110 protein-coding genes and 1 riboswitch (1 of these 111 running past the window's edge) are annotated in these 114,606 nt (G+C 56.1%); of the genes, 65 read left to right on the top strand and 45 right to left on the bottom strand.

Translation table 11 applies throughout. The features are described 5' to 3' along the window. From K5E19_RS06340 to K5E19_RS06280, 13 genes are all read left to right on the top strand, one after another. A protein-coding gene (locus K5E19_RS06340; RefSeq protein WP_221550423.1) for a fimbria/pilus outer membrane usher protein crosses the window boundary here: on the top strand, nt 1-15 show its end. Its footprint begins 2,370 nt before the window's first position; the window shows 15 of its 2,385 coding nt (coding positions 2,371-2,385); its start codon lies off the left edge, out of view; it ends in the stop codon at nt 13-15. Continuing rightward, entirely contained in the window at nt 12-974 is a 963-nt protein-coding gene (locus tag K5E19_RS06335) for a spore coat U domain-containing protein (protein WP_221550422.1), read from the top strand. The genes K5E19_RS06340 and K5E19_RS06335 overlap by 4 nt, the downstream gene beginning before the upstream one ends. Nucleotides 975-1,058: 84 nt before the next feature. Then, nucleotides 1,059-2,726 carry a methyl-accepting chemotaxis protein II gene (gene tar, locus K5E19_RS06330; RefSeq protein ID WP_221550421.1) on the top strand — a complete coding sequence of 556 codons (1,668 nt, stop codon included), beginning with the start codon at nt 1,059-1,061 and terminating at the stop codon, nt 2,724-2,726. A 44-nt stretch (nt 2,727-2,770) separates the two neighbouring features. Beyond that, entirely contained in the window at nt 2,771-4,372 is a 1,602-nt protein-coding gene (gene tap, locus K5E19_RS06325) for a methyl-accepting chemotaxis protein IV (protein WP_221550420.1), read from the top strand. A gap of 19 nt (nt 4,373-4,391) precedes the next feature. Beyond that, complete coding sequence (cheR, locus tag K5E19_RS06320; RefSeq protein ID WP_089598181.1) at nt 4,392-5,258, top strand: protein-glutamate O-methyltransferase CheR; 867 nt, start codon at nt 4,392-4,394, stop codon at nt 5,256-5,258. Further along, nucleotides 5,255-6,304, top strand: coding sequence for a chemotaxis response regulator protein-glutamate methylesterase (locus tag K5E19_RS06315; protein ID WP_048992250.1), 1,050 nt, complete (start codon nt 5,255-5,257; stop codon nt 6,302-6,304). The genes cheR and K5E19_RS06315 overlap by 4 nt, the downstream gene beginning before the upstream one ends. Nucleotides 6,305-6,320: 16 nt before the next feature. Further along, nucleotides 6,321-6,710, top strand: a complete 390-nt coding sequence (gene cheY, locus K5E19_RS06310; RefSeq protein WP_010432528.1) for a chemotaxis response regulator CheY — start codon at nt 6,321-6,323, stop codon at nt 6,708-6,710. Between the two features lie 10 nt (nt 6,711-6,720). Further along, nucleotides 6,721-7,365 carry a protein phosphatase CheZ gene (gene cheZ, locus K5E19_RS06305; protein ID WP_029485121.1) on the top strand — a complete coding sequence of 215 codons (645 nt, stop codon included), beginning with the start codon at nt 6,721-6,723 and terminating at the stop codon, nt 7,363-7,365. A 148-nt stretch (nt 7,366-7,513) separates the two neighbouring features. Beyond that, entirely contained in the window at nt 7,514-8,662 is a 1,149-nt protein-coding gene (flhB, locus tag K5E19_RS06300) for a flagellar biosynthesis protein FlhB (RefSeq protein WP_221550419.1), read from the top strand. Further along, nucleotides 8,655-10,733, top strand: coding sequence for a flagellar biosynthesis protein FlhA (gene flhA / locus K5E19_RS06295; RefSeq protein ID WP_221550418.1), 2,079 nt, complete (start codon nt 8,655-8,657; stop codon nt 10,731-10,733). Before flhB ends, flhA begins: the two co-directional genes overlap by 8 nt. Continuing rightward, nucleotides 10,733-11,125, top strand: a complete 393-nt coding sequence (locus tag K5E19_RS06290) for a flagellar protein FlhE (protein ID WP_260411655.1) — start codon at nt 10,733-10,735, stop codon at nt 11,123-11,125. The genes flhA and K5E19_RS06290 overlap by 1 nt, the downstream gene beginning before the upstream one ends. A 261-nt stretch (nt 11,126-11,386) precedes the next feature. Continuing rightward, complete coding sequence (locus K5E19_RS06285) at nt 11,387-12,970, top strand: MFS transporter (RefSeq protein ID WP_221550417.1); 1,584 nt, start codon at nt 11,387-11,389, stop codon at nt 12,968-12,970. A 4-nt stretch (nt 12,971-12,974) separates the two neighbouring features. Further along, nucleotides 12,975-14,114, top strand: coding sequence for a glycoside hydrolase family 105 protein (locus tag K5E19_RS06280; protein WP_221550510.1), 1,140 nt, complete (start codon nt 12,975-12,977; stop codon nt 14,112-14,114). 35 nt (nt 14,115-14,149) lie between these two features. On the opposite strand, the gene argS is transcribed toward K5E19_RS06280, so the two are convergent. Then, entirely contained in the window at nt 14,150-15,883 is a 1,734-nt protein-coding gene (argS, locus tag K5E19_RS06275) for an arginine--tRNA ligase (RefSeq protein WP_221550416.1), read from the bottom strand. Nucleotides 15,884-16,122: 239 nt separating this feature from the next. On the opposite strand from argS, the gene K5E19_RS06270 reads away from it, so the two are divergent. Both K5E19_RS06270 and cutC read left to right on the top strand, forming a co-directional pair. Beyond that, nucleotides 16,123-16,683: a VOC family protein gene (locus K5E19_RS06270; protein ID WP_221550415.1), complete on the top strand. Its 561-nt coding sequence runs from the start codon at nt 16,123-16,125 to the stop codon at nt 16,681-16,683. A 78-nt stretch (nt 16,684-16,761) separates the two neighbouring features. Continuing rightward, nucleotides 16,762-17,505, top strand: a complete 744-nt coding sequence (cutC, locus tag K5E19_RS06265; protein WP_221550414.1) for a copper homeostasis protein CutC — start codon at nt 16,762-16,764, stop codon at nt 17,503-17,505. Nucleotides 17,506-17,711: 206 nt separating this feature from the next. On the opposite strand, the gene cmoB is transcribed toward cutC, so the two are convergent. The 5 genes from cmoB to K5E19_RS06240 are packed head-to-tail and all read right to left on the bottom strand — an operon-like array spanning nt 17,712 to nt 21,293. Further along, entirely contained in the window at nt 17,712-18,683 is a 972-nt protein-coding gene (gene cmoB / locus K5E19_RS06260; RefSeq protein ID WP_221550413.1) for a tRNA 5-methoxyuridine(34)/uridine 5-oxyacetic acid(34) synthase CmoB, read from the bottom strand. Continuing rightward, on the bottom strand, nt 18,680-19,423 hold the full coding sequence (gene cmoA / locus K5E19_RS06255; protein ID WP_221550412.1) for a carboxy-S-adenosyl-L-methionine synthase CmoA: 744 nt from the start codon (nt 19,421-19,423) through the stop codon (nt 18,680-18,682). Before cmoA ends, cmoB begins: the two co-directional genes overlap by 4 nt. 40 nt (nt 19,424-19,463) lie before the next feature. Continuing rightward, nucleotides 19,464-19,859 carry an MAPEG family protein gene (locus tag K5E19_RS06250; protein WP_010432562.1) on the bottom strand — a complete coding sequence of 132 codons (396 nt, stop codon included), beginning with the start codon at nt 19,857-19,859 and terminating at the stop codon, nt 19,464-19,466. Nucleotides 19,860-19,911: 52 nt separating this feature from the next. Continuing rightward, entirely contained in the window at nt 19,912-20,730 is an 819-nt protein-coding gene (locus K5E19_RS06245) for a DUF72 domain-containing protein (RefSeq protein ID WP_221550411.1), read from the bottom strand. Continuing rightward, a complete protein-coding gene (locus K5E19_RS06240; protein ID WP_221550410.1) occupies nt 20,727-21,293 on the bottom strand; it encodes a hydrolase in 567 nt (188 codons plus the stop codon). The genes K5E19_RS06245 and K5E19_RS06240 overlap by 4 nt, the downstream gene beginning before the upstream one ends. A gap of 264 nt (nt 21,294-21,557) precedes the next feature. On the opposite strand from K5E19_RS06240, the gene aspS reads away from it, so the two are divergent. The 6 genes from aspS (at nt 21,558) to ruvB (ending at nt 26,926) form a co-directional block, all read left to right on the top strand. After that, complete coding sequence (gene aspS / locus K5E19_RS06235) at nt 21,558-23,330, top strand: aspartate--tRNA ligase (protein WP_221550409.1); 1,773 nt, start codon at nt 21,558-21,560, stop codon at nt 23,328-23,330. A gap of 1 nt (nt 23,331) precedes the next feature. Next, nucleotides 23,332-23,775 carry a dihydroneopterin triphosphate diphosphatase gene (nudB, locus tag K5E19_RS06230; protein WP_221550408.1) on the top strand — a complete coding sequence of 148 codons (444 nt, stop codon included), beginning with the start codon at nt 23,332-23,334 and terminating at the stop codon, nt 23,773-23,775. A gap of 139 nt (nt 23,776-23,914) precedes the next feature. Then, a complete protein-coding gene (locus K5E19_RS06225; RefSeq protein ID WP_040075122.1) occupies nt 23,915-24,655 on the top strand; it encodes a YebC/PmpR family DNA-binding transcriptional regulator in 741 nt (246 codons plus the stop codon). A 34-nt stretch (nt 24,656-24,689) separates the two neighbouring features. After that, nucleotides 24,690-25,211: a crossover junction endodeoxyribonuclease RuvC gene (ruvC, locus tag K5E19_RS06220; RefSeq protein WP_003859749.1), complete on the top strand. Its 522-nt coding sequence runs from the start codon at nt 24,690-24,692 to the stop codon at nt 25,209-25,211. Between the two features lie 81 nt (nt 25,212-25,292). Continuing rightward, complete coding sequence (gene ruvA / locus K5E19_RS06215) at nt 25,293-25,907, top strand: Holliday junction branch migration protein RuvA (RefSeq protein WP_023312236.1); 615 nt, start codon at nt 25,293-25,295, stop codon at nt 25,905-25,907. A gap of 8 nt (nt 25,908-25,915) precedes the next feature. Next, nucleotides 25,916-26,926: a Holliday junction branch migration DNA helicase RuvB gene (ruvB, locus tag K5E19_RS06210; RefSeq protein WP_010432579.1), complete on the top strand. Its 1,011-nt coding sequence runs from the start codon at nt 25,916-25,918 to the stop codon at nt 26,924-26,926. A 59-nt stretch (nt 26,927-26,985) separates the two neighbouring features. Here ruvB and znuB read toward each other — a convergent pair whose 3' ends face one another. Next, nucleotides 26,986-27,771 carry a zinc ABC transporter permease subunit ZnuB gene (znuB, locus tag K5E19_RS06205; protein ID WP_221550407.1) on the bottom strand — a complete coding sequence of 262 codons (786 nt, stop codon included), beginning with the start codon at nt 27,769-27,771 and terminating at the stop codon, nt 26,986-26,988. Next, a complete protein-coding gene (znuC, locus tag K5E19_RS06200) occupies nt 27,768-28,523 on the bottom strand; it encodes a zinc ABC transporter ATP-binding protein ZnuC (RefSeq protein WP_221550406.1) in 756 nt (251 codons plus the stop codon). Before znuC ends, znuB begins: the two co-directional genes overlap by 4 nt. A gap of 77 nt (nt 28,524-28,600) precedes the next feature. Here znuC and znuA point away from each other — a divergent pair, with 77 nt between their 5' ends. From znuA to lpxM, 3 genes are all read left to right on the top strand, one after another. Further along, nucleotides 28,601-29,545 carry a zinc ABC transporter substrate-binding protein ZnuA gene (gene znuA / locus K5E19_RS06195; protein WP_221550405.1) on the top strand — a complete coding sequence of 315 codons (945 nt, stop codon included), beginning with the start codon at nt 28,601-28,603 and terminating at the stop codon, nt 29,543-29,545. A 15-nt stretch (nt 29,546-29,560) separates the two neighbouring features. Further along, nucleotides 29,561-30,880 (top strand): murein DD-endopeptidase MepM, encoded by a 1,320-nt coding sequence (mepM, locus tag K5E19_RS06190; protein ID WP_010432589.1) that lies wholly within the window; start codon nt 29,561-29,563, stop codon nt 30,878-30,880. Between the two features lie 119 nt (nt 30,881-30,999). Then, nucleotides 31,000-31,971: a lauroyl-Kdo(2)-lipid IV(A) myristoyltransferase gene (lpxM, locus tag K5E19_RS06185; protein WP_221550404.1), complete on the top strand. Its 972-nt coding sequence runs from the start codon at nt 31,000-31,002 to the stop codon at nt 31,969-31,971. A gap of 54 nt (nt 31,972-32,025) precedes the next feature. On the opposite strand, the gene pyk is transcribed toward lpxM, so the two are convergent. Both pyk and K5E19_RS06175 read right to left on the bottom strand, forming a co-directional pair. Beyond that, entirely contained in the window at nt 32,026-33,468 is a 1,443-nt protein-coding gene (pyk, locus tag K5E19_RS06180) for a pyruvate kinase (RefSeq protein ID WP_010432595.1), read from the bottom strand. 114 nt (nt 33,469-33,582) lie between these two features. After that, nucleotides 33,583-34,452, bottom strand: a complete 870-nt coding sequence (locus K5E19_RS06175) for a MurR/RpiR family transcriptional regulator (protein ID WP_010432597.1) — start codon at nt 34,450-34,452, stop codon at nt 33,583-33,585. A gap of 357 nt (nt 34,453-34,809) precedes the next feature. Here K5E19_RS06175 and zwf point away from each other — a divergent pair, with 357 nt between their 5' ends. The 3 genes from zwf to kdgA all read left to right on the top strand — a co-directional run bounded on the left by zwf (nt 34,810) and on the right by kdgA (nt 39,012). After that, a complete protein-coding gene (gene zwf / locus K5E19_RS06170; RefSeq protein WP_089598193.1) occupies nt 34,810-36,285 on the top strand; it encodes a glucose-6-phosphate dehydrogenase in 1,476 nt (491 codons plus the stop codon). A gap of 234 nt (nt 36,286-36,519) precedes the next feature. Then, nucleotides 36,520-38,331: a phosphogluconate dehydratase gene (gene edd / locus K5E19_RS06165; protein ID WP_221550403.1), complete on the top strand. Its 1,812-nt coding sequence runs from the start codon at nt 36,520-36,522 to the stop codon at nt 38,329-38,331. A 39-nt stretch (nt 38,332-38,370) separates the two neighbouring features. Next, entirely contained in the window at nt 38,371-39,012 is a 642-nt protein-coding gene (gene kdgA, locus K5E19_RS06160) for a bifunctional 4-hydroxy-2-oxoglutarate aldolase/2-dehydro-3-deoxy-phosphogluconate aldolase (protein WP_006811025.1), read from the top strand. Between the two features lie 41 nt (nt 39,013-39,053). Here kdgA and purT read toward each other — a convergent pair whose 3' ends face one another. Next, the gene (purT, locus tag K5E19_RS06155) at nt 39,054-40,232 is read right to left on the bottom strand and encodes a formate-dependent phosphoribosylglycinamide formyltransferase (RefSeq protein ID WP_221550402.1); all 1,179 of its coding nucleotides are present in this window, start codon (nt 40,230-40,232) and stop codon (nt 39,054-39,056) included. 171 nt (nt 40,233-40,403) lie between these two features. Here purT and K5E19_RS06150 point away from each other — a divergent pair, with 171 nt between their 5' ends. Continuing rightward, nucleotides 40,404-41,057 carry a tellurite resistance TerB family protein gene (locus tag K5E19_RS06150; protein ID WP_221550401.1) on the top strand — a complete coding sequence of 218 codons (654 nt, stop codon included), beginning with the start codon at nt 40,404-40,406 and terminating at the stop codon, nt 41,055-41,057. A gap of 83 nt (nt 41,058-41,140) precedes the next feature. After that, nucleotides 41,141-43,201 carry an oligopeptidase B gene (gene ptrB / locus K5E19_RS06145; protein WP_221550400.1) on the top strand — a complete coding sequence of 687 codons (2,061 nt, stop codon included), beginning with the start codon at nt 41,141-41,143 and terminating at the stop codon, nt 43,199-43,201. Here the strand turns inward: ptrB and exoX are convergent. The 3 genes from exoX to K5E19_RS06130 form a co-directional block, all read right to left on the bottom strand. After that, a complete protein-coding gene (gene exoX, locus K5E19_RS06140) occupies nt 43,198-43,860 on the bottom strand; it encodes an exodeoxyribonuclease X (RefSeq protein ID WP_221550399.1) in 663 nt (220 codons plus the stop codon). The two genes, ptrB and exoX, sit on opposite strands and share 4 nt — an antisense overlap. A gap of 24 nt (nt 43,861-43,884) precedes the next feature. After that, nucleotides 43,885-44,535 carry a carbon-nitrogen hydrolase family protein gene (locus K5E19_RS06135; protein WP_221550398.1) on the bottom strand — a complete coding sequence of 217 codons (651 nt, stop codon included), beginning with the start codon at nt 44,533-44,535 and terminating at the stop codon, nt 43,885-43,887. A gap of 110 nt (nt 44,536-44,645) precedes the next feature. Beyond that, the gene (locus K5E19_RS06130) at nt 44,646-44,876 is read right to left on the bottom strand and encodes a DNA polymerase III subunit theta (RefSeq protein ID WP_010432616.1); all 231 of its coding nucleotides are present in this window, start codon (nt 44,874-44,876) and stop codon (nt 44,646-44,648) included. 137 nt (nt 44,877-45,013) lie between these two features. On the opposite strand from K5E19_RS06130, the gene yobA reads away from it, so the two are divergent. From yobA to pphA, 4 genes are all read left to right on the top strand, one after another. Then, nucleotides 45,014-45,385, top strand: coding sequence for a CopC domain-containing protein YobA (yobA, locus tag K5E19_RS06125; protein WP_221550397.1), 372 nt, complete (start codon nt 45,014-45,016; stop codon nt 45,383-45,385). 1 nt (nt 45,386) lies between these two features. Continuing rightward, nucleotides 45,387-46,256, top strand: a complete 870-nt coding sequence (gene copD / locus K5E19_RS06120) for a copper homeostasis membrane protein CopD (RefSeq protein WP_221550396.1) — start codon at nt 45,387-45,389, stop codon at nt 46,254-46,256. A 16-nt stretch (nt 46,257-46,272) separates the two neighbouring features. Continuing rightward, nucleotides 46,273-46,611, top strand: a complete 339-nt coding sequence (locus K5E19_RS06115) for a YebY family protein (RefSeq protein ID WP_010432621.1) — start codon at nt 46,273-46,275, stop codon at nt 46,609-46,611. A 463-nt stretch (nt 46,612-47,074) separates the two neighbouring features. Then, entirely contained in the window at nt 47,075-47,713 is a 639-nt protein-coding gene (pphA, locus tag K5E19_RS06110; RefSeq protein WP_221550395.1) for a protein-serine/threonine phosphatase, read from the top strand. Between the two features lie 34 nt (nt 47,714-47,747). Here the strand turns inward: pphA and K5E19_RS06105 are convergent, their stop codons facing one another. From K5E19_RS06105 to yebS, 4 genes are all read right to left on the bottom strand, one after another. Next, entirely contained in the window at nt 47,748-47,987 is a 240-nt protein-coding gene (locus K5E19_RS06105; protein ID WP_042717979.1) for a YebV family protein, read from the bottom strand. Between the two features lie 104 nt (nt 47,988-48,091). After that, nucleotides 48,092-49,540 (bottom strand): 16S rRNA (cytosine(1407)-C(5))-methyltransferase RsmF, encoded by a 1,449-nt coding sequence (gene rsmF, locus K5E19_RS06100; protein ID WP_409334598.1) that lies wholly within the window; start codon nt 49,538-49,540, stop codon nt 48,092-48,094. A 71-nt stretch (nt 49,541-49,611) separates the two neighbouring features. Further along, nucleotides 49,612-52,245, bottom strand: a complete 2,634-nt coding sequence (locus tag K5E19_RS06095; RefSeq protein ID WP_221550393.1) for a PqiB family protein — start codon at nt 52,243-52,245, stop codon at nt 49,612-49,614. Continuing rightward, complete coding sequence (yebS, locus tag K5E19_RS06090) at nt 52,214-53,497, bottom strand: membrane integrity lipid transport subunit YebS (RefSeq protein WP_221550392.1); 1,284 nt, start codon at nt 53,495-53,497, stop codon at nt 52,214-52,216. The genes K5E19_RS06095 and yebS overlap by 32 nt, the downstream gene beginning before the upstream one ends. 132 nt (nt 53,498-53,629) lie before the next feature. On the opposite strand from yebS, the gene K5E19_RS06085 reads away from it, so the two are divergent. From K5E19_RS06085 to htpX, 4 genes are all read left to right on the top strand, one after another. Next, complete coding sequence (locus tag K5E19_RS06085) at nt 53,630-54,127, top strand: GAF domain-containing protein (protein WP_010432639.1); 498 nt, start codon at nt 53,630-53,632, stop codon at nt 54,125-54,127. 96 nt (nt 54,128-54,223) lie between these two features. Continuing rightward, the gene (gene proQ / locus K5E19_RS06080; RefSeq protein WP_042717984.1) at nt 54,224-54,910 is read left to right on the top strand and encodes an RNA chaperone ProQ; all 687 of its coding nucleotides are present in this window, start codon (nt 54,224-54,226) and stop codon (nt 54,908-54,910) included. Nucleotides 54,911-54,929: 19 nt separating this feature from the next. Then, the gene (gene prc, locus K5E19_RS06075; RefSeq protein WP_221550391.1) at nt 54,930-56,978 is read left to right on the top strand and encodes a carboxy terminal-processing peptidase; all 2,049 of its coding nucleotides are present in this window, start codon (nt 54,930-54,932) and stop codon (nt 56,976-56,978) included. A 193-nt stretch (nt 56,979-57,171) separates the two neighbouring features. Further along, nucleotides 57,172-58,053 carry a protease HtpX gene (gene htpX / locus K5E19_RS06070; RefSeq protein ID WP_010432647.1) on the top strand — a complete coding sequence of 294 codons (882 nt, stop codon included), beginning with the start codon at nt 57,172-57,174 and terminating at the stop codon, nt 58,051-58,053. Nucleotides 58,054-58,103: 50 nt separating this feature from the next. Here the strand turns inward: htpX and K5E19_RS06065 are convergent, their stop codons facing one another. Next, nucleotides 58,104-59,477 carry an MFS transporter gene (locus K5E19_RS06065; RefSeq protein WP_221550390.1) on the bottom strand — a complete coding sequence of 458 codons (1,374 nt, stop codon included), beginning with the start codon at nt 59,475-59,477 and terminating at the stop codon, nt 58,104-58,106. A 178-nt stretch (nt 59,478-59,655) separates the two neighbouring features. On the opposite strand from K5E19_RS06065, the gene kdgR reads away from it, so the two are divergent. Then, entirely contained in the window at nt 59,656-60,447 is a 792-nt protein-coding gene (kdgR, locus tag K5E19_RS06060; protein WP_010432655.1) for a DNA-binding transcriptional regulator KdgR, read from the top strand. Nucleotides 60,448-60,510: 63 nt separating this feature from the next. Here kdgR and K5E19_RS06055 read toward each other — a convergent pair whose 3' ends face one another. Further along, nucleotides 60,511-60,750, bottom strand: coding sequence for a YobH family protein (locus K5E19_RS06055; RefSeq protein WP_029485125.1), 240 nt, complete (start codon nt 60,748-60,750; stop codon nt 60,511-60,513). Between the two features lie 159 nt (nt 60,751-60,909). Here K5E19_RS06055 and mgrB point away from each other — a divergent pair, with 159 nt between their 5' ends. The 7 genes from mgrB (at nt 60,910) to rlmA (ending at nt 66,151) form a co-directional block, all read left to right on the top strand. Further along, nucleotides 60,910-61,053, top strand: a complete 144-nt coding sequence (gene mgrB, locus K5E19_RS06050) for a PhoP/PhoQ regulator MgrB (RefSeq protein ID WP_221550389.1) — start codon at nt 60,910-60,912, stop codon at nt 61,051-61,053. 74 nt (nt 61,054-61,127) lie between these two features. Next, the gene (locus K5E19_RS06045) at nt 61,128-61,418 is read left to right on the top strand and encodes a YebO family protein (RefSeq protein ID WP_221550388.1); all 291 of its coding nucleotides are present in this window, start codon (nt 61,128-61,130) and stop codon (nt 61,416-61,418) included. A gap of 29 nt (nt 61,419-61,447) precedes the next feature. Next, nucleotides 61,448-62,437 carry an MBL fold metallo-hydrolase gene (locus K5E19_RS06040; RefSeq protein ID WP_221550387.1) on the top strand — a complete coding sequence of 330 codons (990 nt, stop codon included), beginning with the start codon at nt 61,448-61,450 and terminating at the stop codon, nt 62,435-62,437. Between the two features lie 527 nt (nt 62,438-62,964). Continuing rightward, nucleotides 62,965-63,108, top strand: a complete 144-nt coding sequence (locus K5E19_RS06035; protein WP_052302290.1) for a DUF2627 domain-containing protein — start codon at nt 62,965-62,967, stop codon at nt 63,106-63,108. A gap of 12 nt (nt 63,109-63,120) precedes the next feature. Then, complete coding sequence (cspE, locus tag K5E19_RS06030) at nt 63,121-63,330, top strand: transcription antiterminator/RNA stability regulator CspE (RefSeq protein ID WP_001062678.1); 210 nt, start codon at nt 63,121-63,123, stop codon at nt 63,328-63,330. A gap of 236 nt (nt 63,331-63,566) precedes the next feature. Next, nucleotides 63,567-65,267: a peptidoglycan glycosyltransferase FtsI gene (ftsI, locus tag K5E19_RS06025; protein WP_409334600.1), complete on the top strand. Its 1,701-nt coding sequence runs from the start codon at nt 63,567-63,569 to the stop codon at nt 65,265-65,267. 68 nt (nt 65,268-65,335) lie between these two features. Next, nucleotides 65,336-66,151: a 23S rRNA (guanine(745)-N(1))-methyltransferase gene (gene rlmA, locus K5E19_RS06020; protein WP_221550385.1), complete on the top strand. Its 816-nt coding sequence runs from the start codon at nt 65,336-65,338 to the stop codon at nt 66,149-66,151. Here rlmA and mntP read toward each other — a convergent pair. The 5 genes from mntP to manX form a co-directional block, all read right to left on the bottom strand. Continuing rightward, a complete protein-coding gene (gene mntP / locus K5E19_RS06015; RefSeq protein WP_221550384.1) occupies nt 66,148-66,714 on the bottom strand; it encodes a manganese efflux pump MntP in 567 nt (188 codons plus the stop codon). The two genes, rlmA and mntP, sit on opposite strands and share 4 nt — an antisense overlap. Before the next feature lie 3 nt (nt 66,715-66,717). Beyond that, nucleotides 66,718-66,914, bottom strand: a riboswitch (yybP-ykoY riboswitch). Between the two features lie 198 nt (nt 66,915-67,112). Further along, on the bottom strand, nt 67,113-67,571 hold the full coding sequence (locus tag K5E19_RS06010) for a DUF986 family protein (RefSeq protein WP_221550383.1): 459 nt from the start codon (nt 67,569-67,571) through the stop codon (nt 67,113-67,115). 54 nt (nt 67,572-67,625) lie between these two features. Next, the gene (locus K5E19_RS06005) at nt 67,626-68,477 is read right to left on the bottom strand and encodes a PTS mannose transporter subunit IID (protein WP_006810994.1); all 852 of its coding nucleotides are present in this window, start codon (nt 68,475-68,477) and stop codon (nt 67,626-67,628) included. Between the two features lie 12 nt (nt 68,478-68,489). Next, on the bottom strand, nt 68,490-69,290 hold the full coding sequence (gene manY / locus K5E19_RS06000; RefSeq protein ID WP_008500490.1) for a PTS mannose transporter subunit IIC: 801 nt from the start codon (nt 69,288-69,290) through the stop codon (nt 68,490-68,492). A gap of 47 nt (nt 69,291-69,337) precedes the next feature. Then, the gene (manX, locus tag K5E19_RS05995) at nt 69,338-70,300 is read right to left on the bottom strand and encodes a PTS mannose transporter subunit IIAB (RefSeq protein WP_221550382.1); all 963 of its coding nucleotides are present in this window, start codon (nt 70,298-70,300) and stop codon (nt 69,338-69,340) included. A 264-nt stretch (nt 70,301-70,564) separates the two neighbouring features. On the opposite strand from manX, the gene K5E19_RS24365 reads away from it, so the two are divergent. Both K5E19_RS24365 and yoaE read left to right on the top strand, forming a co-directional pair. After that, nucleotides 70,565-70,774 (top strand): protein YoaL, encoded by a 210-nt coding sequence (locus tag K5E19_RS24365; protein WP_409334599.1) that lies wholly within the window; start codon nt 70,565-70,567, stop codon nt 70,772-70,774. Next, on the top strand, nt 70,762-72,321 hold the full coding sequence (gene yoaE / locus K5E19_RS05990) for a CNNM family cation transport protein YoaE (RefSeq protein WP_221550381.1): 1,560 nt from the start codon (nt 70,762-70,764) through the stop codon (nt 72,319-72,321). Before K5E19_RS24365 ends, yoaE begins: the two co-directional genes overlap by 13 nt. A gap of 6 nt (nt 72,322-72,327) precedes the next feature. Here yoaE and K5E19_RS05985 read toward each other — a convergent pair whose 3' ends face one another. From K5E19_RS05985 to pabB, 4 genes are all read right to left on the bottom strand, one after another. Beyond that, nucleotides 72,328-73,926 (bottom strand): EAL domain-containing protein, encoded by a 1,599-nt coding sequence (locus K5E19_RS05985; protein ID WP_221550380.1) that lies wholly within the window; start codon nt 73,924-73,926, stop codon nt 72,328-72,330. A gap of 130 nt (nt 73,927-74,056) precedes the next feature. Next, a complete protein-coding gene (sdaA, locus tag K5E19_RS05980) occupies nt 74,057-75,421 on the bottom strand; it encodes an L-serine ammonia-lyase (RefSeq protein WP_221550379.1) in 1,365 nt (454 codons plus the stop codon). A 184-nt stretch (nt 75,422-75,605) separates the two neighbouring features. Further along, nucleotides 75,606-76,184, bottom strand: coding sequence for a CoA pyrophosphatase (locus K5E19_RS05975; protein WP_108417604.1), 579 nt, complete (start codon nt 76,182-76,184; stop codon nt 75,606-75,608). 3 nt (nt 76,185-76,187) lie between these two features. Beyond that, nucleotides 76,188-77,516 (bottom strand): aminodeoxychorismate synthase component 1, encoded by a 1,329-nt coding sequence (gene pabB / locus K5E19_RS05970; RefSeq protein WP_221550509.1) that lies wholly within the window; start codon nt 77,514-77,516, stop codon nt 76,188-76,190. A gap of 61 nt (nt 77,517-77,577) precedes the next feature. Between pabB and K5E19_RS05965 the strand changes: the two genes are divergently transcribed. Continuing rightward, nucleotides 77,578-77,769, top strand: coding sequence for a YoaH family protein (locus K5E19_RS05965; protein ID WP_033145823.1), 192 nt, complete (start codon nt 77,578-77,580; stop codon nt 77,767-77,769). Nucleotides 77,770-77,775: 6 nt separating this feature from the next. Here K5E19_RS05965 and K5E19_RS05960 read toward each other — a convergent pair whose 3' ends face one another. Beyond that, a complete protein-coding gene (locus tag K5E19_RS05960; RefSeq protein ID WP_008500498.1) occupies nt 77,776-78,120 on the bottom strand; it encodes a RidA family protein in 345 nt (114 codons plus the stop codon). Between the two features lie 133 nt (nt 78,121-78,253). Here K5E19_RS05960 and K5E19_RS05955 point away from each other — a divergent pair, with 133 nt between their 5' ends. From K5E19_RS05955 to rnd, 5 genes are all read left to right on the top strand, one after another. Then, entirely contained in the window at nt 78,254-80,164 is a 1,911-nt protein-coding gene (locus K5E19_RS05955; RefSeq protein ID WP_100166045.1) for an ATP-dependent DNA helicase, read from the top strand. Between the two features lie 66 nt (nt 80,165-80,230). After that, on the top strand, nt 80,231-80,926 hold the full coding sequence (tsaB, locus tag K5E19_RS05950) for a tRNA (adenosine(37)-N6)-threonylcarbamoyltransferase complex dimerization subunit type 1 TsaB (protein WP_182400773.1): 696 nt from the start codon (nt 80,231-80,233) through the stop codon (nt 80,924-80,926). 37 nt (nt 80,927-80,963) lie between these two features. Beyond that, a complete protein-coding gene (locus tag K5E19_RS05945; protein ID WP_221550378.1) occupies nt 80,964-81,545 on the top strand; it encodes a Slp family lipoprotein in 582 nt (193 codons plus the stop codon). A gap of 203 nt (nt 81,546-81,748) precedes the next feature. Continuing rightward, on the top strand, nt 81,749-83,434 hold the full coding sequence (fadD, locus tag K5E19_RS05940) for a long-chain-fatty-acid--CoA ligase FadD (RefSeq protein ID WP_221550377.1): 1,686 nt from the start codon (nt 81,749-81,751) through the stop codon (nt 83,432-83,434). Between the two features lie 83 nt (nt 83,435-83,517). Next, a complete protein-coding gene (gene rnd, locus K5E19_RS05935; protein WP_221550508.1) occupies nt 83,518-84,633 on the top strand; it encodes a ribonuclease D in 1,116 nt (371 codons plus the stop codon). Nucleotides 84,634-84,706: 73 nt separating this feature from the next. On the opposite strand, the gene minE is transcribed toward rnd, so the two are convergent. Genes minE through minC form a run of 3 tightly spaced genes read right to left on the bottom strand, consistent with a single transcriptional unit; the run spans nt 84,707 to nt 86,523 of the window. Then, nucleotides 84,707-84,976 (bottom strand): cell division topological specificity factor MinE, encoded by a 270-nt coding sequence (gene minE, locus K5E19_RS05930; RefSeq protein WP_010432714.1) that lies wholly within the window; start codon nt 84,974-84,976, stop codon nt 84,707-84,709. Nucleotides 84,977-84,979: 3 nt separating this feature from the next. After that, the gene (gene minD / locus K5E19_RS05925; protein WP_089598218.1) at nt 84,980-85,792 is read right to left on the bottom strand and encodes a septum site-determining protein MinD; all 813 of its coding nucleotides are present in this window, start codon (nt 85,790-85,792) and stop codon (nt 84,980-84,982) included. A 23-nt stretch (nt 85,793-85,815) separates the two neighbouring features. Continuing rightward, nucleotides 85,816-86,523: a septum site-determining protein MinC gene (gene minC, locus K5E19_RS05920; protein ID WP_221550376.1), complete on the bottom strand. Its 708-nt coding sequence runs from the start codon at nt 86,521-86,523 to the stop codon at nt 85,816-85,818. A 123-nt stretch (nt 86,524-86,646) separates the two neighbouring features. Here minC and K5E19_RS05915 point away from each other — a divergent pair, with 123 nt between their 5' ends. From K5E19_RS05915 to K5E19_RS05905, 3 genes are all read left to right on the top strand, one after another. Further along, complete coding sequence (locus tag K5E19_RS05915; protein ID WP_221550375.1) at nt 86,647-86,922, top strand: YcgL domain-containing protein; 276 nt, start codon at nt 86,647-86,649, stop codon at nt 86,920-86,922. A 47-nt stretch (nt 86,923-86,969) separates the two neighbouring features. After that, nucleotides 86,970-87,629 (top strand): fumarylacetoacetate hydrolase family protein, encoded by a 660-nt coding sequence (locus tag K5E19_RS05910; RefSeq protein ID WP_221550374.1) that lies wholly within the window; start codon nt 86,970-86,972, stop codon nt 87,627-87,629. Nucleotides 87,630-87,722: 93 nt separating this feature from the next. Further along, nucleotides 87,723-88,163, top strand: a complete 441-nt coding sequence (locus K5E19_RS05905) for a YcgN family cysteine cluster protein (protein ID WP_221550373.1) — start codon at nt 87,723-87,725, stop codon at nt 88,161-88,163. Nucleotides 88,164-88,292: 129 nt separating this feature from the next. Here the strand turns inward: K5E19_RS05905 and dsbB are convergent, their stop codons facing one another. Continuing rightward, nucleotides 88,293-88,823, bottom strand: a complete 531-nt coding sequence (dsbB, locus tag K5E19_RS05900) for a disulfide bond formation protein DsbB (protein WP_089598221.1) — start codon at nt 88,821-88,823, stop codon at nt 88,293-88,295. A gap of 143 nt (nt 88,824-88,966) precedes the next feature. Then, nucleotides 88,967-90,505, bottom strand: a complete 1,539-nt coding sequence (gene nhaB, locus K5E19_RS05895) for a Na(+)/H(+) antiporter NhaB (RefSeq protein ID WP_221550372.1) — start codon at nt 90,503-90,505, stop codon at nt 88,967-88,969. Between the two features lie 199 nt (nt 90,506-90,704). On the opposite strand from nhaB, the gene fadR reads away from it, so the two are divergent. Next, the gene (gene fadR, locus K5E19_RS05890; protein ID WP_010432738.1) at nt 90,705-91,424 is read left to right on the top strand and encodes a fatty acid metabolism transcriptional regulator FadR; all 720 of its coding nucleotides are present in this window, start codon (nt 90,705-90,707) and stop codon (nt 91,422-91,424) included. Nucleotides 91,425-91,538: 114 nt separating this feature from the next. Here the strand turns inward: fadR and K5E19_RS05885 are convergent, their stop codons facing one another. Next, complete coding sequence (locus tag K5E19_RS05885) at nt 91,539-93,071, bottom strand: SpoVR family protein (protein WP_089601462.1); 1,533 nt, start codon at nt 93,069-93,071, stop codon at nt 91,539-91,541. A 322-nt stretch (nt 93,072-93,393) separates the two neighbouring features. Between K5E19_RS05885 and K5E19_RS05880 the strand changes: the two genes are divergently transcribed. Together K5E19_RS05880 and dadX are read left to right on the top strand one after the other, a co-directional pair. Then, nucleotides 93,394-94,692, top strand: coding sequence for a D-amino acid dehydrogenase (locus K5E19_RS05880; RefSeq protein ID WP_221550371.1), 1,299 nt, complete (start codon nt 93,394-93,396; stop codon nt 94,690-94,692). Between the two features lie 9 nt (nt 94,693-94,701). Then, the gene (dadX, locus tag K5E19_RS05875; RefSeq protein WP_221550370.1) at nt 94,702-95,772 is read left to right on the top strand and encodes a catabolic alanine racemase DadX; all 1,071 of its coding nucleotides are present in this window, start codon (nt 94,702-94,704) and stop codon (nt 95,770-95,772) included. A 97-nt stretch (nt 95,773-95,869) separates the two neighbouring features. On the opposite strand, the gene K5E19_RS05870 is transcribed toward dadX, so the two are convergent. Together K5E19_RS05870 and ldcA are read right to left on the bottom strand one after the other, a co-directional pair. Beyond that, entirely contained in the window at nt 95,870-97,603 is a 1,734-nt protein-coding gene (locus K5E19_RS05870; RefSeq protein ID WP_221550369.1) for a potassium/proton antiporter, read from the bottom strand. A 97-nt stretch (nt 97,604-97,700) separates the two neighbouring features. Next, on the bottom strand, nt 97,701-98,615 hold the full coding sequence (gene ldcA, locus K5E19_RS05865) for a muramoyltetrapeptide carboxypeptidase (RefSeq protein ID WP_221550368.1): 915 nt from the start codon (nt 98,613-98,615) through the stop codon (nt 97,701-97,703). A 107-nt stretch (nt 98,616-98,722) separates the two neighbouring features. On the opposite strand from ldcA, the gene emtA reads away from it, so the two are divergent. Then, nucleotides 98,723-99,334 carry a membrane-bound lytic murein transglycosylase EmtA gene (gene emtA, locus K5E19_RS05860; RefSeq protein ID WP_216357651.1) on the top strand — a complete coding sequence of 204 codons (612 nt, stop codon included), beginning with the start codon at nt 98,723-98,725 and terminating at the stop codon, nt 99,332-99,334. A 35-nt stretch (nt 99,335-99,369) separates the two neighbouring features. Here emtA and K5E19_RS05855 read toward each other — a convergent pair whose 3' ends face one another. Beyond that, a complete protein-coding gene (locus tag K5E19_RS05855; RefSeq protein WP_108417613.1) occupies nt 99,370-100,101 on the bottom strand; it encodes a flagellar brake protein in 732 nt (243 codons plus the stop codon). Between the two features lie 206 nt (nt 100,102-100,307). On the opposite strand from K5E19_RS05855, the gene K5E19_RS05850 reads away from it, so the two are divergent. Both K5E19_RS05850 and K5E19_RS05845 read left to right on the top strand, forming a co-directional pair. Next, on the top strand, nt 100,308-100,562 hold the full coding sequence (locus K5E19_RS05850; RefSeq protein WP_010432765.1) for a GlsB/YeaQ/YmgE family stress response membrane protein: 255 nt from the start codon (nt 100,308-100,310) through the stop codon (nt 100,560-100,562). A gap of 115 nt (nt 100,563-100,677) precedes the next feature. Beyond that, on the top strand, nt 100,678-102,780 hold the full coding sequence (locus K5E19_RS05845; protein ID WP_221550367.1) for a TonB-dependent siderophore receptor: 2,103 nt from the start codon (nt 100,678-100,680) through the stop codon (nt 102,778-102,780). 47 nt (nt 102,781-102,827) lie between these two features. Here the strand turns inward: K5E19_RS05845 and K5E19_RS05840 are convergent, their stop codons facing one another. Continuing rightward, on the bottom strand, nt 102,828-104,513 hold the full coding sequence (locus K5E19_RS05840) for an alpha,alpha-trehalase (protein ID WP_221550366.1): 1,686 nt from the start codon (nt 104,511-104,513) through the stop codon (nt 102,828-102,830). A 102-nt stretch (nt 104,514-104,615) separates the two neighbouring features. Continuing rightward, nucleotides 104,616-105,572 (bottom strand): AraC family transcriptional regulator, encoded by a 957-nt coding sequence (locus K5E19_RS05835; protein WP_221550365.1) that lies wholly within the window; start codon nt 105,570-105,572, stop codon nt 104,616-104,618. Between the two features lie 115 nt (nt 105,573-105,687). Between K5E19_RS05835 and K5E19_RS05830 the strand changes: the two genes are divergently transcribed. After that, nucleotides 105,688-106,875 (top strand): MFS transporter, encoded by a 1,188-nt coding sequence (locus tag K5E19_RS05830; protein WP_221550364.1) that lies wholly within the window; start codon nt 105,688-105,690, stop codon nt 106,873-106,875. Between the two features lie 47 nt (nt 106,876-106,922). Here the strand turns inward: K5E19_RS05830 and gap are convergent, their stop codons facing one another. Next, a complete protein-coding gene (gene gap / locus K5E19_RS05825) occupies nt 106,923-107,933 on the bottom strand; it encodes a type I glyceraldehyde-3-phosphate dehydrogenase (RefSeq protein WP_221550363.1) in 1,011 nt (336 codons plus the stop codon). Nucleotides 107,934-108,011: 78 nt separating this feature from the next. Further along, nucleotides 108,012-108,992 carry a GlxA family transcriptional regulator gene (locus K5E19_RS05820; protein WP_221550362.1) on the bottom strand — a complete coding sequence of 327 codons (981 nt, stop codon included), beginning with the start codon at nt 108,990-108,992 and terminating at the stop codon, nt 108,012-108,014. A 129-nt stretch (nt 108,993-109,121) separates the two neighbouring features. On the opposite strand from K5E19_RS05820, the gene K5E19_RS05815 reads away from it, so the two are divergent. Together K5E19_RS05815 and K5E19_RS05810 are read left to right on the top strand one after the other, a co-directional pair. Beyond that, entirely contained in the window at nt 109,122-110,105 is a 984-nt protein-coding gene (locus K5E19_RS05815; RefSeq protein ID WP_260411652.1) for a fatty acid desaturase, read from the top strand. After that, nucleotides 110,098-110,856, top strand: a complete 759-nt coding sequence (locus K5E19_RS05810) for a phosphate/phosphite/phosphonate ABC transporter substrate-binding protein (RefSeq protein WP_221550361.1) — start codon at nt 110,098-110,100, stop codon at nt 110,854-110,856. The genes K5E19_RS05815 and K5E19_RS05810 overlap by 8 nt, the downstream gene beginning before the upstream one ends. Here the strand turns inward: K5E19_RS05810 and K5E19_RS05805 are convergent. Further along, on the bottom strand, nt 110,835-111,731 hold the full coding sequence (locus K5E19_RS05805; RefSeq protein ID WP_221550360.1) for a LysR family transcriptional regulator: 897 nt from the start codon (nt 111,729-111,731) through the stop codon (nt 110,835-110,837). The two genes, K5E19_RS05810 and K5E19_RS05805, sit on opposite strands and share 22 nt — an antisense overlap. 23 nt (nt 111,732-111,754) lie before the next feature. Then, on the bottom strand, nt 111,755-114,043 hold the full coding sequence (locus tag K5E19_RS05800; RefSeq protein ID WP_221550359.1) for an FdhF/YdeP family oxidoreductase: 2,289 nt from the start codon (nt 114,041-114,043) through the stop codon (nt 111,755-111,757). Nucleotides 114,044-114,606 lie beyond the last annotated feature (563 nt).

The following is a 114,606-nucleotide window of genomic DNA, read 5'->3' as shown; positions in this document are numbered from 1 at the left end:
CGGGAGGGGCCATGACGCGCCTGCTGCTGTTGATATTGCTGCTGTTCTCCGGCGGCGGCTGGGCGGCGTGTACCGTCAGTACGGTTAATGCGTCGTTTGGCAGCGTCACCTCGTTCGCGCTCAGCGGAACCGGAGAGGTGGAAACCACCGGCACGCTGGTGGTGGCGTGTGACGCCGTGCTCAATGTACTGACCAACGACTCGGTGACCCTGAACTACACCTCGGCATCGGTTTCGGGCAACAGCCGCGCCACCATGAAGCGCACGGATAATGCGGCCATCGCGGATGTGATCCCTACCCGGCTGTGCGGATTATCCGGGTGCGCGAGCAGCAGCGAGGTGCAGATAAGTAATTCGTATACCTGGAGCGGGAACACACTGCTGGGGCTGCTCGGGTCAAAACGGTACAACATACCACTCTATTTTCGCACCGTCCCCGGACAAAACGTGACTGCCGGGCCTTACCAGGTGCTGCTGACCTTCAGCATCAGCTACAACGTCTGCGCCGTCGGTCTTGGAAGCTTGTGTACATCTCCCCAGTCGGGTACCGCAACGACCAGTATTCTGCTTAACATGACCGTCACCAACGACTGCAGCGCCATGACCACGCCGGACGTGAACTTCAACAGCGCGCCGCTGGTACAAAGTTTCCCTGCCGTCTCGCAGGCCATTGCCGTCACCTGTACCAAAGGCAGCACCTACACCATCGGCATTAATAATGGTGCCAACGCCCTCAATAACGTCCGCCGGATGGTCAGCGGCAGTAACACCCTGAGTTATGACATTTATAAAGAAGCCAGCGGCAACCGCTGGGGCGGCAGCGGCAGCGAGCGCTGGAGCAGCGCGACGTCGTCGCAGGTCAGTACCGACGGTTTACTGCGCACCTATAACTACACCGCAAAAGTCCTCACCAGCCAGGCCACGCCGCCCGCCGGAGCCTACACCGACACGCTGATTGTCGACGTGGCGTTTTAACCCCGCGCTTTTCCCTTTCGCAAATGTAAAGTTCCTGTGGCCTGTGCCGATAACACCGTTAATAAATCTATGAGAAGGTGTTGTATGTTGAACCGTATCCGCGTTGTCACAATGCTCATGATGGTGCTGGTCATTTTCGCACTTCTTCAGCTTATTTCCGGTAGCCTCTTTTTCTCGTCGCTAAAACAAAATCAGGACAGCTTCGTGGCCTCGAACGATCTGCGGCTGCAGCAGAGTGAACTGACCACGACGTGGGATCTGATGCTGCAAACGCGTATCAACCTGAGCCGCTCGTCCGCGCGCATGATGATGGATCCGAACAATCAGCAGAGCAGCGCGAAAACGGACCTGTTGAAAAACGCGCGTGCGACGCTTGCCGACGCGGCAAAACATTACGACGCCTTCAAAAAGATTGCCCCACAGCCTGCGATGGAGCAGGCGAGCGCCAATATTGATGAGAAATACAACGCCTACTTTGCCGGGCTGACGGAGCTGATCCAGTTCCTGGAGAGCGGCAACATGGATGCCTATTTCGCTCAGCCGACGCAGGGGATGCAAAACGCACTCGGCGCGGCGCTGGGTGACTATGCCAAAGCCAGCAGCGACTTGTACCACTCCGCATTTACGGAAAGCCAGAACGACTACCGTTTCGCCAAATGGCAGATGGCCGTGCTGGCGCTGGCGCTGGTTATCGTGCTGATGGCCGTCTGGTACGGCATTCGTCACATCCTTCTCAACCCACTGGGCCGCGTGATTGCGCATATCCGCGACATCGCCTCAGGCGATCTGACCAAAACGCTGACCGTGTCGGGGCGCAACGAGATCACCGAACTGGCAAACAGCGTTGATCACATGCAGCGCTCGCTGGTGGAGACCGTCAGCAACGTGCGTAACGGGTCCGAGGCTATCTATACCGGCACCAGCGAAATTGCCATGGGGAATAACGACCTCTCTTCCCGTACCGAGCAGCAGGCGTCTGCCCTCGAAGAGACGGCTGCCAGCATGGAAGAACTGACCGCCACCGTGAAGCAGAACGCCGATAACGCCCGTCAGGCGTCTCAGCTGGCAGAAAGCGCCTCTGAGACGGCGCAGCGCGGCGGTCGCGTGGTGGATGGCGTGGTGAAAACCATGCACGAAATCGCCGACAGCTCGAAGAAAATCGCCGACATCATCAGCGTCATCGATGGCATTGCCTTCCAGACCAACATTCTGGCGCTGAACGCCGCCGTAGAAGCGGCCCGTGCGGGCGAACAGGGACGCGGGTTTGCCGTGGTGGCCGGTGAAGTGCGCAACCTGGCCAGCCGCAGCGCCAATGCGGCAAAAGAGATCAAAGCCCTGATTGAAGATTCCGTCTCCCGCGTGGATACCGGCTCCGTGCTGGTGGAAAGCGCCGGGGAGACCATGAATGACATCGTGAATGCCGTTACCCGCGTAACGGACATCATGGGTGAAATCGCCTCTGCGTCTGATGAGCAGAGTCGTGGTATCGACCAGGTCGCCCTGGCGGTATCGGAAATGGATCGCGTGACACAGCAAAACGCCGCGCTGGTGCAGGAGTCCGCTGCGGCGGCTGCCGCGCTGGAAGACCAGGCGAGCCGTCTGAAGATGGCCGTCTCGGCGTTTCGTCTCGCTTCACTCGCTGGAAACACGGTCACCCCGCAGGCGACGTATCGCGCGCCTGCCGCTGAATCGGCTGCAAACCGTACGCGCACCGCGACGACCGGACAAGATGAAAACTGGGAAACATTTTGACTGACAATTAAACCGCGGCTGCTTGCCGCTTGATGGGAGCGTGGATGTTAAATCGTATTCGTATCTCGACCACACTGTTTTTGATTCTGATCCTTTGCGGTGTGTTGCAGGTTGGCAGTAACGGGTTGTCTTTTTGGGCGTTTCGCGATGGTTATCAGAATTTGCAGGAAGTCGAGACGAGTAATCAGCAGCGCTCCGCGCTGGCACAAACCCGTGCCGTGCTGTTGCAGGCAAGCACTGCGCTGAACAAGGCGGGAACTTTGACCGCGCTGAGCTATCCGCCGGATGACATCAAGGCGCTGATGGCGACCGCGCGCGACAGCCTGAAGCAGGCCGACGCGCAGTTTAAAGCCTTTACGGCGCAGGCCGCCGACAGCGAGAAAGAGAAAGCGCTGAAAGCAGCCATGAAAAAGAATTTTGAACAGTGGTACAGCGATCTGGACCACCAGGCGACCTGGCTTGAGAACAACCAGCTTTCGGATTTCATGACCGCGCCGGTGCAGGCCTCTCAGGCGGCGTTTGACGGCAGCTTTAACGCGTGGCAGCAGGATATCAACCAGTCTGTTCAGCGTGCCGGTGAAGCGAGCCGTACCAGCTACCACATGTCGGGCGTGATCTTCGTCGTTGTCGTGATTCTGGCGGGGCTGCTGACCGGCGGCGCGCTGTTGTGGGCTCGCAGGATGATCGTGCAGCCGCTGGCGATTATCAGCAGCCACTTCGACAGCATTGCCAAAGGCAACCTTGCGCGTCCGGTGGCGGTATACGGGAAGAACGAAATTTCGGCCATCTTTGCCAGCCTGAAGGCGATGCAGGGATCGCTGCGGGAAACGGTGAGCGACGTGCGGCAGGGCAGCTATGCCATGCACACGGGGATCTCAGAGATTGCAGCAGGCAATAACGATCTCTCATCTCGCACCGAGCAGCAGGCGGCCTCGCTGGCGCAGACGGCGGCCAGCATGGAGCAGCTGACCGCGACGGTAAGCCAGAACGCCGACAACGCGCGTCAGGCATCGGATCTGTCAAAACAGGCGGCGATGACGGCGAAGCGAGGGGGCGACCAGGCCTCACACGTGGCCAGCACCATGCAGGATATCGCCGCCAGTTCGCAAAAAATTGGCGACATCATCAGCGTGATTGACGGTATCGCGTTCCAGACCAACATTTTGGCGCTCAACGCCGCCGTTGAAGCGGCGCGTGCGGGCGAGCAGGGGCGTGGGTTTGCGGTCGTTGCGGGTGAAGTGCGCAACCTGGCGAGCCGCAGTGCCAACGCGGCGAAAGAGATTAAAGGGCTGATTGAAGAGTCGGTCTCCCGTGTTCAGCAGGGATCTGCCCTGGTCGATACGGCGGCGAAAACCATGACCGAGATTGTCACTTCCGTCACCCGGGTTAACGACATCATGGGTGAAATCGCCTCGGCGTCGGATGAACAGCGCCGCGGGATCGAACAGGTGGCCCAGGCCGTCAGCCAGATGGATCAGGTCACGCAGCAGAACGCGTCGCTGGTGGAAGAGGCGGCAGCCGCGACCGACCAGCTGGCAAACCAGGCCGACCATCTCACCGGGCTGGTCGCGGTGTTTAATGTCAAAGAGCACGTTGAAGCAGTAACAGAAGTCGGGCGGTCACAGGCCGTGCCAGTTGTATCCTGAATGTGATTAAGAAGGCGCTATGACATCACCCACGCCCTCAGGGCAAACGTCATTATTGTTACAGATGACACAGCGCCTCGCGCTGTCCGACGCGCATTTTCGTCGGATATGTCAGTTAATCTACCAGCGTGCGGGGATCGTGCTTGCGGATCATAAGCGAGACATGGTCTACAACCGGCTGGTGCGGCGCTTGCGCACGCTTGGGCTGGATGATTTTGGTCGCTATTTGAGCATGCTTGAAGCGAACCAGAACAGCGCCGAATGGCAGGCTTTTATTAACTCGTTGACCACCAACCTGACGGCGTTTTTCCGCGAGGCGCACCACTTCCCGGTGCTGGCAGACCACGCGCGCCGTCGCAGCGGCGAGTATCGCGTCTGGAGTGCGGCCGCCTCGACGGGGGAAGAGCCGTACTCGCTGGCGATCACCCTTGCAGACACCCTGGGTATGGCGCCCGGACGTTGGAAAGTCTACGCCAGCGATATCGACACCGAGGTGCTGGAGAAGGCGCGTAACGGCGTTTATCGTCAGGACGAGCTGAAAACGCTGTCGCCTCAGCAGCTGCAGCGTTACTTCATGCGCGGCACGGGCCCGCATGAAGGCCTGGTACGCGTACGCCAGGAGCTGGCGAACTGCGTCGAATTCGCGCCCGTTAACCTGCTGGATAAGCAGTACAACGTGCCGGGGCCGTTCGACGCCATTTTTTGCCGTAACGTCATGATCTATTTTGATAAAACGACGCAGCAGGACATTTTGCGTCGGTTTGTTCCGTTGCTCAAGCCTGACGGTTTACTGTTTGCCGGGCACTCGGAAAACTTCAGCAACCTCGCGCGTGAGTTTAGCCTGCGTGGGCAAACGGTCTATGCGCTGAGTAAGGAAAAAGCATGAGTAAAATCAGGGTATTGTCTGTCGATGATTCAGCGCTGATGCGCCAGATCATGACTGAAATCATCAATAGCCACAGCGATATGGAGATGGTGGCGACCGCCCCCGATCCTCTGGTAGCGCGGGATTTAATTAAAAAATATAACCCCGACGTGCTAACGCTGGATGTCGAAATGCCGCGCATGGATGGCATCGATTTCCTTGAAAAATTAATGCGCCTGCGTCCGATGCCGGTGGTGATGGTCTCCTCCCTGACCGGGAAGGGCTCGGAAATCACCCTGCGCGCGCTCGAGCTGGGGGCGGTGGATTTTGTCACCAAGCCGCAGCTCGGGATCCGCGAAGGGATGCTGGCCTACAGCGAGATGATTGCCGAGAAGATCCGCACCGCGTCGCGGGCGAAGCTTGCCGCCCACACGCCGATGGCCGCGCCTGCGACCCTGAAGGCCGGCCCGTTACTCAGCTCGGAAAAACTGCTGGTGATTGGGGCGTCAACCGGAGGAACAGAGGCAATTCGTCATGTACTCCAGCCATTGCCGCTTTCAAGTCCGGGTATTCTCATTACGCAGCATATGCCGCCGGGATTCACCCGCTCGTTCGCTGAACGCCTGAACAAGCTGTGTCAGATCAGTGTGAAAGAGGCGGAAGACGGCGAGCGCGTGCTTCCGGGACACGCGTACATCGCCCCGGGCGATAAGCATATGGAGCTGTCGCGCAGCGGCGCGAACTATCAAATCAAAATTCATGACGGACCGCCGGTTAACCGGCACCGTCCGTCGGTGGATGTGCTGTTTCATTCGGTGGCGAAACATGCGGGGCGCAACGCCGTGGGGGTGATCCTGACGGGGATGGGCAACGACGGTGCCGCCGGAATGCTTGCGATGCACCAGGCTGGCGCCTGGACGATTGCGCAGAATGAAGCAAGTTGTGTGGTGTTCGGCATGCCGCGCGAGGCCATCAACATGGGTGGCGTGAGCGAAGTGGTCGATCTTAGCCAGGTAAGCCAGCAGATGCTGGCGAAAATCAGTGCCGGACAGGCAATACGTATTTAAAGAGGAGTGTAGTTTTATGGCGGACAAAGAGCTCAGATTTTTGGTTGTGGATGACTTTTCCACCATGCGTCGCATCGTGCGTAACCTGCTGAAAGAGCTGGGCTTCAACAACGTTGAAGAAGCAGAAGACGGCGTTGATGCGCTGAACAAACTGCAGGCGGGCGGCTTTGGTTTTGTGATTTCCGACTGGAACATGCCGAACATGGATGGTCTGGAACTGTTGAAAACCATTCGTGCGGATGCCGGTATGGCGTCACTGCCGGTGCTGATGGTGACCGCAGAAGCGAAAAAAGAGAACATCATTGCAGCAGCTCAGGCGGGCGCAAGCGGCTATGTGGTGAAGCCATTCACTGCGGCAACCCTGGAAGAGAAGCTCGGCAAGATCTTCGAGAAACTCGGCATGTGAGGTGATGGATATGTTGCAACCTGCTATGAAACCCGTTGAAGAACATTCACCGAGCGACATTATCGCCCGCATTGGTAGCCTGACGCGCATGCTGCGCGACAGCCTGCGTGAACTGGGACTGGATCAGGCCATCGCCGAAGCGGCAGAAGCGATTCCTGATGCGCGCGACCGTCTGGACTACGTTGTGCAGATGACTGCTCAGGCCGCGGAACGTGCGCTGAACAGCGTTGAAGCGTCACAGCCGCACCAGGACGCGATGGAGAAGGGCGCGAAAGCGCTGACCCAGCGCTGGGATGAGTGGTTTGAAAACCCTATCGAGCTGGCTGACGCGCGCGAGCTGGTGACGGATACCCGCCAGTTCCTGGGCGACGTGCCGGGCCACACCAGCTTTACCAACGCGCAGCTGCTGGACATCATGATGGCGCAGGATTTCCAGGACCTCACCGGTCAGGTGATCAAGCGCATGATGGATGTGATTCAGGAGATTGAACGTCAGCTGCTGATGGTGCTGCTGGAGAACATCCCGGAACCGGCTGCCCGTCCGAAACGCGAGAACGAAAGCCTGCTCAATGGCCCACAGCTCGACGCCACCAAAGCGGGCGTTGTGGCAAGCCAGGACCAGGTGGACGACCTGCTGGACAGCCTCGGCTTCTGATTGTCTCTTCCGCCTCAGGTGGCGCACGCTGCCTGAGGCGATATACGTAAGAATCGCCGAAAAGAGCCCGAATCAAGGGGCTTTTCCCGCCATTGGATTTCCCCCGCGCTGGCATGATACCCGTGACGTAATGGGCTGAGCATGCACTGTGGCTGAAGAGAACGACGACAAAACGGAAGCCCCCACACCCCACCGACTTGAAAAAGCGCGTGAGGAAGGGCAGATCCCCCGATCCCGAGAACTGACATCCCTGCTGATCCTTGTCGTAGGCGTGTGCATTATCTGGCTGGGTGGGGAGTCGCTCGCCCGTAAACTGGCGGGGATGCTCTCTTCTGGGTTACGTTTTGACCACAGCATGGTCAACGATCCCAATCTCATTCTGGGTCAAATCATTATTTTGATTAAAGGCGCAATGTTCGCCTTACTGCCGCTGATTACCGGCGTGGTACTGGTGGCGATAGTGTCGCCGATCATGCTGGGTGGCCTGGTGTTCAGCGGCAAATCGCTGCAGCCCAAGTTTTCTAAACTCAACCCGTTTCCCGGAATAGCACGTATGTTTTCGGCCCAGACCGGGGCCGAACTGGTTAAAGCCATCCTCAAATCGACTCTGATGGGTAGCACGGCCGGGTTTTATCTGTTGCATAACTGGCCTGAAATGATGCGCCTCATCAGCGAATCGCCGCTCAGCGCCATGCGCAACGCCATGAACCTCGTCGGGTTTGGCTCGCTGCTGGTGGTGTTGAGCATCATCCCGATGGTGGGCTTCGACGTCATCTTCCAGCTTTACAGCCATTTCAAGAAGCTGCGCATGTCGCGTCAGGATATTCGTGACGAATATAAGCAGATGGAAGGTGACCCGCACGTGAAAGGGCGTATCCGCCAGATGCAGCGTGCGGCTGCTCGTCGACGCATGATGGAAGACGTGCCTAAAGCCGATGTGATCGTCACCAACCCGACCCACTATTCCGTTGCGCTGCAGTATGACGAAAACAAAATGAGTGCGCCAAAAGTGGTGGCGAAGGGGGCAGGGCTTATCGCGCTGCGTATCCGCGAAATTGCGACGGAGAACCGCGTCCCTATTCTTGAAGCGCCACCGCTGGCGCGTGCCTTATACCGCCATGCGGAAATCGGGCAGCAGATCCCAGGACAACTCTACGCCGCCGTGGCTGAAGTGCTGGCCTGGGTATGGCAATTAAAACGCTGGCGTCTGGCTGGCGGTCAACGACCTGTGAAACCTGAAAACCTTCCGGTGCCTGACGCGCTGGATTTTTTGAACGAGAAGGACACTGATGGCTAATCTGGTGGCAATGTTGCGCCTGCCCGGCAACCTGAAATCGACCCAATGGCAGATCCTTGCCGGGCCGATTCTCATCCTGCTAATTCTGTCGATGATGGTACTGCCGCTCCCGGCATTCATTCTCGATCTGCTTTTCACATTCAACATTGCGTTGTCCATCATGGTGCTGCTGGTGGCGATGTTCACCCAGCGCACCCTGGAATTTGCGGCGTTCCCGACCATTCTGCTGTTTACCACGCTCCTGCGGCTGGCGCTGAACGTGGCGTCTACCCGTATCATCCTGATGGAAGGCCATACCGGCGCGGCGGCGGCGGGTAAAGTGGTTGAGGCGTTCGGCCACTTCCTCGTGGGCGGTAACTTTGCCATCGGTATCGTGGTGTTCGTTATCCTCGTGATCATCAACTTTATGGTTATCACCAAAGGTGCCGGGCGTATCGCGGAAGTCGGCGCACGCTTTGTGCTGGACGGGATGCCGGGCAAGCAGATGGCAATCGACGCCGACCTGAACGCCGGGCTTATCGCAGAAGATGAAGCGAAAAAGCGCCGTGCGGAGGTGACGCAGGAAGCAGACTTCTACGGCTCGATGGACGGTGCGAGTAAGTTTGTGCGCGGTGACGCCATCGCGGGCATCCTGATCATGGTCATCAACGTGGTCGGCGGCCTGCTGGTGGGGGTATTGCAGCACGGGATGGACATGGGCCACGCGGCGGAAAGCTATACGCTGCTGACCATCGGTGACGGTCTGGTCGCGCAGATCCCGGCGCTGGTCATCTCAACCGCCGCGGGTGTTATCGTGACGCGCGTGAGTACCGATCAGGACGTGGGCGAGCAGATGGTGGGGCAACTGTTCAGCAACCCCCGCGTAATGCTGCTGTCTGCGGCGGTGCTTGGCCTGCTCGGCATGGTGCCGGGGATGCCAAACCTGGTGTTCCTGCTGTTCACCGCGGGTCTGCTGGGCCTGGCATGGTGGATGCGCGGACGTGAAATGAAACCGGCCGCCGAGCCTGTGCCGGTGAAAATGCCGGAAAATACTCAGGCCGTGGAGGCCACCTGGAACGATGTTCAACTGGAAGATTCTCTGGGGATGGAAGTGGGCTATCGCCTGATCCCGATGGTGGATTTCCAGCAGGATGGTGAACTGCTGGGGCGTATCCGCAGCATCCGTAAAAAATTCGCCCAGGATATGGGCTTCCTGCCCCCGGTGGTTCACATTCGCGACAATATGGACCTGCCGCCCGCGCGCTACCGCATTCTGATGAAAGGTGTCGAAATTGGCAGCGGTGATGCCTATCCGGGCCGCTGGCTGGCAATTAACCCCGGCACCGCCGCAGGCACGCTGCCGGGCGAGCAAACCATCGATCCGGCCTTTGGCCTGGCCGCTATCTGGATCGAAAGCGCCCTGAAAGAGCAGGCGCAGATTCAGGGCTATACCGTGGTGGAAGCCAGTACCGTCGTGGCGACCCACCTCAACCACCTGATTGGCCAGTTCTCCGCCGAGCTGTTTGGGCGTCAGGAAGCGCAGCAGCTCCTTGACCGCGTGACGCAGGAGATGCCGAAGCTGACGGAAGATCTGGTTCCGGGCGTGGTGACGCTGACCACGCTGCACAAGGTGCTGCAAAACCTGCTCGACGAGAAGGTGCCGATCCGCGATATGCGCACCATTCTGGAAACCCTCGCCGAGCATGCGCCGCTGCAAAGCGACCCGCACGAGCTGACGGCGGTGGTGCGCGTGGCGCTGGGCCGTGCGATCACCCAGCAGTGGTTCCCGGGCACCGGAGAAGTGCAGGTGATTGGCCTCGATACGCCGCTTGAGCGTCTGCTGTTGCAGGCATTGCAGGGCGGTGGCGGCCTTGAGCCGGGTCTGGCCGACCGCTTACTGGCGCAGACGCAGGAGGCGCTGGCGCGTCAGGAGATGCTGGGCGCGCCGCCGGTTCTGCTGGTGAATCACGCGCTGCGACCGCTGCTTTCACGCTTCCTGCGCCGTAGCCTGAACCAGCTGGTGGTGCTGTCGAATATGGAGCTGTCGGACAATCGCCACATTCGTATGACGGCGACCATTGGAGGGAAATAATGCGTAAGTGGCTCTGGGTACTCTTTTTCCCGCTGGCGGCGCAGGCCGCAGGCGAGGGGACATGGCAGGCCAGCAGCATGGGCATCACCCTCAGCCATCGCGGGGTGGCAATGTCGTCGCGCCCGCTGTCGCCGCCGGAACCGGCTTCTGGGCTGATGACGCTGGTGGTCTGGAACTATACGCTGATAGGCCCAACGCCCGCCGGGCTGCGGGTGCGCCTCTGTTCCCAGACGCGCTGTACCGAAATAGACGGTGAAAGCGGAACGACCCAGGCGTTCAACGGTGTGCCCGCCGTCGAGCCTTTACGCTTTATCTGGGAAGTGCCCGGCGGCGGTCGCCTGATCCCGGCGCTGAAGGTTCAGAGCAATTCCGTCATCGTCAACTACCGTTAACTGCCTGCCTTTTCGCCAGCCTTCAGGCAATTCTGATGGCTGGCTCGCAAAATTGACCTCACCTTTTGATGCAATAGAAACGCCGTTTTATAAATCAGTGACACGCGTGACGACACTCTTTGCATTTTTGCCATTCACCCCATTGCGATGGCAGAAACAGAAAGGTATCAACAGGTCGATGCTTTTACTGTAGCCGTGTAAAAACTCCCGGACGAGGTTTGCTTACAGGGAGTCTCCCAAAACTGATTAGGGTTGACGGCAATGAAAACACGTAAAATTGGACTCGCAAATTATCTTGCTTACGGGTCAGGCGATTTCCTCGGCGCGGGTACCACCGCGCTGACGGCGGCCTGGCTTTTGTATTTTTATACCACCTTCTGTGGACTCACACCGATTGAAGCAACGTTCATCTTTGCCGCCGCAAGGGTGCTGGATGCCGTTGTCAGCCCGCTGATGGGCTTTTTGACCGATAACTTTGGTACGACCTGGCTCGGTAAGCGCTTTGGCCGTCGTAAGTTCTTTATCCTGCTGGGTATTCCGTGCGTCTTCAGCTACTCGCTGATGTGGGTAGGGGACATGAGCTTCTGGTACTACCTGCTGACCTATCTGGTGTTTGATATTGTCTACACCATGATTCTGGTGCCGTACGAAACGCTGGTACCGGAAATGACCGACGATTTTAAGCAGAAAACCAAGTTCTCAGGGGCGCGCATCTCTATGGCGCAGATGTCCGCCATTCTGGCCTCCTTCCTGCCGGGGATCCTGCTGACCCACTTCGGGAAAGACAACGCGGTTTCCTTCTTCTACGCAAGCCTGGTTTTCTCCGTGCTCTGCGCGCTGATGCTGACCTTCGTCTGGTTCTTCACCTGGGAGCGCCCGCGCGAGGAGTGGTCTGAAGCGGCGCTGCGTGCCGAAGAGGAGAAGAAGAAGCTGACGCTGGGCCAGAGCCTGAACCGTCTGTTCGTGGAGTTAAGCTCGACGCTGCGTATCAAGATTTTCCGCCAGCATCTGGGCATGTACCTCGGGGGCTACATCGCGCAGGACGTCTTTAACGCGGTATTCACCTACTACGTGGTGTTCGTGCTGATGCAGGAAGCCTCTATGGCGTCTAACCTGCTGGGCACGATGGCCATCTTCCAGTTCCTGGCCGTAATCGCCATGATCCCGCTGTGCATTCGCTTCGGGCCTGCGCCGTCTTACCGCATGGTGGTCGTGCTGTTTGGTCTGGCATCAATTTCCTACGCCGTACTCTATTACGCGGGTCTGAGCGACGTTTACTCTCTGCTGTTGCTGATCTCTGCGGTGGCGGGCCTCGGTCGCGGCGGTATCAACTACGTGCCGTGGAACACCTACACCTACATTGCTGACGTCGATGAAGTGATCACCGGCCAGCGCCGCGAGGGGATCTTCGCGGGCATCATGACCCTGACCCGTAAGGCGTCACAGGCCGGTGCGGTGATGCTGGTGGGCATCGTGATGCAGATGTCCGGCTTTGTCAGCGGCCAGAAAGTGCAGCCTGCGGAAGTGAGCCACACTATTTTGATGATCCTGAGCGTGGGTACCATTCTGGTGCTGTTCTGCGGCTTCCTCGTTTCCCTGCGCTTCAAACTCAATTTGCAGACCCACAGCACGCTGCGCGAAGAGACCGCCAAAATGCGCGAGTCCGGCCGGGCGATGCCAGAAGCTGCTACGCCGCAGGCCCGCGCGACCGTGGAAATGCTGGCCGGTATGCCTTACGAGTCGCTGTGGGGCAACAACAACATTGGTTATCTGAATCGTAATAAACAGGCGGCACCTTCGCTGAAGGATCGCGCGGTACTGAATTCGACATACAACAGAGGTTAAGATGATGAAAGTTTGGCCTGTCAAACATAGCCCGTTACTGCGTCAGCCTGAGCGCTTTATCGCCAGGGATGAGCTGAAATCGCTGATTCAAAAGGTGACGCATAACCTGGTCAATATCCACGACAAAACGGGGCAATTTTTGCTGCGGCTGGACGACGGGCGCGTGATCGACACCAAAGGCTGGGCCGGATGGGAATGGACGCACGGCGTCGGCCTGTACGGGATCTGGCAGTACTACTGCCAGACCGGCGACGAAGGTATGCGCGAGATTATCGACGGCTGGTTTGCCGACCGTTTTGCGGAAGGCGCAACCACTAAAAACGTGAATACCATGTCGCCGTTCCTGACGCTGGCCTATCGCTACGAAGAGACGAAAAACCCGTCCTGGCTACCGTGGCTGGAAAGCTGGGCGGAATGGGCGATGAATGAGATGCCGCGCACTGAACACGGCGGCATGCAGCACATCACCCTCGCTGAAGAGAACCATCAGCAGATGTGGGACGATACCCTGATGATGACGGTATTGCCGCTGGCGAAAATCGGCAAGCTACTCAATAAGCCGGAGTACGTTGAAGAGGCGGTCTACCAGTTCCTGCTGCACGTGCAAAACCTGATGGATCGGGAGACCGGCCTGTGGTTCCACGGCTGGAGCTACGACGGCAACCATAACTTCGCCAATGCCCGCTGGGCACGCGGCAACAGCTGGCTCACCATCGTCATCCCGGACTTTCTCGAGCTGGTGGACCTGCCGGAAAACAACGCCGTCCGTCGCTATCTGGTGCAGGTATTGAATGCGCAGATTGCCGCGCTAGCGAAATGTCAGGACGAGAGTGGGCTGTGGCATACGCTGCTGGACGATCCAGACTCTTATCTTGAGGCCTCGGCCACCGCCGGGTTTGCCTACGGCATTCTGAAGGCGGTGCGCAAGCGCTACGTCGGCGCGGAGTATGCCGAAGTGGCAGAAAAAGCGATTCGCGGTATCGTGAAGAATATCTCGCCGGAAGGGGAACTGCTGCAAACGTCGTTCGGTACGGGGATGGGAAGCGATCTGGAGTTTTATCGCCAGATCCCGCTGACGTCGATGCCATATGGGCAGGCGATGGCGATTCTCTGTTTGACGGAGTATTTGCGGAAATACTTCTGACAATAAAAAACCCGGCGTTTGCCGGGTTTTTTGTATTACATACGCTCTACGGTTTCGATACCCAGGGTATCCAGACCCAGCTTCAGGGTCTTCGCCGTCAGCTGCGCCAGCTTCAGGCGGCTGTTGCGAACCGCTTCGCTTTCTGCGGAAAGGATAGGGCAGTGCTCGTAGAAGCCGGAGAACAGACCCGCCAGATCGTACAGGTAGGCACACATCACGTGCGGCGTACCGTCACGTGCGACAACCGTCAGCGTCTCTTCGAACTGCAGCAGACGCGCTGCCAGCTGCGCTTCGCGATCTTCGGTGATGCTCACCGTGGCGTTCGCCAGCACGCTTTCGTCGATGTTTGCCTTACGGAACACGGAGAGCACGCGGGTGTAGGCATACTGCATATAAGGGGCAGTGTTGCCTTCAAACGCCAGCATGTTATCCCAGTCGAAGATATAGTCGGTGGTACGGTTCTTGGACAGATCCGCGTATTTCACCGCGCCGATACCGACGGCGTTAGCCAGTTTTTCCAGCTCGTCAGCAGGCATGTCCGGATTCTTCTCGGCCACCAGACGGCGGGCGCGTTCCAGCGCTTCGTCCAGCAGGTCAGAAAGCTTCACGGTACCGCCCGCACGGGTTTTGAACGGCTTGCCGTCTTTACCCAGCATCATGCCGAACATGTGGTGTTCCAGCGGGACGGAATCCGGCACGTAACCGGCTTTACGCACGATGGTCCATGCCTGCATCAGGTGCTGGTGCTGGCGGGAGTCGATGTAATACAGCACGCGGTCGGCATGCAGGGTTTCGTAACGGTATTTCGCGCAGGCGATATCGGTGGTGGTGTAGAGATAGCCGCCATCCTTTTTCTGGATGATGACGCCCATCGGTTCGCCTTCCTTGTTTTTGTACTCATCAAGGAACACCACCGTTGCGCCTTCGCTCTCTACCGCCAGACCTTTGGCTTTCAGGTCTGCCACAATGCCTGGCAGCATTGGGTTGTAGAGGCTTTCTCCCATCACGTCGTCGCGGGTCAGGGTGACGTTCAGACGGTTATAGGTCAGCTGGTTCTGGGACATGGTGATGTCGACCAGCTTGCGCCACATCTCCAGGAAGTATTGATCCCCGCCCTGCAGTTTTACCACGTAGCTGCGCGCGCGCTCGGCAAAGGCTTCGTCTTCGTCGTAGTGCTTTTTCGCTTCGCGGTAGAAGCCTTCCAGGTCCGCCAGCGCCATTTCGCCCGCGTTTTCCTGCTGCTGTTTTTCCAGGTACGCAATCAGCATGCCGAACTGGGTACCCCAGTCGCCCACGTGGTTCGCGCGGATCACTTTATGGCCGAGGAACTCATTGGTACGCACGGAGGCGTCACCGATGATGGTGGAGCGCAGGTGGCCGACGTGCATCTCTTTCGCCACGTTTGGCGCGGAGTAGTCGATTACGATGGTCTGCGCCTTCGGCTGGGAAACGCCCAGACGGTCTGACTTCAGCGCCGCGTCAACGTGGCTTGCCAGGAACGCAGGCTCAAGGAAGATGTTGATAAAGCCCGGGCCGGCGATTTCAGTCTTGCTGGCAATCCCGGTGAGATCCAGATGCGTCAGTACCTGCTCAGCGAGCTGTCGCGGCGGCATGCCCAGTTTTTTAGCCACTGCCATCACGCCATTAGCCTGATAGTCGCCAAACTGTACTTTTGCTGACTGACGAACCTGCGGTTCGCAATCCGCAGGCGCACCTGCGGCAATCAGTGCCTGACTGACTTTTTCTGAGAGAAGAGCCTGAATATTCACCTGGATACCTTACGTTTTTGGTGCGGGTGAACAACGACCCGCGCCCGTTAAAGAATTTAGGGCGGGAGTATACTGCAAATGCCCTCTGGCGTCAGCATTGCGGGGGCTGAAGATAGTACAGAATCCAGGCTAAGAAGGTGTGCATAATCATGCAGTCATAAAAACCTCTATTCTGCGGTTGGTCGAAAGAGGGGAACAGAGTAAATTAGCGGCTTTGCGACATGATAAGAGACTGACGAATGGCGAACTGGCAAACCATTGACGAACTGCATGATATTTCCGCAGATTTACCGCGCTTCACTCAGGTGTTCACAGAACTTGCCACCCGCCTGGGGCTGGATATCGCACCGCTTGAGGCCGATCACATCTCTCTGCGCTGTCATCAGAATGCGACAGCCGAGCGCTGGCGTCGCGGTTTCGAGCTGTGCGGCGAGCTGCTGTCTGAAAATATCATAAATGGTCGGCCAATCTGCCTGTTCAAGCTGCATGAGCCGGTGCGTGTCGCGCACTGGCAATTCACCGTGATCGAACTGCCGTGGCCGGGCGAGAAACGCTATCCGCATGAAGGCTGGGAGCACATCGAAATTGTCCTGCCGGGCGAGCCTGAAACGCTGAATGCGCGCGCGCTGGCGCTGTTATCCGACGAGGGCTTAAGCCAGCCGGGTATCTATGTGAAGACGAGTTCACCAAAAGGTGAGCGCGAGCGTTTGCCCAATCCGACGCTTGCCGTTACTGATGGACAGGTTACGGTGAAGTTTCATCCCTGGACCATCGAACAGATTGTTGCCAGTGAAGCCTAAGAGTTGTGAGTTCACGCCGGGACCGAAAAGGGACGGCGTGGCATGATGGTTCGTTGAGTGGAAATTAAGGAGGATTAAATGGCGCTGCTGGAGATTTGTTGTTACAGCGTGGAGTGTGCCGTGACCGCGCAGGAGCAGGGTGCGGACCGCATTGAACTGTGCGCGGCACCGAAAGAGGGCGGGCTGACGCCCTCCTTCGGCGTGTTGAAGTCTGCCCGTCAGGCCGTCACCATTCCCGTTCACCCGATTATTCGCCCGCGCGGCGGTGATTTTTGTTACACGGCGGGCGAGTTCAGTGCCATGCTTGATGATATCGCACTCGTTCGGGAGCTGGGGTTCCCGGGGCTGGTGACCGGCCTGCTGGATGAAGACGGCAATATCGATATACCGCGCATGCGTCAGGTTATGAGCGCCGCGCAGGGGCTGGCCGTCACTTTTCATCGTGCATTTGATATGTGTAAAGATCCGCTTCAGGCCTTTGAAACGCTTGGAGAACTTGGCGTGGCGCGCATCCTGACATCGGGTCAGCGGGCGTCAGCTGAAAAAGGACTGCAATTAATTACGGAACTAAAAGCACATTCCGGTGTTCCAATAATCATGGCGGGCGCAGGAGTACGCGCCAGCAATCTGGAACTTTTTTTAGACGCAGGGGTAGAAGAGCTTCACAGCTCGGCAGGTCAATGGATACCGTCACCCATGCGCTATCGCAATACAGGGTTGTCTATGTCGACGGATGCTGAAGCGGATGAGTACTCACGCTACGGTGTAGATGGAGAGTCGGTTGCGGTAATGAAATCGTTGATTGAACGCCATCACGTGTAGCAACGTACCGATTTTTACCGCGCATCATGTCGCCCAATATGATGCTTGCTTGTACCAGGCCCCTGCAATTTCAACAGGGGCCTTTTTTTCTCCTTCATATTTCAAGCCGCAGCTGCGTTGGCCGCCTCGCTGCAACTTGAACTCTTTCGGAGAAAAACGTGCTATGAGTAGGCCGGGTAAGGCGTAGCCGCCACCCGGCTAAAAGGCTACGGCTTGGTCGCAATCAACACCGCACGCATCGGAGCCGGATAGCCTTCGATGGTTTTGCTGTGGTCGGCCGGGTCGAGGAACTGCTCCAGCGATTCGGTGATCATCCAGTCCGTGCGGCGCTGTTCCTCGAGCGAGGTTACGCTGACATCGGCAATCCGCACATCCACAAACCCGCACTTCTCCAGCCAGTTCTTCAGCGCCAGCGCGGAAGGGATGAAGTAAACGTTGCGCATCTGCGCGTAGCGATCGCCCGGCACCAGAACGGCATGTTCATCGCCTTCAATCACCAGCGTTTCCAGCACCAGCTCGCCGCCGCTGACCAGCTGATCCTTCAATTGCCACAGGTGTTCAAGCGGAGAACGACGGTGATACAGCACGCCCATGGAGAAGACGGTATCAAACGCTTTCAGGGCAGGGAGCTGTTCAATGCCCAGCGGCAGCAGGTGCGCGCGCTGGTCGTTGCCCAGTAGCTTGCGGACTGCTTCAAACTGACACAGGAACAGCTGCATCGGATCGATACCGACCGCCAGATGCGCACCTGCGCCAATCATGCGCCACATGTGGTAGCCGCTGCCGCAGCCGACGTCGAGAATGGTGCGACCGGTCAGGTCGGACAGATGCGGCAGAACGCGATCCCATTTCCAGTCTGAGCGCCATTCGGTATTAATGTCCACACCGTACAGCGAAAATGGCCCTTTGCGCCACGGCATCAGGTTACGCATCAGGATCTCGATGCGGTTTATCTGCCCGGCCGGGAGCGGCTCTTCACTTTCCGCCGTCACGCTGTGCAGCAGATCCAGACGGTGCGGCGTCAGTTCCGGCAGAAACTCCACCGCGTTGGACCACTGCTTAAGCAGCCCATGCTGCTGATCGCGCTGCCATGTGGCGATCTGCGCGGGCAGGGTTTCCAGCCAGTGGGAGAGGTGATTTTTTGCAATCAGCTGATAGAAGTTGCCGAACTCAATCATGCCGCATCCTCAGCTTTCAGCGCCACCAGAGAGCCAAAGTTAAAGCACTGGAACCACAGTTCGCTGTGCTCGAATCCCGCTTTGCGCAGGCGCGCCTTGTGGGTTTCTACGGAGTCCGTCAGCATCACGTTTTCGAGCATGCTGCGCTTCTGGCTGATCTCCAGCTCGCTGTAGCCGTTCGCACGCTTGAAATCGTGGTGCATATTGAACAGCAGTTCGCCCACGTTAGCGTCTTCAAAGCTGAACTTCTCAGAGAGCACCAGCGCGCCGCCGGGGTTCAGACCTTTATAAATTTTGTCCAGCAGCAGCTGGCGGTCTTCAGGCACCAGGAACTGCAGGGTAAAATTCAGTACCACCATCGACGCGTTTTTGATCTCGATATCACGAATATCGCCTTCCACGACTTCAACAGGGGTGGGTGCTTTATAGGCGTCAATGTGGCGGCGACAGCGTTCGACCATGGCCGGTGAGTTATCGACGGCAACGATCTTGCAGTCATCCTGACGTACGTTACGACGGATCGACAGCGTTGCCGCGCCGAGCGAACAGCCCAGATCATAGACCTGCGTGCCGGGTTGAACGAAACGTTCAGCCAGCATGCCGATCATAGAAATAATATTGGAATAACCGGGAACAGAGCGCTGGATCATATCCGGGAAGACTTCGGCTACCCGTTCATCAAAGGTCCAGTCGCCCAGGCTGGCGATAGGCGCGGAAAAAAGCGTGTCGCGATCTGACATAACGTAAAAATCCGGGAAAAATAAAGGGGCGTATTGTGCGCTAACGGAAGGAGAAAACCAACTCCCACGGCATATACCAAAGGTTAGCCAGCACCATCAGCACAAGCGAACACCAGGTCGCGCTCATGCCGGAACGACGCCAGCGAAATACGCGGTGGTGGTAGCCATAATAATGCATTAGCCGACCCGCAATCAGGAGCAGGCCGCAGACGTGCACCATCCAGGTTTCTGCCCCGTTCATTTCCATAAACAGCAGCAGGATCAGCGCGACGGGAATGTATTCAACCGCGTTACCGTGAATGCGAATGGCGCTCTGCAGTTCGGAAAAACCACCGTCACCGTAGGAGACACGGTATTGCATTCTCAGGCGCACAACATCAAATGAAAACTTAATCAGCAGTAATGCACCTAACACCGCATACAGCGCGCTGACCATACAAACTCCCTGTTATTTGGCAGATGGCACCTCTCTATGATAAGTGCCTTCCTCAAAAAAGAGAAGATTGTTGTGGAATCGAAGGGGCGCTGCCGACGGACGGTACCGCGGCCTGCAAGGCCTGCCAGAGAGCATCGACCAGTTCTGGAGCCTGGGCAATGTCGGGAGTATGCAGGAAAAGGTAGGGGGTGGTCGTTTGTTCCCATTTCGCTAACGTTTGCAGCCAGACGGCGAACATGTCCTGATTTTGCTGCATGTTATCGCTGCCGATGAACCTGACCATTGGATTTTGCGCGGTCACGATGGCGTGAACCGGGACCTTTGGCTTCTTGCGCTGGGCATCCACAATAGCCTCATTGTGAGGAATTGCGCTGTGTACCGGGCGGCTATCGAGGATCACCCGGTTAGCGGAGCGTTCAAGAAGACCGCGATTGAGCGCGCGTTCGGCCTCGCCTTTCGCAAAGAAGTCCTGATGTCGGACTTCAACGCCGTAGGTGAATTCACGGGGCAGCGCATCCATGAACTGCCACAGCGCGGGTAAATCGCGTGGGCCAAAGGTTGCAGGCAGCTGGAGCCAGTATTGGCCAATCCGGCTGGCCAGCGGGGACATACGCGTAAAGAACTCTTCGGTTAAATCCCCGCAGTTACGCAGCGCGGCGTTGTGGGAGATAGTCGCCGGAAATTTAAAGCAGAAGCGAAACGCGTCCGTGGTTTGTTCCCGCCAGCGTTCAACAATCTCTGCTTTGGGAAGCGCGTACAGCGTGGTATTACCCTCGACACAGTTGAAGTGTCGGGCATACTCTTCGAGGCTGGTGATGCCCAGACGCACCCATTTTGGGTGCGACCACTGGGGCAGGCCCACGTAGATCATAAGGCGCTTAAAATCTCGCTTGTGCTGCGCACGCGCCCGATGCGCGGGAAGATGTGGGTCATGCTGCCCTGATGCTGCTCCGCAGAAGCCGCGCTGCACGCGTCTTCGGCAATCACCAGGTTAAAACCCAGCTCCCAGGCGTTGCGGGCGGTGGATTCCACGCCAATGTTGGTGGAGATCCCGCACAGGATAATGGTGTCGATCCCGCGACGGCGCAGCTGCAGCTCCAGATCGGTGCCGTAGAACGCGCCCCACTGGCGTTTGGTGACTTCGATATCGCTGTCGCGTTTGCCGAGCGAGAGAGGATATGTCCACCAGTTGTCCGGCAATGCGTGCGCGGCAGCCTGAGCGTCCACCGGCTGTTTCAACGCTTCGGCGAAATCCGCTGACCAGCCGACGCGCACCATGACAACAGGCGCACCGCTGGCGCGGCATTTTTCCGCCAGACGGGCCGCACGGCTGACCACATCGTCAGCGGTATGTGGGCCACCGGCAAAGGGAAGGATCCCTTCCTGTAAATCAATCACTACAAGTGCAGTTTTGGTGGCATCAAGTGTCAACATAGTAACTCCAGTTAAATGAATAGCTTCGACTACACCTTACGACGTGATGGCCTGTTATCGGTCGGATAATTTTGTTAATTTTTGTGAGAATACGCAATAAGAGTGCAGCAAACGAGCGTCAGGCCGCGCTTCTCTCTTATCGTCCGGCGGAATTTCCAGTATAATAGCCGCCTTTTTTCATCCAGTTGTGACATACAGAAAGCTGCGACATCGTGGCCTGCAAGACAGGCGACAATCAGCCTGCGGCTAATTAAGGGATATCTCATGCGTACAGAATATTGCGGGCAGCTGCGTCAGTCCCACGTCGGGCAGCAGGTTACCCTGTGTGGTTGGGTCAACCGTCGTCGTGATCTTGGTAGCCTTATCTTCATCGATATGCGCGACCGCGAAGGTATCGTTCAGGTGTTCTTCGATCCGGATCGCGCTGAGGCGCTGAAGCTGGCTTCTGAACTGCGTAATGAGTTCTGCATTCAGGTCACCGGCACCGTGCGTGCGCGTGACGAGAAAAACGTTAACGCAGACATGGCGACCGGTGCGATTGAAGTCCTGGCGTCTGACCTCGTTATCATCAACCGTGCTGAAGCGCTGCCGCTGGACTCCAACCACGTCAACACCGAAGAAGCGCGTCTTAAGTATCGTTACCTGGATCTGCGTCGTCCGGAGATGGCTCAGCGCCTGAAAACCCGTGCGAAAATCACCAGCCTGGTGCGTCGTTTTATGGATGACCACGGTTTCCTCGATATCGAAACCCCGATGCTGACCAAAGCCACGCCGGAAGGCGCGCGCGACTACCTGGTCCCGTCCCGCGTTCATAAAGGCAAATTCTACGCGCTGCCGCAGTCTCCTCAGCTTTTCAAACAGCTGCTGATGATGTCCGGCTTCGACCGCTATTATCAGATCGTGAAATGCTTCCGCGACGAAGACCTGCGCGCTGACCGTCAGCCAGAATTTACCCAGATCGACGTCGAAACATCTTTCATGACCGCCGAGCAGGTGCGTGAAGTAATGGAAGCGCTGGTACGCGGCCTGTGGAACGACGTGAAGGGCGTAGAGCTGGGTGATTTCCCTATCATGACCTTCGCCGAAGCCGAGCGCCGTTACGGTTCTGATAAACCAGACCTGCGTAACCCGATGGAGCTGGTGGACGTAGCAGACCTGGTGAAAGCCGTTGAGTTTGCGGTATTTGCTGGCCCGGCTAACGATCCGAAAGGTCGTGTCGCGGCGCTGCGCGTTCCGGGCGGTGCTGCCCTGAGCCGTAAGCAGATCGACGACTACGGCAACTTCATTAAGATCTACGGTGCGAAAGGTCTGGCCTATATTAAAGTGACCGAGCGCGCGAAAGGTCTGGAAGGTATCACCAGCCCGGTAGCGAAATTCCTGAACGCAGACATCGTGGAAGCGATCCTCGAGCGCACCGGCGCGCAGGACGGCGACATGATCTTCTTCGGCGCAGACAACAAGAAAGTCGTTGCGGATGCAATGGGTGCGCTGCGTCTGAAGCTCGGCAAAGACCTGAGCCTGACCGACGAAAGCAAATGGGCGCCGCTGTGGGTTATCGATTTCCCAATGTTTGAAGACGACGGTGAAGGCGGTCTGACCGCAATGCACCACCCGTTCACCTCGCCAAAAGACATGAGTGCGGCAGAGCTGAAAGCGGCGCCTGAAGATGCGGTCGCGAACGCTTACGACATGGTTATCAACGGCTATGAAGTGGGTGGCGGTTCCGTGCGTATTCACAGCGGCGAAATGCAGCAGACCGTGTTTGGCATCCTGGGCATTAACGAGCAGGAGCAGCGCGAGAAATTTGGCTTCCTGCTGGACGCGCTGAAATACGGCACGCCTCCACACGCGGGTCTGGCATTTGGTCTTGACCGCCTGACCATGCTGCTGACCGGCACCGATAACATCCGTGATGTTATTGCCTTCCCGAAAACCACTGCTGCCGCGTGTCTGATGACCGAAGCGCCAAGCTTTGCCAACCCGGCCTCTCTGGCTGAGCTGGGCATTGAAGTGGTGAAGAAGGAAGAGAAAAACTGATATGGCATATAAGCTTCCCGTTTCGGTCCTGGTGGTCATTTATGCAGAAGACACGAAGCGGGTGCTGATGTTGCAGCGGCGCGACGATCCTGATTTCTGGCAGTCGGTTACCGGCAGTCTGGAAGAGGGGGAGACCGCGCCGCAGGCCGCCGCGCGTGAAGTAAAGGAAGAGGTCGCCATTGATGTTGCTCGCGAGCAACTGACCCTGAAGGACTGTCAGCGCACGGTGGAGTTTGAAATTTTTAGCCATTTACGTCATCGCTATGCGCCGGGTATCGAACGCAATACGGAGTCGTGGTTCTGTCTTGCGCTTCCCCATGAACGGGAGATCGTGTTCACTGAACACCTGACCTACCGCTGGGTGAATGCGGCGGATGCCGCTGCACTCACCAAGTCGTGGAGCAACCGGCAGGCGATTGAAGAATTTGTAATTAATGTTAATTAATTTCCAAGCATTTCAGTTTCCAGGAAGGCGGCAAGGCCGCGAAGTGCCAGGAGCTTACATTAGTAAGTGACTGGTATGAGCGGACGCAGCCAACGCATCTGGAAGCTGAAAGGCGCAGGATAATTTTGGAGAACTTTTTATGGCAGGTCATAGTAAGTGGGCCAACACCAAACACCGCAAAGCGGCACAGGATGCCAAGCGCGGTAAGATCTTTACCAAAATCATTCGCGAGCTGGTGACAGCAGCGCGTCTGGGCGGCGGCGATGCGGGTTCCAACCCACGTCTGCGTGCAGCGATCGATAAAGCGCTGTCGAACAACATGACGCGTGACACCCTGAACCGTGCTATCGCACGTGGCGTGGGCGGTGATGAAGACGCGAACATGGAAACCATCATTTATGAAGGTTACGGTCCTGGCGGTACAGCGGTAATGGTTGAGTGTCTGTCTGACAACCGTAACCGTACCGTAGCGGAAGTGCGCCATGCGTTCACCAAAACCGGTGGTAACCTGGGCACTGACGGTTCCGTGGCTTACCTGTTCAGCAAAAAAGGCGTCATCTCCTTCGAGAAAGGCGACGAAGATGTGATCATGGAAGCGGCGCTGGAAGCCGGTGCGGAAGACGTGGTGACCTTTGATGACGGTGCTATCGACGTCTACACCGCGTGGGAAGAGATGGGTGCAGTGCGCGACGCGCTGGAAGCGGCTGGCCTGAAAGCGGACAACGCTGAAGTCTCCATGATCCCGTCCACCAAAGCGGATATGGATGCAGAGACTGCGCCAAAACTGCTGCGTCTTATCGACATGCTCGAAGACTGCGACGACGTGCAGGAAGTGTATCACAACGGTGAAATCTCTGATGAGGTTGCAGCGACTCTCTGATGAGAGCGTATAAATCCGTTACAGGAGACGCGTGATGTCGATTATTCTCGGGATTGACCCAGGCTCACGCGTCACCGGTTATGGCGTTATCCGTCAGGTTGGACGCCAGTTAACCTACCTGGGCAGTGGCTGTATTCGCACCAAAGTCGACGATTTGCCGTCGCGCCTGAAGCTCATTTATGCGGGCGTATCGGAGATCATCACCCAGTTTCAGCCCGACTATTTCGCCATCGAGCAGGTCTTTATGGCGAAAAACGCGGATTCGGCGCTAAAGCTCGGTCAGGCGCGCGGCGTTGCCATCGTCGCTGCCGTGAACCAGGATTTGCCGGTATTCGAATATGCGGCAAGACAGGTCAAGCAGACGGTGGTGGGCATCGGTAGCGCGGAGAAAAGCCAGGTGCAGCACATGGTGCGTACCCTGCTGAAGCTTCCCGCAAACCCGCAGGCCGACGCCGCCGATGCGCTGGCGATTGCGATTACCCACTGTCACGTTAGCCAGAACGCGATGCAGATGAGCGAGTCGCGGCTCAATCTGGCGCGAGGCAGGTTACGATAATAAGAAATCAGGCTGGATAAACATCCAGCCTTTTTTTATTATGTCGCCAGTCAACAATTTTCCAGAACGCAGGAGCGTCACGTGATAGGCAGACTCAGAGGCATCATCATTGAAAAACAACCCCCGTTAGTGCTGCTGGAAGTGGGTGGCGTGGGCTATGAAGTCCATATGCCGATGACCTGCTTCTACGAGCTGCCGGACGCGGGTAAAGAGGCGATAGTTTTTACCCAGTTTGTGGTGCGTGAAGATGCTCAACTGCTGTACGGCTTCAATAATAAGCAGGAACGCACCCTGTTCCGCGAGCTGATTAAAACCAACGGCGTCGGACCGAAGCTGGCGCTGGCGATTTTGTCCGGCATGTCCGCACCACAGTTTGTGAATGCCGTTGAGCGCGAAGATCCTGCTGCGTTGATTAAACTGCCGGGTATCGGCAAGAAAACTGCCGAGCGTCTGATTGTCGAAATGAAAGACCGCTTTAAAGGTCTGCACGGCGATCTGTTCACTCCGGCTGCCGATTTGGTGCTGACCTCTCCAGGCGGCCCTGCGACGGATGATGACGCCGAGCAGGAAGCGGTTGCTGCGCTGGTGGCGCTGGGCTATAAACCTCAGGAGGCCAGCCGTATGGTGAGTAAAATTGCCAAACCGGACGCCAGCAGTGAAACCCTGATTCGTGAAGCGCTGCGCGCTGCATTGTGAGGTAAAGGATGATTGAAGCAGACCGCCTGGTATCGGCAGGCACTATTCAGGCAGATGACGTGGTGGATCGCGCGATCCGCCCAAAGCTGCTTGATGAGTATATCGGCCAGCCGCAGGTTCGTTCCCAGATGGAGATTTTCATCCAGGCGGCAAAACTGCGCGGCGATGCGCTCGATCACCTGCTGATTTTTGGTCCGCCTGGTTTGGGGAAAACGACGCTGGCGAATATCGTTGCCAATGAAATGGGCGTGAATCTGCGCACCACCTCCGGCCCGGTGCTGGAGAAGGCGGGCGATCTGGCGGCAATGCTCACCAACCTTGAGCCGCACGATGTTTTATTTATCGATGAAATCCACCGCCTGTCGCCGGTTGTGGAAGAGGTGCTCTATCCGGCGATGGAAGACTACCAGCTGGATATCATGATCGGCGAAGGCCCGGCTGCGCGCTCCATTAAAATCGACCTGCCGCCGTTTACCCTGATTGGCGCCACGACGCGTGCCGGGTCGTTAACCTCTCCACTGCGCGACCGCTTTGGTATTGTGCAGCGCCTGGAATTTTACCAGGTGCCTGATCTTCAGCACATCGTGGGCCGCAGCGCCCGCTACATGGGGCTGGAGATGAGCGAAGAGGGCGCGTTTGAAGTGGCGAAGCGTTCCCGCGGTACGCCACGTATCGCCAACCGCCTGCTGCGCCGCGTGCGTGACTTTGCCGAAGTGAAGCACGATGGCACGATTTCCGCTGAGATCGCCGCTCAGGCGCTGGATATGCTGAACGTCGATGCCGAAGGCTTCGATTACATGGACCGTAAGCTGCTGCTGGCGGTGCTGGACAAGTTCTTTGGCGGCCCGGTCGGGCTGGATAACCTGGCGGCGGCAATCGGAGAAGAGCGAGAGACGATTGAGGATGTGCTGGAGCCGTATCTGATCCAGCAGGGCTTCCTGCAGCGTACGCCGCGTGGACGAATGGCGACTGTGCGGGCGTGGAATCATTTCGGCATTACTCCACCGGCAATGCCGTAACGCATTGTTCCCTCTCCCGGTGGGAGAGGGCCAGCGTGAGGGCATCAACGCCCTCCATATTAATTTGCCGTCTTCTTCATCATACTGAAGATAAACAGCACCGCCGCACTGAGCACCACAGACGGCCCCGCAGGCGTGTCGTAGAACGCCGAGAAGGTTAGCCCACCCGTTACCGCAATCATCCCGATAATGACGGCTACACCCGCCATCTGCTCAGGCGTACGGGCAAAACGACGCGCCGTGGCAGCAGGGATGATCAGCAGCGACGTGATAATCAGCGCGCCGACGAACTTCATCGCTACACCAATCGTTAACGCCGTCACCAGCATCAGCAGCAGCTTCACGCGCTGCAGCTTCACGCCGTCGACAAACGCCAGGTCCGGACTCACGGTCATCGCCAGCAAATTACGCCACTGCCAGAGCAGAATAGCGAGCACCACCACCACGCCGATGGCGATAGAGATGAGGTCTTCCGGCGTCACGGCCAGCAGGTCGCCAAACAGGTAGGCCATCAGGTCAACGCGGATATTCGACATCAGACTGACGACCACCAGGCCGAGAGAGAGGGCGCTATGAGCCATGATGCCAAGCAGCGTATCGATGGCGAGGTGAGGACGCTTTTCCAGCCAGACCAGACCGGCCGCCAGCAGCAGCGTGACCACAATCACCGCGTAGAAGGGATTCACGTCCAGTAACAGGCCAAAAGCCACCCCTAACAGAGAGGCATGGGCCAGCGTATCGCCGAAATAGGACATTCTGCGCCACACCACAAACGAGCCCAGCGGCCCCGCGGCGCAGGCAAGCATAATCCCGGCCAGCCAGCCGGGCAGTAACAGTTCAATCATGAGTGTCCGTTTCCCCGGCGCAGGACAATTCGTCCCTGTAAATCATGGCGGTGGTTATGATGATGGCGGTAAATCCCAAGCTGTTCCGCACCACGCGGGCCGAACATTGAGATAAATTCAGGATGCATGGAGACCACTTCCGGCGTGCCGGAACAGCAGATGTGATGGTTCAGGCACAGCACTTCGTCAGTTTTCGCCATCACCAGATGCAGATCGTGAGAAACCATCAGCACTGCGCAATCAAGCTCGCGACGAAGCTGGTCGATCAAATCATAAAGCGCAACCTGACCGTTCACGTCCACGCCCTGGGTGGGTTCATCCAGCACCAGCAGCTGCGGGCTGCTCAGCAGCGCGCGGGCAAGCAACACGCGCTGGGTTTCACCGCCAGAAAGCTTTTGTAACGGGGCGTCGACAAGATGACCTGCCTGCACGCGTTTCAGCGCAGGGAGGATATCGGCCTTACGGGTACCCGGGCGCAGACGCAGAAAGCGGCTGACCGTCAGCGGCAGCGTGGCGTCCAGGTGTAATTTTTGCGGCACATAGCCGATACGCAGCTTATCTTCACGTTTGATAACCCCTTCATCGGGGGCCACCAAACCCAGTACCACGCGCACGAGCGTAGATTTGCCTGCGCCATTAGGGCCAAGCAGCGTCAGAATTTTGCCGGGTTTTAGATCCAGTGACACGTCAGAAAGAACGCGGCGCTGGCCGAATGATACCGACACATTTTCAATAGAAACCAAAGTTGTCATGTCAATTTAAGCTTGCAGAAGTCAACGAATGTTATAATATCACATTCCACGCATTCATTACGATGATTAGTCGCATTATGTTACATAAAAATACGCTTCTTTTCGCAGCATTATCCGCTGCCCTTTGGGGGACAACAGCACAAGATGTTAACGCCGCCGTTGTCGCTTCGCTTAAACCACTTGGATTCATTGCCGCCGCCATCGCTGATGGGGTGACGGAGACCCAGGTTCTGCTCCCGGATGGTGCATCAGAGCATGATTATGCTCTGCGTCCGTCTGATGTAAAGCGCTTACAAAACGCGGACTTAGTTGTCTGGATTGGACCGGAAATGGAAGCGTTCATGCAGAAGTCGGCGAAACAGGTACCTGACGCAAAACAGGTCACTATTTCCGAACTTTCTGGCGTAACGCCGTTGCTCATGAAAGGGGCAGATGACGACGGTGACGAACACGACCACGATCATGCTCACGACGAAAAAGGTGACGAGCATCACCAACACGGCGAGTACAATATGCATCTCTGGCTCTCCCCAGAGATAGCGCGGCTTTCGGCGGTTGCAATCCATGACAAATTAGTGGAACTTATGCCGCAAAGTCGAGTCAAACTCGACGCCAACCTGAAAGCGTTTGAAGCTCAATTAGCTGCAACCGACAAGCAGGTGGGTACCGAGCTCGCACCGCTAAAAGGAAAAGGGTATTTCGTTTTTCATGACGCCTATGGCTATTACGAAAAACATTACGGCCTGACCCCGCTGGGGCACTTTACCGTTAACCCTGAAATTCAGCCTGGTGCGCAGCGTTTACATGAGATCAGAACACAGTTGGTTGAGCAAAAAGCGACGTGCGTTTTTGCTGAGCCACAGTTCAGGCCAGCGGTCGTAGAAGCCGTGGCCAGGGGAACATCCGTGCGCATGGGAACCCTTGACCCGCTAGGTACGAACATCCAGTTGAGCAAAGCGAGCTATTCGCAGTTCCTCAGCCAACTGGGGAATCAGTATGCGAGCTGCCTGAAAGGAGATTAACGAGGAAGTGAATACGTGCAACAGATAGCCCGCTCTGTCGCCCTGGCATTTAACAATCTGCCTCGACCCCATCGCGTTATGCTGGGGTCGCTTACAGTTCTCACCTTAGCGGTCGCCGTCTGGCGGCCCTATGTTTACCACCCGAGTTCTGCCCCTATCATTAAAACCATCGAGCTTGAGAAAAGCGAGATCCGTTCGCTGTTGCCTGAGGCCAGTGAACCTATCGACCAGGCTGCTCAGGAAGATGAAGCTATCCCGCAGGATGAACTGGACGATAAAATCTCCAATGAAGCGGGCATCCATGAATATGTCGTGTCAACCGGTGATACGCTGAGCAGCGTGCTCAATCAGTACGGTATCGACATGGGGAATATCAGCCAGCTCGCGGCCTCGGACAAAGATTTGCGTAATCTGAAAATTGGTCAACAGCTCTCCTGGACCTTAACCGCAGATGGCGATTTACAACGTCTGACCTGGGAGATGTCCCGCCGCGAAACCCGCACCTACGATCGCACTGCAAACGGTTTCAAGATGACCAGCGAAATGCAGCAGGGCGACTGGGTAAACAGCGTGATGAACGGCACCGTCGGGGCGAGTTTTGTTTCCAGCGCGCGCGACGCCGGGCTGACCAGCGCTGAAATCAGTTCGGTGATCAAAGCCATGCAGTGGCAGATGGATTTCCGCAAACTGAAAAAAGGCGACGAATTCTCCGTGCTGATGTCCCGCGAAATGCTGGACGGCAAGCGTGAGCAGAGCCAGCTGGTGGGCGTTCGTTTACGCTCCGATGGCAAAGATTATTACGCGATCCGTGCCGAAGACGGTAAGTTCTACGACCGTAGCGGTACGGGGCTTGCGAAGGGCTTCCTGCGCTTCCCAACCGCTAAACAGTTCCGTGTCTCCTCTAACTTCAACCCGCGCCGTCTTAACCCTGTTACCGGCCGCGTTGCGCCGCACCGTGGTGTAGACTTCGCAATGCCTCAAGGTACACCCGTGCTCTCGGTTGGCGATGGCGAAGTGGTTATGGCAAAACGCAGCGGCGCGGCAGGGTATTACGTGGCTATCCGTCACGGTCGTACTTACACCACGCGCTATATGCACCTGCGTAAACTGCTGGTTAAACCTGGTCAGAAAGTGAAGCGTGGCGACCGCATTGCGCTTTCGGGTAACACCGGACGTTCAACCGGCCCGCATCTCCACTATGAAGTGTGGATCAACCAGCAGGCCGTGAATCCGCTGACGGCGAAATTGCCGCGTACCGAAGGTCTGACGGGTAAAGATCGTACCGATTACCTGGCGCAGGTCAAAGAGGTGATGCCACAGCTGCGCTTTGATTAAGCCATCTGTTTGTTAATGAAGCCGGCGTCTGTTTGCGCCGGCTTTTTCTTTTGTACGCAAGCGACTGCCTCGCTACACTATCTGAATATATTTTTGCGTCACCAGACCCTGGAACCAGCATGGAAACCAAAAAAAACAATATTGAATACATTCCTGAGTTTGAAAAATCTTTTCGCCATCCGCGCAACTGGGGCGCCTGGCTTGGGGTTTATGCCTTTGCTGGCATAGCGATGCTGCCTGCTTCCGTGCGCGATCCCGTTCTGGGTAAAATTGGCCGTCTTGCCGGGCGTTTAGGCAAGAGCGCCCGCCGCCGCGCGCAGATCAACCTTTACTACTGTTTTCCTGAAAAAAGCGAGGCCGAGCGCGAAGCCATCATCGATGAGATGTACACCACCGCGCCGCAGGCTATGGCGATGATGGCTGAACTGGCGCTGAAAGGGCCGGAGAAGATTGTCGACCGCGTTGACTGGAAAGGGCTGGAAATCATCGACGAAATGCGTCGCAACGACGAAAAGGTCATTTTCCTCGTGCCTCACGGCTGGGGCGTTGATATTCCGGCGATGCTGATGGCGTCTCAGGGCCAGAAAATGGCGGCGATGTTCCATAACCAGGGTAACAAGATCTATGATTTTGTCTGGAACACGGTGCGCCGTCGCTTTGGCGGACGTTTGCACGCGCGAAACGATGGCATCAAGCCGTTTATTCAGTCGGTTCGTCAGGGCTACTGGGGATACTATCTGCCGGATCAGGACCACGGCCCGGAGCACAGCGAGTTTGTCGATTTCTTTGCAACGTACAAAGCCACGCTGCCTGCGATTGGTCGCCTGATGAAGGTTTGCCGCGCTCGCGTGATCCCGCTGTTCCCGGTCTATGATGGTAAAACGCATCGCCTGAGCATTGAGGTGCGTCCACCGATGGATGACCTGCTGACCGCGGACGATCGCACTATCGCGCGTCGTATGAACGAAGAGGTGGAAATTCTGGTGGGGCCGCATGCCGAACAGTACACGTGGATACTGAAGCTGCTGAAGACGCGTAAGCCGGGTGAAACCGAGCCGTACAAGCGTAAAGAGCTTTTCCCGAAGAAGTAAAAAAACACACTCCTCACTCTGTCCCTCTCCCCTTAGGGGAGAGGGGATCGGATCTTACTCTACGGTTAATACGCGGGTGGTATTGGTTGAGCCGATGGTGCTCATTACATCACCCTGCGTCACGATGACGATATCACCAGACACCAGGTAGCCTTTGTCGCGCAGCAGGTTCACCGCATCGTGCGCGGCAGCGACGCCGTCATTGGTGCTGTCGAAGTGAACCGGGGTAACGCCGCGGTACAGCGCCGTGAGGTTCAGCGTACGTTCGTGACGGGACATGGCGAAGATCGGCAGGCCGGAGCTGATACGCGAGGTCATCAGCGCGGTGCGGCCAGATTCGGTCATGGTGATGATGGCAGTCACCCCTTTCAGGTGGTTGGCGGCGTACATCGCAGACATCGCAATCGCTTCTTCCACGTTGTCGAACTGAATGTCCAGACGGTGTTTAGAGACGTTAATGCTTGGGATCTTCTCCGCACCCAGGCACACGCGCGCCATGGCGGCCACGGTTTCCGCCGGATACTGGCCCGCCGCGGTTTCCGCAGACAGCATTACCGCATCGGTACCGTCCAGCACGGCGTTAGCCACGTCCATGACTTCCGCACGGGTTGGCATTGGGTTGGTGATCATGGATTCCATCATCTGAGTGGCGGTGATCACCGCGCGGTTCAGCTGGCGCGCGCGACGAATCAGCGCTTTCTGGATACCGACCAGTTCAGGGTCGCCAATTTCCACACCCAGGTCACCACGGGCAACCATAACCACGTCAGACGCCAGAATCACGTCGTCCATCGCGTCCTGATCGCACACGGCTTCAGCACGCTCCACTTTGGCAACGATCTTCGCGTCGCAGCCTGCATCACGCGCCAGACGACGGGCATAGTTCAGGTCTTCGCCGCAGCGCGGGAAGGAGACGGCAAGGTAATCAACGCCAATTTGCGCCGCAGTCACGATATCCGCTTTGTCTTTGTCGGTCAGCGCTTCTGCAGAGAGGCCGCCGCCGAGTTTGTTGATGCCTTTATTGTTCGAGAGCGGGCCACCGACGGTCACTTCGGTGAATACCTTCATGCCCTGAACTTCGAGGACTTTCAGCTGTACGCGTCCGTCATCGAGCAGGAGGATGTCGCCAGGCACAACGTCAGCAGGAAGACCTTTATAGTCGATACCCACTTTCTCTTTGTCGCCTTCGCCTTTGCTCAGGTTGGCATCCAGCAGGAATTTATCGCCGATATTGAGGAAGACTTTGCCTTCTTTAAATGTCGATACGCGGATTTTTGGACCCTGGAGGTCACCGAGGATGGCAACATGGCGGCCCAGTTTAGCCGCGATTTCACGCACTTTATCGGCACGTAATTTATGGTCTTCTGGCGTACCGTGAGAGAAGTTCATACGCACCACGTTAGCACCTGCGGCGATAATCTTTTCGAGATTATTATCGCGATCGGTAGCCGGGCCTAATGTAGTAACGATCTTGGTTCTGCGAAGCCTTCTGGACATGTAATACTCCGTTGACTGAAACAACTTTGGTGTTGCGTGAACATTAAATCGGCCTTCATCTGCCGCAAGGCAGCAAAGAGGGGACCGAATGCCGTAAGTCGTACATCTTAGTTATTAGGGAACATCGCTCTTTATAAGCAATTCTTTATCAAAACGCGATTCCTTGAGCGCTTCCTTGACACGCTTCAAGTTATCTCTGAATTTTGCACCCCGGCGCAAGGTAAAACCGGTCGCCAGCACGTCAATCACCGTTAGCTGCGCCAGACGTGACACCATGGGCATATACATGTCGGTGTCTTCCGGCACGTCCAGAGTGATGGCGAGCGTCGCTTCCCGTGCCAGCGGCGTGCCTGCGGTGGTCAGAGCAATCACCATGGCATCGTTTTCACGCGCCAGTTGAGCCAGCTCAACCTGGCTCTTGGTGCGCCCGGTGTGCGAGATCAGGACCACGACATCATCTTCGCTACAATTCATACAGCTCATGCGTTGCAGCACAATGTCATCGGTATAAATCACCGGCACGTTAAAGCGAAAAAACTTGTTCATGGCATCATGCGCCACGGCAGCCGAGGAGCCAAGACCGAAGAAGGCAATACGCTTGGCCTGTGTCAGCAAATCGACCGCGCGATTGACCGAGCCCATATCCAGCGACTGGCGCACGTGGTCCAGCGTCGCCATGGCGGATTCAAATATTTTCGCTGTGTATGCATCAACGCTGTCGTCTTCATCCACATTGCGATTAACATACGGGGTGCCGTTTGCCAGACTTTGCGCAAGATGCAGTTTAAAATCAGGAAAGCCGCGCGTTTCCAGGCTACGGCAGAATCGATTAACCGTCGGTTCGCTGACGCCCGATTCCTGCGCCAGAGCGGCGATGCTTGAATGAATCGCCTGAGCGGGAGAGGCAAGAATAACTTCGGCCACTTTTCGCTCGGATTTGCTAAGGTGTTCCAGTTGAAACTGGATTTTTTCCAGCATGTTCATTGTTAACAGGGCGCTCGTGGGGGTGGAAACGATTTCATCTATAGATGAAATCGAGATTCGTTTTAGCCGATATTACCCCTGTGGTTTACTAAAGGGTAACAGTCGACAAGAAATGTTGTTGTTTTTTTTCATTACTTGATCGATGTCGGATTTTGCAGTGACCCTGTTGCGCAAAGAATCAACGTTTGTTGCGTCATTGCGCCATCGCTATCGTCTGAAGGGCGGAAAATCGCGGTATCGCACGCGACGTTAAGCGCTAATGGTTTCAGGAATGACGTAAAAGCAGTACAGTGCATTGTAATAAAATTACAACGATACCTGGCAGAAGCACCAGGTGATCTAACTGAGGAGAATGACATGGCGGTAACGCAAACAGCCCAGGCATGTGACCTGGTCATTTTCGGCGCGAAAGGCGATTTAGCACGCCGAAAATTGCTGCCTTCCCTGTATCAACTGGAGAAAGCGGGCCAAATTCATCCGGATACCCGTATCCTGGGTGTTGGGCGCGCCGACTGGGACAAGGACGCTTATACAAAAGTGGTTCGCGAAGCGCTCGAAACGTTCATGAAAGAGAAAATTGATGAAAGTTTGTGGGACACGCTGAGCGGACGCCTTGATTTCTGCAATCTGGACGTAAACGACGTAAGCGCCTTTACCCGTCTGGGCGAGATGCTGGACCAAAAAAATCGCGTCACCATTAACTATTTTGCGATGCCGCCAAGCACCTTCGGCGCGATCTGCAAAGGTCTGGGCGAAGCGAAGCTGAATGCTAAACCGGCGCGCGTCGTGATGGAAAAACCGCTGGGTACGTCGCTGGCAACTTCGCGTGAAATCAACGACCAGGTGGGCGAGTTCTTTGAAGAGTGCCAGGTCTACCGTATCGACCACTATCTCGGTAAAGAGACGGTACTGAACCTGCTGGCGCTGCGCTTTGCGAACTCCCTGTTTGTGAACAACTGGGACAACCGCACCATCGACCACGTGGAAATCACCGTGGCGGAAGAGGTGGGAATCGAAGGTCGCTGGGGTTACTTTGACCAGGCCGGTCAGATGCGCGACATGATCCAGAACCACCTGCTGCAAATTCTGTGCATGATTGCCATGTCTCCACCGTCTGACCTGACGGCGGACAGCATTCGTGACGCGAAAGTAAAAGTGCTGAAGTCACTGCGCCGCATCGACCGCTCCAACGTGCGTGAGAAGACCGTCCGCGGTCAGTACACCGCCGGGTTTGCGCAAGGCAAAAAAGTGCCTGGCTACCTGGAAGAAGAGGGCGCGAACAAGTCCAGCAACACCGAGACCTTCGTGGCTATCCGCGTGGATATCGACGACTGGCGCTGGGCGGGAGTTCCGTTCTACCTGCGTACCGGGAAGCGTCTGCCTGCTAAATGTTCCGAAGTGGTGGTTTACTTTAAAAACCCAGAGCTGAACCTGTTCAAAGAGTCCTGGCAGGAACTGCCGCAGAACAAACTGACCATTCGTCTGCAGCCGGACGAGGGCGTGGATATCCAGATCCTGAACAAAGTGCCGGGTCTGGATCACAAACACAACCTGCAGACCACCAAGCTGGATCTGAGCTACTCCGAAACCTTCAACCAGACGCACCTTGCCGATGCTTACGAGCGTCTGCTGCTGGAAACCATGCGCGGTATCCAGGCGCTGTTCGTGCGTCGCGACGAAGTGGAAGAGGCGTGGAAATGGGTCGATTCCATCACCGAAGCCTGGGCAGCCGATCAGGATGCGCCAAAACCATATCAGGCAGGGACCTGGGGACCGGTCGCCTCCGTTGCGATGATCACCCGTGACGGTCGCTCCTGGAACGAGTTTGAGTAACATTAGCCTCTAGCCCAAAGGTGTTATTTTACCGGTAACATGATCTAACACAGCTAGTGGCACATTTTTTAAACTTTTAAGCTCCGCGTGGATTCACCCGCGGAGCTTTTTTTATTACACTGCCGGAAGCGATTTTGCCCTTGAGCTCCGGACAGCAAGCGTTTCAGCGTTGTTAACAACTGCCAGCGACTTTGTAAACTCCCGAGCCCAGACAAATAAATTAGAGGAGCTTTTATGAATCCGACATTGTTACGCGTAACACAACGCATCATTGAACGCTCGAAAGAGACCCGTTCCGCCTACCTCGCCCGTATTGAACAAGCAAAGAGTGAGACCGTCCACCGTTCGCAGCTGGCCTGCGGTAACCTCGCGCACGGTTTCGCCGCCTGTCAGCCGGGTGATAAAGATTCGCTGAAAAGCATGCTGCGTAACAATATCGCCATTATTACCTCCTACAACGATATGCTCTCCGCGCACCAGCCGTATGAGGTCTATCCGTCAATCATTCGTAACGCGCTGCACAGCGTAAATGCCGTGGGTCAGGTGGCAGGCGGTGTGCCCGCTATGTGCGACGGCGTGACGCAGGGACAGGACGGGATGGAGCTGTCGCTGCTGAGCCGCGAAGTGATTGCGATGTCTGCCGCGGTGGGCCTGTCTCACAATATGTTCGATGGCGCGCTCTATCTCGGCGTATGCGACAAGATCGTCCCTGGCCTGGTGATGGCGGCGCTGTCATTTGGTCATCTGCCCGCGATTTTCGTGCCGTCAGGCCCGATGGCGAGCGGTCTGCCAAATAAAGAAAAAGTGCGTATCCGCCAGCTCTACGCGGAAGGCAAAGCCGACCGTCAGGCGCTGCTGGAAGCGGAAGCCGCCTCCTACCATGCGCCGGGCACCTGTACCTTCTACGGTACGGCCAACACCAACCAGATGGTGGTGGAGTTCATGGGGATGCAGCTTCCTGGCTCGTCCTTTATCCAGCCGGATGCGCCGCTGCGCAAGGCGCTGACCGAAGCCGCGGCGCGTCAGGTGACGCGTCTGACCGGGAACGGCAACGACTGGATGCCGATGGGCAAAATGGTTGATGAGAAAGTTATCGTCAACGGGATTGTTGCGCTGCTGGCAACCGGTGGTTCAACCAACCACACCATGCACCTGGTCGCGATGGCGCGCGCGGCGGGCATCCTGATCAACTGGGATGACTTCTCCGACATCTCCTCCGTGGTGCCGCTGATGGCGCGCCTGTACCCGAATGGTCCGGCAGACATCAACCACTTCCAGGCGGCGGGCGGCGTTCCTGTCCTGATGCGCGAGCTGCTGAAGGGCGGTCTGCTGCATGAAGACGTGAACACGGTGGCGGGCTTTGGCCTGCAGCGTTATACCCTCGAACCGTGGCTAAACAACGGCGAGCTGGACTGGCGCGAAGGGGCGAGCGACTCTCTCGATCCTCAGGTTATCGCGACCTTCGAACAGCCGTTCTCCCGTCACGGCGGCACCAAAGTGCTGAGCGGTAACCTTGGTCGTGCGGTTATGAAAACCTCTGCCGTCCCGGAAGAGAACCAGATTATCGAAGCGCCTGCGGTGGTGTTCGAAAGCCAGCACGACGTGCTGCCTGCTTTTGATGCGGGCCTGCTTGATAAGGACTGCGTGGTGGTGGTGCGTCATCAGGGGCCAAAAGCCAACGGGATGCCAGAATTACATAAACTTATGCCACCACTTGGTGTATTATTGGACCGCCGTTTCAAAATTGCGCTGGTGACCGATGGACGCCTCTCTGGCGCATCGGGTAAAGTGCCTTCTGCCATCCACGTGACGCCGGAAGCCTACGCCGGTGGTTTGCTGGCGAAAGTGCGTGACGGCGACATGATCCGCGTGAACGGCCAGACAGGCGAGTTAACCCTGCTGGTTGATGATGCAGAGCTGGCGGCACGTCAGCCCCATATTCCTGACCTGAGCGCGTCGCGCGTGGGTACCGGACGCGAAATGTTTGGCGCGCTGCGCGAGAAGTTGTCCGGCGCGGAGCAGGGCGCAACCTGTATTACGTTTTAAGAAGACTTGATTTTAACGATCTGGCGAGAGAGAACTCTGATGAAAAACTGGAAAACAAGTGCAGAAGCAATCCTGACCACTGGCCCTGTCGTGCCGGTCATCGTGGTGAACAAACTGGAGCACGCTGTTCCAATGGCGAAAGCGCTGGTTGCGGGCGGCGTTCGCGTTCTGGAAGTGACCCTGCGTACCGCGTGTGCGATGGACGCTATCCGCGCTATCGCCAAAGAAGTGCCGGACGCCATCATCGGTGCGGGTACCGTTCTGAATGCGCAGCAGCTGGCTGAAGTGACCGAAGCCGGTGCTCAGTTCGCTATCAGCCCGGGCCTGACTGAGCCTTTGCTGAAAGCGGCAACCGAAGGTTCTATTCCTCTGATCCCTGGTATCAGCACCGTGTCTGAACTGATGCTGGGCATGGATTACGGTCTGAAAGAGTTTAAATTCTTCCCGGCTGAAGCCAACGGCGGCACCAAAGCGCTGCAGGCGATTGCGGGTCCATTCTCTCAGGTACGTTTCTGCCCGACCGGCGGTATCTCTCCTGCCAACTACCGTGACTACCTGGCGCTGAAAAGCGTTCTGTGTATCGGCGGTTCATGGCTGGTGCCGGCGGATGCGCTGGAAGCCGGTGACTGGGATCGCATCACCAAACTGGCTCGCGAAGCGGTTGAAGGTGCGAAACAGTAAGTTAATCGCAGCATGAAAAACGGGCCTTTTGGCCCGTTTTTTTATCCCTCTACCCTGACGTTCGCAGCGGCCGCTTTTGCTCTCGCCACGGCGTCGTCAACGTTATGCCCGGTGGCTAACGCTACGCCCAAACGACGGGTTCCGTCGATCTCCGGCTTGCCGAACAAACGGATCTGCAGGCCTGCGCCTACCGCTCCGTCGACGTTATCAAACGTCACGTTCCGGCTGGTCAACTCGGGCAGGATCACTGCCGATGCCGCAGGACCATACTGACGGATACCGCCAACGGGCAGGCCGAGGAAAGCGCGCACGTGAAGGGCGAACTCCGAGAGATCCTGCGAAATGAGCGTCACCATGCCGGTATCATGCGGGCGAGGGGAGACTTCGCTGAAAATCACCTCATCACCGCACACAAACAGCTCCACGCCGAAGAGACCATAGCCGCCCAGCGCCAGGACGGTTTTACGGGCGATCTCCTGAGCACGCTCCAGCGCCAGGGCGCTCATCTGCTGTGGCTGCCAGGATTCGCGGTAATCGCCATCTTCCTGACGGTGGCCAATCGGGTCGCAGAAATGGACGCCGTCAGCGGCGCTGACGGTGAGCAGAGTGATTTCGAAATCAAACTTCACGACGCCTTCGACGATCACGCGACCGGCTCCGGCACGGCCACCCTGCTGGGCATAATCCCACGCGTTATCCAGCGTGCTGCTGTCACGAATAAAGCTCTGTCCTTTACCGGAGGAGCTCATCACCGGCTTAACGATGCACGGGTAGCCAATCTCCTCGACGGCCTGCAGGAATGCGGCCTTATCGCCCGCAAAACGGTAGCTCGACGTGGGCAACCCCAGCTCTTCTGCGGCCAGGCGGCGAATGCCCTCGCGGTTCATGGTCAGCTTTGCGGCTTTCGCGCAGGGCACCACGCGCTGGCCTTCCTGCTCAAGCGCAATGAGCGTGTCGGTGGCAATGGCTTCAATTTCCGGTACGACAAAATCGGGTTTCTCGCGCGTAATCAATTCGCGAAGGGCATCGCCATCCAGCATGTTAATCACATAAGAACGGTGGGCGACATGCATGGCGGGTGCGTCGGCGTAACGGTCTACGGCAATGACTTCCACACCTAAACGCTGGCACTCGATGGCGACCTCTTTTCCCAGCTCACCCGAGCCCAACAGCATCACACGCGTCGCCGCAGGTCGCAGCGCGGTTCCTAAACGAGTCATAAAAATCCCCCTGAAAAAGTTGCGGGCAGTATAAACGAAAACGTTTGCGTCTGTCTTGCGCACGGGGACTTTCAACGCACAACAATTTGCGCTTCTTTAGCGCAGGCAGACATATCCTGACACAGGCTCGCTTAGGCTGTGAGCTATATGCACTGTTAAGTGAGGGAAATCATGTCAGGCTGGTTAAATCAATTGCAATCCATGTTGGGTCAGAAAGGCGTGTCGTCTGGTGAGCAAGGGCTCAGCAAACTTCTGGTACCGGGCGCGCTGGGTGGACTGGCGGGGCTGCTGGTCGCCAATAAATCATCGCGTAAGCTGTTGGCAAAATATGGCACTGGCGCACTCCTCGCGGGGGGCGGAGCCATCGCGGGTACCGTCCTGTGGAACAAATACAAGGACAAAGTGCGCACCGCGCATCAGGGTGAACCGCAATACGGCGAGCATGTTACACCGCTCGATCTCCGAACGGAGCGGCTCATTCTGGCGCTGGTATTCGCAGCCAAAAGTGACGGTCATATCGATGACAAAGAGCGTGCGGCGATAGAGCAGCAGATGCGTGAGGCCGGTGTGGAAGAGCAGGGAAGAGCGCTGGTTGCACAGGCCATCGAACAGCCTCTCGATCCCCAGCGTCTGGCGCAAAGCGTGAAGAACGAAGAAGAGGCGCTTGAACTCTATTTTCTGAGCTGCGCGGCTATCGATGTCGATCACTTTATGGAGCGCAGCTATCTGAATGCGCTCGGCGATGCGCTAAAGATCCCTCAGGATGTGCGTGAGGGCATTGAGCAGGATATTCAGCAGCAAAAACAGACGTTACAGGCCGGGTAATCATCTGATGTGGTCATGTTTCGCTTGCATCATGCGCGTGTTTTGCCAACCTTATAGGGTGTAAAACTCAAAAGAATCATGACATGCCACCGAAAGCCCGACGTACTCCTTATGCGATCACCACGCATGGTGATACGCGCATAGACCACTATTACTGGCTGCGGGATGACTCTCGTTCCCAGCCAGACGTGCTCGACTATCTGCACCAGGAAAACGACTATGGCCGCAAGGTCATGTCCAGCCAGCAGGCGCTGCAGGACCAGCTGCTGAACGAAATGGTGCAGCGTATTCCCCAGCGCGATGTGTCTGCCCCCTGGACCAAAAACGGTTATCGCTACCGTCATATCTATGAGCCCGGAAATGAATACCCCATCTATCAGCGCCAGTCGGTGCTATGTGCCGAATGGGATGAATGGGAAATCCTGCTGGACGCCAATCAGCGTGCCGCTCACAGTGAGTTTTATACGCTGGGCGGTATGTCGGTATCGCCAGATAACGCCATTATGGCGCTCGCAGAAGACTATCTTTCTCGCCGACAGTACGGCCTGCGCTTCCGCAATCTCGAGTCGGGGAACTGGTATCCGGAAATGCTGGAGAATATCTCCCCGGATTTTGTCTGGGCGAATGATTCTGAAACGGTCTACTACGTCAAAAAGCATGCGTCCACGCTGCTGCCTTACCAGGTCTGGCGGCACACCGTAGGGACGGATTCTGCCGATGATGAGCTGGTGTACGAAGAGAAAGACGAGACGTTTTACGTCAGCCTGCACAAAACCTCATCGCGTCACTATGTAATTATTTACCTGGCCAGCGCCACCACCTCGGAAGTCCTGCTGCTGGATGCCGAACTGCCTGATGCTCAGCCGCTCTGCTTCCTGCCGCGCCGCAAAGATCATGAGTACAGTCTTGACCATTTCCAGCACAGTTTTTACCTGCGCTCGAATCGCGAGGGTAAAAACTTCGGCCTCTACAAAACCAAAGTGCGTGATGAGCGCAAGTGGGAGGTGCTGATCCCCGCGCGGGAGCAGGTGATGCTGGAAGGCTTTACGCTGTTTACCGACTGGCTGGTGGTGGAAGAGCGTCAGCGGGGGTTGACCAGTATCCGCCAAATCAACAGGAAAACGCGGGAGGTCGTGGGAATTGCCTTTGACGATCCGGCCTATGTCACGTGGATTGGCTTTAACCCTGAACCGGAATCGTCGCGCCTGCGTTATGGCTACTCTTCAATGACGACGCCGGACACCCTGTTTGAACTGGATATGGACACCGGGCAGCGCCAGGTGATTAAACAGGCTGAGGTGAAAGGATTCGAGTCGGATAACTACCGCAGCGAACACCTGTGGGTGACCGCCCGCGATGGCGTTGAGGTGCCGGTCTCACTGGTGTATCACAAGGCGCATTTTAACAAGGGTAAAAACCCTCTTCTGGTTTACGGCTACGGCTCCTATGGCTCCAGTATGGATGCGGATTTCAGCAGTAGTCGTTTGAGCCTTCTCGACCGCGGCTTTGTCTATGCTATTGCCCACGTGCGCGGTGGCGGTGAACTGGGCCAGCACTGGTATGAAGAGGGGAAATTCCTGAAGAAGAAAAACACGTTCAATGACTATCTCGACGTCTGCGATGCCCTCATCGAACAAGGCTATGGCGACCCGACGCTCTGCTTTGGGATGGGGGGAAGCGCGGGCGGCATGCTGATGGGGGCCGTGATTAATCAGCGCCCTGAGCGCTTTAAGGGCATCATCGCGCAGGTTCCGTTTGTCGATGTGGTGACCACCATGCTGGATGAGTCTATCCCGTTAACCACGGGTGAATTTGAAGAGTGGGGGAATCCTCAGGACGAAATCTATTATCGCTACATGAAAGAGTACAGCCCTTACGATAACGTGAAGGCGAAAGCGTATCCGCATCTGCTGGTCACCACAGGACTGCATGATTCACAGGTACAATACTGGGAACCTGCGAAATGGGTGGCGAAGCTGCGTGAACTGAAAACTGACGATAATCTGCTGCTGCTCTGTACCGACATGGACTCCGGGCACGGGGGTAAGTCAGGGCGATTTAAATCCTATGAAGGCGTCGCGCTGGAGTACGCGTTCCTGATTGGCCTGGCGCAGGATACGCTGCCAGGCCGCGCAGAACGTTAGGCGTCACCCAGATAGTGCTTCAGCGTCAGGCGAAGCTCCGGGCTCATTCTGTCGAGGTTGTTATACAGCCAGCGCAGATAACCCGGATCTTTGTCCGCCACTTCCGACACCGGTTTGCCGCGATACTTCCCAAAGGTAAAGGTGGTCAGCAGCGCAGGGCGTCCGGTGATGGTTGCCATATCATCCGGCGTCCAGCCAGAGATATTCATAATATCAATCAGCAACGCGGCGGTGATATAGCAGTCATAGAGGGCGCGGTGATGGTGCAGTCCCTCAGGCGTTTTGACGCTGAGCTTGCGGGATTTATACAACGCCATATTGCTGTATTTAATCCCCGGCCACAGTCGACGAGCCAGCTTCATGGTGCAAATCCATTCCCCCGGCATTTCCGGGAGCACGCGGCGATCGAAGCTGGCGTTATGTGCGACATACCACGGGCTGCCGTAATAATGCGGTATGATCTCTTCAATCCATGGCTTGTCCGCCACCATCGACTCCGTAATGCGATGGATTGCCATCGCCTGCGGACTTATCGGACGGTCGGGACGCACCAGGTGGCTCATCGGGTTGACGATCTTTCCGTCAACCACATCGACTGAAGCCACTTCTACTATTCCGCCCTGCAGATCGCAGGTTTCGGTATCGATGACGCGCAGCATTGATCGCTCCTGACCCTAAAACGCTTAGCCTAAAGGAATGATATCGCCTTGCCAACCCTGTCTGCCAAGAGATCCGGTTAAGAGCAGCTCGCCTTTGTCGGCGCGAACGATCAGCTGACCTTTTTCATCCCATAATGCGCTGCCGCTGCGGGCGTTAGCCATTAATACCGCAATGGCGTACTTATGCGCGAAGCGCTGCAATGTGCTGATGGACTGTCGCCAGCGGTTATCGCCTACCGCCTGGCAGCTGGTAAATAGCGTGGCTTGCGGATCGAGGTTAGGCGTTTCTGACTGGGTATCGATAATGGTGAGCTGTTTATCCCCCGGGATCAGGCTCGCACCGCTTCCCTGAGGATAACGTAGAACGGTATCGAGATGGGGCGTGAAGAGGGCAAGTCCTTTCTGACGCTGGCCCTGATGAACGAGCGTCAGCCCTGCAATAACCGTTATGTTGTATGCCTGCGCGGCGTGAAGGAGCGGAGAAAGTTGCAGATCGTCGGGCGGCGCGGGCAGGTCAGCCTCGCCGGGGCCTGTTAATGAGAGTTCAGGAAACACCAGCAGCTGACACTGCTGTCGCGCCGCTTCGTCAATGAAACGGAGGTGGTGTTTTACATGGCTATCGACACTGGGGTGCTGTGCGGCATATTGAGCTGCTGCAATATTCCATCGAGACATCGTGACTTCCTTATACACTGAGTCGCCGGGATTTAAGAATACACCTAATTTTATAAGGGTTTTCTTATCCTGCCATAATCCGCGTAAGGAAGTGTAATGCGTCGTTAAGCTTATTTAACTTTAGGTTCGTACGGCAGTCGCGAGAGGTTAACCGAGGCCAGGCGATGCGCAATCAGGCGTTCGCGAAACCAGTCGCGCAGGTGCGCGGGTTGTTCACGCTCGACAACTTCAGCCACGATGGGCATGTTGTAGCGTTCTTTAAATGCCACGCCAGCGGCAGCGAGATCGACATTGACTTTGTCCATCTCGTCCTGAGGAAGGGCAGCCAGATTAATGTTCATTACCTTCTCCTTTTTATGCGGCGGCAACGTTACCGCGATTGGATGACGATGACAAGCGAAGGGAGGATGATCCTCGACTCGTTTATTATACAGCGTTATTCTTTACCTTACAGGCATAACAAAAAGGAATGATTCTGATGGATTTCTCCTCTTCCCGCGCGGTGCGTGCGCTCACTTTATTGATCGCGTCGGCAGTGACGCCCGCCGTTCTGGCACACGCGCATCTCAAACAGCAATCCCCGGCGGCCAATACTCAGGTAGCGGCCCCGCAGACCCTTACGCTGAACTTCTCTGAAGGTATTGAACCGGCATTTAGCGGCGTTGTAGTGACCGATGCGCAACAGCAGGTGATGAAAACCGGTCCCGTGAAGCGGGATGAAAAAGACAACGCCCGGCTGGTTGTGCCACTGGAACAGCCGCTGGCGGCGGGCACCTATCAGGTGGACTGGCATGTGGTCTCGGTTGACGGCCACAAAACCAAAGGCAGCTATCACTTTAGCGTGAAGTAACATGCTGGCGCTGGTCTACGTGGCGTTACGCTTCATCCATTTCGGCGCGCTGATGCTGATTTTTGGCAATGCGCTCTACAGCGTCTGGTTTGCGCCGTCGTCACTGCAACGCCTGATGTTACGACGCTTTCAGTCGCAGCAGAAAATGGCCGCGTTAATCAGCCTTGTGACCGCACTCCTGATGTTTGCGGTGCAGGGCGGCATGATGGGCAACGGCTGGCCTGACGTGCTGAGTGCGGATATCTGGCGAAGCGTGCTGGGGACGCAGTTTGGCGGCGTCTGGCTGTGGCAAATCGTTCTGGCCATCGTCACCGCCGGTGCCGCGTGGCTTGCTCCACAAAAAGGTTCGCGGCTGTTGCTGCTTGCGATGGGGCAGTTTGTCCTGCTGGCGGGCGTCGGGCATGCGGCAATGGATGACGGTGCGCCGGGCGCACTGCACCGCCTTAATCATGCGATCCATCTCCTCTGCGCGGCAGCCTGGCTTGGCGGATTGCTGCCGCTACTGTTTTGTATGCGTCTCTCGAGCGGACGCTGGCAGACGGCGGCGGTCTATACCATGATGCGCTTTTCCCGCGTGGGGCACTATGCCGTGGCTGGCGTGATATTCACGGGTATCATTAACTCGCTGTTTATTACCGGCATCAATGTGCCCTGGCAGGCGGGCTACGTAAAAATGTTGTTGTTCAAATGTGCGCTGGTGGCGTTGATGGTGGTAATTGCGCTGGCGAATCGGTATTTTCTGGTGCCACGCTTTCGTCCGGATGCCGGGTGGGAGCAAACCCTTTTTATCAGGATGACACAGGCAGAAGTGGTGCTGGGCGCGTTGGTACTGGCCACGGTCAGTCTGTTTGCGACCTGGGAACCCTTTTGACAAGGTTTAAAGACATATGAAAAAGACACTACTTTCTCTTTTACTGTTGGCCTGCACCGGGAGTGCGCTGGCCGCGCCGCAGGTGATCACCGTCAGCCGTTTCGAGGTGGGGAAGGAAAAATGGGCCTTCAATCGTGAAGAGGTGATGTTGACCTGTCGTCCTGGCCACGCCCTGTACGCGATCAACCCAAGCACGCTGGTGCAATATCCGTTAAACGATACCGCAGAGCAGCAGGTTGCCAGCGGGAAGAGTAACGGACAACCGATTAGCATTATCCAGATTGACGATCCCGCTAAACCTGGCCAGAAGATGAGCCTGGCACCGTTTATCGAGCGCGCGGATAAACTCTGCTAACGCCAATGTTTCCAATAAAAAACCGCAGATGCTAGCGAAAGCACTGCGGTTTTTTACGTTTAATGATGCTCCGACGCTTTTTTTCAGGCCACTTTAACTGTGGACTGGAAAACCTGGCGTCGTCATCTATTCTTAAAAGGCAAGGCGACTTAGCCTGCATTAATGCCAACTTTTAGCGCACGGCTCTCTCCCAAGAGCCATTTCCCTGGACCGAATACAGGAATCGTATTCGGTCTCTTTTTATCTGCATGAAAGTAAACGACAAAATCCGATTATCGACCTCTGCAGAAAGCACACTTCCTGTACGCCTGGTTCAAACATACCACACTACGGCAGGCCTAAGTCCAGCCCTTTTTGACTGTTTTGTTAAATTCTTGTGCGTAGTTGGCGAAAGACGACTGCGGGTCACTGACGCCTGCGCAGGCGAAGTTCAACGGCAGCTATACTTCTCAAAGGAGGCGTTATGTATCAGAGAATTGAGGGTAAAAACTGGCGTCACGTCTGGGTTGTTAGCGATATTCATGGCTGCTATCAATGGCTCATGGACGAACTGAAACGTCGCCACTTTGATCCCTGTGCAGATCTGCTGATTTCTGTAGGGGATATCATCGATCGCGGTCCCGATAGCGTGAAGTGTTTACAGCTTCTGCATGAGAAATGGTTTCGGGCGGTGCGCGGGAATCATGAACAAATGGCGCTGGATGCACTTGAAAGTAATGATTTTGCTCTCTGGACGATGAATGGCGGTATGTGGTTTTCAACGCTCCAGGACAAAACGCGCGCACGGACGTTACTCGAAGCGTGTCGGGAATTACCGCATATTATTGAAATAACCTGTGTAAACGGCCTGAATGTTGTCGCCCACGCGGATTATCCGGCAGAGGCGTACGTCTGGAACAAACCGGTGAGCGCGCAGCGCGTGCTATGGGATCGTGACCGTTTAATGGGGTTTATGGTGGGTAAAGGGCAGGGGATCCAGGGGGCGGATCATTTCTGGTTCGGGCATACGCCGGTGGATAAGCGCTATGACTTTAATAACCTGCACTATATCGACACCGGTGCGGTGTTCGGTGGTTTTCTTACGCTGGTTCAGCTGCAGTAATAAATAACCCGCCTTCGGGCGGGTTCACTTTAGGTCAGGCAAGACGCAAGACCCAGGCATCAGTGTTACGGTCGTAATGCTCGCGGTAAAGGACTGAATGTTCTCCGTCAAGGATTGCCGGGACGCTGGTGTCGGCATCCCATGCATCAAGCTGCATGCACAAATCCGGGTCGGATTTGCAGGGAATACTTAACGTTCGATCGCCTTGCGCTTCGCCGCGCAATTCTGCGTCGTCGATTTCAAAAGCGCCAATGCGCACGCTGGTTTTCGTCATAGTGCTCTCCGGGTTCGTTGCAAAAATCTGGTATGACCAGTACGGGCATCCATTTTTTAGCCTAGACAAGGAGAGCAAAATCGCCAGTAAAAAAATGCGCTTTTTTAGTCAGTGCGAGTGTTACCCGTAAACAAGCGACCATCACGAACCAGTTCGCGCGGATAATTATTTTTCAGCCGTGACCCGACCTTTTTCGCCAGCCCCAACGGGAAGCCCTGATAGGTAACAATGACCTCATCCTGCGACGGGGTGGTTTCAGGGTAGACGTCACGCCCGCGATACCACTCTTCGGCTTCCTGATACGTCAGCTCAAAGGTGTTGTCGCGACCCGCCAGCGCAATAACCGCCTCGTGCTGCCAGCGATACCCTTTGTTGTGCACTTCCGCCAGGCGGATACCGATACGGGAAAAGCGGACTTTACCGATAAGCGGCTCAGCGTGTGCCGGGAACAGCCATATCTCCTTATCGCGTGTCCAGAGGTGCAAACTCTCGTCCCAGACCAGCCCAACCCTGTTGGCGGCGGCTTCAAGCTGCGCGGCATCGCGACCTTTAAGCGGCGCAAAGGGGAAATTACCGACTTTGAATTTTGGTGTTGGCAGGGGATCTACCGCCTGCGTTTTACGCAGACGTGCGACAAAGAACCCTTCGCAGTCGTAAATTTGCGGAAACACGTGGAGAAAACCGTCGGGCGTAGCCGCCTCTTGTGCCGTGGCAAATAAGTTATTAAGGGGCAAGAACTCGACCGCATCCGGGTATTGCGCTTTCAACCACAGACAAACCTCTTCGTTCTCATCGCGGTTTAAGGTGCAGGTTGAGTAGACCAGCGTGCCGCCAGGACGCAGGGCGTGAAACGCACTCTCAATCAGCTCGCGCTGTGTGGCAGCGATATCCAGGTTGCTTTCCACCGACCAGTTTTTGAGCGCATCAGGATCTTTTCGCACCACGCCCTCGCCGGAGCAGGGAGCATCCAGCAGAATGGCATCGAATGCCTCCGGCAAGGCGGCACCGAATACGCGGCCGTCAAAATGCGTCAGGGCCACGTTATGAATACCGCAGCGGCTGATATTGGCGTGGAGCACCTTCACGCGGCTGGCGGAAAACTCGTTGGCGAGGATCGCCCCGCGGTTGCCCATGCGTGCGGCAATCTGCGTGGTTTTTGAGCCGGGCGCGGCGGCGACATCCATCACGCGTTCGGGCGCGTTACCCTCAGCGAACAGGGCGGCAACCGGCAGCATCGAACTCGCTTCCTGAATATAAAACAGCCCGCTCAGGTGTTCAGCGGTGCTGCCCAGCGGTAAATCGTCCTCGTCGTCGCGCTCGATCCAGAAACCCTCTTCACACCATGGCACCGGCGTAAGTTGCCAGCCATACGGCGACACCAGCGTCAGAAAATCGGCCACGCTGATTTTGAGCGTATTGATGCGGATGCTACGACGCAGCGGACGCTGGCACGCGGCGATAAAATCATCGAAGGAAAGATGAGAAGGAAGCGCCTCGCGCATCTGCGCCAGGAATTGTTCAGGAAGAAATACGGAGTTTTGAGCCACGGGCACACCACAGGGAAACATTCAGGCGCGCAGTGTAGCATAAAGGCTCCGGCGCGTTGACACCGGAGCCTTTCAGATTAACGCGGCAGGGCGGTTCCCCATTCGCGCCACTCTTTGGGTTCACTTTCAAGCAGCAGGAAGTGTTTACCCGGCTGGGCCTTCGGTGCCAGCGGTGTACCCGGCGGCGTTGCGAAGGCGATACCGCCGCGTATGAACTGGTTAAAGGTACCGGTTTTCACCACGCCGCCCGTCAGGCCAAAGTCCAGTGAATACCCTGAGGCCAGCCAGAATACGGAGTTGTTGCGAACCAGGTGCTGGTAACGATCGCTAATGCGCAGCGCGACCATGACACGGTCCGAAAGCGTACCCAGCGTCAGCCCCGTCACCGTACCGACTTCAATACCGCGGAACAGCACCGGTGTACCGATGGACAGTCCACCCGCTTCCGGGACCTCCACCACAATGCTCAGGCCATCAAGGTAGCGCGAGTCGGTAATCGTCGCTTCCTGCAGTTCAAAGTCGCGGCGGGGTTTGCCTCGACCGGCTTCCACGTTGATGTAGGGCTGCAAAATCGTGTCGAGATGCTCAACCCCTGCGGCAGAAATCTGCGGCGTGACCACGGAGAAACGCGACCCCGCACGGGCGAAGGTCTGCACGTACTCCGGATAGAGCACGGCGGTGGCCTGCACTTCATTGCGCGATGTGATCAGCGTCAGCTTCTGGATCTGCCCGATATCAATGCCCAGATAGCGAATGGGCATTCCCTCAGCGAGTTTCCCCGCATCAAAGGCATGGAGGGTGATCTGTCCGCCTACGGCACGCGCCGCGGTCTCAGACGGGAAGAGGATACGCTTGTCCCCCTTGCGCATATCGCCACCGGCACCGGGCAGATTATCGAAGCTAATCGCGCCGCGCAGTGCGCGGGAGAGAGGCGATGCCTGCACGGTTAATCCGCTGCCGTTAAGCTGGACCTTCGCACCGCCTTCCGCCCAGAATACGCTATTTGCTGTGAGCAGCTTGCGGTATTCCGGCTTGATATGCAGTTCGATATCAAAGGCGTCCGCGCGTGGACGTACGGCGATCACTTCCCCGACCTCAAACTTGCGATACAGCACAACCGAACCGGCCTGCACGTCCGGCAGCGTCTCGGCGCTCAGCGTCAGCGTGGTGGTAGGCAGATCGCTTAGGCTGTTTTCAATCGCCTTGTCCAGATTGGCATACAGGGGATAACTTTCCCGCACGGGGCCTTTATTGCCCGGCAGAATGCGGATCCCGCCGTTGACCCATTCGCTGGCGCTGGCCCCGAGGAACTCAACGCCGTCCAGGCCGACCTTCACATCGACGCGGCTGTTCACCACAAACTTACTGTCACCATGGACCAAATCGCTGTACTGCGGATCGATAGCGGCCGAGAAGGTGACGCCTTTCTCCGAAAGCGTACGCTCCAGCACCTGACCGACCTGCACGCCATGTAAGATCAGCGGCTGACCGGCTTCAATGCCGTAACTTTCTGGAGCGTTAAGCGTAATTGTCACTACCCCTGGTTTTTGCAGCAGTGCTTTGTCCGCCGGGGCGATGACAAAACTGTTGCTGGGCTGGCCCTCTCCGGGGATAAGTTCAAACGTACTGCCCGTGAGCAGGCTGCTGATGCTGGCATCGCTCAGCGACAGTTTTGGACTGCGCATCTCAATACGCGTTTTCTCGCGCAGGAGATCGACCACGCTCGGATCAACTGTCATCTCCCCGGTTACGGACCCGCCGGGATTGAGCGTCATTTTTGTGAGCTGTCCGACCTCCAGCCCTTGATACATTAGCGGTGTAGAACCGGCTTTCAGCCCTTTGGCGTCGGGCAGGGTAAGTTTCACTATCACACCGCGCTGGCTGTGGGCCAGATCGGCGTACAGCCCAAAGGTGTCATCGGCCTTGGCAGGGCTGGACCCCTCCGGGGAGTCGAACGCGATAGCGCCGTTCACCAGCGCCGCCAGACTCTCCAGCTTCACTTTTGCACCGCTCAGGCTGACGTCTGCATCCACGCCGGACACATTCCAGAAGCGGCTGCCTTTTTTCACCAGGTTAGTGAAGCGGCGATCGATGAGGACATCAATGGTCACACCCTGTTTATTCGGGTTGATCGCATAGTCGTAAACGCGGCCTACCGGAATTTTGCGGAAGTACACCAGCGAACCGCTGTTCAGTGAACCCAGGTCAGGTGCCTGCAGATGAATCATCAGGTCGCCGTTATTGAGTCGATACTTCGGCTGCGTATCAAGCGCCACAAAGTGATCCTGCGGCTCGCCTTTACCCGGCATCATGCCGATATAGTTACCGCCAACCAGGGCATCCAGCCCCGACACACCGGCGAGGGAGGCTTTCGGCGTCACCAGCCAGAACTGCGTTTCGCTGCGCAGGGCATCCTGCATGTCAGATTTAATACTGACTCGCACCTGAATTTTGTTCAGCCCTTTTCCCAGCGTGATGTCCTGGACCGTACCGACTTCCACCCCCTGGAAGCGAACGGGGGTGCGTCCGGCGACGATACCGTCGGCGGTCTGGAAGTCAATGGTGACGGTACTTCCGCGATCTTCATAGCTCGTCCAGATAAGCCAGCCCGCGATCATCAGAGCGATGACGGGCAGCAACCAGAATGGCGAAATGCGGCGTTTTGTTTTAATTCTCGCTTCAGTCGGCGAAGCGGGCGTTTCCTGACTCATGTGCATCCCAAAGTAAGCGGCTATCCAGCCATTCCACAGCAAGAATAGTCAATATCACCGCAGAGCCGAAATAAAAAGCTGCGGGTCCCATTGTAAAAGCAAGCAGCTGATCGCGATTGATGAGCGACATCATCAACGAAATCACGAACAGATCCAACATCGACCAGCGACCAATCCAGGTAACAAAGCGCAGAAGCAGGATGCGCGTGCGCAGGCCCTGTTCGCATTTAAAATGGATGCTGATGAGCAGCGTAAACATCACCACCACTTTGGTGAACGGCACCAGGATACTGGCGATAAAGACAATGGCCGCCACGCCCACGTTGCTGTGGGCGAGAGAGATAATCCCTGAAAGGATGGTGTCTTCCTGGCGCGCGCCATTCACGTAAATGATTGAAATCGGCAGCATGTTAGCCGGGATCAGGAATACCATGGAAGCAATCAACGCTGCCCAGCATTTTTGCAGGCTGTTGTTGCGCCTCAGCCTTAATGGGATATGGCATCGCGGGCAGCGTCCCCGTGTATCAGGCAAACCAGTATAATGGCAACCCAGACAGACGCGCAGGTTTTCATCCGGACGCGAGGCAGGGCGCTGGGGATAAAAACGCTCCCAAAGCTGCTCTACGTTCAGATGGATCAGCGTCAGAATACTGAGCAATACCAGGCAGATGAAGGCAAACAGCCCAACGCCGGGCTGCAAAAATGCGTAGTCCTGCACTTTAATTGACGCCACGCCGACCCCGACCAGATAGATGTCCAGCATGACCCACTCTTTCAGCTTATCGAGCATCAGCAACACGGGGCGCAGATTCATCCCAAGAATGTTACCAAGCCACAGATAGGCGATGGCGGCGACCAACACCAGAGGCGCACCGACGGTACAGAACAGCACCATGGCGGCGGTCAGGGGATCGCCCTGGCGCGTCATCTGCCAGATCCCCTGCAGCACGTTGGCATCAATACGCACGCCGAGCAGATAAAGTTTCAGCAGCGGCTCGCTCCAGGCAAAGGGCATAAGCAACAGCATTGTCACGGCCATGGCTGCCAGACGGGTCAACGACCAGTCCCGCCCGTCGCGGATTTTGGCGTCACAGCAGGGACAAAAGGCACTTTGGTGCGATTTCATCTTCGGCAACATAAAAAGCGTATCGCACTGCGGGCAACGCTGATAATGTGCACGAGGCAGGGCTTCACTGACCTTATGGATAGTGATCTTCTTTGTCGGCGTAATTTTGGTTGTTTTTAAGGCCATCAGCTGCGCACAAAAGTGTATTGTTGAAAGTTATATTAACTCATGAATTGATTCATCTTGAGCATGAGCGCATTTAATGCTTATTTTAATAGGCTATGCGGTAATTTTGTAAGACAACTAAGTGATTGAAGAATGAGCAAAACAGAATTCTACGCGGATCTCAACCGCGATTTTAAGGCATTGATGGCAGGTGAAACCAGCTTCTTAGCCACTCTGGCAAATACAAGTGCATTATTGTTTGAACGGTTGACCGAGGTTAACTGGGCCGGTTTTTACCTTCTTGAAGGTGAAACACTGGTGCTGGGGCCTTTCCAGGGAAAACTGGCCTGTGTGCGTATTCCGGTCGGACGCGGCGTATGCGGTACCGCGGTGGCCACAAACCAGGTCCAGCGCGTGGAGGATGTTCACGCCTTCGACGGTCACATTGCGTGTGATGCGGCCAGTAATTCTGAAATCGTGCTGCCGCTGGTGGTAAAAAATCAGATTATTGGCGTTCTGGACATCGACAGTACGGCCTTCAGTCGCTTTACCTCCGAAGACGAGCAGGGCCTGCGAGAGCTGGCAGCGAATCTGGAAAACGTTCTGGCAGCAACCGATTATCAAAAATTCTTTGCGAGCGTCGCAGGATAATCAACGGATAACGTAGCAATTACTGATAGCGTCATTATAATGTCGCCTGTTCATGCCTGCGCGAGTTGGCAACGTCCGTTGTAATCAGGAAATTTCATGGAAAATCAACCTAAGTTGAATAGCAGTAAAGAAGTTATCGCATTTCTGGCCGAGCGTTTTCCTCAGTGCTTCAGCGCTGAAGGTGAGGCTCGTCCTCTGAAAGTCGGTATCTTTCAGGATCTGGTCGCGCGTGTTGAAGGTGAGATGAATCTCAGCAAAACGCAGCTTCGCTCTGCCTTACGTCTTTATACGTCAAGCTGGCGTTACCTGTACGGTATCAAACCGGGCGCAACCCGTGTTGATCTCGACGGCAACCCTTGCGGCGAACTGGACGAGCAGCACGTTGAACATGCGCGTAAGCAGCTGGAAGAAGCCAAAGCACGCGTTCAGGCACAGCGTGCCGAACAGCAAGCGAAAAAACGCGAAGCCGCTGCGGCCAATGGTCAGGAAGATGCACCTCGTCGCGAGCGTAAACCGCGTCCAGCACCGCGTCGCAATGAGAATAACGATCGCAAACCGCGTGCTGACAAACCAGCAGCTAAAGCCCCACGCGCGCCTCGTGAAGAGCAGCGCCATACCCCAGTTTCTGACATTAACGCCCTGAGCGTCGGTCAGGCTCTGAAGGTCAAAGCGGGTAACAATGCGATGGACGCCACCGTACTGGAAATCACCAAAGACGGCGTTCGTGTACAGCTGACTTCTGGTATGTCAATGATAGTACGCGCAGAACACTTGTTGTTCTGAAACGGAGGCCAAGCCTGGCATGAACACTTTTTTTAAGCTCACCGCGCTGGCGGGCCTGTTTGCTATAACAGGTCACGCCTTCGCTGTGGACGATATTACGCGTGTTGATCAAATTCCGGTATTGAAGGAAGAGACGCAGCATGCGACGGTGAGTGAGCGCGTGACGTCGCGCTTTACTCGTTCGCACTATCGTCAGTTCGATCTCGATCAGGCCTTTTCGGCCAAAATCTTCGACCGTTATCTGAACTTGCTGGATTACAGCCATAACGTATTGCTGGCCAGCGACGTCGAACAGTTCGCTAAACGTAAATCCGACGTGGGTGACGAACTGCGCTCCGGTAAGCTGGATCTGTTCTACGATCTGTATAATTTATCGCAAAAGCGTCGTTTTGAACGTTATCAATACGCGCTGAAAGTGCTGGAACGTCCAATGGACTTTACCGGCAACGACACCTTTAATCTGGATCGCAGCAAAGCGCCATGGCCGAAAGACGAAGCCGAGCTGAATGCGCTGTGGGACGGAAAAGTTAAATATGACGAACTGAGCCTCAAGCTCACCGGCAAAGACGAGAAAGAAATTCGTGAGACCTTAAACCGTCGCTACAAATTTGCCATCCGTCGCCTGGCGCAGACCAACAGTGAAGATGTGTTCTCCCTGGCAATGACGGCGTTCGCCCACGAAATCGATCCGCATACCAACTATCTCTCTCCACGTAACACTGAGCAGTTTAATACCGAAATGAGCCTGTCTCTGGAAGGTATTGGCGCGGTGTTGCAGATGGACGATGACTATACCCTGATCAACTCCATGGTGGCAGGTGGTCCAGCCTCCAAAAGCAAAGCGATTAGCGTAGGCGATCGCATTGTCGGTGTTGGTCAAACCGGACAGAACATGGTCGATGTCATCGGCTGGCGCCTGGACGATGTGGTTGCGCTGATTAAAGGGCCGAAAGGTAGCAAAGTTCGCCTTGAGATTCTGCCAGCAGGGAAAGGGACCAAAACCCGTATCGTTACCCTGACGCGCGAGCGCATTCGTCTTGAAGACCGTGCCGTCAAAATGTCGGTGAAAACCGTCGGTAAAGAGAAAGTCGGTGTTCTGGATATCCCTGGCTTCTACGTTGGTCTGACTGACGACGTAAAAGTGCAGTTGCAGAAGCTGGAAAAACAGAATGTCAGCAGCGTGATCATCGATCTGCGCAGCAACGGCGGTGGGGCGCTGACCGAAGCGGTTTCCCTGTCGGGTCTGTTTATCCCGTCTGGCCCGGTTGTTCAGGTCCGTGATAACAACGGTAAAGTGCGTGAAGATGCCGATACCGATGGTGTGGTCTATTACAAAGGCCCGCTGGTGGTGTTAGTCGATCGCTTCAGTGCGTCTGCTTCGGAGATCTTTGCCGCGGCAATGCAGGACTATGGCCGTGCGCTTATCGTCGGTGAGCCGACCTTTGGTAAAGGCACCGTCCAGCAGTACCGCTCTCTGAACCGTATTTACGATCAGATGCTGCGCCCGGAATGGCCTGCACTGGGCTCCGTTCAGTACACCATTCAAAAGTTTTATCGCGTGAACGGTGGCAGTACGCAGCGTAAAGGCGTGACGCCGGATATCATGATGCCAACGGGCACCGAAGAGACCGAAACGGGCGAGAAGTTTGAAGATAACGCGTTGCCGTGGGATAGCATCAATGCTGCGACATTCGTGAAATCTGGCGACATGACGCAGTTTGGTCCTGCATTGTTGAAAGACCATAACGAACGCATCCTCAAAGATCCTGAATTCCAGTACATCATGAAGGACATTGCGCGTTTCAATGCCCTGAAGGCGAAGCGGAACATTGTTTCTCTCAATTACGCTCAGCGTGAAAAAGAGAACAATGAGGATGACGCAACGCGTCTGGCGCGTATCAACGATCGCTTCAAACGTGAAGGTAAGCCTCTGCTCAAAAAACTGGACGATCTGCCAAAAGATTACCAGGAGCCGGATCCGTATCTGGACGAGACGGTGCATATCGCCCTCGACCTGGCGAATCTGGAGAAAGAGAAACCCGCAGTGCAACCGGCACCTACAAAATAATCCCTCAACAGGCACAAGACATTGTGCCTGTTTTTTTTAGTTCTGCTTCCTCTCGTCAACCTGAATTTCAATTGTGTAAAGTTGTGTCTTTCTGGTGACTTACACCCCTCGAATCCTTGAAAATAGCCACAATACCCATACGATGTGGGTAATCGCATAGTGCGTTTTGTTAAACAGAGGTTAAAAGAAAATTATGATGCGAATCGCGCTCTTCCTGCTCACCAACCTGGCGGTTATGGTGGTATTCGGGCTGGTGCTAAGCCTGACAGGAATTCAGTCGAGCAGCGTTCAGGGTCTGTTGATTATGGCGCTGCTGTTTGGTTTTGGTGGCTCATTCATCTCACTGCTCATGTCGAAGTGGATGGCGCTGAAATCAGTCGGTGGTGAAGTTATCGAGCAGCCGCGTAACGATATGGAACAGTGGCTGATGAACACGGTGGCTCAGCAGTCAAAACAGGCAGGCATCGCGATGCCGCAGGTTGCGATTTACCATGCGCCGGACATTAACGCCTTTGCAACGGGTGCGCGTCGTGATGCGTCTCTGGTTGCCGTCAGCACAGGTCTGCTGCAGAACATGAGCCGTGACGAAGCCGAAGCGGTTATCGCTCACGAAATCAGCCATATCGCGAACGGTGATATGGTGACCATGACCCTGATTCAGGGCGTGGTGAACACCTTCGTGATCTTCATCTCTCGTATCCTGGCGCAAATCGCGGCAGGCTTTATGGGGGGGAACCGCGACGAAGGAGAAGAGAGCAACGGAAACCCGCTGATCTATTTCGCTGTTTCGATGGTCCTTGAGCTGGTGTTCGGTATTCTGGCAAGCATCATTACCATGTGGTTCTCCCGTCATCGTGAGTTCCACGCGGATGCGGGATCTGCAAAACTGGTAGGGCGTGAGAAAATGATTGCTGCCCTGCAGCGTCTGAAGACCAGCTACGAGCCGCAGGAAGCAAACAGCATGATGGCCTTCTGTATTAACGGTAAATCGAAATCACTCAGTGAGCTGTTTATGTCTCACCCGCCGCTTGATAAACGTATTGAAGCGCTGCGCAGTGGCGAATACCTGAAGTAACGCGAAAACACCGAAAAAGCCGGGCTGGAGAGTACTCCGCCCGGCTTTTTTTATGCCTTCACGCCGGGCTGGGTGACCCGGAGTCCGCTGATTATGGCCGCGAGGCTTGCAAGGAACCCTGCGGTCAGGAGCGCAACGTGGTTACCGTTCTGCCCGGCAAGGTTAAACATCAGCGCAACCAGTGCAGCACCAGTACTTTGACCCAGCAGGCGCGCCGTGCCGAGCATGCCGCTGGCTCCCCCGCTGCGATGGCGCGGTGCGGAAGTGATAATGGTGTGGTTGTTAGGCGACTGGAACAAACCAAAACCCGCACCGCACAGGATCATGCGCCAGATGATATCCAGATCCGTAGGCGATGAGGGAAGCAGAGCCAGGGCAAACAAGCCGGTTGCCATCACCGTCAGCCCGATTGCACCCAGCAGTCCGGCATGCACGCGTTCGATCAAATACCCGGCCAGCGGCGCCATCACCATCGTCGCCAGCGGCCACGGCGTTAACAGCAGCCCGGTTTCAACCTCAGACCGACCGACTACACTCTGCAGGAAGAAGGGCAGGGAAACCAGCGCCAGCATCTGGGCACAGAACGAGCAGATCGAGGTGCAAATAGACAGCGAGAAAAGGGGAATACGCAGCAGGTCTACCGGCAACAATGGTACCGGCAGTGCAAGCTGGCGACGTACAAAGAAGAAGCCTACAACCAGCAGGGCGGCGAGCTCTGCGCCGGTAAGCGCCAGCGACTGACCCTGGGCAAACCCGCTCAGAGCAGTGATCAGCAGGCCAAAGGTCAGGGCATTCATTACCGCACTGGGCAGATCAAAGCGGGGCATTGTGCTTTTCGGGCCATTACCAGGTAGATAGCGCAGGGCAAAGCCAATCGCGACGATGCCGAGCGGCACGTTGATGGCGAAAAGCCATTGCCAGGAGGCGACTGAAAGAATGGCCGCCGCGATAGTTGGCCCGGCGGCAGAAGAGACCGCGACAATAAAGGAGTTGATCCCCATCCCGCGCCCCAGATGACGCTGCGGGTAAATTAAGCGGATCAGCGCGGTGTTGACGCTCATCAGCGCCGCGCCGCCAAAACCCTGGGCAATACGGGCTATCGTCAGGGTGTGCAGCGAATCTGAAAGGGCGCAGAAGAGCGAGGTCAGGGTAAAAACCACCAGCCCGCACTGATAAACCCGGCGATAGCCGAACATGTCGCCCAGAAAAGAGAATGAGAGCAGCGAAACCACAATGGCGATCTGGTAGGCGTTGACGATCCAGATCGAACTGGCGGGCGAGGCCTGCAGATCGCTGGCTATCGTTGGCAGGGCCACGTTAGCAATGGCACCGTCGAGAACGGCCATGGAAATGCCGATGATAATCGTCGCAATAGCGCCGTAACGCTGGGGCAAAGGCAGGCCATCGGAAAGGATTTTTTGCATTATGGATGAATAGCTCGGTAGGAAATTATTCTCAGGGTAACTATTTTAGCACCGTTAATTCCGTTTTATGTCGCAGATTTGTAACGAAGTAAACGAGGATTGATTGCAGCTAGCATGACGGGAATTTATAATAAAAACCGGTTCTGATTTTTATAAAACACTCTCCATGAGGTGATAAATGGCAATTGCAGATTTGGATAAGCAGCCAGATTCTGTTTCTTCCGTGCTGAAGGTGTTTGGCATCTTACAGGCGCTCGGAGAAGAGCGTGAAATTGGTATTACAGAGTTGTCGCAGCGTGTGATGATGTCGAAAAGCACCGTTTATCGCTTTTTGCAAACCATGAAGTCACTGGGCTATGTCGCGCAGGAAGGAGAATCTGAAAAATACTCGCTGACGCTGAAACTGTTCGAACTGGGCGCCCGCGCCCTGCAAAACGTAGATCTGATCCGCAGTGCGGATATTCAAATGCGCGAACTTTCTCGTCTGACAAAAGAGACTGTTCACCTTGGCGCACTGGATGAGGACAGCATTGTCTACATCCATAAAATTGATTCCATGTATAACCTGCGCATGTATTCGCGCATTGGTCGTCGTAACCCGCTCTACAGTACCGCCATTGGTAAAGTCCTGCTGGCCTGGCGCGACCGTGAAGAAGTTGAGCAGATCCTCTCAGGCGTGGAATATAAACGCAGCACGGAGCGTACCATCACCACCACTGATGAGTTACTGGCGGTGCTGGATAAAGTGCGTGAGCAGGGTTACGGTGAAGATAACGAAGAACAGGAAGAAGGGCTGCGTTGCATTGGCGTACCTGTCTTCGACCGCTTTGGTGTTGTCATTGCAGGCCTGAGTATCTCATTCCCGACGCTACGCTTCTCCGAAGAACGACTGCATGAGTATGTTGCTATTCTTCATACCGCCGCGCGTAAAATCTCTGAACAGATGGGCTATAACGATTATCCGTTCTAACCCCGCAAGAGATAAAAAAACGCCGCATTTTGCGGCGTTTTTCATGGATGCGGTTCAGCAAAATTAGCCGTTATCAATCACAACGGACGATTTACGCAGAACCGGGCAGTTGGTCAAACCGATGATCCCACTGTCCGAGTGGATATACTGTGCTGTACTCATGCCCTGGGCTGTCAGGTATTTACACTTGATACCTAAACCCGCGGCGTTTTCGGTGCTCCCCACAAGCACGCCATAGCCGGTTAACAGAAGGCCAGTCCAAAGAACGGCCAGTGCAATAATAGTTCGAATGATTAAATGCATCATTGCCTCTTTATCGTTGTTGTCATGCATTTAGCCTAACCTGTTTACTCTGTGAAACAAGTGCACGATTCCGAAAAGAGTCTGTTGAGGGTACAGTTAGTCGCTGTTTAAGATAGCCGTGATAACCTGGCTGCCTCGGGTGATAAAACGGAGAGTGGAGTGAAAAAAATACGCTGGGTAATTCTGGTTATCGTGTTGGTAGCATGTGTGGTGCTGTGGACACAGACTATCAACGTGATGTGCGATCAGGATGTACAGTTTTTTAGCGGCGTTTGCGCAATCAACCAGTTTATTCCGTGGTAAGACGCATTTTTTCCTAAGGTCATTTCCTTCCTTCGCGCCAGTGGTAAAATGGGCGTTTTTATTGAGGTGGTGAAATGGGTGAGTTAATGAATTCAGGGCTGCTAAATCTGGCATCCCTGATGGTCTCGTTGGTTATTCTGGTCACAGGATTGGTCATTTGGTTTTTCGTCAACCGTGCCAGCTCGCGTACGAACGAGCAAATTGAGTTGCTTGAAGCGCTGCTCGATCAGCAAAAGCGTCAAAATGCGCTGCTGCGCCGTCTGTGCGAAGCGAACGAACCAGAAGAGAAAGAAGCCCCTAAAGAAGCGGTCCTCGCAGACAAAGAAAACGAAGACGATTTTATCCGTCTGGTGGCTGAACGATAAACCTATAATGTAGCTCGCGGGAGGTGGCCGTGGTCTGGAAAAATCCCTGGTATGACCCCTCCCGGCTCCATCACACGCCAGATGGCTTTCGCAATACCGCTCCTGTGGGACATCAGCCCGGCGATGTGGAGCGCTGGCGTAAGGCGCGGAAAGCCGCAGGTTTACCGAAACCGCCTGCGCTGGGCTATGACGATTTCATCCGCCAGTGGTGGCAACCGGTTGAGCTGGACCAGCCACAAGGCGACGGGGCATGGTGGCTTGGACACGCGAGTCTGCTGGTGCAGATGGATGGCAACACCATTCTGACCGACCCGGTCTTTTCGCGACGCGCTTCTCCGCTTCCTTTTGCCGGACCGGTGCGCAAAACACCTCCTGCACTGTCAGTTGAACAACTTGTGCAGCTTGATGCGGTGGTTATCTCGCATAATCACTACGATCATCTCGACGATGCAACCATTCGCCGTATCCTGAAACGTTTTCCCGACGTAATGCTGTTTGTTCCCTTAGGTCTGGCTGAGTGGTTTCGCCGTCGCGGAGCCAGGCACATCGTACAACTCGACTGGTGGCAGAGCATGACCTGGCAGGGTATCACTCTGACAGCCGTTCCGGCGCAGCACTGGAGTATGCGTACCCCCTGGAACCGGAATCGATCCTTATGGTGTGGCTGGGTCTTTGAGGGACGAAAGCACCGTTTTTGGTTCAGCGGCGATACGGGCTATACGCCGGAGTTGTTAACGATCCCCGAACGTTTGGGCAAAATTGACGCCGCCGCGTTGCCGATTGGCGCGTATGCACCAGAATGGTTCATGGCGGTCCATCATATGGACCCGCAATCTGCCGTGGCGTTATGGCAGCAGCTCGGCCAGCCCCTGGCCTTTCCCATCCATTGGGGCGTGTTTGAACTGGCAGATGAATCCCTTGATGAACCTGTGCAGGCGTTAACTCAGGCACTTAATAATGTAGCACCGATTAATAATTCCTTCAGGATACTGAAAATTGGCGAATATTTATCCTTTTAAACAATGCGCGCAATAGTTGCATATATTTTGTATTTATAGCCCTTCAGGATTGTTTTATTTTTATCGAAACGTTTTGCTTGCCTTGTTTTGAGGCAGAGTCATAAAAATTTCATTATTTTGGTGCATCGTGTTCTTTATTCATTGGTGATTTTTAATGCAGTGTCAGTATGTTTATTAACACCAAATATGCATTGTCCTATTCCCAATGCGTTGGAATGTTTTGAGCATAAGTTTTCACAAAATGTTCTAACGCAATCAATGTTCTAAAGAAAGTTGCCCCTGAATCTGGACGGCATGTAATGTATGGTCTATGGTAAAAAAGTCTTTGATAACAGCGCTTGCGGTAATAGCGCAGTGGCGGTGTACAGGACTCACGTTGTCCATGATCGTTGCGCATAAGTGTGCAGATCATACCAGGGCAGTGTTTGAATTTGTGCGGCGGATCGAGACACGTTTAAAAATGGCTTGCCATATTAATCGTTGTGTGTGATAACACGTTTTGGGTCAAACGAGGTACAGTTCTGTTTATGTGTGGCATTTTCAGTAAAGAAGTCCTGAGTAAACACGTTGTCGTTGAATACCGCTTCTCTGCCGAACCTTATATTAGTGCCTCATGCAGTAATGTCTCAGTTTTATCTCAGTCAAGCCTGCGGGCTAAGAAAACACTCTAAGGAATTTTGCAAATGGCAAAGATTAAAGGTCAAGTTAAGTGGTTCAACGAGTCTAAAGGTTTTGGTTTCATTACTCCTGCTGACGGCAGCAAAGATGTGTTCGTACACTTCTCTGCAATCCAGGGTAATGGCTTCAAAACTCTGGCTGAAGGCCAGAACGTTGAGTTCGAAATTCAGGACGGCCAGAAAGGCCCAGCTGCAGTTAACGTAACTGCTATCTGATCGAACCACTGCTGACTGAAGTGCCTGGCGCTTCAATCTCAGACATAAAGCCTCGCGTATCGCGGGGCTTTTTTATTCTGTTATCTTTCAAAATATTACCATTCCACTTCTTGTTAGTAACTTGTTGCAAAGCTACGAGATTATTAGCATTGTTTCCCCTCCTTAAGGGCGTTTTTTCCCGTTAAATCAGGGCGTTGATCAACAGTCCTGAGGCTCAGGTGAAAAAGAAAACCCTAATGACCACCGGAAACTTCACTCCGGCGCGTTTTGCTCTGCTTTGTTTTGCCATTTTTTGCAGTCTGGCTTTTTTGCTGGGGCGGGTGGCCTGGCTGCAAATCGTTAAACCTGACAACCTGGTGAAGCAGGAGGACATGCGTTCGCTGCGTGAGGTCGCCATTGATGCTCCGCGCGGGATGATTATGGATCGCGAGGGAAGGCCGTTGGCGGTGAGCGTGCCCGTTCGTGCGGTATGGGCCGATCCTAAAACGGTACTGGCAAAAGGTGGCGTAGGCTTTGACGACCGTTGGCAGGCGCTGGCCAATGCGCTGCATCTCTCTCTGAGCACGCTATCGTCGCGGATAAACAGCAATCCGCAGGGACGGTTTATTTACCTGGCCCGTCAGGTCGATCCTTCTCAGGCGCAGTGGATAGACAAACTTAACCTGCCAGGCATTAATTTACGCGATGAATCTCGTCGGTTCTACCCAGCGGGACATGTGGCGGCCAATCTTATTGGTTTTACCAATATCGATGGACAAGGAATAGAAGGTGTTGAGAAAAGTTTCAATACCCAGCTGATGGGCAAGCCTGGCGTCCGACAGGTGAGGGAAGACCGCTACGGGCACGTTGTTGAAAATCTCACGGAAGTGGCGCCCGTTCCTGCCCATAACATTCAGCTGAGTATTGATGAGCGTCTGCAAACCATCACCGAGGACGCGCTCGATAATGCGGTTGCGTGGAATAAAGCCGAGTCGGGTGCATCGGTATTAATCAATATCCAGACGGGTGAAATTCTTGCGATGGCCAGCTATCCGGATTTTAACCCTAACAACCGCGAAGGGGCGACGTTAAACGATTTCCGCAACCGTGCGATCAGCGATACCTTCGAACCGGGGTCGACCGTCAAACCGCTGGTGCTGATGACGGCCCTACAGCAGGGGCTGGTACAGCCGGACAGCGTGATTGACACTCATCCGTACATGCTTGACGGGCACCGTATCCGCGATGTGGGTTACTACCCTGAGCTGACGATGACCGGCATTCTGCAAAAATCGAGCGATACGGGCGTATCTCGCCTCTCTCTTGCGATGCCGATCCAGCATCTCATTGATACCTACCGAAACTTTGGTTTCGGCACAGATACGGGACTTGGCTTAACGGGGGAAAGCGCGGGGCTATTGCCACAGCGTAAATTCTGGAGCCAGCTCGACAGGGCGACGTTTGCATTCGGCTATGGCCTGATGGTGACGCCGCTTCAGCTGGCGCATGTTTACGCCACTATCGGTGGCTTTGGTCTTGAGCGTCCACTCTCTATTACCCGCATTGATCCTCCCGTTATGGGGCACCGGGTGATGCCAGAGGCGATCGCGCATGAAGTCGAACATATGATGGAAAGCGTTGCGCTGCCCGGCGGGGGCGGTGTTAAGGCTGCCGTACGGGATTATCGCGTGGCGGTGAAAACCGGAACGGCGAAGAAGATTGATGACAGCGGTAAATATGTCGATAAATATGTCGCCTATACCGCTGGCGTTGCGCCTGCCAGCGATCCGCGCTTTGCGCTGGTGGTGGTCATTAACGATCCTCAAAACGGCGCCTACTACGGCGGTGCCGTCTCCGCGCCGGTGTTCAGCGAAATTATGGGCAACGTGCTGCGTCTGGAGAATGTGAGACCGGATGGTCTGCCGGCGGATTCTGACCACCTTATCGTTATGCGTTAACCCAGGCGTTTATAAGACGGGCGAATAGCGGTACACTTCGCCCTTTGGTTTATGCCCCCGGAGTTGTCATGTCCTTCAGTTGTCCCCTTTGCCACGCGCATCTGCTGCGCTCAGAGAAAAGCTTTACCTGTCCGCAGGGACATCAGTTTGATATGGCGAAGGAAGGGTACGTGAATCTGCTCCCTGTGCAGCACAAGCGCTCCCGCGATCCGGGTGATAGCGCAGAGATGATGCAGGCGCGCCGTGCGTTTCTGGATTCAGGACATTACCAGCCGCTTCGGGATACCGTCTCGCAGGTACTGACGCATAACCTGCCTGATAATGCGACCGCTGTCCTGGATATCGGCTGTGGTGAAGGCTACTACACGGCAACGTTTGCAGAGGTTGCCCGTGAGAAGGGCGCAGAGACTTTTGGCCTGGATGTGGCAAAAGTGGCGATTCGCGCGGCGGCAAAACGCTATTCTGCCGTGACGTTTTGTGTGGCATCCAGCCACCGGCTGCCGTTTGACGACGCCAGCATGGACGCCATTATCCGCATTTATGCTCCCTGCAAAGCGGAAGAGCTGGCGCGCGTGGTGAAACCGGGTGGCTGGGTGATCACCGTCACGCCAGGACCACGGCACCTGATGGAATTGAAAGGGCTGATATACGACGAAGTGCGTTTGCACGCGCCTCACTCTGAACAACTGCCGGGTTTTATGCTGCAACAGGAACGCACTGTGGCGTATGAAATGGATCTCAAAGGGGAAGAGGCCGTAGCGTTGCTGCAGATGACGCCATTCGCATGGCGGGCAAAACCAGAGGTGTGGGAAACGTTATCGAAGCAGACCGTTTTTCGCTGCCAGACTGACTTCAGTATTCACGTCTGGCAGCGCGAGGTTTAACCGGCGAAGTGCGCCCAGAGGATTTGAGCGCCAATACCGATTAACACGATACCGCCCAGAATTTCGGCTCGCTTGCCCAGCAGCGGGCCGATAAACCGACCTACCATCATCCCCAGCGTTGACATAATCAACGTAGCGCAGCCGATGGCCAGCGCGGTTGCAACAATATTGACCTGCAGGAATGCCAGACCGACGCCGACCGCCATGGCATCAAGGCTGGTGGCAATCGCCGTGGTGACCAGCAACCAGAAGCCGTGGCGATGCTGTGGCTCATCATCTTCATCGCTGTTACCGCGAAAACCCTCAATGACCATTCTCCCCCCGAGGAACACCAGCAGGACGAATGCAATCCAGTGGTTCCACTCCAGCACGAACTGGCTGGCGAGCATCCCCAGACCCCAGCCAATAAGCGGCGTTAGCGTTTCGATAGCACCAAAAATCAGGCCGGTACGCAGGGCTTCTGAGAATTTAGGTTTGTGGAGCGTGGCGCCTTTTCCGATGGAAGCAGCAAATGCGTCCATGGACATGCCAAAAGCGAGAAGTATCGTAGCGGAGATATTCATAACAGCGTCCAGACCGGGGATATCCATATGACACATCACTGCCCCCAGTAAACAGCAGTTGATGTATCTATGGTCTCGCCTGATCGCAACACACCTGAAATGTGCTGAAAGCAATCCGTACGCGCCACGTTTTTCAACGAGTATGTTGACACGTACATTTCCTGAGAACAGGAAATCGGCTACTCCCCAACGACGGGCGCAACCTTAACATATTTTGAGAATATAAAACAATATCGAAGCAGGCTTAATTCATCTGCTTTTCTGATAACGATTTTCATTTAGATTTATGCGTGAAAATATCGTTAATAAATATAAGTTACGAAGAGGGGGGGATATAGCAATGGCTATATTGTCTGCACGCGAATATCGTACTTTATAGCCGATGCTATATTAATAACTCATTGAGTTTTAAGGAGTAATCTGGAGATCTTTTCAAGGTCATCAATATTTTTGACCCGAATCAGTAGACGACGCTGTTCTAATTGCATCACTAACACACCGTCTTCGGATAAATTCATCTCTTTAATGCGGTTATATTCTATCCAGACATTGGCGAAGAAGAATCCGTGTTTTTTAAAAATGAGTTTTGGCGAGCGGATCCAGAACAGGTAAATCGCCATTAATGCCAGCGCAGATAATAACCATGTGGTTAATAGTGCACCGTTGCTGGTCACGTTGTTGTAGATCAGAATGACGATAAGGCCCGCGAAGATGAATCCATCAACACGCCCGCGTCGCAGAAGGGGAAGGGAAAGCAGCGTCTCGCCGTGGCGGCGGGGCATGATGAACTCGTCATAGATCGCGTAAGCCATAAGGGCAACAATAAACAAAACCAGTACGATGTCCGTGACAGTCATTCATCCTCCAGATAAAAAGACCGGGGGCAAGCCCCCGGCCTATAGCATTGAAATTTACAGGCCCAGCAGACCGACAGCGTAGCCCGCGATACCGATGACGAAGAAGCCAACGATGATCCACAGCGGGTTTACTTTCTTACGCAGCAGCCACATACAGGCGAAGGTCAGCAGCAGCGGCACCAGGCCCGGCATCAGCTGGTCCAGAATCGTCTGCACGGTAGTCACACGCGTCTGACCATCCTGACCGGTGATGGTTGAGACCACCAGCGGGATGTTTACGTGCGTCCACTTGTTAACCAGTGCCCCCATCACAAACAGGCCGAGGATTGACGCCCCCTCGGTCAGTTTCTGCAGGAAGCCACCGCCCATATCCTTAACGATGTCCACGCCTTTGCGGTAGCCGTAAGCCACGCCGTAGTAACGGGTCAACAGGCGTACTGCGTTGAAGAGGATGAAGAACAGCAGTGGGCCAAGCAGGCTGCCGCTCATCGCGATACCGGCACCCAGTGCCGCGAAGACCGGGCGAACGGTTCCCCAGAAGATCGGGTCACCCACGCCTGCCAGCGGCCCCATCAGGCCGACTTTGATGCCGTTAATGGCACCATCGTCAATCTCTGCGCCGTTCGCACGCTGCTCTTCCATCGCCAGCGTCACGCCAAGAACCGGGGCTGCGACGTAAGGATGGGTGTTGAAGAATTCCAGGTGACGCTTAATCGCCTGACGACGAGCTTCGTTGTTTTCCGGATACAGGCGTTTGATTGCCGGTACCATGGAGAAGCAGAAGCCCAGCGCCTGCATACGTTCGAAGTTCCATGAACCCTGGAACAGGTTAGAACGAATGAACACGCCACGAATATCACCCGGAGTGAGTTTTTTCTCAGTGGTAGTTTTTGTCATATCAACCATTTCGCTCACCTGCTAGTCCAGTTCGTTATCGAGATCGTTGTTACCAGCAGCCTGCGCTGGGGCACCCGCGACGCGGTTATATTTAGGGCTGAGCTGGATGTAGAGAATCGCCATCACTGCACCAATCACACCCAGAGCAACCAGGTTGAAGTTGGTGAAGGCTGCGGTCACGAAGCCGAGGTAGAAGAACGGCATCAGATAGCCTGCGCGCATCATATTGATGACCATCGCATAACCAACAACCACGATCATGCCGCCCGCGATGTTCAGACCGCCGGTCACCACTTCTGGAATGGCGTTCAGCATGCTCTGGACTTCACTCGTACCGACAGAGATCGCAACGATAACCGCCGGGATAGCGATACGCATTGCCTGCAGGAACAGGGACGAAACGTGGATCCAGGATAGCGCCGTCAGGTTGCCATTTTCAGCCGCCTTATCAGCCGCGTGCTGGAAGGCAACGGTAATAGTTCGCACGATGATGGTCAGAACCTGGCCTGCTGCAGCCAGTGGGATCGCCAGGGCAATACCGGCACCAATACTTTGATGACCGGCAATAACCAGAACGGTTGAGATAATCGACGCCAGCGCGGCATCGGGCGCAACCGCAGCACCGATGTTCATCCAGCCGAGGGCGATCATTTCCAGGGTACCACCGATGATGATACCGGTTTTCATATCACCGAGAACGGCACCGATCAACGTACAGGCCACCAGCGGACGGTGGAACTGAAATTCATCAAGTACGGATTCCATACCCGCAATACATGCGACGACGAACACCAGCACAATCTGAAGAGTGGTAATCTCCATTGTACTTCTCCTATTGCATAAGCTTTATGTAAAAAACCGGCGCGGGCTTATTTCCCAACTTTGCCGATCAAATCCATCATTTTCAGTTTCTGATCCGTGGAAACCTTACGGGCTTCCAGCTCAATACCGCGTGCATTCAGCTTGTTGAATGCCTCAATATCTTTTTCATCAACCGAAATCGCGTTGTTGACCTGCGTTTTGCCCTGACGGAAAGCCATACCACCAATGTTCACGGAGGTGATTTTCACGCCGCCTTCAACAATGCGCTCGACATCTGTAGGGTTAGTGAACAGAAGCATCACGCGCTCGCCCGCATATTTCGGGTTGTTGTAGACGCGGATCATCTTGGCGACGTCCACCACGTGCGCGGTAACGCCTGGAGGGGCAACCTGAGTCAGAAGGGTTTTACGTACGGTATCCGCAGCCACTTCGTCACTGACGACGATAATGCGGCGAACGTTGGTCTCTTTGGTCCAGCGTGTCGCCACCTGGCCGTGGATTAAGCGGTCATCAATTCGCGCAAGGCCGATGACCATATAATCGTTCGGGCCCATCGGTTTCGCTGGGGCTGCCGCTTTCGGTGCCGCCACAACCGGGGCGGGTTTTTCAACCGGTTGTGCTTTCAGCGCCTTAACGCCTTCACGACCGGTTTCCACCGCCAGGGCCACCAGCTCATCGAAGCTCGGGTTGTCGTCGCGCGCCATGAAGGTTTCCACCAGCATAGGGATGTTAACTCCGGCGACGACTTCATAATGCTCTTTATCGACGACAATGCGGCTGGCAGCGTTGAACGGGCTGCCGCCCCATGTATCAACGAGAAACAGCACGCCTTTACTGGTATCCAGCTTCGCGAGTTGAGCGTTGTATTTCTCTATCAGCGTCTCGGCGTTTTCACCGGGAACGAAATCGATCCAGCCGACGTTTTCCTGCTCGCCCAACAGCATCTCTGCCGTTTTGAGTAGCTGCTCAGCAGCCCAACCATGTGTGCCTATGACAATAGCAATGGTCACTTGCTACCTCCTTTTATTATCATTAATACGCCTGTCGGGCAGACGTACTGAGAATCGTATTGGCGAACCGAATCGATTCAGATAAGGGTTAGAGTTCAAAAAACTAAGACTTCCGCGAATTATTTTAGACAGTGAAAAAATAATTTATGTGATGAAGATCCGTAATTTAGCTTTCCCGATCGAGAAAATTCTCAACACAAATTTAGTCTTATTGTGTTTTTGCAAAAGAACGTAAATCTTTGCGTAAAACCTATTGTCTCTGATATGTTTAGCCTCCGTTTACCTGTTCAGGAGTATAGGGCTACAGCCCACTATATGGACCGTCACCGACGTCAGTCATCTATCAGGCCATTTCGCGCCTTTTTCCCCGGCGATCCTCGCCACGTATCGACTCTGTCTGCCTCTGTTTTGCCCACATTGAGTGGGGCACCGTTTTGTCATTCCTTTAGCAGGAGCTTGTCATGGAATTCTTAATGGACCCGTCAATCTGGGTAGGATTGTTCACGCTGGTCGTACTGGAGATTGTTCTCGGTATTGATAACCTGGTGTTTATCGCCATCCTTGCGGACAAACTGCCGCCAAAACAGCGTGATAAAGCACGTCTGATTGGTCTGTCGTTGGCATTGATCATGCGACTGGGCTTGCTGTCCGTTATTTCGTGGATGGTCACGCTGACCCAGCCGCTGTTCTCCGTCATGGATTACACCTTCTCCGGCCGTGATTTGATCATGCTGTTCGGGGGGATATTCCTGCTCTTCAAAGCGACGACTGAGCTACATGAACGGCTTGAAAACCGGCAGCATGATGATGGTCATGGTAAGGGCTATGCCAGTTTCTGGGTCGTGGTACTGCAAATTGTCGTGCTTGATGCGGTCTTCTCGCTGGATGCGGTTATTACCGCAGTCGGTATGGTGAACCACCTGCCGGTGATGATGGCGGCTGTCGTCATTGCGATGGCGGTGATGCTGCTGGCGTCGAAACCGCTGACGCGTTTCGTCAACCAGCACCCAACGGTTGTTGTGCTGTGTCTGAGCTTCCTGCTGATGATTGGTCTCAGCCTGGTGGCGGAAGGCTTTGGCTTCCATATTCCGAAAGGCTATCTGTACGCCGCGATTGGCTTCTCGATCATCATCGAGCTGTTTAACCAGATTGCGCGCCGCAACTTCATTAAGCAGCAGTCAAACCAGCCGCTGCGCGCCCGTACCGCTGATGCGATCCTGCGCCTGATGGGCGGCCGTCGCCAGGCAAACGTGCAGTCAGATAGTGAGAACCGTAACCCGGTTCCGGTCCCCGAAGGGGCATTTGTTGAAGAAGAGCGCTACATGATCAACGGCGTGCTCTCCCTGGCCTCCCGTTCCTTGCGCGGAATAATGACGCCACGCGGTGAAATCAGCTGGGTGGATGCCAACCTGAGCGTGGATGAAATACGTCAGCAACTCCTCTCTTCACCGCACAGCCTGTTCCCGGTGTGCCGTGGCGAACTGGATGAAATCATCGGTGTGGTCTGTGCGAAAGAGATGCTGGTGGCGCTGGAAGAGGGCGTCAATGTGGAAGCCATTGCGGCCTCGTCGCCTGCGATTGTCGTTCCGGAAACGCTGGATCCCATCAACCTGCTCGGCGTGCTGCGTCGCGCCCGCGGTAGCTTCGTGATCGTTACCAACGAATTCGGCGTGGTTCAGGGTCTTGTTACGCCGCTGGACGTCCTGGAAGCGATTGCGGGTGAATTCCCGGATGCGGACGAAACGCCGGAAATCGTTGCGGACGGCGAAGGCTGGTTGGTCAAAGGTACCACTGACCTGCACGCGCTTTCGCACACGCTGGGGCTGGAAAACGTCATTAACGATGAAGAAGACATCGCCACCGTGGCAGGGCTTGTAATTTCGGTCAACGGTCAGATCCCGCGTATCGGCGATGTGATTGAACTGCCGCCGTTGCATATCACCATTGTCGAAGCCAACGACTATCGCGTTGATATGGTGCGTATTGTTAAAGAGCAATCTGCACACGACGAAGAAGAGTAAACTTTTTTAGCGTAACGGCATTAAGGGCACGATGTGTCCATTGTGATGCGCTGGCGGGGGAGAACTTCCCGCCAGCCATTTCGGAAATTCCCGCAGCGGCATTGGCCGCGCAAAGAAATATCCCTGCAAAATATGCACCCCGTGGCGACGCAAATACCGCGATTGCTCTTCGGTTTCCACCCCTTCCGCAACCAGTTCGATATTAAGCCGCTGGCCCAGCGCAATAATGATATCCGTCACTGTCGAATTCACGGCGTCAGTCCCGATGGCGGTGGTAAAGGATTTATCAATTTTCAGCACGTCAGGATGGAGCTTTTCGAGCCAGGAGAGTGAACTGTTGCCGGTGCCAAAATCATCAATGGCGAGCTTAACCCCTTTTCGATGCAGCTCGCGCACGATGCGGTAATCCACATCTCTCAGGGCATCGCGCTCCGTAAGCTCAACCACCAGCTGCTGTGCCGGGTTTGCACTGAACCACGATTGATTCAGATCCTGCAGCAGGGCGGCGTGGCGGAAGTGGCTGGCGGCCACGTTAATACCGATATGAAAATCGGACGTGGCGGGGAAGTAGCCTATCTGACGTACCGTTTCGGTGATGACATAGCGGGTGAGCGGAATAATCAGGCTGTGTTCCTCTGCCAGAGGAATAAACACGTCCGGCGAAATCCAGCCCTGACGAGGGTTATTCCAGCGCAGCAGGATCTCGATGCCGACGCAATCCTGGGTGCGGGCATTGACCAGAGGTTGGCAAAACAGCTCAAATTCCCGCGCCGCCAGCCCCATGTTAATTTCCCATGTAAAGCTCATTCGACGCGCGGTGGCCAGCCAGGCAATGTAGCCCAGCAGCAAACTCAGCATCAGTGCCAGCGGTAATTGTGTTGGCAAATTTTGGAGTGCGATTGAACCTGGACCCGGCCCGCTCACGGTAATGCTGAAGGGGTAGCGCGTTGATGCCAGCGACAGAAGCACATCGCCATCATCAAACGTCAGGGTATCTGTAACCTGCTGGCCGTAGCGCAGGTAATGATTCCCGACGGATAAACCCACATCGGTTATCAGTGGCCGCTGCGGTTCAAGGATCATTCTGGTGAGCAGGTCGATATTGACAATCTCCATCACCCCGTCTTCGCCGTCACTTGAGGCCGGATACCACTGAATGAGGATCGGGCTGCCCTTCAGCAACCACTGGTCGGTCGACAACACCAGCCGCGGTTCCTGCGCGGGAAAAATCGGCAGGAACGTGCTGACCGGCACGCTGCGTGAGCCGAAAATACTCGAGCAGTAGAGGACTCCGTCTTTAATCAGAGCAATTGAGCGGACGGTCTGCAGAATGGCCGCCTGCTTGCGTAATACCAGCTGAGCCTGGCTGCAGGGCTGTCCAACCTGGGCCTGTAACACATCGCGTCGGTTTTCCAGCGAAAGCAGCACTTTTTCAAGGGAGTGAACCGTATGGTCGGCAAAATTCTGGATGCGCTCCTGATTGACGTTACGCTGCGAAATAAACCGAATGCCCAACGTCAGGATGAGCGTAAGGAGCGCAACCGTGACACAGACGATAACGCGTTTTCGGCGATAATCTTTAATGATCGCTTGTGCTTTTTGCATGAACGGTCGCTCTGTAAGCCACCAGCCCCAAAAGCCGGACGCAACAGAGAAAGTGTAGTGGGGATTACATAATGAGACGAGGCGTGACGTTAAAATTCGCCCATCCGTTGCAGATGGGCGAAGGAAAGTATTAGTCGCACTGTACCTTAATGGCCAGACCGCCTCGTGAGGTTTCACGGTATTTGGCGTTCATGTCCTTGCCGGTTTCGTACATGGTTTCGATCACTTTATCCAGTGAAACGCGAGGTTCGCTGGTACGACGCATCGCCATACGGGAGGCGTTGATCGCTTTCACCGAAGCAATAGCGTTACGCTCGATGCACGGCACCTGCACCTGGCCTGCCACCGGGTCACAGGTCAGTCCCAGGTTATGCTCCATGCCGATTTCAGCCGCCACGCACACCTGCTCAGGGCTTGCACCCAGCAGTTCCGCGAGGCCAGCCGCTGCCATGGAGCAGGCTACGCCCACTTCACCCTGACAGCCCACTTCCGCGCCAGAAATTGAGGCGTTCATCTTGTACAGCGCACCGATCGCACCCGCCGCCAGGAAGTAACGGATGTAGATATCCGCCGTCACCGGTTCGATAAAGTGGTCATAGTAGGCCAGCACCGCTGGCACAATGCCGCACGCACCGTTGGTTGGCGCCGTTACGACGCGGCCACCGGCGGCGTTCTCTTCGTTCACGGCCAGGGCAAACATGTTCACCCAGTCAACCACGTTCATCGGATCGTTAGAGAACTTGTCCGTGGCCACCAGCATACGGCGCAGCGCGGAGGCACGGCGCGGCACGCGAAGCGGGCCCGGCAGTACGCCTTCGGTATTCATCCCGCGATCGATACAGGCGCGCATGGTTTGCCAGACGTTCGCAAAATAGTCTTCAATCTCTTTCTTGCTGTGCAGCGCCAGTTCGTTCTGCATCACCATGCCGGAAAGCGACAGGCCGGTCTCTTTGCAGTAGCCCAACATTTCGGTAGCAGACTTGAACGGGTAGGGCACATTAACGTCGCCTACGCTGTCTTTGCCAAAATGTTCTTCATCAACGATAAAACCGCCGCCGATGGAGTAGTAGGTCTTGCTGTAGATCTCTTTTTCGCCGTTCCACGCATGGATGGTCATGCCGTTTTCATGCAGCGGCAGGTTGTCGCTGCGAAAACGCATGCCGTCATCCTGTGGGAAATCCACTTCGTGCTGGCCGTTAGCCAACAGCAGGCGACCGCGCGCTTCCACGTCGCGGATAAATGCCGGAATGGCATCAATATCAACGGTATCCGGCATATTGCCTGCCAGACCCATAATAATGGCGATATCGGTGTGGTGGCCTTTACCCGTTAATGACAGCGAGCCGTAAACGTCAACGGCAACACGGGTAACGCTTTCCAGTAATCCTTTTTCGACCAGATCATCGACGAACTGTTTACCGGCCTTCATCGGCCCTACAGTGTGGGAAGAAGAAGGACCAATCCCCACTTTGAACATGTCGAATATACTAATCACTTTTACACTCCTGACAGGGTTACCGGGGTTCCAGTAACGATGTTATAACTGCGCATAGTGTAAGAGGGAACACCAACCTCGGCTTAACTATTCACATGAATTAAACTAATGGTTAACGATGGTTTTGCTAATAGCGCGACCGCGATCGCAAACCTGCCAGAAAAGGGTGGAATGTAAAGTATAGTCAAGGTTTCAGGCCGATCTGCAACGCCAGCTCACGAATAATGCCCGCCGTCATGCCCCAGACAAAATAATGCTGATACCAGGACAACCACACCCGATGGTCATGCCCACGACGCTGAATATCCAGCGGGTGATAACGGCTCAGTCGAAGGGCTTCTTCCAGCGGCATTTCAAACACCGCAGAGACTTCATCGACGCTGGCATGATACTGAAGATCGGGGGGAATAATGCCGACTACCGGGGTGACCTGAAAACCGGTGACGCTGTCGACAGGGGGCAATACGCCAACAATCTCGACGGCTTCCGGCGGAATCGCAACTTCTTCCTGTGCTTCACGCAGCGCGGCGGCAATCAGCGACGCATCGGTGCTATCCACCGCGCCGCCCGGAAAGGCGACCTGACCGGCATGTTTACGCATATGCGGCGATCGCTGCGTGAGCAGCAGGCCAGGCTGTTCGCGTCGTACCACCGGGATCAGCACCGCCGCCTGACGTTGGTTCAGCGCTTCACGGTTCACCGCAGGTCGCAAAAGCTGAAAGCGTGACAAAAAATCATCCAGCGTCAGGTTCTCTTTTTCCACCCGTTAGTTCTCCAGTTGTTGAAGGATACGGTTAACTTTATCAAAGGTTTCCTGATATTCCGCATCGACCTGGCTGTCGGCCACAATCCCGCCCCCAGCGGAACAGTACAGATTCCCGTCGCAGGCGGTTAGCGTGCGGATAGTGATACTGGTATCCATGGTTCCGCAAAGGCTCACATAGCCAATACTGCCGCACCAGGCGTTGCGGCGGTGCGGCTCCAGCTCATCGATAATTTCCATCGCCCGCACTTTTGGCGCGCCGGTGATGGAGCCGCCCGGAAACGCGGCGCGCAGCAGATCGCAGGCGGTGCGCGAGGCGGGCAGCTGCGCGGTGACGGTGCTGACAAGATGATGCACCGCCGGGAAAGGCTCGACCACGAACAATTCAGGCACGCGGACGCTGCCCGGTACCGCGACACGGCCAATATCGTTACGCATCAGGTCGACGATCATCAGGTTTTCAGCGCGGTCTTTCGGCGAGGCGGCCAGCTTTTCCGCCTGCTGGCGATCGGCGTCGGGATCGGCAAGACGCGGCAGGGTGCCTTTAATCGGGCGGGTCTGAATGATGCCATTCGCAAGGTGAATGAACCGCTCGGGGGAAAGGCTCAGGATCGCCCCGCGCGGCAGGCGCACAAACGCGCTGAATGGGGCGCGGTTGCTGGCATTGAGGCGACTAAATGCCTGCCACTCATCGCCCTGATAGGTTGCCTGGAATCGCTGGGCAAGGTTGACCTGATAACAATCGCCGCTCTGAAGGTACGCCTGCACGCGCGCGAACTTTTCCGCATACTCCTTCTCTGTCATGTTGGCGTGCCAGCCTGAGGTCAACTTGAAATCCCCCGGTGTTTCAGGCTCCAGGGCTTCCAGCCAGGCCAGACGTGCATTCACGTCGGTATGGCTCAAAAGAGACACCACCTGCCTGCGGTGATCGACGATCAGCGCCCAGTCGTAAAGCCCCACTGCCATATCGGGGAGCGGAATATCGTCCTTAGCAAGGTCCGGCAGCGTTTCGAAGCGGCGACCTAAATCGTAGCCAAACAGGCCCAGCGCGCCTCCCTGAAAAGGCAGGTCCGGGTTTGGGGTAGCGGATAAGCCGAGCGCGTTGATTTCCTGCTGAAGCTGCTTTAGCGGATCGTCCGTTGGCGACAGGTCATCAGTTGTCAGCGTTTTGACCGGATCGGCCACCAGAATATCAAAGCGGCTGTAGGGGTGATCCGCATGGCCGGAGTGCAGCAGCATCGCAAACGGAAGGTGGCTCAGGCGAGCAAACCAGAATTCAGCGGCATCAGCACGCCAGGGCAGGGTAATAACTGTGGGGAAGCGCATGTTCATGTATGGCATACTACCGGGCAGCGTGAAATAATTAGCGCGAATAATTTAGCAGGAGTTGACGATGTTTGCAGGTTTACCTTCTCTGAGCCATGAACAGCAGCAGAAAGCGGTTGAGCGAATTCAGGAACTGATGTCCCAGGGGATGAGCAGCGGGCAGGCGATTACCGTTGTCGCCGAGGAGATTCGCGCCAGTCATTCCGGCGAGCGGATTGTGGCGCGATTCGAAGATGAAGATGAAGATCCAGAAGAGTAATCGGGCTTACACCGCCGCGATAATCTTGATCTCGACCTTGTACTCCGGTTTCATCAGCGTGGCCTGTACGGTGCAGCGTACAGGCGCGTGACCCGCTACCACCCACGCATCCCAGGCTTTGTTCATCGCCGCGAAATCGTCCTTGTTTGCCAGGAAAATCGTCGCATCCAGAATGCGGGATTTGTCGCTGCCCTGTTTTTCCAGCACCGCATCAATCTGCGCCAGAGTATTCGCCGTCTGCTCGAACGCATCCGCGTCCAGGTTAGCCGGTACGCCGGTGTAGTAGAGCGTCTGGTTATGGATCACCACATCAGACCAGCGGGCTTCGGCATCAATGCGCACAATTGTCATAAACGTTTCCTCGTTATTTTTCGTCGTCAGGCGGCAAGACTGCCATATTGTGCTCCTGTCGTCACTATTTGGGGTGGCACAGGAGAGGATGGGCTGACATAATCCCTGTGCAAAAATACAGTGAGAGAGCACCGTGGCAGACGATTTTTCCCCTGAAGGTCAATTAGCGCAGGCTATCCCCGGCTTTAAACCGCGCGAGCCGCAGCGACAGATGGCGCACGCCGTTGCGCACGCTATCGATAAGGCTCAGCCGCTGGTGGTCGAAGCCGGAACCGGCACGGGTAAAACGTATGCTTACCTTGCTCCGGCGCTGCGTGCGAAGAAGAAGGTGATTATTTCCACCGGATCGAAGGCGCTGCAGGATCAGCTCTACAGCCGCGATTTGCCCACGGTGGCGAAAGCGCTGAAATACAAAGGGCGTCTGGCTCTGCTGAAAGGGCGCTCCAACTATCTCTGCCTGGAACGTCTTGAGCAGCAGGCGCTGGCGGGTGGCGACCTGCCGGTGCAGACGCTGAGCGACGTCATTATCCTTCGGTCATGGGCGAACCAGACCGAAGAGGGCGATATCAGCACCTGCGCGAGCGTGCCGGAAGATTCTCCCGCCTGGCCGCTGGTGACCAGCACCAACGACAACTGCCTCGGCAGCGACTGTCCGCTGTATAAAGACTGCTTTGTGGTAAAAGCCCGTAAAACGGCGATGGACGCGGACGTGGTGGTGGTGAACCACCATCTGTTCCTCGCGGATATGGTCGTCAAGGACAGCGGTTTCGGCGAGCTGATCCCGGAGGCGGACGTGATGATCTTCGACGAAGCCCACCAGCTTCCGGACATCGCCAGCCAGTATTTCGGCCAGTCGCTCTCGAGCCGTCAGCTTCAGGACCTGGCGAAAGACTTCACCATCGCTTACCGGACCGAACTCAAAGATACCCAGCAGCTGCAAAAGTGCGCCGACCGCCTGGCGCAGAGCGCGCAGGATTTCCGCCTACAGCTCGGCGAGCCGGGCTATCGCGGCAACCTGCGAGAGCTGCTGGCGGACAAAAACATCCAGCGCGCGCTGCTGCTGCTCGATGATGCCCTGGAGCTCTGCTACGACGTGGCAAAGCTGTCGCTTGGACGCTCCGCGCTGCTGGACGCGGCCTTTGAGCGCGCCACGCTCTATCGCGGGCGGCTCAAACGGCTGAAAGAGATTAACCAGCCGGGGTTCAGCTACTGGTATGAGTGCACCTCACGGCATTTCACGCTGGCGCTCACGCCGCTGACGGTGGCGGATAAATTTAAAGAGGTGATGGCGCAAAAACCGGGAAGCTGGATCTTCACCTCGGCAACCCTGTCGGTGAATGACGATCTGCATCACTTCACGGAACGTCTTGGCATTGAGGAGGCGGAATCGCTGCTCCTGCCCAGCCCGTTCGATTACGAAAAACAGGCGCTGCTCTGCGTTCCCCGAAATCTGCCGCTGCCGAACCAGCCGGGCGCGGCGCGCCATCTGGCGGCGATGTTAAAACCGATGATTGAGGCCAACAACGGCCGCTGCTTTATGCTCTGCACCTCTCACGCCATGATGCGTGACCTCGCCGAGCAGTTCCGCGCCACCATGACCCTACCGGTGCTGCTGCAGGGCGAAACCAGCAAAGGCCAGCTGTTACAGCAGTTTGTCAGCGCCGGGAATGCCCTGCTGGTGGCGACCAGCAGCTTCTGGGAAGGGGTCGACGTGCGGGGCGATACGCTCTCGCTGGTGATCATTGATAAGCTGCCGTTTACCTCCCCGGACGATCCGCTGCTCAAGGCGCGCATGGAAGACTGCCGCCTGCGCGGGGGCGATCCGTTTGACGAGGTCCAGCTGCCGGACGCGGTGATTACCCTCAAGCAGGGGGTAGGGCGTTTGATCCGCGACGTCACCGATCGCGGCGTGCTGGTGATTTGCGATAACCGACTGGTGATGCGCCCTTACGGTGCCACCTTCCTCGCCAGCCTGCCCCCCGCACCGCGGACGCGGGACATAAAACGCGCGGTGCGTTTCCTGGCAAACCCAACGGCGGAGTAATTCGCCCCGGAATGTGCTAAGATGCGCGCCATTTTGTGACTGACCCTTGCGAGAGCGCGACGACTGATGCGAATTCTGGCTATTGATACCGCGACAGAGGCTTGCTCTGTTGCTCTGTTGAACGACGGTGCTGTTTCTGCCCATTTCGAAGAGTGCCCACGGGAACACACCCAACGCATTCTGCCCCTGGTAAAAGCCATGTTAACCCAGGGCAACACCTCCTTAACCGACCTCGACGCGCTGGCCTTTGGCCGTGGCCCTGGCAGCTTTACGGGCGTGCGTATCGGGATTGGCATTGCGCAGGGGCTGGCGCTGGGCGCTGAACTGCCGATGATCGGTGTCTCAACCCTCGCCACCATGGCGCAGGGTGCCTGGCGCATGACCGGCGCAACCCGCGTGCTGGCGGCGATTGATGCCCGTATGGGTGAAGTTTACTGGGCCGAATATACGCGTGATGAAAACGGCGTCTGGCACGGTGAAGAGACGGAAGCCGTGCTGACGCCTGAAGCCGTCACCGAACGCCTGAAGCAGCTTTCCGGTGAGTGGGCGACGGTAGGGACGGGCTGGCCGGCTTGGCCGGAAATGGGGAACGACACCGGCGTAACGCTGGTCGACGGCAATATGCTGCTACCTGCCGCCGAAGATATGCTTCCCATTGCCTGTCAGCTGTTCGCGAAAGGAAAAACCGTTGCTGTTGAACAGGCTGAGCCGGTTTATTTACGAAACACCGTTGCGTGGAAGAAACTTCCAGGCCGCGAGTGAATCTCAGTAACAGGAACTGAGAAAAAGGAGTCGCATCATGGCGGTTCAAACTAAAGTTGTTCGCCTTTTAATGGCAGGCGTTGTTGCCACAGCACTGAGCGGTTGCGTAACCGTTCCTGATGCGATTAAGGGCAGTAGCCCAACACCACAGCAGGATCTGGTGCGCGTTATGAACGCGCCTGAGCTGTATGTGGGCCAGGAATCGCGCTTCGGCGGCAAGGTGATCGAGGTCTTTAACCAGCAAGGTAAAACCCGTCTGGAAATTGCGACGGTGCCGCTGGACAGCGGTGCTCGCCCCGTGCTGGGTGAAGCCTCGCGCGGGCGCATTTATGCAGACGTTAGCGGTTTCCTTGACCCGGTCGATTTCCGCGGGCAACTGGTGACGGTTGTGGGGCCAATTACCGGTGCGGAGCAGGGCAAAATCGGCAGCACGCCGTATAAATTTATGACCATGCAGGTGACCGGCTACAAACGCTGGCGTATTGCCCAGCAGGTGGTCATGCCGCCACAGCCGATCGATCCGTGGATGTGGGGTCCTCATCCTTACCGTTATGGTTATCCCGGCTGGGGCTGGTACAACCCGGGCCCGGCGCAGGTTCAAACGATCGTAACTGAGTAACTGACTGTTATTATTAGGAAAGAGACAGCGGCTCAGCCGCTGTCTCTGTTTTTTTACGGATAAAATGAAAAAAAAGAGTGACGCGCTTCGCAACCTGCAATCTGAACAATTAATAAACTGGTACGCTGAGTTAATATAATGTTAACAAACTGTTTATTATCGGGGCTGTGATGACGACGAACACTCATTTCAGAGGTGATGCATTGAAAAAGGTTTGGCTTAACCGTTATCCCGCAGATGTGCCTGCGGAGATCAATCCTGACCGTTATCAATCCCTGGTTGAATTATTTGAACACTCGGTGCGGCGCTATGCTGACCAGCCTGCGTTTGTGAACATGGGCGAAGTGATGACCTTCCGTAAGCTGGAAGAGCGTAGCCGGGCGTTTGCTGCGTATTTACAGGAAGGGCTGGGGCTGCAAAAAGGGGACCGCGTCGCGCTGATGATGCCAAACCTGCTGCAATATCCGGTAGCGCTGTTCGGCATCCTGCGAGCCGGGATGATTGTCGTCAACGTGAACCCGCTGTATACCCCGCGTGAACTTGAGCATCAGTTGAACGACAGTGGCGCGGTTGCGATTGTCATTGTCTCAAACTTTGCCCACACGCTGGAAAAAGTGGTCGACCGAACCCAGGTTAAGCACGTCATTCTGACGCGCATGGGCGATCAGCTTTCCACGGCCAAAGGCACGCTGGTTAACTTTGTCGTTAAATACGTGAAGCGGCTGGTACCAAAATATCATCTGCCGGACGCCATTTCCTTCCGCCGCGCGCTGCATGCGGGCTACCGTATGCAGTATGTGAAACCCGAAGTGGTGGCGGAAGATCTTGCGTTTCTGCAATACACCGGCGGGACCACCGGCGTCGCCAAAGGGGCCATGCTTACCCACCGTAATATGCTGGCGAACCTTGAACAGGTGAACGCCACCTACGGGCCGCTGCTGCATCCGGGTAAAGAAGTGGTGATCACCGCGCTTCCGCTGTATCACATTTTTGCGCTGACCATGAACTGCCTGCTGTTTATCGAGCTGGGGGGGCAGAACATCCTGATCACAAACCCGCGCGATATCCCGGGCCTGGTGAAAGAGCTGGCGAAATATCCGTTCACCGCCATGACGGGGGTGAATACCCTGTTTAACGCGCTGCTCAACAACAAAGAGTTCCAGCAGCTGGATTTCTCCACGCTGCACCTCTCCGCGGGCGGCGGCATGCCGGTTCAGCAGGCGGTTGCCGAGCGCTGGGTTAAGCTTACCGGGCAGTACCTGCTGGAAGGCTATGGTCTGACGGAGTGCGCACCGCTGGTGAGCGTCAACCCGCACGACATTGACTACCACAGCGGCAGCATTGGCCTGCCTGTTCCGTCGACCGAAGCGAAGCTGGTGGATGATGAGGATAACGAAGTGCCTCATGGTGAGCCGGGCGAGCTGTGCGTAAGAGGGCCGCAGGTGATGCTGGGCTACTGGCAACGCCCGGATGCCACGGACGAGATCATCAAAGACGGCTGGCTGCATACCGGCGATATCGCCGTGATGGACGACGAAGGTTTCCTGCGCATTGTCGATCGTAAGAAAGACATGATCCTGGTCTCCGGCTTTAACGTCTACCCGAACGAAATCGAAGACGTGGTCATGCAGCACAGCGGCGTGCTCGAAGTGGCGGCTGTGGGCGTTCCGTCCGGTAGCAGCGGTGAAGCGGTGAAGATATTTGTGGTCAAGAAAGATCCTTCTCTCACCGAGGATGCGCTGATAACGTTTTGTCGCCGTCAACTGACGGGTTATAAAGTGCCGAAGCTAGTGGAATTCCGCGATGAACTGCCGAAATCCAACGTCGGGAAGATATTACGACGAGAATTACGTGACGAAGCCCGTGCCAAAGTAGACAATAAGGCCTGAGCTTCACGTTAATCGCCCAGACGCCGGTTAAGCCGGCGTTTTTTATGGGCGCAAACAAAAGAGAATATGATTTGAATTACCAGATGATCACGACCAACGACGAGCTGGCTTCGCTGTGCGAAGTGACGCGCGACTATCCCGCCATCGCCCTGGATACCGAGTTTGTCCGTACGAGAACCTATTATCCGCAGCTGGGCCTGATTCAGATGTACGACGGCAAACATGTCTCGCTGATTGATCCGCTCGGTATTACCGACTGGGCACCGATGCGCGAACTGCTGCTGGATACGGCCGTGACCAAATTCCTGCATGCGGGCAGTGAAGATCTGGAAGTGTTTATGAATACCTTTGGCATCATGCCACAGCCGCTCATTGATACGCAGATCCTCGCCGCGTTCAGCGGGCGTCCGCTCTCATGGGGCTTTGCTGCCATGGTTGAGGAGTATACCGGCCTGACGCTGGATAAAAGCGAATCCCGCACCGACTGGCTGGCGCGCCCGCTGACCGAGCGTCAGCTGGAATATGCGGCGGCAGACGTCTTCTACCTGCTGCCGATTGCCGGACAGCTGATGAAGGAGGCGGAAGCCTCCGGCTGGCTGTCCGCTGCGATGGATGAGTGTCGAATGACCCAGCAGCGCCGTCAGGAAGTGGTTGACCCGAAAGAGGCCTGGCGCGACATCACGAACGCCTGGCAGCTTCGCACACGTCAGCTGGCCTGCCTGCAGCTGTTAGCAGACTGGCGCTTGCGCAAAGCGCGTGAGCGCGATCTGGCCGTGAACTTTGTGGTGCGTGAAGAGCATCTGTGGGCGGTCGCCCGCTACATGCCGGGCAGCATGGGTGAACTGGACAGCATTGGTCTCTCCGGAAGCGAAATTCGTTTCCACGGCAAAACCCTGCTCGCGCTGGTGGCGCAGGCACAGCAAACGGCGGATGAAGACCTGCCGGAACCGCTGCTGAATCTGATGGATATGCCGGGCTATCGTAAAGCGTTTAAAGATATCAAAGCGCTGGTGCAGAACGTCGCAACGGAAAGCAAGCTGAGCGCGGAGCTGTTGGCATCACGTCGTCAGATTAATCAATTACTGAACTGGCACTGGAAGCTGAAGCCGCAGAATGGGCTGCCAGAGATGGTGGCGGGGTGGCGCGGGGAACTGATGGCCGATCGCCTGAATACGCTGCTGGAAGGTTATCCGCGATAAAAATATGCCGGGCGATATACCCGGCATATTCCCCCGGTGGCGCTGCGCTTACCGGGGCTACGAAATCCCAAACCTACGGACGCGACTCTTCCGCTTCCGGGAGCGTAACGTTCAGCTCCAGAATCGAAATATCCCCGTCTTTTTGCTCCAGCTGTACGGTGACCATCTCCGGGTCAATCTGCACGTATTTACAGATCACTTCCAGGATGTCCTTGCGCAGCTGCGGCAGGTAGTGAGGCTCGGCGTCGCTACGACGACGCTCCGCAACGATAATTTGCAGACGTTCTTTTGCGATGTTGGCGGTGCTTTTTTTCCGCGAGAGAAAAAAGTCCAGTAATGCCATAACTTATCCTCCGAACAGGCGTTTGAGGAAACCTTTCTTCTCTTCTTCAATGAAGCGGAAAGGACGTTCTTCTCCCAGCAGACGGTCAACGGTATCGGCGTAAGCTTTACCTGCATCTGCCATCGTATCCAGGATCACTGGCTCACCCTGGTTAGAGGCGCGTAACACGGACTGATCTTCCGGGATAACGCCAACCAGTTTGATGCGCAGGATCTCCAGCACGTCTTCCATGCTCAGCATGTCACCTTTGTTCACGCGACCCGGGTTGTAGCGGGTCAGCAACAGGTGCTCTTTGATCGGTTCCTGGCCATTTTCCGCACGGCGGGATTTAGAGGCGAGGATACCGAGAATTCGGTCTGAGTCACGCACGGACGAGACTTCAGGGTTCGTGGTGATGATGGCTTCATCCGCGAAGTAGAGCGCCATCAGCGCACCGGTTTCGATACCGGCAGGGGAGTCACAGACGACGAAGTCAAACTCCATCTTTTTCAGATCGTCGAGCACTTTTTCCACGCCTTCGCGGGTCAGCGCGTCTTTGTCACGGGTCTGAGACGCCGGAAGAATGTAGAGGTTCTCGGTGCGCTTGTCTTTAATCAGCGCCTGGTTAAGCGTGGCATCGCCCTGGATGACGTTTACGAAGTCATACACGACGCGACGCTCACAACCCATGATCAGGTCCAGGTTACGCAGGCCGATATCGAAATCGATAACGACGGTTTTCTTTCCCTTCTGGGCCAAACCAGTAGCGATGGCCGCGCTGGAGGTGGTCTTGCCAACGCCTCCTTTACCCGAAGTAACAACAATAATGCGTGCCATAGAAATTCCTTGTTAAAAAGGGATCAATTCAACGGTTGAACGGTCAACGCGTCGTCTGCCAGCAGCAGACGAGCCGCTTTGCCATAAAATTCGGCTGGGATCTTGTCGCTCAGCCAATATTCACCTGCGATGGACACCAGTTCCGCCGTCAGGTGACTACAAAATATTTGTGCTTCCCGATCGCCACTTGCGCCCGCGAGCGCACGCCCACGCATCATACCGTAGACGTGAATATTGCCATCCGCAATCAGTTCAGCGCCAGCACTGACGTGGCTTGTAACAATTAGATCACAGTTTGGCGCATAAATTCGCTGACCGGAACGAACCGGCACATCAATCAATCGCGTTTTTGTGACAGGTGTAACGTTTTGAGCCGGGGGAAGGGGCGTCTGCACCGCCGCTGGGGCCGAACGAGGGGCTTTTTCTTTGCCTTCGGTCAGGAGCGGTAGCCCTGCCCGTTCAATCTCGGCTTTCAGTTCAGCATCTTTACAGCCGCTAATGCCGACAATACGCAGCCCGGTGGATGAAACCGCCTGCTGGAGAAGTTTCCAGTTAACCGGGGCATCCAGACCGCTCACATTGACGACAACGGGGGCATGTTTCAGAAAGGCGGGTGCCTGCGCGATTTTATCTTCTAACGCCTGACGAATAACCTCGGGTTTTGCATCATGCAAATGAACCACTGATAAGGTGAAGCTACTGCCTTTAAGCTCGATGGGCGTGTTTGACATCCTGGCCTTACTCAATTTGCTATTAACCGCAACAACTCGCTGCGATATTCCGAAGAGTATCAGGCATGTTATAGTCAGGAGTATATTGAGGCAAGCAACCACCCATTAATTCAGAGTAAAAACATGTTTTGTGTGATCTATAGAAGTACAAGCCGTGACCAGACCTATCTTTATGTCGAAAAGAAAGACGATTTTTCGCGCGTGCCTGAAGAATTAATGAAAAACTTTGGCCGTCCTCAGCTGGCAATGCTGCTGCCGCTTGACGGGCGTAAGGCGCTGGTGAATGCCGATTTGGAAAAAGTGAAATTGGCATTAACCGAACAAGGCTATTATTTACAGCTTCCGCCACCACCCGAGAATTTATTAAAACAGCATCTTGAGGTGAACGGAAAGAAATAAACCCGGACGCCTCCGGGAACAACACATCAACCGTTTAGGGGTCGACCATGTATCAACATCATAACTGGCAAGGTGCATTACTGGATTATCCCGTCAGCAAAGTCGTCTGCGTGGGCAGCAACTACGCAAAACACATTCAGGAAATGGGCAGCGCGACGCCAGACGAGCCGGTCCTGTTTATTAAGCCCGAAACCGCACTCTGCGATATTCGCCAGCCGCTGGCGTTACCGCAAGGGCTGGGTTCCGTGCACCACGAGGTGGAGCTGGCGGTGCTGATTGGCGCCACGCTGCGCCAGGCTTCTGAAGAGCATGTGCACAAAGCGATTGCCGGTTACGGTGTCGCCCTGGATCTCACCCTGCGTGATGTGCAGGGCAAGATGAAGAAAGCGGGGCAACCGTGGGAAAAAGCCAAAGGCTTTGATAATTCCTGCCCCATTTCGGGTTTTGTTCCCGTCAGTGAGTTCACTGATGACCCGCAGGACACCCCGCTCAGCCTGAAGGTGAATGGCGAAGTTCGCCAGCAGGGCACCACGGCAGACATGATCCACAAGATCGTCCCGCTGATTGCCTACATGAGCCGCTTCTTTACCCTGAAACCGGGTGATGTGATCCTGACCGGTACGCCAGAGGGCGTCGGCCCGCTCAACGGTGGCGATGAGCTTGAGGTCAGTTTCAACGGCCTGTCGCTGAAAACACGCGTGCTGTAAAAACACCTTGCCGCCTGAAATGGGCGGCAAAACTTGCATCAACGTGCCAGACTCGTTATAAGGTGCGCTTTCTTTTGACGTGTGGACATCCTGATGAACGACATCCCTTTCTGGCAAACTAAAACGCTCGACGAAATGACCGACGCGGAGTGGGAGTCGTTGTGCGACGGCTGCGGACAGTGCTGCCTGCACAAGCTGATGGATGAGGACTCTGACGAGATCTATTTCACCAACGTCGCCTGCAAGCAGCTGAACATCAAAACCTGCCAGTGCCGCAACTACGAACGCCGCTTCGAGTACGAGCCGGACTGCATCAAGCTAACCCGTGAAAATTTGCCGACCTTTGAGTGGTTACCGCATACCTGCGCGTATCGCCTGCTGGCGGAAGGAAAAGATCTGCCCAAATGGCACCCGCTGCTGACCGGCTCCAAAGCGGCTATGCACGGTGAACGCATTTCCGTGCGCCATATTGCGGTGAAAGAGTCTGAAGTGCGGGACTGGGAAGACCACATCATGAATCACCCAAATCGGTGATAATAAAAAACCCGCCTCGGCGGGTTTTTTATTATGCGCTGTTGTGCGGTCTGATGCCCTCACCCCAACCCTCTCCCACGGGAGAGGGCGCAAACATTAAAAACGGCAACCGAAGTTGCCGTTTTGCTTTTATCTTCCAAATAGGTCCCGTTTCTTTGGCTTAAACGGCTGGGCAATCAGCACCAGCAGCGCCACGACGAAGTAGGCCACAAAAATGCCCACCAGCCACTGCGGCATCTCCAGCGTCAGGAATTCCCACTGACGCACAGAACAGTCGCCGGACGCCACAAACACCTGCGGCAGCCACTTATCCAGCGGCAGCCAGCTCGGGAAGCGGGCGGCAAAATCACAGGTCATAAACGGCGACGGATGCAGCTGCATCATGGTGTGCTCCCAGGAGAGTTCAATTCCCTTCCAGGCGCTGTACAGCCAGATGGCGATACCGGCATAGCGTAACGGTGATTTCGGGGCAATCGCGCCCACGAGACCCGCGCCCATAATGCCGAACAATGCGCAACGTTCGTAGATACACAGCACGCAGGGCTTCAGCCCCATCACGTGCTGGAACCACAACGCGACCATTTCCAGCGCAAAGGCGGTCAGGGCCATTAGCAACCACGCTCCGCGACCGCGAGAGCACTGGTTTAAAAATCTCAACATAATCATTTCCCTGGAACATGCTTAGAAAGCGCAGTGTAAACGAATTCGTTTTCCGCGCCACCTGTACCTGACGAAATAAAACGTAATTGGATGTTTATCATGCGAAAAGGCAAACGGGCAGCGAACTGCCCGATTTACACGTCTTAATGCGCGGCAAGTATACCCGCTTGTATCAGCCACTGCGTATAAGGAATGAGGGTAATTTTGACGCAAAGCAAACCCACAATCGTCAGTACCAGCGTATAGGGCAGGGCCATCCAGACCATTCTTCCATAAGAAAGTCGTATGAGTGGCGCAAGAGCCGAGGTCAGCAGGAACAGGAATGCGGCCTGGCCGTTAGGCGTCGCCACGGAAGGGAGGTTGGTGCCGGTGTTGATCGCCACCGCCAGCAGCTCGAACTGCTGGGCGCTGATAACGCCTTCTTGCATAGCCGTTTTGGCTTCATTGATGTAGACCGTCCCGACAAAGACGTTATCGGAGATGGACGACAGAAGGCCGTTGAAAAGATAAAAGAGCGAAAGTTGCGCGTCCGGAGCCGCCTGGAGCACAAACGTGATAATCGGTGCAAACAGGTGCTGGTCGACGATCACCGCCACGACGGCAAAGAAGACCGCCAGCAGCGCGGTAAACGGCAGGGCTTCTGTAAAGGCTTTGCCGATAGCATGCTCGTCCGTTACGCCGCTAAAGGTGGTGGCAAGGATAATTACGGAGAGGCCTATCAACCCGACTTCGGCAAGATGAAAGGCCAGCGCGGCGATAAGCCAGATGCCGATGATCCCCTGCGCAATCAGACGCAGCGTCTCCTGGCGCGTACGCTGTTTGCGGCTCTGCTCGTCAAACCTATGCAGCTCTTTGCGCACCGGCTCAGGCAGTTGCGCGCCGTAGCCGAAAATGTGGAACTTCTCGACCAGTATGCAGGTTGCTAACCCGCAGACGAACACGGGCAGGGTGACGGGGGCCATGCGCAGGAAAAACTCGCCGAACTGCCAGTGAGCCGCTTTGGCGATAATCAGGTTTTGCGGCTCACCCACCATGGTCATCACGCCGCCCAGCGCCGTACCGACGCCCGCATGCATCATCAGGCTGCGCAGAAACGCGCGAAACTGTTCCAGCACGTCACGGTTATGCGCCTCGACGTGGCTGTCATCCTGAAGATCTTCGCTCGGGCGCGAGGAGGCCACCCGGTGATAAATCCCGTAAAAGCCGACGGCGACGCTGATCACCACCGCGACAACGGTCAGCGCATCCAGGAAGGCCGACAGAAAGGCGGCAGCAAGGCAAAACGCCAGTGAGAGGATCGCTTTCGATGGAATGCTGAGCAGCAGGCGCGTGAAGATAAACAGCAGCAGCTGTTTCATAAAGTAGATACCGGCCACCATAAAAATCAGCAGCAGTAGCACTTCGAGATTCGACGCCAGCTCGTGTTTAACATGTTCAGCGCTGGTCATACCAATCACCACGGCTTCAAACGCCAGCAGGCCGCCGGGCAGCAGGGGATAGCACTTCAGCGCCATTGCCAGGGTGAAGATAAACTCAGCCACCAGCAGCCAGCCGGCGACAAAGGGATTCACACTAAAAATGATGGGATTTACGACCAGGAAAACCAGCAGTATCAGTTTGTACCAGTCAGGAGACTGACCTAAAAAATTGCGCCATAGCGCGCGCCCAAAAGAAATTTCCACAACAGACGTCCTTCCCGTCAAGTAATACAAAGCATCAGTATACGCAAAAATCGCGGCCTGGAGGCGGATAAGACCACATTGTAAATTTCACAAAAATGAAACGCCGATCCCCTTTTCTCACTTTGCCACGCTATCTGCCTCTGCGCGCCTCTGGTATGATGAGTCCAATTTGCTAAAGCTGTGTAATGGAAATCTCACTATGGTCATTAAGGCGCAGAGCCCGGCGGGTTTCGCGGAAGAGTACATCATTGAAAGCATCTGGAATAATCGTTTCCCTGCGGGATCAATTCTACCTGCTGAACGCGAACTCTCTGAACTGATTGGCGTCACCCGTACCACGCTGCGTGAAGTCCTGCAGCGTCTGGCACGTGATGGCTGGTTGACGATTCAGCACGGCAAGCCAACGAAAGTAAACAACTTCTGGGAAACGTCCGGGCTGAACATTCTTGAAACGCTGGCGCGTCTCGACCACGAAAGCGTGCCGCAGCTGATCGACAATCTGCTCTCCGTGCGTACCAACATCGCGACTATCTTTATCCGCACCGCGTTCCGTCAGCACCCTGAAGATGCGCTCGCGGTGCTGGCCAGCGCGAACGAGGTCGAAGACCACGCTGACGCGTTCGCCACGCTTGACTACAACGTCTTCCGCGGCCTGGCCTTTGCCTCCGGTAACCCGATTTACGGCCTGATCCTGAACGGGATGAAAGGGCTGTATACCCGCATTGGTCGCCACTACTTCGCTAACCCTGAAGCCCGCAGCCTGGCGCTGGGGTTCTACCATAAGCTGAGCAAGCTCTGCACTGAAGGGCTGCACGATCAGGTGTATGAGACGGTGCGTCGCTACGGGCATGATTCCGGTGAAATCTGGCACCGCATGCAGAAGACGCTCCCGGGTGATTTAGCGATTCAGACCCGCTAAAAGAAAAAACCTCTCGCAAGAGAGGTTTTTTTCGTCGGGTGGCGGCTACGCCTTACCCGACCTACGGTTCTTGTAGGCCCGGTAAGCGTAGCGCCACCGGGCAAAAAAGCGGCACTACAGCGTATTCAACCGCGCCGGGCATCGCTCCAGCAGCTCCACGCTGCCATCTTCATTCTGCTGTTCAAGCAACACGTCAAAGCCCCACAGCCGATGCACGTGCTTCAGCACCTCTTTACGCCCTTTATCCAGCGGCGCACGGTTGTGCGGGATATAGCGCAGCGTCAGGGAGCGGTCACCGCGTAAATCCACATTCCACACCTGAATATTCGGCTCAAGGTTGCTCAGGTTGTACTGGGAAGAGAGGCGAGAGCGGATCTCGCGATAGCCCTCTTCGTTGTGGATCGCCGAAATTTCCAGGTAGTTGTTACGGTCATCATCCAGCACGGTGAAGAAACGGAAATCTCGCATGATCTTCGGCGACATAAACTGGCTGATAAAGCTCTCATCCTTAAAGTCACGCATCGCGAAATGCAGCGTTTCCAGCCAGTCGGAACCGGCGATGTCCGGGAACCAGTATTTGTCTTCCTCCGTCGGCGACTGGCAGATGCGCTTGATGTCCTGGAACATCGCAAAGCCAAGGGCATACGGGTTAATGCCGCTGTACCACGGGCTGTTATAAGCAGGCTGGAACACCACGTTGGTGTGGCTGTGCAGAAACTCCATCATAAAGCGTTCGGAGACTTTCCCTTCGTCATACAGGTGGTTAAGGATGGTATAGTGCCAGAAGGTCGCCCAGCCTTCGTTCATCACCTGCGTCTGTTTCTGCGGGTAAAAATACTGGCTCACCTTACGCACAATGCGCAGGATCTCGCGCTGCCACGGCTCCAGCAGCGGCGCATTTTTCTCCATAAAGTAGAGCAGGTTTTCCTGCGGCTCAGACGGATAACGACGCGCTTCGGCGACCGTTTTTTCCTCTTCACGCTTCGGCAGGGTGCGCCACAGCATATTCACCTGGCTTTGCAGGTACTCCTCGCGGCTTTTCTGCCGGGCCTTCTCCTCCTGTAAGGAGATTTTTTGCGGACGCTTGTAGCGGTCAACGCCGTAGTTCATCAGCGCGTGGCAGGAATCGAGCAGTTTTTCCACTTCGTCCACGCCGTAGCGCTCTTCGCATTCAGTAATGTATTTACGGGCGAAAATCAGGTAATCGACAATCGAGCTGGCATCCGTCCAGCTGCGGAAAAGATAGTTGTTCTTGAAGAAAGAGTTATGCCCGTAGCAGGCGTGAGCCATCACCAGCGCCTGCATGGTAATGGTGTTCTCTTCCATCAGATAGGCAATACACGGGTTGGAGTTAATGACGATCTCATACGCCAGCCCCTGCTGGCCGTGTTTATACAGCCGCTCCGTTTCAATAAATTTCTTACCAAACGACCAGTGCGGATAGTTGATCGGCATCCCGACGCTGGAGTAGGCATCCATCATCTGTTCGGACGTAATGACTTCAATTTGATGTGGATAGGTATCCAGGCGATAGAGTTTTGCCACCCGGTCAATCTCGGCCAGATAGACATCAAGCAGCTCGAAGGTCCAGTCGGGTCCATCGCTCAGACGTGTGTTGTCCTTGGATATGGAATCAATAGTAGCCATTAGCGCGCCCTCGTTGTTGGGAGCTCTCTCTGTCTGGAGAGCCTCCTTTCAAGCATAGATCAACGCGTTAAAAAGCGTGCTGAAGCAGAAATTTTTTCTTTGCGATTTCGCGTTTTTGATACGGCAAAAAAAGCGGGTCTCGCAGAGTTTTATGCTGGCTAAAAATAACGCGCAGCAGGAGATCCCAAATTAGCACTATCCCCTGATACAGGGGGATGTGTGAGGTAAGTCACCATAAAAAAGTCGTATGTTGAATAATATTTTCAACTAGGTTATCAATCTGTAATTAGAAGATTGTTCTTTTGCACATAATGGAGTGGCTATGCGTGTTGTCATACTGGGAAGTGGTGTCGTTGGCGTAACCAGCGCCTGGTATTTAAGTCAGGCTGGGCATGAGGTTACCGTTATCGATCGTGAATCTGGCCCGGCGCTTGAAACCAGTGCGGCGAACGCCGGACAAATCTCTCCGGGCTATGCGGCGCCGTGGGCAGCGCCCGGCGTGCCGTTAAAGGCGATTAAGTGGATGTTCCAGCGCCACGCGCCGCTGGCGATCAGTCTCGACGGCACGCAGTTCCAGCTGAAGTGGATGTGGCAGATGCTGCGCAACTGCGACACCCGCCACTACATGGAAAATAAAGGACGCATGGTGCGTCTGGCGGAGTACAGCCGTGATTGCCTGAAAGCCTTGCGCGCCTCGACGGGCATTGAGTACGAAGGCCGACAGGGCGGTACGCTGCAGCTATTCCGCACTGAACAACAGTATGAAAACGCCACCCGCGATATCGCCGTGCTGGAAGATGCGGGCGTACCGTACCAGCTGCTGGAAGCCAGTCAGCTGGGGCAGGTGGAGCCTGCGCTGGCGGAAGTGGCGCACAAGCTGACGGGCGGGCTGCGTCTGCCAAACGACGAAACCGGCGACTGTCAGCTCTTTACCCAGCGTCTGGCACAGATGTGCGCGCAGGCAGGGGTGAAATTCCGTTTTAACACCTCTGTCGACAAGCTGCTGTCCGAGGGCGAAAAAATTTACGGCGTGAAGTGTGGGGAGGAGGTGATCAAAGCCGATGCCTACGTGATGGCGTTTGGCTCATACTCCACCGCCATGCTGAAAGGCATCCTCGATATTCCGGTCTACCCGCTGAAAGGCTACTCGCTGACCATTCCGGTGAAAGAAGAGAGCGGCGCGCCCGTCTCGACCATTCTGGACGAAACCTACAAAATCGCGATCACCCGCTTCGACAACCGCATCCGTGTGGGCGGCATGGCGGAGATTGTCGGCTTCAACACCGAGCTGCTGCAGCCGCGTCGTGAAACCCTGGAAATGGTGGTGGGCGATCTCTTCCCGCGCGGAGGTTTTGTTGAGCAGGCGACGTTCTGGACCGGCCTGCGTCCGATGACGCCGGACGGCACGCCGATTGTCGGCCGCACGCCGTATAAAAACCTGTGGACCAATACCGGGCACGGCACGCTCGGCTGGACGATGGCCTGCGGCTCGGGTCAACTGCTGAGTGACCTGATCTCCGGGCGCACGCCGGTAATTCCGTTTGACGATTTAAGTGCCGCACGTTATCAATCAGGGTTTACCCCATCGCGTCCTCAGCACCTGCACGGCGCGCATAACTAAGGAGTCGTCATGTCCCGTCCCATTCTGGCTCAGCTGGACTTGCAGGCCCTCAAGAATAACCTGCAAATTGTTCGCCGTGCTGCGCCGGGTACACGCGTCTGGTCGGTAGTCAAGGCAAATGCCTACGGCCACGGCATTGACCGTATCTGGAACGCGCTCAGCGCGACGGACGGTTTTGCTTTACTCAATCTTGAAGAGGCCATTCTGCTGCGCGAGCGCGGCTGGAAAGGGCCCATCCTGCTGCTGGAAGGTTTTTTCCACGCCGACGATCTGCCGCTGCTGGACAAATACCGTCTGACCACCAGCGTTCACAGCAACTGGCAGATTAAGGCGATTCAGGATGCGAAGCTCCACGCGCCGCTGGATATCTATCTCAAGGTGAACAGCGGCATGAACCGCCTGGGCTTCCAGCCTGAGCGGGTCCATACGGTCTGGCAGCAGCTGCGTGCCCTGAAAAATGTCGGTGAAATGACGTTGATGGCGCATTTTGCGGATGCTGAAAAGCCGGACGGTATCGCCGATGCCATGGTCCGCATTGAGCAGGCGGCAGAAGGGCTGGATTGCCCACGTTCGCTGTCGAACTCAGCGGCGACGCTTTGGCATCCTGAAGCCCACTATAACTGGGTGCGTCCGGGGATCGTTCTGTACGGCGCGTCTCCCTCAGGCCAGTGGCAGGACGTCGCCAACAGCGGCCTGAAGCCGGTCATGACCCTGCGCAGTGAAATCATTGGCGTGCAGACGCTGAAGACGGGTGACACGGTAGGCTATGGCAGCCGCTACCGTGCGGCGGGCGAGCAGCGCATCGGGATTGTCGCGGGCGGTTATGCGGACGGCTATCCGCGTCTGGCGCCAACCGGCACGCCCGTGTGGGTCGATGGTGTTCGCACGGGCACGGTAGGCACCATCTCAATGGATATGATGGCGATAGATTTAACCCCTTGTCCGCAGGCGGGCATCGGATCGCCGGTCGAGCTGTGGGGTAATGAGGTTAAAATCGACGATGTGGCTTCCGCTGCGGGCACGGTCGGCTATGAATTGATGTGCGCGCTGGCACCGAGAGTGCCAGTTGTGACGGTGTAACGAATGGTTGCGTCGGGTGGCGCTAACGCTTACCCGACCTACGTTCGAGGGTTTAGTAGGCCGGGTAAGGCGAAGCCGCCACCCGGCAAAAAAACAACTACTCGGTTTCCTCTTCCATCGGTCTGACGCCGACTTTTCTCACCGCGTTATCTTCTTTCTCCGCAACCGTCCAGATCATCCCGGCGAACTCTACCTGGTCACCAACGACGGGGGCAGCCCCCAGCAGCTGCTGAATGATTTCCCCGAGCGTTTGCTGCTTGTCGCGGTACTCCAGCCCTTCATCCAGGCCGTAAATCAGCGCCACATCGGCAAACTTGGCGCTGGCTTCCAGAATAAAATCGCCGAAGAAACGCTGATCCAGCGCCACCGGAGGCGACTGGCTAAACAGTTTGCCCAGCGCGGGCAGGTCGCGCTCGCGGCCAATGACGCAGAGAATATCCCCTTCACGCAGGCGGGTGCTGCCGGTAGGGTGCAGCAGGACGTTATCGCGGAACAGGGCGGCAATGCGCGTTTCGGCGGGCATATGCAGATCGCGCAGTGAGGCCCCTACGCACCATTTGTCGGCGCTGAGCTGGTAAACAAACTGCTCCCACGGGTTTTCCGGGTGAATATCCAGCCCCACGCGGGAGACCGGCCAGCCAACGGGCGGCACCACCACCTTGGCCTTTTTCGCCGCCCATCCGAGAGACGTTCCCTGGAACAGCAGCGAAATCAGCACCACGAAGAACGCCACGTTAAAGAACAGCCGCGCGTTATCCAGACCGGCCATCATCGGGAAAACGGCAAGGATAATCGGCACCGCGCCGCGCAGGCCCACCCAACTGATAAACACCCGCTCGCGCAGGTTGAAGCCGCGAAACGGCAGCAGGCCAGCAAAAACCGACAGCGGACGGGCGAAGAAGATCATCCACGCGGACAGCATCAGCGCCGGAACGGCGATCGGCAGCAGATCGGATGGCGTGACCAGAAGACCGAGCACCAGGAACATGCCGATCTGCGCCAGCCACGCCAGGCCGTCGAAGTTCTGCAAAATGGCATGGCGGTTGCGAATCGGCCGGTTGCCCATCAGGAAACCGCAGAGGTAGACGGCGAGAATGCCGCTGCCGTCCAGCGCGGTGGTGACGGCAAAAATCAGAATCCCGCCGCTCAGCGCCAACAGGGGGTAAAGCCCCGCGGGCAGCGAGATGCGGTTGATCATCTGCTGTAACAGGTAGCCCCCCGCCAGGCCGATAACAATCCCCAGCCCGAACTGCTGCAGGATATGCAAGGCGAACATCCAGCTCAGGCCCGTTTCGTGCTGCTGGATCATCTCAATCAGTGTGATGGTGAGAAACACCGCCATCGGATCGTTACTGCCGGACTCAATCTCAAGCGTTGATCCGACGCGCTCGTTTAGCCCTTTGCCGCCAAGCAGGGAAAAGACCGCTGCGGCGTCGGTTGAACCGACAATCGCGCCAATCAGCAAACCTTCCATGAGATTGAGATGGAAAAGCCACGCGGCCATCATCCCGGTGAGGCCGGAGGTAATCAACACGCCAACCGTCGCGAGCGACAGCGCTGGCCCTAAGGCGACCCGGAAAGAGCTCGCCTGGGTGCGCATCCCGCCGTCCAGCAGGATCACCGCCAGCGCGAGGTTACTCACCATGTAAGCGAAAGGGTAATTATCGAATGGGATACCGCCGATGCCATCAATGCCGGCCAACATGCCGATGGCAAGAAAAATCACAAGAATAGGTATGCCGAGACGCGATGAAAATGAACTCAATAAAATACTGCTGGTTACAAGCACAGAACCCAGAATGAAAAGGCTGATTATTGCTGCGGCATCCAATGTTGTCGTACTCCCACCTCAATGTTAACGCTGTTATTAAAACCCTAACATATTAACGACAGTAACAGCGTTTTATTGAGGTGGTTTAAGCGCTTTTTTATGCCTTTAAGACCGGATGGCCGCTGAGAGTAAGCCGACTGCCTGAATTATTATGCGTCAGCGTCGCCTGAGCGCCCAGCGGCAGGGTAACGGTCTGCTGCTCATGGCCAAAATCCAGTCCCGTAATCACCGGAATATCCAGCCGCGAGCGGATGAAATCAACCATCGTCTCAAGGGAGTAGCCCGCATCATAGTCATTCGGTGCCGAGCCGCTAAAACTGCCGAGCACGATGGCGGACTGGCGACCGAGAATACCCGCATGGTAAAGCTGGAGCAGCATGCGCTCGACGCGGAACGGATGCTCGTTGATATCTTCCAGCACCAGAATGCCATCCTCAATCTGGGGCAGCCACGGCGTGCCAATCAGCGACACCACCATCGCCAGGTTTCCACCCCAGAGCTGGCCTTCACATTCCCAGTGCGGCCCATTTCCCTGCCACTCAACGCTGTAGGTCGAATTGTGCAGCGCGCGCCAGAAATGTTCCTGGGTGAACGCATCCAGCTCCGGCGCGCCGAAGTTACCGGCCAGCATCGGGCCGCTGAAGGTAATGACGTTGTGCAGCGCCAGCAGGCCGAGCTGGATCGCCGTGAAATCGCTGTGTCCACAAATCAGCAGAGGATCCTGCTGCTGGCGTTTTGCCAGACCCTGCCAGTCAATACTTTCCAGCAACCGGCTCGCGCCATACCCGCCGCGCACCGCGAGCACAATCTGGTTTGCACCCTTCAGGTTCACCAGGCTGTTGATATCATTCAGTCTCTGCGCCTCTGTTCCGGCGAAGCGCTGCAGGCGGCGGGGGATAATTGTCTGATTTTCTACCCGATGGCCGGATTCCAGTAAGCGCTGAACGCCCCGCTGTGCCGCGTCCTGGTTGATGCAGTAACCCGACGGCGCGATGAGATGAAACTGAGACATGGCAATTCCTTGCTGAATGAGAAACTAATTGTCTATATCATGCCGCTTATACGCTGCCTGCTTCAAGAGGCGGCGCACTGCGATGACCGGCTATAAGGATAGATGACGTGAAATTGAGATGGTTTGCTTTTTTGATTGTGCTGCTTGCTGGCTGTAGTTCAAAACATGATTATCAAAATCCGCCCTGGAACCCTGAAGTGCCGGTGAAACGGGCCATGCAGTGGATGCCGATCAGCGAACAAGCCGGGAAGGCCTGGGGCGTGAGCCCGCGCCTGGTTACGGCGATCATTGCCGTGGAATCCGGCGGCAACCCAACGCTCGTCAGTAAATCCAACGCGGTGGGGCTGATGCAGCTTAAGGCATCAACGGCAGGTAAAGAGGTCTACCGCTATATGGGCTGGAGCGGTCAGCCGTCAACCAGCGAGCTGAAAAACCCGGAACGCAACATCTCGATGGGAACAGCTTACCTGAGCATTCTGGAACACGGCGTGCTGAAGGGGATTGAAGATCCTGAAGTGATGCAGTACGCGCTGGTGGTCTCTTACGTAAACGGCGCCGGTGCGCTGCTCAGAACCTTCTCGTCCGACCGTAAAGAGGCGATTGAAGAGATAAACGACATGGACAAAGACGAGTTCTTTGAGCACGTAGTGAAGAATCACCCGTCACCGCAGGCACCGCGTTATATCTGGAAAGTTCAGAAAGCGATGGACGCCATGTAATGCCGTTGTCGGGCGGCCTCGCTGCCCGACGCCCCTCATAAGACTTTATTCGCCCGTTCCCGCGCCTCTCGCTCCAGAGAGAAAATGATGCGCTGAAGCTCGCGCTCTGCCCCCGGCCCCACGTTCAGAAAGCGAAAGCTCAGGCGGGGCGTGGAAATGGTCTCGTTCTTGCTGTCCACCACTTTACGCTCGCTGATGGCAATCAGCTGCGCATCGAAATAAAACCGTCCCCAGCCGCCCATATCCAGCTCTATCTGCGTGAATCGCATGCCTTCCACCAGGCCGTCAGGTTTGGGGGTATCCATCAGCGCGCCCATGCCGCCCAGCGACAGGTCAAAGAGGCGGAAGCGGATCTCTTTTTTATCCGGCATTTTTGCCCGACAAAAATAAGCGGGATGGAGCGGGGCGCTGATGCGGAAATATTCCCGACGCTGTACAAACCAGAGGTTATCAGGCAGCGGCGTGGTAAAAGCAGGCAGCCCCAGATATTCGCTTAATTCCAGTCGCGGCAGAATAAACTCCACCTTTGCGCCTTGGGTTTCAGCCATTACCGAGATTTTTTCCGCCCGCTGCGCGGCGCGGTTCTCATGCTCCTGGCTGCCCAGGTCGACGATCAGACGGTCGGACGACACGTCGAGGATCTTGCTTATAAACTGATTGTTTGACCAACGCATGCGTAGCGGCACTTCACCTTTTTGCAGGTCGCGTAATACCCCTAATACAGCCAGCGGATTTTGTTTCAGGAACTGCTCACTGTAATTACTCACGCCAGATTGCTCCTTGATATATGACAGACTGTCTCTGCGTTATCGGCAATCTGAAATGAAACTTAATACAAACCGGTGATTTTTTTTACTGGCCGCCGTAATTTAAGTCGGTGAGATGAAAATGATTTTCGGGCGATGACCTATACTTAAGTCACCAGCGCGGAAGGTTTTCCGTGCATGCGTTAAACCTGCAAGAGGGCATCGCTATGGGTATCATCGCCTGGATTATCTTTGGTCTTATTGCCGGCGCTATCGCCAAATTGATCATGCCGGGAAATGATGGTGGCGGCTTTATTCTGACCTGTGTACTCGGTGTGGTCGGGGCGGTTGTCGGCGGCTGGCTGGCAACGATGTTTGGCTTTGGCGGCAGCATCAGCGGTTTCGATCTCCACAGTTTCCTGGTTGCGGTGGTCGGCGCTATTGTTGTGCTGGGCATATTCCGGTTACTCCGACGGGCATAACATGTTCACAAGCGGCCCTCACCTGAGGGCCGTTTTTTTAATTCGCGTATTGATTTGCTAATCGAAATGATAATAATTGTCGTTCCCAGTATTATCTATAACAAAGACGACAATTATGAATACCTCACGTTTTGCGTTATGTGCGTTGGCAGGAGCCGTGGCGCTGGCATTGCAGGCACAGGCTTTTGCGGAAGAATCGACTATCGTAGTCACGGGCGCAGAGCAGGGCAGCGCGCTTCCTTCATGGACGAACAGTGCGACCAAATCGGCGGTGGCAGAAAGTAAAACGCCGCAGGTGATCAACACCCTCTCGGAGCAGGAGATAGAAAAGCGTCACGCGAATTCCGTGAATGAAATCCTGCGCTATGCCCCGGGCGTCTCGACCGAGGTGAGGGGCAGTACCTCGTACATGAGCGAGTACAAGATCCGCGGGTTTACCGTTGACCAGGAATTCTATAACGGCCTGCAGCTGCCGTATAACGTCACCGGTAACACCAAAGCGCGCATCGATCCGCTGCTGATTGAGAGCGTCGATATTCTGAAAGGTCCTTCCTCAGTGCTGTACGGCGGCGGCTCGCCGGGTGGTCTGGTGAATATTCAAAGCAAAAAGCCGCAAAAAGCGTCCCGTACCGAGGTGGGTTTCAACACCGGCACCCGTAACCTGAAAGAGGGCTACCTCGACTCGACCGGGCAAATTGCTGACAGCGACTGGAACTACCGTCTGCTGGGGAAAGCGACGGAAAATGACGACCAGCCGCACACCACGCGCTACGAAAACTATCTCGTGGCACCGTCAGTGACCTGGCAGCCGGACAGCAAAACACGCCTCACCATTGATGCGCTGGCGCAAAATACCCCGAGCCTGTCGCCGTCCGACCCGCTGCCGCTCGCCTATCTGCGCTCGAGCTACGCCGATCGTCGGGACTATGCCGGGGACGAGTGGAGCGGATTCAAACAGCGCCAGTGGATGCTGGGCTACAGCTTTGAGCATGAGTTTGATAGCGGCTGGGGCTTTAATCAGAAAGCGCGCTATTTCGACGTGGACACCCATCAGCGCAGCGTCTATTCAACCGGGCCAGGCAGCGAGGTCTATCAACTCAACCGCTTTGCTTACACCACGGATGAAGATCTTCAGAGCTTCAACATCGACAACCAGGTCACCAAAACGGTTGCGCTGGGGGAATGGAAACATCATCTGCTGGCCGGGTTTGACTATCAGAAGCTGAACTCGCACTTCCACTACCGATACGCCTCCTCAACGCCGGGTATTGATATGCGCAATCCTGACCACGCGCAGATCGATGAAGGCGCGCTGGGACTGTATACCGCCCAGAAGAACCGTCTGAGCTATCAGCAGAACGGCTACTACCTGCAGGATCAGGTGGAGTTCGGTGGATTAAACCTGCTGGGTAGCCTGCGCTATGACGATTACCGCTCCGTGACCACGAATTACCTGCAAAACGGCGACAAAGCGTATGTCTCTCAGGATCGGGTCACCAAACGTCTGGGGGCGCTTTACGCCTTCGATAACGGTATTTCGCCTTTTATCAGCTACTCGGAAGGTTTTGCACCGGTCTCGCCGCAGGGAACGCTCACGGCAAAAGACGTGAAGCCAACGACCAGCAAGCAGGTTGAGGGCGGGGTGAAATACCTGCTGGCGGACTACGCCACCACCTTTACCGCATCGGTGTTTAACATTCGCCAGAAAAATGTCGTCACCTCCGATCCCGGCTTCCTCAACTACCGTCAGACCGGGGAAGTGGAATCCAAAGGGGCAGAGCTGTCGGCGGTCAGCCGCCCGACGGATAACCTGACGCTGATTGCGAACTACGCCTACACCCACGCCATCAATACGGAAGATGATAAATACCAGGGCAAGCGTCCAACCCAGGTGCCGGAGAATGCCTTCAACCTGTGGGGCGACTACACCTTCGACAGTACGCCGCTGAAAGGGTTGATGCTGGGGGCTGGCGCACGCTATACCGGGCCGATGGAAATTTCACCGAATAACGATGCGGGCAAACTCGGCGGCACCACGCAGTACGATCTGGCGGCCTCTTACCGCATGGGCGAAATTCTGCCGTCGCTGGAAGGGCTAACGATTAAAGCCAGCGCGCAGAACATCACCAATAAAGAGACGCTGACCTGTTACGACGCAACCAACTGCTGGATTGGGCGTGACCGGACGTATCAGCTAGGGGCGAGTTACAGTTTCTGATGACCTTTTCCCTCTCCCCATTGGGGAGAGGAGGAAGGTGAGGGGAATTACTGCGCCGCGCTTTTCGCCGGCGCGGTGTCATCATTTGCCGCAGGTTGATTCTCCGGCACGCTGTCGCACGGTTTCTCTTTTGGACAAACCAGGTCAAGCATCTTGAGCGTCACGCCGTTGCTCCAGCCAAATCCATCCTGCAACGGATATTCACCGCCGCCTCCGCCGGTACCGGTAGACGAGACGTCATACTTCTCCACCAGCTTCTTCTCGCGGTCGTAGGTGTGCTGAACGTTTTTCAGGAAGCGCCAGGTCACGTCCATCGCCACTTTTTCCTGGCCATAGTTCTGCAATCCTTCCGCTGCGACCCACTGCAGCGGTGCCCAGCCGTTTGGCGCATCCCACTGCTGGCCGCTGTTGATGGTGGTGGTCGTAATGCCGCCCGGCTTCAGCAGGCGTGACGCGGTAGCCGCAGCCACTTTATCCGCGCGGTCCTGTGCCGCAGCCTTCACGTAAAGCGGGAACAGGGCGGCGGCGGTGAGCTGATTACGCACCTTTTTGCTCTTGAGATCGTAATCCGCGTACCAGCCCTCTTTTTCGTTCCACAGATGGCTCTCAATGGCCTTCTGTCGTGAGGCGGCCAGCGCGTCATATTTGCTCGCACCGGCGCTATCGCCATCCTCCTGGCTTGCCCGTGCCAGCAGCTTCTCCATCTTGAACATCAGGGCGTTCAGGTCCACCGGCACAATGCTGGTGGTGCGGATGGTGCCAAGCTTTTGCGGGTCGTCCATCCAGCGGGAGCTAAAGTCCCAGCCTGACGCAGCGGCAGAACGCAGATCGCGGTAGATGTCCGTCGCCGGGCGGTTAGGGTTGTTTTTAGCGGTGGTCACATCATCAAGCCAGGACTCCGGGCGCGGAGTATCGCGGTCATCCCAGTAGCGGTTGAGGATTGTCCCGTCATCCAGCTTCACCACGCGTTTGTTGGCCTGGCCCGGCTGCAGGCCGTCGACGCCCTCCATCCAGTAGGCATACTCTTTTTCCATCTGCGGACGGTATTTTTTCAGCGCGTCCTTATCATGCGTCGCCAGCAGTTCGACCATCAGGGAGAAAAACGGCGGTTGCGAACGGCTCAGGTAATAGCTGCGGTTGCCGTTGGGGATGTGGCCGAAGGTGTCAATTTCATAGGCGAAGTTGTCCACCATATCGCTGATTTTGTCCCAGTGGCCGCTTTCGGCCAGGCCCAGCATGGTGAAATAGCTGTCCCAGTAATACACCTCGCGGAAACGCCCGCCGGGCACCACGTAAGGTTTCGGTAGCGGCAGGAGCGAATCCCATTTGTTGCTGGCTTTATCGGTGGTGCGCGTCAGCACGGGCCAGAGATCGTCAATATGCTCACGTAAACTTTGTCCAGCAGGCGGAACATATTTTTCGCCTTCCGCGGGGAGCGTGAAGTTCATCTCGACAAAGTGGCGTAAGTCAAAGCTGGACTGGGCGTGCTGCATCCGATAATCCGCCAGAATCATCAGCGGGTCGCTTTTGGGGACGGCATCAGCGAAGGTTTTTTGATCGGGAAACAGTTTGGCACTTTGCACATCATTAAACAGAGGGCCCAGCAAAATATCGGGTGAGGTTGTCTGGGTGGCGGGGGGCTGGTCAGCATAAGCAAATGCTGTTACGCCGAGCAGCGCGCTTCCCAGCGCAAGCTGCAAGAACGCAGGGCGTAGCGTACGAGGTCTTATCATGAGTTCGTCTCCTGTCTTCACTAAACAGCGTGACCGCTGTTGTCAATCACCTGAAAACCTTAGACGAATATTGCCCGCTTCGCGTGAAATATTGCTGGTCCGTTACACCTCTTCCGGGGTCTGGCTGGCTTCCCGCAGCGTGCCCGGCGCGTGTCCAATAATACGCTTAAAGGCACGGCTAAATGCCGCCAGAGACCCGTATCCCAGCCGCAGCGCGACCGTTTCGATGGGCTGATTTTCATGACGGATGTACTGAATAGCCAGCCGCATTCTCAGCTCGCTGAGATACTTTGCCGGGGTGGTCCCCGTCGCGGCAAGAAACCGTTCGGCAAACACGGAGCGGGAGGTGCCCGCTTCTTTTGCCAGGTCCGCCACGCTCCAGTTCAGGCCGGGCTGCTGGTGCATGGCATAAATCGCTCTGCTGAGGCGGGGATCGCGCAGCACCTGTACCCACCCGGTGGCTTTGCCGCATCCGGCTTCTACCCAGCCGCGCACGATCAGCGCCGCGACGACGTCAGCGAGACGAGCCAGGATCCCGGCAAAGCCCACCTGACGGGTCATGGATTCTCGCTCCATGGCAGCCAGCAGAGGATGGATCTCCGGCCAGGTGGACATCAGACTGCTCACCATCATGACCTCCGGCATGGCCTTGATCAGCGGCTGCATTCCGCCCAGTTCAAAATCCATGCATCCGCTAAAGATAATGGTGTTCTCGCCGTCCGGACAGGGCTCGCAGGCAATCGCGCAGACCGAGCTGCAGATAGGCTCGCTTGGGAAGGCATTCACCGGGGTAAGGGGAGCCTGCGCGTCAGAGAGCAGGGCATGGGCGTTGCCGTTCGGGATAAAGAGCGCATCGCCGCCGCGCAGTTCAAAGGTTGCGCCACTCTCCATGCGCAGCAGCGCGCTGCAGTGGCTGACAAAATGGAATTGCGCCCGACCGGGAGCCTGGTGGAACGCCACCCCAAATGGCGCGCTGGCTTCGATTCGCCGGTATTTCACCCCAGAAAGGCGCATGCCGCGCAAAAGCTCGCTGATCAAATCGGGTGACTGAACGGTCATCGCACAACTCCGGACGAATAATCAATAAGTGGAGATTATATGTCATAGATCGTCCATGGGGAACATTCTATGCTTTTGCGATATTAGTCACATTTTGGTAACGGGAGATCAACAGATGAGTTCATGTGTCGCGGCGAGCGAGGCGATAGCGCCTGCAAAACCCGCCTGGCGGGCGGTCTATTCACTGGGGCTGGGCGTCTTTGGTTTGATCACGGCAGAGTTTCTGCCCGCCAGTTTACTTACGCCAATGGCTGCCAGTCTGGGCGTAACGGAAGGGATGGCCGGGCAGGCCGTCACGGCGACTGCGCTGGTGGCGCTGGTCACCGGCTTGCTGATTACCCCAGCCACCAAAAGTATCGACCGTCGCTGGGTATTGATGTTCTTTTCGGTGCTGCAGATCGTCTCCAGCCTGCTGGTGGCCTTTGCGCCAACCCTGCACGTCTTGCTGATGGGACGTTTGCTGCTGGGCGTCGCAATCGGGGGATTCTGGGCGATGTCGACCGCCACGGCGATGCGGCTGGTACCTGCCGATAAGGTGCCGAAAGCGCTGGCGGTGATTTTCTCCAGCGTGTCCATTGCAACGGTTGTCGCGGCGCCGCTGGGAAGCTATCTGGGCAGCCTGATTGGCTGGCGTAACGTCTTTGTTCTCTGCATAGTGCCGAGCGTGGCGGCCCTGCTGTGGCAGGTCTGGGTCCTGCCGTCGATGAAGCCGGAGAGCAGCGGCAGTCTGGGAACCCTGTTCCGGGTGCTGCGTCGTCCGGGGATGATCGGCGGGATGCTGGCAACCATTTTGATCTTCAGCGGCCACTTTGCTTTCTTTACCTACCTGCGCCCGTTCCTGGAGACCGTCGGTCAGGCAAGCGTAGAGACGATTTCGCTGATCCTGCTTGGCTTTGGTATCGCCAACTTTGTCGGCACCTCCATAGCTGGACATCTGCTGGCACGAAATCTGCGCCTGACGCTGGCGCTGGTGCCGTTCGCCATGGGTGTACTGGCGCTCATGATGGTTGCGTTTGGTCATCTGGCGATGCTGGATGGGCTACTGGTTGCGCTCTGGGGCTTTGCCTTTGGCCTGGTACCGGTGGGCTGGTCAACCTGGCTGGCAACCACCGTCCCTGATGAAGCCGAAAGTGCTGGCGGTTTGCTGGTGGCCTCTATTCAGCTGGCAATAAGCGCAGGCGCGGCGGGTGGCGGGGCGGTATTCGACCTCAACGGTGCCAGCGGCGTGTTTGCGGGCAGCGGTTTCCTGCTGGTGACGGCAATGGTGATTGTGTTTATGGGTGTGAAAGTAAAAGCGGAGTGAATTATTTGCCGGGTAAGCGCAAGCGCCACCCGGCATCAAGATAAGGCTTACAGCCCTTTCTTATCCATCAGCACTGCCAAATCCACCAGGCGGTTTGAGAAGCCCCACTCATTGTCATACCACGCCAGGATCTTCACCATGTTTCCGCCAATCACCAGCGTGGACAGCCCGTCGATAATTGAGGAGCGCGGGTCGCCCTGGTAATCGCTGGAGACCAGCGGTTCATCGCTGTAGCCCAGGATCCCTTTTAGCGGTCCGCTAGCCGCGGCCTGACGGAACGCGGCATTCACCTCGTCGGCGGTCACGTTACGGCTCAGCGTTACCGTCAAATCCACAATCGAGACCACCGGAACCGGGACGCGCAAAGAATACCCGGTCAGCTTACCGTCCAGAGACGGGATCACTTTCCCCAGCGCCTTCGCCGCGCCGCTGGAGTAAGGCACAATCGACAGGGCCGCCGCGCGTGCACCGCGCAGATCCTTCTCCGGCTGGTCGTGCAGCGCCTGGCTGTTGGTATAAGCATGCGTGGTGTTCATCAGGCCGTGCTCAATACCAAACTGCTGATGCAGCACCTGTGCTGCCGGAGCCAGTCCGTTAGTGGTACAGCTCCCGTTACTCACGACGGCGTGCAGGGCCGGATCGTACAGCTCGTGGTTTACACCCATCACCACCGTCAGGTCATCGTTTTTGCCCGGTGCAGAGATGATGACGCGCTTAGCGCCGCCGTGGGTGATATGGACCGCCGCCTTTTCGCGTTCGGTGAAGAAACCGGTGGCTTCAATCACCACGTCCACCCCAACGTCGCGCCACGGGATATTCGCCGGATCGCGTTCGCTGAATACGGTAATCCGCTGTCCATCGACCTGTAACGCACCGTCCGCCGCCTCAACGGGTACCTGCAGCGTGCCGAGCAGGGAATCATATTTGAGCAGATGGGCGAGGGTCTGGCTGTCCGTCAGATCGTTAATGGCCACAATCTGAAGATCCGGGTTACCCAGCGCCGCGCGCAGGAAATTACGTCCGATACGGCCGAAACCGTTAATACCGACCTTAACCATGATGCACTCCTTATCTCTGTTGTCTGGAGTCACTGTAGGCGTCGGGCTGAATGGCGTAAATGACAAAAAAGGATCACATTACGCCATTTTGCGGCAGTGGAAGCGCTGGCGATATTCCGTTGGGGTGAGATGAAGCTGTTTCTCGAAAACGCGACGCAGGTTGATGCTGGTGCCAAACCCGCTTTGCTCAGCAATCAGCTCCAGCGGATCGCTGGTCTGCTCAAGCAGCTGCCGGGCGGCGGCAAGACGCGCTTCCATCACGTAGCGGGCCGGAGAGACTCCCGCATCCCGCGTAAAAACGCGGGTGAAATTACGGGGGCTCATCGCCGCTCTTTCCGCCAGGCTCTCAACGCAGAGATCGGCGGTCAGGTTTTGCAGGATCCAGCTTTGCAGTTCGCTAATCGGCCCCTGGGTGCCGGACTGCTGCAAATTATAGCGGCTAAACTGCAGCTGCCCGCCCGGACGGCGAAGGTACATCACCATATCCTGCGCCACGTCGCGGGCGAGAGAGAAACCGTAATCGTCTTCCACCAGCGCCAGCGTCAGGTCGAAACCGGAACTGACCCCGCCGGAGGTCCAGATAGGCCCATCCTGAACGTAGAGCGGGCCGCCTTCCACCCTGATGGCCGGATAAGCGGCCTGCATCGTCTCCAGCAGACGCCAGTGTGTGGTTGCCCGTCGACCGTCAAGCAAACCGCTCTGGGCAAGCAGCATCGCGCCGCCGCAGATGGAGGCAATACGCCGCGCATGGGGCGCTGCAAGATGCAGCCAGTCGACCACCGCCGTGCTCTCCTGCTCGTTCATGCCGCGTCCGGTAATGATAATGGTGTCCAGCGGTTCACGCGGATCTAGCTCCGGCAGACGGTAATCCGCCAGCAAATTCAGGCCGGACTGGCCATGGATCACCTGGTGAGGCTGCGTGGTGGCGATGATAATCCGGTAGCGTGGGTGGGAAAGCCCTTCCGGATGCAGCCGGTTGGCCTGCATCAGAATGTCGGCGATACCGGCGGCTTCAAACAGCATGCCGCCGTCAGGAACAATAATCAGGATCTTCTTCATGTCCTGAAAAGTAGCTTTATTACACAATAAGTCAACTGGAACAGAGCGCATAAACGCCATTTCTGGCAAAGCAAAGCGATTTAAGTTCTTTGTTATTTCAGCCGTTTTCCCGGATCGTCAGGACACATAATGACGGGCGGAACGGCATCGGAAGGAATGAGTCTCTATTTACACCCGCAACAGCGAAAACATATTCACCAGCTTGCCGCACGGTTTCTGTGGCGAAGCGAGCTTCCCACCTGGCTGTTAATTATCGCTATTTATACCGGCTGGTTTGCCACGCTGGCGTACTGGCGCACGCTCGGCTTACTGCCCGCCACGGTGCTGTTGATCTGGTTTACCGCCTGGTATCTGTCGCTGCAGCATGAGCTGATCCACGGGCATCCGACGCGCTTTCCCCGGCTAAACCAGCTTTTCGGTACGCTGCCGCTGGCGGTCTGGTATCCCTATGGCCTGTACCGCGACTCGCATCTGGCCCATCACCGCAACGAACATCTCACGGTACCGGTGGACGACCCGGAATCCTACTATTTTACCGAAGAGAGCTGGGCGCGTTTTGCGCCCTGGCAGAAGCGCATTATTCATCTGCGTAATACTTTTCTGGGCCGGCTGTTACTGGCTCCGCTGCTGGATATCGTCCAGACGCTGGGAAGTGTCGTCGCGGCGTTTCGCCAGCAGCACCTTCGGGCGATGATAATGTGGCTGGTGCATGGCGTGCTGTTGGCGGGGCTGTTTGTCTGGATGCGCTATGTCGGTTTCTCACCGGTCTGGTTTGTGCTGGCGGTGAGCTATCCCGCGCTGGCGCTCACCAAAGTGCGCTCTTTCCTCGAGCACCGCGCTGCAGACGATCCTCTCGCCCGCTCGGTGATTAACGAAGCCGGGCTCTTCTGGCAGGTGCTGTTTTTGAATCTCAACTACCATTCAGTGCATCACGATCTGCCAGGTGTACCCTGGTATGGTCTGAAGGCGCTCTACCAGCAAAACCGGGCGGTGTACCAGCAGCGGAATCACGGTTTTGTGGTCAAGGGTTACGGCCAATGGCTGCGGCAGTTTTGGGATCAGGCTGTGGACGTCACGGTTCATCCGGGGATAAAGCGAGAAGAGCATGAGTAACCTGCTGGCGTTTCCGATGTATGCCGTCAATCGGGCCGATACCGACGCGCTGTGGCGAGCCGTGCACGCTTTGCTGCTGGCACGTGGTGTGCCGGTGGGTGATCCTGTGCCGGGCATCCCGGAAGAGGACTTACTGGCGCACTGGCAGCAGCCTGGGCTCATCCTGAGCCAGACCTGCGGTTATCCGCTGGTCACGCGGTTGCCGGAAGTGCAGGTTGTCGGCTGTTTTCATTACGCGGCGCCGGGCTGCGAAGGGATCGCTTACCGTAGCCTGCTGGTGGTGCGTGAAGAAGATAAACACCTGCGCGTTGATGATATCCGCGGGCGGCGGGTGGTGTGTAATGCGCCGGATTCCCAGTCCGGCTACAACACGCTGCGAAGACGAGTGGCGCCTGATACGGTCAATGACTATTTTTCACAGGTGATTTTCAGCGGCAGCCATCGCCAGTCGCTGATTGATGTAAAAGGCGGGGTGGGGGATATTGCGGCCATCGACTGCGTAACCTGGGCGCTACTACAGCGCCATGAGCCGGAACGGCTTGCGGGGCTGGCGGTCATTGACCGTACCCCGCTGACGCCGGGGCTGCCGCTGATCGCCTCGCAAAACACTTCGCCTGAAACGCTTAACGCCATTCGCGATGCGCTCCGCGTCCTGGTGAGTTCACCTGAGTACCGGGAGATTTGCGACGCGGTGCTGATCGACGGTTTTAGCGTGGTGACGCGCCAGGCCTACGCTTCATTGACTGCGTGATAAATCTCCTGCGCGTCGGTAAAGCAGCGCAGCGCCAGCGAGGAGACGGGCTTCTGCCTGCGCATAATCAGGCCAACGGGCGCCTCAATGTTCGCATCGGCGATGGGGACAATCCTGAAATTGCTGTTCAGTGCTTCCAGCCCGTTGTTCAGCGGCATCACGGCGCAGCACACGCCGCTCTGAACCGCCTGAATGATCTGGAACGTGGAGTCGCTCTCGAAAACGGACGTCGGTTCGATGCCGGCAGCCTTAAAGCTGGCCTCCATATGCGCCCGGTAGTGCATCCCTTTGGTCAGGAAGCCCAGCGGAAATTTCGTCAGGTCGTGCCAGGCAAGCGTTGTCTGGCCGAGCAGGAAATGGCGGACGTCGTGCAGGAGGCCCATCTTCGTTTCTGGCAGCTGGATAATGTCAAACAGGCTGGTGTCGATGCTGTTGAGGTAGCAAATTCCCAGCTCAAGCTGGTTGCGGCTGACCCCGTCGGCAATCTGCGCTGAGGACATGGAATAGAGGCTATAGGTTAGCTCCGGGTATTTTTGCGTCAGATGGCGAATAAAAATCATCGGATCCACGCTCGCCAGCGGCACCATCCCCAGCCGTAATTCACCCACCACCTGGCCTTTGCACAGCGCGGCCTCCGCCTGTAGCCCGTCGTGCGCGGCCAGCAGGGCGCGGGCCCAGGCGAGGATGCGTTCACCCTCCGGCGTAAACCCTTCAAAGCGCTGCCCACGCGCAATCAGCACCAGCCCAAGCTCCTCTTCCAGGCTGCGGATGCGCATGGAGAGGGTCGGCTGGGTGATATTGCACTGCGAGGCCGCTTTACCAAAATGGCGGGTCTCGTCGAGCGCGATTAAGTACTTTAACTGTTTAATATCCATCGTGATCTTCCGCGCCAACAGCCTTACAGCATGCGGATCTCTTTTGAGCGCAGGGTAATGCGAACGGGCACCGATTTATACGACGGCGTGCCGCTGTCCTTGTCGAGATAATCGAGCGGCACCAGCACGTTGGCCTCCGGGTAATAGGCGCCGACGGTGCCCGGCGCGATGCTGTACGCCACCACGGTAATGTCCTCCAGGCGCTGAACGCTGTCGGGGAGGGCGGTTTCGATATCCACGCGATCGCCGTGCTCCAGCCCTGACTGTGCCATATCGTCTTCGTTCATAAACAGCACGTCGCGGCGGCCAAAGACCCCGCGGTAGCGGTCGTCCAGAGCATAAATGGTGGTGTTGTACTGGTCGTGGCTGCGCAGCGTGATCAGCCGCAGCACATGCTCGCCTTCACCGCTGGCGTTCTCGTGAACGCCCTCGAACACCGAGAACATCGCTTTGCCCGTCGCGGTCGGCCAGATGCGCTGCGTCGGCGGCAGCGGCATGCGGAAACCGCCGGGAACGCGGATCCACGCGTTGTAGCTCTCGAAGCCTGGAATGGTTTGCTCGATCAGATCGCGGATGCGGTCGTAATCTTCAACCAGCGTCAGCCAGTCCACGCGGGTTTCCGGCAGTGTGGCTTTCGCCATGCCGGCCACGATGGCGGGTTCCGAACGGAGCAACGGCGAAGCGGGCTTCAGCTTGCCGGACGAGGCGTGCACCATCGACATGGAGTCTTCGACGGTAATGGACTGACGGCCCGTCGCCTGAATATCCAGCTCGGTGCGGCCGAGGCACGGGAAAATAAAGGTCTCTTTGCCCACCAGCAGATGGGTGCGGTTCAGCTTGGTGCCGACGTGCACGCTCAAATCCAGGTTACCCATCGCCGGAAAACCCCGTTCGTGATCGGGCATCGCAACCGCAAAATTACCGCCGAGGCAGATGAGCGCTTTCGCACGACCATCGATCATCGCCTGCGTGGCCTGCACCGCATCGTGTCCGTGGTGAGATGGCGGCTCAAAGCCAAAAACGTCCTTGAGACGGTTCAGGAAGGCCGGCGTGGGTTTCTCGCTAATCCCGACGGTGCGGTTCCCCTGCACGTTTGAGTGGCCGCGCAGAGGGCAGATGCCCGCGCCGGGCTTGCCGATATTTCCGCGCAGGAGCAGCAGGTCGGCGATCAGGCGGACGTTTGCCGTGCCTTTATTGTGCTGGGTAATGCCCATCCCGTAGGTAATGATGGTGGCATTCGATTTGGCATAGGCTTCGGCCACCTTCCTGAGCGCCGCCTGGCTCAGGCCCGACTCGCGCTCAATGTCGTCCCAGCGGGTTTGCGCGATATCGGCGGCGAAGTCCTCAATGCCCTGAGTGTGTTCGGCGATAAATGCATGATCCAGCACGCCACCGCGCTCGGCCTCCATGTCGAGAAGGTGTTTGGCAATGCCTTTCAGCGCGGCGGCATCGCCTCCGGCCTTTACCTGGAAATAGGTCGAGGCGATATCCGTGGAGCTGTAGGTCGCCATTTCAATCACGCTCTGCGGGTCGGCGAAACGTTCGAGGGCGCGCTCGCGCAGCGGGTTAAAGACGATAATCGGCACGTTGCGACGGGCCAGCTCATGGAGAGTCCCCATCATTCGCGGATGGTTAGTGCCGGGGTTGTGGCCGATGGAGATCACCAGCTCAGTCTTATCGAAGTCGTCCAGCGAGACGGTACCTTTCCCGATGCCAATCGAGCGCGGCAGGCCGACGCTGGTGGCCTCGTGGCACATATTCGAGCAGTCGGGGAAGTTATTGGTGCCGTATTCGCGGGCGAAGAGCTGGAACAGGTACGCTGCTTCGTTTGAAGCACGCCCGGAGGTATAAAACTCAACCCGATCCGGTTCGAGCCCGCGCAAGACTTCGCCGATACGCTGGAACGCCTCGTCCCAGCCGACAGGGCGGAAGGTATCGCTTGCCCGGTCGTAGCGCAGAGGATGCGTCAGGCGACCGTAGCCTTCCAACTCAAAGTCCGATTTTGCCAACAGCGAAGCGACGCTGTTTTCCGCCAGAAACGCGGGGGTGACGCGTTTGCTGGTGGCTTCCCAGGTCACCGCCTTCGCGCCGTTCTCGCAGAACTGGAACGTCGATTTGTGTTCTTTATCGGGCCACGCGCAGCCCGGGCAGTCAAAACCGTCCGGCTGGTTGGTACGCAGCAGCGTCGCGGGGGCGTCCAGGGTATCCATTTGGGTACGTACCGCGATGGCCGTCGCTTTCAGCGCGCCCCAGCCTCCGGCGGGACCGTCATAGTGTCTGATGCCGGGAACTGCGCGTCTTTTCGTGTTCATACCCACTCCTGATTTGTTCGGTCACACAACATCTGAACCCATAAAAGCGCTGCGCCGGGCAATAAGTAAAAGCAATGAATACCGGATGGCTACGCGCATGCGTAAGGGAACATTGCTTCTTATTAAATTCTTTTTATTACAGCGCTTTATCGAGTGTGATGCCTAAAAATTTAAAGAAATTATAACGAATTTTTATCATTTTAATAATAAATCTTATCTATCATCCGGTAGGTGAGATAGATGGCCGTGAACAGACAAAGATGTAGCAGCAATAAAACTTCGTATGAAGCTAGCGAGCGGCAAAAACTGACAAGGCTGGCGACTGGCGGGTAATCGTGTGCATTTTTCGGGGGCGATAATGGCGGGAAGGTTAACTCAGGCTTAATAATTAATGGATATAATTTATGCCTTAAAGGGAAATTTTCATAACGAGAAATATAAAGTTATTTTGAGCCGTGAAATTAACGCCGCGCGGCATAAGTGAAATAGGCCCATTCTGAGCGTAAAGTACGTGCAATATTAAAGATACCCTGTTAGTGCAACAAATAATTCATCGGCGATAT

It is taken from the genome of Enterobacter sp. RIT637 (assembly GCF_019718755.1).
GTDB lineage: Bacteria > Pseudomonadota > Gammaproteobacteria > Enterobacterales > Enterobacteriaceae > Enterobacter.
This window is presented reverse-complemented; position numbering and strand designations above follow the sequence as displayed.

What these genes read in the sequence shown, in the direction of transcription:
- ruvC (WP_003859749.1), top strand. Translation starts at nt 24,690, where the DNA reads ATGTCGATTATTCTCGGGATTGACCCAGGCTCACGCGTCACCGGTTAT.
- flhA (WP_221550418.1), top strand. Translation starts at nt 8,655, where the DNA reads ATGGCTAATCTGGTGGCAATGTTGCGCCTGCCCGGCAACCTGAAATCG.
- cheZ (WP_029485121.1), top strand. Translation starts at nt 6,721, where the DNA reads ATGTTGCAACCTGCTATGAAACCCGTTGAAGAACATTCACCGAGCGAC.
- kdgR (WP_010432655.1), top strand. Translation starts at nt 59,656, where the DNA reads ATGGCAATTGCAGATTTGGATAAGCAGCCAGATTCTGTTTCTTCCGTG.
- K5E19_RS05965 (WP_033145823.1), top strand. Translation starts at nt 77,578, where the DNA reads ATGTTTGCAGGTTTACCTTCTCTGAGCCATGAACAGCAGCAGAAAGCG.
- K5E19_RS06290 (WP_260411655.1), top strand. Translation starts at nt 10,733, where the DNA reads ATGCGTAAGTGGCTCTGGGTACTCTTTTTCCCGCTGGCGGCGCAGGCC.
- K5E19_RS06175 (WP_010432597.1), bottom strand. Translation starts at nt 34,452, where the DNA reads ATGAACATGCTGGAAAAAATCCAGTTTCAACTGGAACACCTTAGCAAA.
- yobA (WP_221550397.1), top strand. Translation starts at nt 45,014, where the DNA reads ATGGATTTCTCCTCTTCCCGCGCGGTGCGTGCGCTCACTTTATTGATC.
- K5E19_RS06270 (WP_221550415.1), top strand. Translation starts at nt 16,123, where the DNA reads ATGGCGAACTGGCAAACCATTGACGAACTGCATGATATTTCCGCAGAT.
- pphA (WP_221550395.1), top strand. Translation starts at nt 47,075, where the DNA reads ATGTATCAGAGAATTGAGGGTAAAAACTGGCGTCACGTCTGGGTTGTT.
- K5E19_RS05820 (WP_221550362.1), bottom strand. Translation starts at nt 108,992, where the DNA reads ATGAAGAAGATCCTGATTATTGTTCCTGACGGCGGCATGCTGTTTGAA.
- proQ (WP_042717984.1), top strand. Translation starts at nt 54,224, where the DNA reads ATGGAAAATCAACCTAAGTTGAATAGCAGTAAAGAAGTTATCGCATTT.
- K5E19_RS05815 (WP_260411652.1), top strand. Translation starts at nt 109,122, where the DNA reads ATGACGGGCGGAACGGCATCGGAAGGAATGAGTCTCTATTTACACCCG.
- K5E19_RS05915 (WP_221550375.1), top strand. Translation starts at nt 86,647, where the DNA reads ATGTTTTGTGTGATCTATAGAAGTACAAGCCGTGACCAGACCTATCTT.
- K5E19_RS05905 (WP_221550373.1), top strand. Translation starts at nt 87,723, where the DNA reads ATGAACGACATCCCTTTCTGGCAAACTAAAACGCTCGACGAAATGACC.
- minD (WP_089598218.1), bottom strand. Translation starts at nt 85,792, where the DNA reads ATGGCACGCATTATTGTTGTTACTTCGGGTAAAGGAGGCGTTGGCAAG.
- tar (WP_221550421.1), top strand. Translation starts at nt 1,059, where the DNA reads ATGTTGAACCGTATCCGCGTTGTCACAATGCTCATGATGGTGCTGGTC.
- cmoB (WP_221550413.1), bottom strand. Translation starts at nt 18,683, where the DNA reads ATGATTGAGTTCGGCAACTTCTATCAGCTGATTGCAAAAAATCACCTC.
- K5E19_RS05985 (WP_221550380.1), bottom strand. Translation starts at nt 73,926, where the DNA reads ATGCAAAAAGCACAAGCGATCATTAAAGATTATCGCCGAAAACGCGTT.
- ldcA (WP_221550368.1), bottom strand. Translation starts at nt 98,615, where the DNA reads ATGTCTCAGTTTCATCTCATCGCGCCGTCGGGTTACTGCATCAACCAG.
- nudB (WP_221550408.1), top strand. Translation starts at nt 23,332, where the DNA reads ATGGCATATAAGCTTCCCGTTTCGGTCCTGGTGGTCATTTATGCAGAA.
- K5E19_RS05830 (WP_221550364.1), top strand. Translation starts at nt 105,688, where the DNA reads ATGAGTTCATGTGTCGCGGCGAGCGAGGCGATAGCGCCTGCAAAACCC.
- K5E19_RS05850 (WP_010432765.1), top strand. Translation starts at nt 100,308, where the DNA reads ATGGGTATCATCGCCTGGATTATCTTTGGTCTTATTGCCGGCGCTATC.
- K5E19_RS05910 (WP_221550374.1), top strand. Translation starts at nt 86,970, where the DNA reads ATGTATCAACATCATAACTGGCAAGGTGCATTACTGGATTATCCCGTC.
- K5E19_RS05945 (WP_221550378.1), top strand. Translation starts at nt 80,964, where the DNA reads ATGGCGGTTCAAACTAAAGTTGTTCGCCTTTTAATGGCAGGCGTTGTT.
- minE (WP_010432714.1), bottom strand. Translation starts at nt 84,976, where the DNA reads ATGGCATTACTGGACTTTTTTCTCTCGCGGAAAAAAAGCACCGCCAAC.
- cspE (WP_001062678.1), top strand. Translation starts at nt 63,121, where the DNA reads ATGGCAAAGATTAAAGGTCAAGTTAAGTGGTTCAACGAGTCTAAAGGT.
- K5E19_RS06095 (WP_221550393.1), bottom strand. Translation starts at nt 52,245, where the DNA reads ATGAGTCAGGAAACGCCCGCTTCGCCGACTGAAGCGAGAATTAAAACA.
- manY (WP_008500490.1), bottom strand. Translation starts at nt 69,290, where the DNA reads ATGGAGATTACCACTCTTCAGATTGTGCTGGTGTTCGTCGTCGCATGT.
- ptrB (WP_221550400.1), top strand. Translation starts at nt 41,141, where the DNA reads ATGCCACCGAAAGCCCGACGTACTCCTTATGCGATCACCACGCATGGT.
- edd (WP_221550403.1), top strand. Translation starts at nt 36,520, where the DNA reads ATGAATCCGACATTGTTACGCGTAACACAACGCATCATTGAACGCTCG.
- K5E19_RS06010 (WP_221550383.1), bottom strand. Translation starts at nt 67,571, where the DNA reads ATGACTGTCACGGACATCGTACTGGTTTTGTTTATTGTTGCCCTTATG.
- prc (WP_221550391.1), top strand. Translation starts at nt 54,930, where the DNA reads ATGAACACTTTTTTTAAGCTCACCGCGCTGGCGGGCCTGTTTGCTATA.
- K5E19_RS06035 (WP_052302290.1), top strand. Translation starts at nt 62,965, where the DNA reads ATGTGTGGCATTTTCAGTAAAGAAGTCCTGAGTAAACACGTTGTCGTT.
- K5E19_RS05805 (WP_221550360.1), bottom strand. Translation starts at nt 111,731, where the DNA reads ATGGATATTAAACAGTTAAAGTACTTAATCGCGCTCGACGAGACCCGC.
- mntP (WP_221550384.1), bottom strand. Translation starts at nt 66,714, where the DNA reads ATGAATATCTCCGCTACGATACTTCTCGCTTTTGGCATGTCCATGGAC.
- K5E19_RS05810 (WP_221550361.1), top strand. Translation starts at nt 110,098, where the DNA reads ATGAGTAACCTGCTGGCGTTTCCGATGTATGCCGTCAATCGGGCCGAT.
- dadX (WP_221550370.1), top strand. Translation starts at nt 94,702, where the DNA reads ATGTCCCGTCCCATTCTGGCTCAGCTGGACTTGCAGGCCCTCAAGAAT.
- K5E19_RS24365 (WP_409334599.1), top strand. Translation starts at nt 70,565, where the DNA reads ATGTTTAGCCTCCGTTTACCTGTTCAGGAGTATAGGGCTACAGCCCAC.
- K5E19_RS05800 (WP_221550359.1), bottom strand. Translation starts at nt 114,043, where the DNA reads ATGAACACGAAAAGACGCGCAGTTCCCGGCATCAGACACTATGACGGT.
- cutC (WP_221550414.1), top strand. Translation starts at nt 16,762, where the DNA reads ATGGCGCTGCTGGAGATTTGTTGTTACAGCGTGGAGTGTGCCGTGACC.
- copD (WP_221550396.1), top strand. Translation starts at nt 45,387, where the DNA reads ATGCTGGCGCTGGTCTACGTGGCGTTACGCTTCATCCATTTCGGCGCG.
- fadR (WP_010432738.1), top strand. Translation starts at nt 90,705, where the DNA reads ATGGTCATTAAGGCGCAGAGCCCGGCGGGTTTCGCGGAAGAGTACATC.
- K5E19_RS06085 (WP_010432639.1), top strand. Translation starts at nt 53,630, where the DNA reads ATGAGCAAAACAGAATTCTACGCGGATCTCAACCGCGATTTTAAGGCA.
- pabB (WP_221550509.1), bottom strand. Translation starts at nt 77,516, where the DNA reads ATGAACATGCGCTTCCCCACAGTTATTACCCTGCCCTGGCGTGCTGAT.
- cmoA (WP_221550412.1), bottom strand. Translation starts at nt 19,423, where the DNA reads ATGTCAGATCGCGACACGCTTTTTTCCGCGCCTATCGCCAGCCTGGGC.
- K5E19_RS06245 (WP_221550411.1), bottom strand. Translation starts at nt 20,730, where the DNA reads ATGATCTACGTGGGCCTGCCCCAGTGGTCGCACCCAAAATGGGTGCGT.
- minC (WP_221550376.1), bottom strand. Translation starts at nt 86,523, where the DNA reads ATGTCAAACACGCCCATCGAGCTTAAAGGCAGTAGCTTCACCTTATCA.
- aspS (WP_221550409.1), top strand. Translation starts at nt 21,558, where the DNA reads ATGCGTACAGAATATTGCGGGCAGCTGCGTCAGTCCCACGTCGGGCAG.
- K5E19_RS06150 (WP_221550401.1), top strand. Translation starts at nt 40,404, where the DNA reads ATGTCAGGCTGGTTAAATCAATTGCAATCCATGTTGGGTCAGAAAGGC.
- K5E19_RS06315 (WP_048992250.1), top strand. Translation starts at nt 5,255, where the DNA reads ATGAGTAAAATCAGGGTATTGTCTGTCGATGATTCAGCGCTGATGCGC.
- K5E19_RS06105 (WP_042717979.1), bottom strand. Translation starts at nt 47,987, where the DNA reads ATGACGAAAACCAGCGTGCGCATTGGCGCTTTTGAAATCGACGACGCA.
- kdgA (WP_006811025.1), top strand. Translation starts at nt 38,371, where the DNA reads ATGAAAAACTGGAAAACAAGTGCAGAAGCAATCCTGACCACTGGCCCT.
- K5E19_RS05840 (WP_221550366.1), bottom strand. Translation starts at nt 104,513, where the DNA reads ATGATAAGACCTCGTACGCTACGCCCTGCGTTCTTGCAGCTTGCGCTG.
- K5E19_RS06055 (WP_029485125.1), bottom strand. Translation starts at nt 60,750, where the DNA reads ATGCATTTAATCATTCGAACTATTATTGCACTGGCCGTTCTTTGGACT.
- lpxM (WP_221550404.1), top strand. Translation starts at nt 31,000, where the DNA reads ATGGAAACCAAAAAAAACAATATTGAATACATTCCTGAGTTTGAAAAA.
- K5E19_RS06335 (WP_221550422.1), top strand. Translation starts at nt 12, where the DNA reads ATGACGCGCCTGCTGCTGTTGATATTGCTGCTGTTCTCCGGCGGCGGC.
- rlmA (WP_221550385.1), top strand. Translation starts at nt 65,336, where the DNA reads ATGTCCTTCAGTTGTCCCCTTTGCCACGCGCATCTGCTGCGCTCAGAG.
- K5E19_RS05845 (WP_221550367.1), top strand. Translation starts at nt 100,678, where the DNA reads ATGAATACCTCACGTTTTGCGTTATGTGCGTTGGCAGGAGCCGTGGCG.
- K5E19_RS06005 (WP_006810994.1), bottom strand. Translation starts at nt 68,477, where the DNA reads ATGGTTGATATGACAAAAACTACCACTGAGAAAAAACTCACTCCGGGT.
- znuC (WP_221550406.1), bottom strand. Translation starts at nt 28,523, where the DNA reads ATGACAACTTTGGTTTCTATTGAAAATGTGTCGGTATCATTCGGCCAG.
- K5E19_RS06115 (WP_010432621.1), top strand. Translation starts at nt 46,273, where the DNA reads ATGAAAAAGACACTACTTTCTCTTTTACTGTTGGCCTGCACCGGGAGT.
- K5E19_RS06285 (WP_221550417.1), top strand. Translation starts at nt 11,387, where the DNA reads ATGAAAACACGTAAAATTGGACTCGCAAATTATCTTGCTTACGGGTCA.
- K5E19_RS05960 (WP_008500498.1), bottom strand. Translation starts at nt 78,120, where the DNA reads ATGACAATTGTGCGCATTGATGCCGAAGCCCGCTGGTCTGATGTGGTG.
- tsaB (WP_182400773.1), top strand. Translation starts at nt 80,231, where the DNA reads ATGCGAATTCTGGCTATTGATACCGCGACAGAGGCTTGCTCTGTTGCT.
- K5E19_RS06130 (WP_010432616.1), bottom strand. Translation starts at nt 44,876, where the DNA reads ATGAACATTAATCTGGCTGCCCTTCCTCAGGACGAGATGGACAAAGTC.
- K5E19_RS05835 (WP_221550365.1), bottom strand. Translation starts at nt 105,572, where the DNA reads ATGACCGTTCAGTCACCCGATTTGATCAGCGAGCTTTTGCGCGGCATG.
- znuB (WP_221550407.1), bottom strand. Translation starts at nt 27,771, where the DNA reads ATGATTGAACTGTTACTGCCCGGCTGGCTGGCCGGGATTATGCTTGCC.
- purT (WP_221550402.1), bottom strand. Translation starts at nt 40,232, where the DNA reads ATGACTCGTTTAGGAACCGCGCTGCGACCTGCGGCGACGCGTGTGATG.
- K5E19_RS06045 (WP_221550388.1), top strand. Translation starts at nt 61,128, where the DNA reads ATGGGTGAGTTAATGAATTCAGGGCTGCTAAATCTGGCATCCCTGATG.
- K5E19_RS06135 (WP_221550398.1), bottom strand. Translation starts at nt 44,535, where the DNA reads ATGTCTCGATGGAATATTGCAGCAGCTCAATATGCCGCACAGCACCCC.
- yebS (WP_221550392.1), bottom strand. Translation starts at nt 53,497, where the DNA reads ATGGCCTTAAAAACAACCAAAATTACGCCGACAAAGAAGATCACTATC.
- K5E19_RS06225 (WP_040075122.1), top strand. Translation starts at nt 23,915, where the DNA reads ATGGCAGGTCATAGTAAGTGGGCCAACACCAAACACCGCAAAGCGGCA.
- yoaE (WP_221550381.1), top strand. Translation starts at nt 70,762, where the DNA reads ATGGAATTCTTAATGGACCCGTCAATCTGGGTAGGATTGTTCACGCTG.
- pyk (WP_010432595.1), bottom strand. Translation starts at nt 33,468, where the DNA reads ATGTCCAGAAGGCTTCGCAGAACCAAGATCGTTACTACATTAGGCCCG.
- htpX (WP_010432647.1), top strand. Translation starts at nt 57,172, where the DNA reads ATGATGCGAATCGCGCTCTTCCTGCTCACCAACCTGGCGGTTATGGTG.
- K5E19_RS06240 (WP_221550410.1), bottom strand. Translation starts at nt 21,293, where the DNA reads ATGTTGACACTTGATGCCACCAAAACTGCACTTGTAGTGATTGATTTA.
- K5E19_RS05880 (WP_221550371.1), top strand. Translation starts at nt 93,394, where the DNA reads ATGCGTGTTGTCATACTGGGAAGTGGTGTCGTTGGCGTAACCAGCGCC.
- K5E19_RS06250 (WP_010432562.1), bottom strand. Translation starts at nt 19,859, where the DNA reads ATGGTCAGCGCGCTGTATGCGGTGTTAGGTGCATTACTGCTGATTAAG.
- rnd (WP_221550508.1), top strand. Translation starts at nt 83,518, where the DNA reads ATGATCACGACCAACGACGAGCTGGCTTCGCTGTGCGAAGTGACGCGC.
- K5E19_RS05885 (WP_089601462.1), bottom strand. Translation starts at nt 93,071, where the DNA reads ATGGCTACTATTGATTCCATATCCAAGGACAACACACGTCTGAGCGAT.
- exoX (WP_221550399.1), bottom strand. Translation starts at nt 43,860, where the DNA reads ATGCTGCGCGTCATCGATACCGAAACCTGCGATCTGCAGGGCGGAATA.
- dsbB (WP_089598221.1), bottom strand. Translation starts at nt 88,823, where the DNA reads ATGTTGAGATTTTTAAACCAGTGCTCTCGCGGTCGCGGAGCGTGGTTG.
- ruvB (WP_010432579.1), top strand. Translation starts at nt 25,916, where the DNA reads ATGATTGAAGCAGACCGCCTGGTATCGGCAGGCACTATTCAGGCAGAT.
- tap (WP_221550420.1), top strand. Translation starts at nt 2,771, where the DNA reads ATGTTAAATCGTATTCGTATCTCGACCACACTGTTTTTGATTCTGATC.
- znuA (WP_221550405.1), top strand. Translation starts at nt 28,601, where the DNA reads ATGTTACATAAAAATACGCTTCTTTTCGCAGCATTATCCGCTGCCCTT.
- cheY (WP_010432528.1), top strand. Translation starts at nt 6,321, where the DNA reads ATGGCGGACAAAGAGCTCAGATTTTTGGTTGTGGATGACTTTTCCACC.
- cheR (WP_089598181.1), top strand. Translation starts at nt 4,392, where the DNA reads ATGACATCACCCACGCCCTCAGGGCAAACGTCATTATTGTTACAGATG.
- gap (WP_221550363.1), bottom strand. Translation starts at nt 107,933, where the DNA reads ATGGTTAAGGTCGGTATTAACGGTTTCGGCCGTATCGGACGTAATTTC.
- zwf (WP_089598193.1), top strand. Translation starts at nt 34,810, where the DNA reads ATGGCGGTAACGCAAACAGCCCAGGCATGTGACCTGGTCATTTTCGGC.
- K5E19_RS06280 (WP_221550510.1), top strand. Translation starts at nt 12,975, where the DNA reads ATGAAAGTTTGGCCTGTCAAACATAGCCCGTTACTGCGTCAGCCTGAG.
- ftsI (WP_409334600.1), top strand. Translation starts at nt 63,567, where the DNA reads ATGACCACCGGAAACTTCACTCCGGCGCGTTTTGCTCTGCTTTGTTTT.
- K5E19_RS06065 (WP_221550390.1), bottom strand. Translation starts at nt 59,477, where the DNA reads ATGCAAAAAATCCTTTCCGATGGCCTGCCTTTGCCCCAGCGTTACGGC.